The 115,343-nt window shown below is 42.9% G+C and carries 99 protein-coding genes, 8 tRNA genes and 1 pseudogene; 74 read left to right on the forward strand and 34 right to left on the reverse strand.

The genetic code is table 11. The annotated features are described in order from the left end of the window. Nucleotides 1-5 precede the first annotated feature (5 nt). Nucleotides 6-81 (forward strand) — tRNA-Trp (locus PR766_RS03355). Nucleotides 82-342: 261 nt separating this feature from the next. On the opposite strand, the gene hdfR is transcribed toward PR766_RS03355, so the two are convergent. Then, entirely contained in the window at nucleotides 343-1,173 is an 831-nt protein-coding gene (gene hdfR, locus PR766_RS03360; RefSeq protein WP_006658225.1) for an HTH-type transcriptional regulator HdfR, read from the reverse strand. Between the two features lie 111 nt (nucleotides 1,174-1,284). Between hdfR and PR766_RS03365 the strand changes: the two genes are divergently transcribed. Then, a complete protein-coding gene (locus PR766_RS03365; RefSeq protein WP_006658224.1) occupies nucleotides 1,285-1,623 on the forward strand; it encodes a DUF413 domain-containing protein in 339 nt (112 codons plus the stop codon). A 94-nt stretch (nucleotides 1,624-1,717) separates the two neighbouring features. Here PR766_RS03365 and PR766_RS03370 read toward each other — a convergent pair whose 3' ends face one another. Continuing rightward, on the reverse strand, nucleotides 1,718-3,244 hold the full coding sequence (locus PR766_RS03370; RefSeq protein ID WP_006658223.1) for a YifB family Mg chelatase-like AAA ATPase: 1,527 nt from the start codon (nucleotides 3,242-3,244) through the stop codon (nucleotides 1,718-1,720). 481 nt (nucleotides 3,245-3,725) lie between these two features. Between PR766_RS03370 and ilvL the strand changes: the two genes are divergently transcribed. From ilvL to ilvA, 6 genes are all read left to right on the forward strand, one after another. Continuing rightward, a complete protein-coding gene (gene ilvL, locus PR766_RS03375; RefSeq protein ID WP_108478773.1) occupies nucleotides 3,726-3,824 on the forward strand; it encodes an ilv operon leader peptide in 99 nt (32 codons plus the stop codon). A 129-nt stretch (nucleotides 3,825-3,953) separates the two neighbouring features. After that, nucleotides 3,954-5,600 carry an acetolactate synthase 2 catalytic subunit gene (gene ilvG, locus PR766_RS03380; protein ID WP_036963175.1) on the forward strand — a complete coding sequence of 549 codons (1,647 nt, stop codon included), beginning with the start codon at nucleotides 3,954-3,956 and terminating at the stop codon, nucleotides 5,598-5,600. Continuing rightward, nucleotides 5,597-5,866 carry an acetolactate synthase 2 small subunit gene (ilvM, locus tag PR766_RS03385; protein ID WP_006658221.1) on the forward strand — a complete coding sequence of 90 codons (270 nt, stop codon included), beginning with the start codon at nucleotides 5,597-5,599 and terminating at the stop codon, nucleotides 5,864-5,866. Before ilvG ends, ilvM begins: the two co-directional genes overlap by 4 nt. A gap of 12 nt (nucleotides 5,867-5,878) precedes the next feature. Next, on the forward strand, nucleotides 5,879-6,808 hold the full coding sequence (locus PR766_RS03390) for a branched-chain amino acid transaminase (protein ID WP_006658220.1): 930 nt from the start codon (nucleotides 5,879-5,881) through the stop codon (nucleotides 6,806-6,808). 61 nt (nucleotides 6,809-6,869) lie between these two features. After that, a complete protein-coding gene (gene ilvD / locus PR766_RS03395) occupies nucleotides 6,870-8,720 on the forward strand; it encodes a dihydroxy-acid dehydratase (protein WP_154601414.1) in 1,851 nt (616 codons plus the stop codon). A 2-nt stretch (nucleotides 8,721-8,722) separates the two neighbouring features. After that, nucleotides 8,723-10,297 carry a threonine ammonia-lyase, biosynthetic gene (ilvA, locus tag PR766_RS03400; RefSeq protein WP_036963177.1) on the forward strand — a complete coding sequence of 525 codons (1,575 nt, stop codon included), beginning with the start codon at nucleotides 8,723-8,725 and terminating at the stop codon, nucleotides 10,295-10,297. Here ilvA and ilvY read toward each other — a convergent pair. Further along, complete coding sequence (ilvY, locus tag PR766_RS03405) at nucleotides 10,289-11,185, reverse strand: HTH-type transcriptional activator IlvY (RefSeq protein ID WP_006658217.1); 897 nt, start codon at nucleotides 11,183-11,185, stop codon at nucleotides 10,289-10,291. The genes ilvA and ilvY overlap by 9 nt on opposite strands. 194 nt (nucleotides 11,186-11,379) lie before the next feature. Between ilvY and ilvC the strand changes: the two genes are divergently transcribed. Together ilvC and rep are read left to right on the forward strand one after the other, a co-directional pair. Next, nucleotides 11,380-12,855, forward strand: a complete 1,476-nt coding sequence (ilvC, locus tag PR766_RS03410; RefSeq protein ID WP_006658216.1) for a ketol-acid reductoisomerase — start codon at nucleotides 11,380-11,382, stop codon at nucleotides 12,853-12,855. Between the two features lie 293 nt (nucleotides 12,856-13,148). Further along, nucleotides 13,149-15,176, forward strand: a complete 2,028-nt coding sequence (gene rep / locus PR766_RS03415) for a DNA helicase Rep (RefSeq protein ID WP_036963184.1) — start codon at nucleotides 13,149-13,151, stop codon at nucleotides 15,174-15,176. 38 nt (nucleotides 15,177-15,214) lie between these two features. Here the strand turns inward: rep and gppA are convergent, their stop codons facing one another. Continuing rightward, nucleotides 15,215-16,717, reverse strand: coding sequence for a guanosine-5'-triphosphate,3'-diphosphate diphosphatase (gene gppA, locus PR766_RS03420; protein WP_006658213.1), 1,503 nt, complete (start codon nucleotides 16,715-16,717; stop codon nucleotides 15,215-15,217). 11 nt (nucleotides 16,718-16,728) lie between these two features. Beyond that, nucleotides 16,729-18,015 (reverse strand): ATP-dependent RNA helicase RhlB, encoded by a 1,287-nt coding sequence (gene rhlB / locus PR766_RS03425; RefSeq protein ID WP_006658212.1) that lies wholly within the window; start codon nucleotides 18,013-18,015, stop codon nucleotides 16,729-16,731. Between the two features lie 117 nt (nucleotides 18,016-18,132). Here rhlB and trxA point away from each other — a divergent pair, with 117 nt between their 5' ends. The 19 genes and pseudogenes from trxA to PR766_RS03520 all read left to right on the forward strand — a co-directional run bounded on the left by trxA (nucleotide 18,133) and on the right by PR766_RS03520 (nucleotide 35,933). Next, nucleotides 18,133-18,459, forward strand: a complete 327-nt coding sequence (trxA, locus tag PR766_RS03430) for a thioredoxin TrxA (protein ID WP_006662353.1) — start codon at nucleotides 18,133-18,135, stop codon at nucleotides 18,457-18,459. Nucleotides 18,460-19,044: 585 nt separating this feature from the next. After that, nucleotides 19,045-20,304 carry a transcription termination factor Rho gene (gene rho, locus PR766_RS03435; protein ID WP_004915469.1) on the forward strand — a complete coding sequence of 420 codons (1,260 nt, stop codon included), beginning with the start codon at nucleotides 19,045-19,047 and terminating at the stop codon, nucleotides 20,302-20,304. A 536-nt stretch (nucleotides 20,305-20,840) separates the two neighbouring features. Then, a pseudogene (wecA, locus tag PR766_RS03440) lies at nucleotides 20,841-21,908 on the forward strand (UDP-N-acetylglucosamine--undecaprenyl-phosphate N-acetylglucosaminephosphotransferase). A gap of 29 nt (nucleotides 21,909-21,937) precedes the next feature. After that, entirely contained in the window at nucleotides 21,938-22,996 is a 1,059-nt protein-coding gene (gene wzzE / locus PR766_RS03445; RefSeq protein ID WP_036967708.1) for an ECA polysaccharide chain length modulation protein, read from the forward strand. A 96-nt stretch (nucleotides 22,997-23,092) separates the two neighbouring features. Then, on the forward strand, nucleotides 23,093-24,223 hold the full coding sequence (wecB, locus tag PR766_RS03450) for a non-hydrolyzing UDP-N-acetylglucosamine 2-epimerase (RefSeq protein ID WP_006658208.1): 1,131 nt from the start codon (nucleotides 23,093-23,095) through the stop codon (nucleotides 24,221-24,223). After that, nucleotides 24,220-25,482: a UDP-N-acetyl-D-mannosamine dehydrogenase gene (gene wecC / locus PR766_RS03455; RefSeq protein ID WP_006658207.1), complete on the forward strand. Its 1,263-nt coding sequence runs from the start codon at nucleotides 24,220-24,222 to the stop codon at nucleotides 25,480-25,482. The genes wecB and wecC overlap by 4 nt, the downstream gene beginning before the upstream one ends. Next, nucleotides 25,473-26,546 carry a dTDP-glucose 4,6-dehydratase gene (rffG, locus tag PR766_RS03460; protein ID WP_006658206.1) on the forward strand — a complete coding sequence of 358 codons (1,074 nt, stop codon included), beginning with the start codon at nucleotides 25,473-25,475 and terminating at the stop codon, nucleotides 26,544-26,546. Before wecC ends, rffG begins: the two co-directional genes overlap by 10 nt. An 8-nt stretch (nucleotides 26,547-26,554) precedes the next feature. Continuing rightward, nucleotides 26,555-27,436: a glucose-1-phosphate thymidylyltransferase RfbA gene (rfbA, locus tag PR766_RS03465; protein WP_006658205.1), complete on the forward strand. Its 882-nt coding sequence runs from the start codon at nucleotides 26,555-26,557 to the stop codon at nucleotides 27,434-27,436. Further along, nucleotides 27,414-28,154, forward strand: coding sequence for a dTDP-4-amino-4,6-dideoxy-D-galactose acyltransferase (rffC, locus tag PR766_RS03470; protein ID WP_006662358.1), 741 nt, complete (start codon nucleotides 27,414-27,416; stop codon nucleotides 28,152-28,154). Before rfbA ends, rffC begins: the two co-directional genes overlap by 23 nt. Beyond that, nucleotides 28,141-29,271: a dTDP-4-amino-4,6-dideoxygalactose transaminase gene (gene rffA / locus PR766_RS03475; RefSeq protein WP_006658203.1), complete on the forward strand. Its 1,131-nt coding sequence runs from the start codon at nucleotides 28,141-28,143 to the stop codon at nucleotides 29,269-29,271. Before rffC ends, rffA begins: the two co-directional genes overlap by 14 nt. Next, nucleotides 29,271-30,521: a lipid III flippase WzxE gene (gene wzxE, locus PR766_RS03480; protein ID WP_006658202.1), complete on the forward strand. Its 1,251-nt coding sequence runs from the start codon at nucleotides 29,271-29,273 to the stop codon at nucleotides 30,519-30,521. The genes rffA and wzxE overlap by 1 nt, the downstream gene beginning before the upstream one ends. Next, nucleotides 30,518-31,600 carry a TDP-N-acetylfucosamine:lipid II N-acetylfucosaminyltransferase gene (locus PR766_RS03485; RefSeq protein ID WP_154636303.1) on the forward strand — a complete coding sequence of 361 codons (1,083 nt, stop codon included), beginning with the start codon at nucleotides 30,518-30,520 and terminating at the stop codon, nucleotides 31,598-31,600. The genes wzxE and PR766_RS03485 overlap by 4 nt, the downstream gene beginning before the upstream one ends. Next, a complete protein-coding gene (gene wzyE, locus PR766_RS03490) occupies nucleotides 31,597-32,952 on the forward strand; it encodes an ECA oligosaccharide polymerase (RefSeq protein ID WP_006658200.1) in 1,356 nt (451 codons plus the stop codon). The genes PR766_RS03485 and wzyE overlap by 4 nt, the downstream gene beginning before the upstream one ends. 10 nt (nucleotides 32,953-32,962) lie before the next feature. Then, complete coding sequence (gene wecG / locus PR766_RS03495; protein WP_006658199.1) at nucleotides 32,963-33,700, forward strand: lipopolysaccharide N-acetylmannosaminouronosyltransferase; 738 nt, start codon at nucleotides 32,963-32,965, stop codon at nucleotides 33,698-33,700. 235 nt (nucleotides 33,701-33,935) lie between these two features. Then, complete coding sequence (thrP, locus tag PR766_RS03500) at nucleotides 33,936-35,315, forward strand: bifunctional threonine/serine APC transporter ThrP (RefSeq protein WP_006658198.1); 1,380 nt, start codon at nucleotides 33,936-33,938, stop codon at nucleotides 35,313-35,315. Between the two features lie 164 nt (nucleotides 35,316-35,479). Beyond that, nucleotides 35,480-35,556, forward strand: a tRNA-Arg gene (locus PR766_RS03505). A 79-nt stretch (nucleotides 35,557-35,635) separates the two neighbouring features. Beyond that, nucleotides 35,636-35,711 (forward strand) — tRNA-His (locus PR766_RS03510). Between the two features lie 16 nt (nucleotides 35,712-35,727). Further along, a tRNA-Leu gene (locus tag PR766_RS03515) sits at nucleotides 35,728-35,813 on the forward strand. 43 nt (nucleotides 35,814-35,856) lie between these two features. Continuing rightward, nucleotides 35,857-35,933: transfer RNA gene (locus PR766_RS03520), tRNA-Pro, on the forward strand. A gap of 760 nt (nucleotides 35,934-36,693) precedes the next feature. Here the strand turns inward: PR766_RS03520 and PR766_RS03525 are convergent. The 5 genes from PR766_RS03525 to hemC all read right to left on the reverse strand — a co-directional run bounded on the left by PR766_RS03525 (nucleotide 36,694) and on the right by hemC (nucleotide 41,296). Then, the gene (locus PR766_RS03525; RefSeq protein WP_006658197.1) at nucleotides 36,694-36,924 is read right to left on the reverse strand and encodes a DUF4014 domain-containing protein; all 231 of its coding nucleotides are present in this window, start codon (nucleotides 36,922-36,924) and stop codon (nucleotides 36,694-36,696) included. A 210-nt stretch (nucleotides 36,925-37,134) separates the two neighbouring features. Then, nucleotides 37,135-38,328, reverse strand: coding sequence for a protoheme IX biogenesis protein HemY (gene hemY / locus PR766_RS03530; RefSeq protein WP_006662360.1), 1,194 nt, complete (start codon nucleotides 38,326-38,328; stop codon nucleotides 37,135-37,137). Nucleotides 38,329-38,330: 2 nt separating this feature from the next. Next, nucleotides 38,331-39,596 carry a uroporphyrinogen-III C-methyltransferase gene (gene hemX / locus PR766_RS03535; RefSeq protein WP_036963202.1) on the reverse strand — a complete coding sequence of 422 codons (1,266 nt, stop codon included), beginning with the start codon at nucleotides 39,594-39,596 and terminating at the stop codon, nucleotides 38,331-38,333. A 3-nt stretch (nucleotides 39,597-39,599) separates the two neighbouring features. After that, nucleotides 39,600-40,355 (reverse strand): uroporphyrinogen-III synthase, encoded by a 756-nt coding sequence (locus tag PR766_RS03540; protein ID WP_006658194.1) that lies wholly within the window; start codon nucleotides 40,353-40,355, stop codon nucleotides 39,600-39,602. Continuing rightward, complete coding sequence (gene hemC / locus PR766_RS03545) at nucleotides 40,352-41,296, reverse strand: hydroxymethylbilane synthase (RefSeq protein ID WP_036963204.1); 945 nt, start codon at nucleotides 41,294-41,296, stop codon at nucleotides 40,352-40,354. Before hemC ends, PR766_RS03540 begins: the two co-directional genes overlap by 4 nt. A 616-nt stretch (nucleotides 41,297-41,912) precedes the next feature. Between hemC and PR766_RS03550 the strand changes: the two genes are divergently transcribed. Then, the gene (locus tag PR766_RS03550; RefSeq protein WP_006662363.1) at nucleotides 41,913-44,498 is read left to right on the forward strand and encodes a class I adenylate cyclase; all 2,586 of its coding nucleotides are present in this window, start codon (nucleotides 41,913-41,915) and stop codon (nucleotides 44,496-44,498) included. Nucleotides 44,499-44,580: 82 nt separating this feature from the next. Here PR766_RS03550 and cyaY read toward each other — a convergent pair whose 3' ends face one another. Continuing rightward, on the reverse strand, nucleotides 44,581-44,898 hold the full coding sequence (gene cyaY, locus PR766_RS03555) for an iron donor protein CyaY (RefSeq protein WP_154636302.1): 318 nt from the start codon (nucleotides 44,896-44,898) through the stop codon (nucleotides 44,581-44,583). A gap of 214 nt (nucleotides 44,899-45,112) precedes the next feature. Between cyaY and lptM the strand changes: the two genes are divergently transcribed. The 9 genes from lptM (at nucleotide 45,113) to PR766_RS03600 (ending at nucleotide 53,492) form a co-directional block, all read left to right on the forward strand. Then, the gene (gene lptM, locus PR766_RS03560; RefSeq protein ID WP_006658189.1) at nucleotides 45,113-45,292 is read left to right on the forward strand and encodes an LPS translocon maturation chaperone LptM; all 180 of its coding nucleotides are present in this window, start codon (nucleotides 45,113-45,115) and stop codon (nucleotides 45,290-45,292) included. A 21-nt stretch (nucleotides 45,293-45,313) separates the two neighbouring features. Continuing rightward, nucleotides 45,314-46,138, forward strand: coding sequence for a diaminopimelate epimerase (gene dapF, locus PR766_RS03565; RefSeq protein WP_006662364.1), 825 nt, complete (start codon nucleotides 45,314-45,316; stop codon nucleotides 46,136-46,138). Nucleotides 46,139-46,165: 27 nt separating this feature from the next. After that, complete coding sequence (locus PR766_RS03570; RefSeq protein WP_006658187.1) at nucleotides 46,166-46,870, forward strand: DUF484 family protein; 705 nt, start codon at nucleotides 46,166-46,168, stop codon at nucleotides 46,868-46,870. Further along, nucleotides 46,852-47,781 (forward strand): tyrosine recombinase XerC, encoded by a 930-nt coding sequence (gene xerC, locus PR766_RS03575; protein WP_006658186.1) that lies wholly within the window; start codon nucleotides 46,852-46,854, stop codon nucleotides 47,779-47,781. Before PR766_RS03570 ends, xerC begins: the two co-directional genes overlap by 19 nt. Next, the gene (gene yigB / locus PR766_RS03580) at nucleotides 47,781-48,497 is read left to right on the forward strand and encodes a 5-amino-6-(5-phospho-D-ribitylamino)uracil phosphatase YigB (RefSeq protein ID WP_006658185.1); all 717 of its coding nucleotides are present in this window, start codon (nucleotides 47,781-47,783) and stop codon (nucleotides 48,495-48,497) included. The genes xerC and yigB overlap by 1 nt, the downstream gene beginning before the upstream one ends. Before the next feature lie 220 nt (nucleotides 48,498-48,717). Further along, nucleotides 48,718-50,880: a DNA helicase II gene (gene uvrD / locus PR766_RS03585; protein ID WP_006662365.1), complete on the forward strand. Its 2,163-nt coding sequence runs from the start codon at nucleotides 48,718-48,720 to the stop codon at nucleotides 50,878-50,880. A gap of 292 nt (nucleotides 50,881-51,172) precedes the next feature. Continuing rightward, the gene (locus PR766_RS03590) at nucleotides 51,173-51,757 is read left to right on the forward strand and encodes a hypothetical protein (protein WP_230086807.1); all 585 of its coding nucleotides are present in this window, start codon (nucleotides 51,173-51,175) and stop codon (nucleotides 51,755-51,757) included. A 259-nt stretch (nucleotides 51,758-52,016) separates the two neighbouring features. After that, nucleotides 52,017-52,601: a 2OG-Fe(II) oxygenase gene (locus tag PR766_RS03595; protein WP_154636301.1), complete on the forward strand. Its 585-nt coding sequence runs from the start codon at nucleotides 52,017-52,019 to the stop codon at nucleotides 52,599-52,601. A gap of 192 nt (nucleotides 52,602-52,793) precedes the next feature. Beyond that, a complete protein-coding gene (locus PR766_RS03600) occupies nucleotides 52,794-53,492 on the forward strand; it encodes a hypothetical protein (RefSeq protein ID WP_230082068.1) in 699 nt (232 codons plus the stop codon). A gap of 44 nt (nucleotides 53,493-53,536) precedes the next feature. Here the strand turns inward: PR766_RS03600 and prfH are convergent, their stop codons facing one another. Together prfH and PR766_RS03610 are read right to left on the reverse strand one after the other, a co-directional pair. Then, nucleotides 53,537-54,148 carry a peptide chain release factor H gene (gene prfH, locus PR766_RS03605; RefSeq protein ID WP_154636300.1) on the reverse strand — a complete coding sequence of 204 codons (612 nt, stop codon included), beginning with the start codon at nucleotides 54,146-54,148 and terminating at the stop codon, nucleotides 53,537-53,539. After that, entirely contained in the window at nucleotides 54,145-55,281 is a 1,137-nt protein-coding gene (locus tag PR766_RS03610) for an RNA ligase RtcB family protein (RefSeq protein ID WP_154636299.1), read from the reverse strand. Before PR766_RS03610 ends, prfH begins: the two co-directional genes overlap by 4 nt. Nucleotides 55,282-55,455: 174 nt before the next feature. Here PR766_RS03610 and PR766_RS03615 point away from each other — a divergent pair, with 174 nt between their 5' ends. Further along, nucleotides 55,456-55,587 (forward strand): hypothetical protein, encoded by a 132-nt coding sequence (locus PR766_RS03615; RefSeq protein WP_272518468.1) that lies wholly within the window; start codon nucleotides 55,456-55,458, stop codon nucleotides 55,585-55,587. A gap of 560 nt (nucleotides 55,588-56,147) precedes the next feature. Here PR766_RS03615 and PR766_RS03625 read toward each other — a convergent pair. The 4 genes from PR766_RS03625 to PR766_RS03640 all read right to left on the reverse strand — a co-directional run bounded on the left by PR766_RS03625 (nucleotide 56,148) and on the right by PR766_RS03640 (nucleotide 61,540). Beyond that, nucleotides 56,148-57,869 (reverse strand): amidohydrolase, encoded by a 1,722-nt coding sequence (locus tag PR766_RS03625; RefSeq protein ID WP_036963221.1) that lies wholly within the window; start codon nucleotides 57,867-57,869, stop codon nucleotides 56,148-56,150. 97 nt (nucleotides 57,870-57,966) lie between these two features. Continuing rightward, the gene (locus PR766_RS03630; RefSeq protein WP_036963223.1) at nucleotides 57,967-59,340 is read right to left on the reverse strand and encodes an APC family permease; all 1,374 of its coding nucleotides are present in this window, start codon (nucleotides 59,338-59,340) and stop codon (nucleotides 57,967-57,969) included. A 686-nt stretch (nucleotides 59,341-60,026) separates the two neighbouring features. Continuing rightward, complete coding sequence (gene rarD, locus PR766_RS03635; RefSeq protein WP_006662373.1) at nucleotides 60,027-60,920, reverse strand: EamA family transporter RarD; 894 nt, start codon at nucleotides 60,918-60,920, stop codon at nucleotides 60,027-60,029. A 149-nt stretch (nucleotides 60,921-61,069) separates the two neighbouring features. Beyond that, nucleotides 61,070-61,540, reverse strand: coding sequence for a thioesterase family protein (locus PR766_RS03640; RefSeq protein WP_036963225.1), 471 nt, complete (start codon nucleotides 61,538-61,540; stop codon nucleotides 61,070-61,072). 152 nt (nucleotides 61,541-61,692) lie between these two features. Between PR766_RS03640 and pldA the strand changes: the two genes are divergently transcribed. From pldA to PR766_RS03665, 5 genes are all read left to right on the forward strand, one after another. Next, entirely contained in the window at nucleotides 61,693-62,586 is an 894-nt protein-coding gene (gene pldA / locus PR766_RS03645) for a phospholipase A (RefSeq protein WP_006662375.1), read from the forward strand. Between the two features lie 92 nt (nucleotides 62,587-62,678). Next, entirely contained in the window at nucleotides 62,679-64,505 is a 1,827-nt protein-coding gene (gene recQ, locus PR766_RS03650; RefSeq protein ID WP_230086805.1) for an ATP-dependent DNA helicase RecQ, read from the forward strand. Between the two features lie 9 nt (nucleotides 64,506-64,514). Next, nucleotides 64,515-65,510, forward strand: coding sequence for a lysophospholipase L2 (pldB, locus tag PR766_RS03655; protein ID WP_006662377.1), 996 nt, complete (start codon nucleotides 64,515-64,517; stop codon nucleotides 65,508-65,510). A gap of 19 nt (nucleotides 65,511-65,529) precedes the next feature. Next, complete coding sequence (gene yigL / locus PR766_RS03660) at nucleotides 65,530-66,342, forward strand: sugar/pyridoxal phosphate phosphatase YigL (protein ID WP_154636298.1); 813 nt, start codon at nucleotides 65,530-65,532, stop codon at nucleotides 66,340-66,342. A 261-nt stretch (nucleotides 66,343-66,603) separates the two neighbouring features. Next, complete coding sequence (locus tag PR766_RS03665) at nucleotides 66,604-67,401, forward strand: tetratricopeptide repeat protein (RefSeq protein ID WP_154636297.1); 798 nt, start codon at nucleotides 66,604-66,606, stop codon at nucleotides 67,399-67,401. 14 nt (nucleotides 67,402-67,415) lie between these two features. Here PR766_RS03665 and PR766_RS03670 read toward each other — a convergent pair whose 3' ends face one another. From PR766_RS03670 to rsgA, 4 genes are all read right to left on the reverse strand, one after another. Next, complete coding sequence (locus tag PR766_RS03670) at nucleotides 67,416-67,745, reverse strand: hypothetical protein (RefSeq protein WP_006658167.1); 330 nt, start codon at nucleotides 67,743-67,745, stop codon at nucleotides 67,416-67,418. A 59-nt stretch (nucleotides 67,746-67,804) separates the two neighbouring features. Continuing rightward, nucleotides 67,805-71,146, reverse strand: coding sequence for a miniconductance mechanosensitive channel MscM (mscM, locus tag PR766_RS03675; RefSeq protein ID WP_036963227.1), 3,342 nt, complete (start codon nucleotides 71,144-71,146; stop codon nucleotides 67,805-67,807). Between the two features lie 48 nt (nucleotides 71,147-71,194). Further along, a complete protein-coding gene (gene asd, locus PR766_RS03680; protein ID WP_036963229.1) occupies nucleotides 71,195-72,088 on the reverse strand; it encodes an archaetidylserine decarboxylase in 894 nt (297 codons plus the stop codon). A 145-nt stretch (nucleotides 72,089-72,233) separates the two neighbouring features. Then, entirely contained in the window at nucleotides 72,234-73,286 is a 1,053-nt protein-coding gene (gene rsgA, locus PR766_RS03685) for a small ribosomal subunit biogenesis GTPase RsgA (protein ID WP_036963230.1), read from the reverse strand. Between the two features lie 137 nt (nucleotides 73,287-73,423). Between rsgA and orn the strand changes: the two genes are divergently transcribed. From orn to PR766_RS03705, 4 genes are all read left to right on the forward strand, one after another. Beyond that, the gene (gene orn / locus PR766_RS03690; protein ID WP_036948917.1) at nucleotides 73,424-73,966 is read left to right on the forward strand and encodes an oligoribonuclease; all 543 of its coding nucleotides are present in this window, start codon (nucleotides 73,424-73,426) and stop codon (nucleotides 73,964-73,966) included. Nucleotides 73,967-74,356: 390 nt separating this feature from the next. Continuing rightward, nucleotides 74,357-74,432: transfer RNA gene (locus PR766_RS03695), tRNA-Gly, on the forward strand. A gap of 40 nt (nucleotides 74,433-74,472) precedes the next feature. Further along, a tRNA-Gly gene (locus tag PR766_RS03700) sits at nucleotides 74,473-74,548 on the forward strand. Nucleotides 74,549-74,588: 40 nt separating this feature from the next. Beyond that, nucleotides 74,589-74,664, forward strand: a tRNA-Gly gene (locus tag PR766_RS03705). Between the two features lie 674 nt (nucleotides 74,665-75,338). Here the strand turns inward: PR766_RS03705 and queG are convergent. Next, on the reverse strand, nucleotides 75,339-76,496 hold the full coding sequence (gene queG / locus PR766_RS03710) for a tRNA epoxyqueuosine(34) reductase QueG (protein ID WP_036977931.1): 1,158 nt from the start codon (nucleotides 76,494-76,496) through the stop codon (nucleotides 75,339-75,341). A gap of 214 nt (nucleotides 76,497-76,710) precedes the next feature. On the opposite strand from queG, the gene tsaE reads away from it, so the two are divergent. From tsaE to rplI, 16 genes are all read left to right on the forward strand, one after another. After that, entirely contained in the window at nucleotides 76,711-77,175 is a 465-nt protein-coding gene (tsaE, locus tag PR766_RS03715) for a tRNA (adenosine(37)-N6)-threonylcarbamoyltransferase complex ATPase subunit type 1 TsaE (RefSeq protein ID WP_006657966.1), read from the forward strand. A 14-nt stretch (nucleotides 77,176-77,189) separates the two neighbouring features. Further along, on the forward strand, nucleotides 77,190-78,515 hold the full coding sequence (gene amiB, locus PR766_RS03720) for an N-acetylmuramoyl-L-alanine amidase AmiB (protein WP_006662383.1): 1,326 nt from the start codon (nucleotides 77,190-77,192) through the stop codon (nucleotides 78,513-78,515). Between the two features lie 12 nt (nucleotides 78,516-78,527). Next, a complete protein-coding gene (gene mutL, locus PR766_RS03725; protein ID WP_154636296.1) occupies nucleotides 78,528-80,471 on the forward strand; it encodes a DNA mismatch repair endonuclease MutL in 1,944 nt (647 codons plus the stop codon). After that, nucleotides 80,464-81,405, forward strand: a complete 942-nt coding sequence (gene miaA, locus PR766_RS03730) for a tRNA (adenosine(37)-N6)-dimethylallyltransferase MiaA (RefSeq protein WP_006657969.1) — start codon at nucleotides 80,464-80,466, stop codon at nucleotides 81,403-81,405. The genes mutL and miaA overlap by 8 nt, the downstream gene beginning before the upstream one ends. A gap of 107 nt (nucleotides 81,406-81,512) precedes the next feature. Beyond that, nucleotides 81,513-81,809, forward strand: a complete 297-nt coding sequence (gene hfq, locus PR766_RS03735; protein ID WP_006662385.1) for an RNA chaperone Hfq — start codon at nucleotides 81,513-81,515, stop codon at nucleotides 81,807-81,809. A gap of 92 nt (nucleotides 81,810-81,901) precedes the next feature. Beyond that, entirely contained in the window at nucleotides 81,902-83,182 is a 1,281-nt protein-coding gene (gene hflX / locus PR766_RS03740) for a ribosome rescue GTPase HflX (protein WP_006657971.1), read from the forward strand. 173 nt (nucleotides 83,183-83,355) lie between these two features. Beyond that, nucleotides 83,356-84,567 (forward strand): FtsH protease activity modulator HflK, encoded by a 1,212-nt coding sequence (hflK, locus tag PR766_RS03745; RefSeq protein ID WP_006657972.1) that lies wholly within the window; start codon nucleotides 83,356-83,358, stop codon nucleotides 84,565-84,567. A gap of 2 nt (nucleotides 84,568-84,569) precedes the next feature. Further along, nucleotides 84,570-85,571 (forward strand): protease modulator HflC, encoded by a 1,002-nt coding sequence (gene hflC, locus PR766_RS03750; protein ID WP_006657973.1) that lies wholly within the window; start codon nucleotides 84,570-84,572, stop codon nucleotides 85,569-85,571. 285 nt (nucleotides 85,572-85,856) lie between these two features. After that, complete coding sequence (locus PR766_RS03755; RefSeq protein WP_006657974.1) at nucleotides 85,857-87,158, forward strand: adenylosuccinate synthase; 1,302 nt, start codon at nucleotides 85,857-85,859, stop codon at nucleotides 87,156-87,158. A 292-nt stretch (nucleotides 87,159-87,450) separates the two neighbouring features. After that, nucleotides 87,451-87,873 (forward strand): nitric oxide-sensing transcriptional repressor NsrR, encoded by a 423-nt coding sequence (gene nsrR / locus PR766_RS03760; protein ID WP_006662386.1) that lies wholly within the window; start codon nucleotides 87,451-87,453, stop codon nucleotides 87,871-87,873. Nucleotides 87,874-87,914: 41 nt separating this feature from the next. Further along, complete coding sequence (gene rnr, locus PR766_RS03765; RefSeq protein WP_154636295.1) at nucleotides 87,915-90,404, forward strand: ribonuclease R; 2,490 nt, start codon at nucleotides 87,915-87,917, stop codon at nucleotides 90,402-90,404. Between the two features lie 82 nt (nucleotides 90,405-90,486). Beyond that, entirely contained in the window at nucleotides 90,487-91,224 is a 738-nt protein-coding gene (rlmB, locus tag PR766_RS03770) for a 23S rRNA (guanosine(2251)-2'-O)-methyltransferase RlmB (RefSeq protein WP_154636294.1), read from the forward strand. A gap of 153 nt (nucleotides 91,225-91,377) precedes the next feature. Further along, nucleotides 91,378-91,773 (forward strand): 30S ribosomal protein S6, encoded by a 396-nt coding sequence (gene rpsF, locus PR766_RS03775; protein WP_006657979.1) that lies wholly within the window; start codon nucleotides 91,378-91,380, stop codon nucleotides 91,771-91,773. Between the two features lie 8 nt (nucleotides 91,774-91,781). Then, the gene (priB, locus tag PR766_RS03780) at nucleotides 91,782-92,099 is read left to right on the forward strand and encodes a primosomal replication protein N (protein ID WP_006657980.1); all 318 of its coding nucleotides are present in this window, start codon (nucleotides 91,782-91,784) and stop codon (nucleotides 92,097-92,099) included. Nucleotides 92,100-92,103: 4 nt separating this feature from the next. Continuing rightward, nucleotides 92,104-92,331 (forward strand): 30S ribosomal protein S18, encoded by a 228-nt coding sequence (rpsR, locus tag PR766_RS03785; RefSeq protein WP_000135199.1) that lies wholly within the window; start codon nucleotides 92,104-92,106, stop codon nucleotides 92,329-92,331. A gap of 38 nt (nucleotides 92,332-92,369) precedes the next feature. Further along, nucleotides 92,370-92,819, forward strand: coding sequence for a 50S ribosomal protein L9 (rplI, locus tag PR766_RS03790; protein WP_006657981.1), 450 nt, complete (start codon nucleotides 92,370-92,372; stop codon nucleotides 92,817-92,819). A gap of 90 nt (nucleotides 92,820-92,909) precedes the next feature. Here rplI and PR766_RS03795 read toward each other — a convergent pair whose 3' ends face one another. Together PR766_RS03795 and PR766_RS03800 are read right to left on the reverse strand one after the other, a co-directional pair. Next, nucleotides 92,910-93,674: a CDP-diacylglycerol diphosphatase gene (locus PR766_RS03795; RefSeq protein ID WP_154636293.1), complete on the reverse strand. Its 765-nt coding sequence runs from the start codon at nucleotides 93,672-93,674 to the stop codon at nucleotides 92,910-92,912. A gap of 169 nt (nucleotides 93,675-93,843) precedes the next feature. Further along, nucleotides 93,844-94,464, reverse strand: coding sequence for a LysM-like peptidoglycan-binding domain-containing protein (locus tag PR766_RS03800; RefSeq protein ID WP_006657983.1), 621 nt, complete (start codon nucleotides 94,462-94,464; stop codon nucleotides 93,844-93,846). 208 nt (nucleotides 94,465-94,672) lie between these two features. Here PR766_RS03800 and PR766_RS03805 point away from each other — a divergent pair, with 208 nt between their 5' ends. Further along, entirely contained in the window at nucleotides 94,673-95,293 is a 621-nt protein-coding gene (locus tag PR766_RS03805) for a peptidylprolyl isomerase (protein WP_006662392.1), read from the forward strand. 136 nt (nucleotides 95,294-95,429) lie between these two features. Next, nucleotides 95,430-96,164 (forward strand): 3'(2'),5'-bisphosphate nucleotidase CysQ, encoded by a 735-nt coding sequence (gene cysQ / locus PR766_RS03810; protein WP_154636292.1) that lies wholly within the window; start codon nucleotides 95,430-95,432, stop codon nucleotides 96,162-96,164. Nucleotides 96,165-96,227: 63 nt separating this feature from the next. Here the strand turns inward: cysQ and mqo are convergent, their stop codons facing one another. The 4 genes from mqo to PR766_RS03830 form a co-directional block, all read right to left on the reverse strand. After that, the gene (gene mqo / locus PR766_RS03815; protein ID WP_036967668.1) at nucleotides 96,228-97,721 is read right to left on the reverse strand and encodes a malate dehydrogenase (quinone); all 1,494 of its coding nucleotides are present in this window, start codon (nucleotides 97,719-97,721) and stop codon (nucleotides 96,228-96,230) included. Between the two features lie 8 nt (nucleotides 97,722-97,729). After that, nucleotides 97,730-98,119 (reverse strand): cupin domain-containing protein, encoded by a 390-nt coding sequence (locus PR766_RS03820; RefSeq protein WP_006662395.1) that lies wholly within the window; start codon nucleotides 98,117-98,119, stop codon nucleotides 97,730-97,732. A 463-nt stretch (nucleotides 98,120-98,582) separates the two neighbouring features. Next, the gene (locus tag PR766_RS03825; RefSeq protein WP_006662396.1) at nucleotides 98,583-99,176 is read right to left on the reverse strand and encodes an NUDIX domain-containing protein; all 594 of its coding nucleotides are present in this window, start codon (nucleotides 99,174-99,176) and stop codon (nucleotides 98,583-98,585) included. 119 nt (nucleotides 99,177-99,295) lie between these two features. Further along, nucleotides 99,296-99,709 carry a YgiW/YdeI family stress tolerance OB fold protein gene (locus PR766_RS03830; protein ID WP_006662397.1) on the reverse strand — a complete coding sequence of 138 codons (414 nt, stop codon included), beginning with the start codon at nucleotides 99,707-99,709 and terminating at the stop codon, nucleotides 99,296-99,298. A 177-nt stretch (nucleotides 99,710-99,886) separates the two neighbouring features. On the opposite strand from PR766_RS03830, the gene qseB reads away from it, so the two are divergent. Both qseB and qseC read left to right on the forward strand, forming a co-directional pair. Continuing rightward, on the forward strand, nucleotides 99,887-100,549 hold the full coding sequence (gene qseB, locus PR766_RS03835) for a quorum sensing response regulator transcription factor QseB (RefSeq protein ID WP_006662398.1): 663 nt from the start codon (nucleotides 99,887-99,889) through the stop codon (nucleotides 100,547-100,549). Then, complete coding sequence (gene qseC, locus PR766_RS03840) at nucleotides 100,546-101,898, forward strand: quorum sensing histidine kinase QseC (protein WP_154636291.1); 1,353 nt, start codon at nucleotides 100,546-100,548, stop codon at nucleotides 101,896-101,898. Before qseB ends, qseC begins: the two co-directional genes overlap by 4 nt. A gap of 196 nt (nucleotides 101,899-102,094) precedes the next feature. Here qseC and PR766_RS03845 read toward each other — a convergent pair whose 3' ends face one another. Next, complete coding sequence (locus tag PR766_RS03845; protein WP_006662400.1) at nucleotides 102,095-102,658, reverse strand: YtfJ family protein; 564 nt, start codon at nucleotides 102,656-102,658, stop codon at nucleotides 102,095-102,097. 288 nt (nucleotides 102,659-102,946) lie between these two features. On the opposite strand from PR766_RS03845, the gene PR766_RS03850 reads away from it, so the two are divergent. Then, a complete protein-coding gene (locus PR766_RS03850) occupies nucleotides 102,947-103,153 on the forward strand; it encodes a DUF1107 domain-containing protein (RefSeq protein WP_006662401.1) in 207 nt (68 codons plus the stop codon). Between the two features lie 116 nt (nucleotides 103,154-103,269). On the opposite strand, the gene PR766_RS03855 is transcribed toward PR766_RS03850, so the two are convergent. Together PR766_RS03855 and msrA are read right to left on the reverse strand one after the other, a co-directional pair. After that, complete coding sequence (locus PR766_RS03855) at nucleotides 103,270-104,634, reverse strand: hemolysin family protein (RefSeq protein ID WP_036977943.1); 1,365 nt, start codon at nucleotides 104,632-104,634, stop codon at nucleotides 103,270-103,272. 166 nt (nucleotides 104,635-104,800) lie between these two features. Beyond that, nucleotides 104,801-105,430: a peptide-methionine (S)-S-oxide reductase MsrA gene (gene msrA, locus PR766_RS03860; RefSeq protein ID WP_154636290.1), complete on the reverse strand. Its 630-nt coding sequence runs from the start codon at nucleotides 105,428-105,430 to the stop codon at nucleotides 104,801-104,803. A gap of 133 nt (nucleotides 105,431-105,563) precedes the next feature. Between msrA and tamA the strand changes: the two genes are divergently transcribed. From tamA to PR766_RS03875, 3 genes are read left to right on the forward strand one after another with little or no spacing between them, the layout of a single operon-like run. After that, the gene (gene tamA / locus PR766_RS03865; RefSeq protein WP_036963253.1) at nucleotides 105,564-107,306 is read left to right on the forward strand and encodes an autotransporter assembly complex protein TamA; all 1,743 of its coding nucleotides are present in this window, start codon (nucleotides 105,564-105,566) and stop codon (nucleotides 107,304-107,306) included. Beyond that, nucleotides 107,303-111,073 carry an autotransporter assembly complex protein TamB gene (gene tamB, locus PR766_RS03870; protein ID WP_154636289.1) on the forward strand — a complete coding sequence of 1,257 codons (3,771 nt, stop codon included), beginning with the start codon at nucleotides 107,303-107,305 and terminating at the stop codon, nucleotides 111,071-111,073. The genes tamA and tamB overlap by 4 nt, the downstream gene beginning before the upstream one ends. 3 nt (nucleotides 111,074-111,076) lie before the next feature. Continuing rightward, nucleotides 111,077-111,424 (forward strand): gamma-glutamylcyclotransferase family protein, encoded by a 348-nt coding sequence (locus PR766_RS03875; protein WP_006657999.1) that lies wholly within the window; start codon nucleotides 111,077-111,079, stop codon nucleotides 111,422-111,424. 189 nt (nucleotides 111,425-111,613) lie between these two features. Here the strand turns inward: PR766_RS03875 and ppa are convergent, their stop codons facing one another. Together ppa and fbp are read right to left on the reverse strand one after the other, a co-directional pair. Next, a complete protein-coding gene (ppa, locus tag PR766_RS03880; protein WP_006658000.1) occupies nucleotides 111,614-112,144 on the reverse strand; it encodes an inorganic diphosphatase in 531 nt (176 codons plus the stop codon). Nucleotides 112,145-112,281: 137 nt separating this feature from the next. Continuing rightward, nucleotides 112,282-113,289: a class 1 fructose-bisphosphatase gene (gene fbp, locus PR766_RS03885; protein ID WP_006658001.1), complete on the reverse strand. Its 1,008-nt coding sequence runs from the start codon at nucleotides 113,287-113,289 to the stop codon at nucleotides 112,282-112,284. Nucleotides 113,290-113,460: 171 nt separating this feature from the next. Here fbp and mpl point away from each other — a divergent pair, with 171 nt between their 5' ends. Beyond that, nucleotides 113,461-114,840 (forward strand): UDP-N-acetylmuramate:L-alanyl-gamma-D-glutamyl-meso-diaminopimelate ligase, encoded by a 1,380-nt coding sequence (gene mpl, locus PR766_RS03890; protein ID WP_036963257.1) that lies wholly within the window; start codon nucleotides 113,461-113,463, stop codon nucleotides 114,838-114,840. Between the two features lie 45 nt (nucleotides 114,841-114,885). On the opposite strand, the gene PR766_RS03895 is transcribed toward mpl, so the two are convergent. Then, on the reverse strand, nucleotides 114,886-115,296 hold the full coding sequence (locus PR766_RS03895) for a DUF6122 family protein (RefSeq protein ID WP_006662405.1): 411 nt from the start codon (nucleotides 115,294-115,296) through the stop codon (nucleotides 114,886-114,888). Nucleotides 115,297-115,343 lie beyond the last annotated feature (47 nt).

Here is a 115,343-nt window from a genome sequence, read left to right on the forward strand (position 1 = left end):
AATTTAGGGGCGTAGTTCAATTGGTAGAGCACCGGTCTCCAAAACCGGGTGTTGGGAGTTCGAGTCTCTCCGCCCCTGCCAGTTACCAATTAAGTAATAATAAAAGAAGTATCTATTGATAACCCGATTATATTAATCGGGTTTTTCTTTTTGTAGCATCTGATTTTTAGCTTAAACTCCCAAACTCCCAAACTCCCAAACTCCCAAACTCCCAAACTCCCAAACTCCCAAACTCCCAAACTCTTTTTTCATGTTCATCTAGTATCTAATATTTCAATTAACTACCTATGTTTTGCAATAAAAAAGGGCGATATTTCGCCCAATTATTATATCTATCAATGCTTATTGTGTGTTTGGTATTGGTGTTTTAATAAGTTGATTAATTAGAATTTGCTGATCATTTTTCTTCAGCCAAATGGCATATAAAGGCTTAGTAATAACGTTATCTGAGAGCGTTTTTAATGTTGGATAATGTTGGAGCCAATGAGTAGGTAAAAATGCCGCAGAAAGCGATACAGGCAATAATTGGCGTGTAATCTCAGCGGATGTCGTAATCATGACAGGGGTGTCATCTTGGAGTAGAGCTGGCTCGTTTTTGGGATGAAAATCAGCCCCCCATTCCAATTTGATAAAATTATACTGAGTCAGTGCGATATTCTTTTGTGATGCCATTAGCTGGAGTTGAATTGAGCCGATGATGGTACTTTCAAGCTCATCCATTTTTGGTGGCTCAATTGCAATCAATAAATCTAATTCTCGGGAGTGTAACTGCTTTACGAGGGATTGGCGTGTTGACACTCGAGCTTCTAATCTCAGCTCATCATGCTGGTTGTATAGCACTTCAAGCCAATTTGTCAGATAGCTTTCCCACAGGGATGCTGTTGCACCAATAGAAAGTTCTGTGTGTTGGGATGCGTGTGAGATCTCTTTTTTAGCCTGAAGCCATGTATTCATTAATGATTCAGCATAAGGGACTAAACGTTCCCCCGCTGCAGTCAAACGAATATTATTCCGGTGCCTTGTAAATAGGCTGGTGCCTAATTGTGTTTCTAACTGTCTGATACGAAAGCTAACGGCAGACTGCGTTAAGTAGAGAGATTCTGCGGCTCTGCCGAAGTGTCTGGTTCTACTGACTTCTAAAAAAGTTCTTAATAACTCGCTGTCCACACGCATCTCCAATAATTTTTGTCGTGATGATTTAAATGTTTTGTTTTACAGATTGTCAATGCTGTCTAATACTCCGCGCCATATAGAGTTGACCGTAATCAGTTAGGAGTGTGTCAGATGGCAGATAGCTTCATCACGACTAATCGTTTTTTTGATAATAAACATTACCCACGTGGCTTTTCTCGTCATGGTGATTTCACCATTAAAGAAGCTCAGTTGCTAGAACGTCATGGCCAAGCTTTCAATGAGCTTGATACAGGAAAACGCGCAGCGCAAACAGAAGAAGAAGAATTATTCGTCGCTGTTTGCCGTGGAGAGCGCGAACCTGTAACCCCTGAAGAAAAGGTATGGGTGAAATATTCTAGTCGAATCAATCGTCCAAAGCGCTTCCATACACTATCAGGTGGCAAACCACAGATAGACCCATCGGAAGACTATACCGATACGGATGATTAATTTCATTAGTATTAGAACAATATAAGCGTTAAAACAAATAGGGACTTAGGTCCCTTTTGTTTTATGCAGTGTTATAAACACCCTCTTAATGCCCTCAGCTTACTTGTTTTTGCAAATGAAGCAATAACTTATCCATAGCTCGATATCCTAGTGCTTCTAATAAATGCTCTCTATGTATCTTTTGTGAAGAACTCAAATCTGCAATTGTTCGTGAAACTCTGAGGATTCGATGCCAAGCTCGGATAGACAGCCCAAGTTTATTCAGTGCATTCTCTAAGAATAGAGCATCTTCAGTGGTGAGTTGGCAGATTTTTGTTGTTTCTCTGGGAGTCAGTAGGCTATTGATTTTGCCAGCTCTTTCAATTTGCTGTTTTCGAGCTTCAATGACGCGCAATCGAATTTGTTCACTATTTTCTCCTTGGCTAGTTTGTTGGCTGAGTGTTCCCAAAGGAAGTAGTGGAATTTCAATTGAAAGGTCGAATCTATCTAGAAATGGGCCTGAAACCTTTGATAAGTATCGTAAAATTTTTGCGGGAGAGGAGCGGCTCATTTCGCCTTGATAGTGACCTGTAGGACTAGGATTAAGAGCAGCAATTAATTGAAAACTAGCAGGAAAACAAACTTTAGCTTTAGCTCTTGAGATAATAACTTGATGGGATTCTAAAGGTTCTCGTAGGGCATCTAATACAGAACGCGCGAATTCTGGTAGTTCATCTAGGAATAGAATACCATGATGAGCGAGCGAGATTTCTCCTGGTTTGGGTAATGATCCCCCTCCAATCAAAGCAGTGACCGATGTATTATGATGAGGACATCTGAATGGTCTTGTAGGCCATTGATTTTCAATTTTGATTGTTTGGTTCAGGCTATGTAATGCAGTAACTTCAAGGGCTTCTTGGGGGGTTAACGAGGGTAATAAAGTCATTAGCCTGCTAGCTAGCATAGTTTTGCCTGTTCCTGGCGGACCAAGCAGTAACAAATTGTGCCCGCCTGCTGCACAGATTTCTAATGCACGTTTTCCTTGCTCTTGCCCGATGATATCACCAATATCATTCTGATGATTTTGTGGACTTGGATTTTGAGTAATTTGTTGGTTATTAGGTAACGTATTTTTTTTGTGTAGGTAATGGCAAAGTTGAAGTAAGGATGTTGCAAAATTAACGCTGTTATCTGCCAATAAACTGAGCTGATGTTGGTTATCTTGAGAAAGGATCAGCCGTCTATTTTGCGTAATAGCCGCTTGAGCAGCAGGGATCCCACCATTCACATAACGTATATCACCTGAAAGTGCTAATTCACCAAGAAATTCATGCAGTTCTAATAGTTGGTGCGGTACTTGTCCTGATGCGGCAAGTATGGCGACAGCAATAGCTAGATCATAACGACCACTTTCTTTAGGTAAATCAGCTGGTGCTAAATTTACAGTCATCTTTTTCACTGGATATTCAAATCCACTATTTACTAGAGCGCTGCGTACTCTATCTCTAGCTTCTTTGACCGCTGTTTCGGGTAACCCCACTAAAGTTAATCCCGGAAGTCCATTACTAATATGTGCTTCAACAGTGACTAATGGAGCATCTAACCCAATTGATGCTCTCGTATAAACAATAGCTAATGTCATAAACCGCCCTCTTTATTTACTAGCATAATATGCTGTAAGCAATTCGATTTTTTTTCTTGTCCTTACTTTGATATTTGCGAAGCGACTCGATAATTAAATTGTTTAATTGCAGAGGTGTTACATTTTTTCTCAAAGGGCTTTGTAGCCTTTATTTTTAGTGGTTATACACACTTTTTCTTTTGGGTGAGAATAGCTTTGACAGGAAATTACTTAAGTAAGATTAACTTTTTAGTTAGGTTTAATTAATTGTTTTTGGGTGAGTTTTCACTAGAGAATTTAGCTGTATCATGGGTGGATGTTATGACTATTAGCTATATCTCTGCATAAAAAGTAGTGGTTTAATCTGAATTGTTTTTAATCTATTGAATTTAAATAGAATTAAAATTTTAATCATCAAAAAAGTAAATAACGGTTGTCAAAGTAATTTTAAAATGATAACTCTTTAATAAAGATAACGATTAAAGTTGAACAGATTAAACTCATGAACAAATTCATCCAAGTGATTAGCCTAATTATTAGCGTGGTGGTGATTATTATCCCACCGTGCGGGGCTGCACTTGGACGACGAAAGCTGAAATAATAGCTAAATCTTACGAGAACCCCGCACCGAAAGGCGCGGGGTTTTTTTTGACATAAAATTCTAGCAAACCAACAAAAATAAGAAAAAAACAATAAATACAAATGTATAGATGATAGACAGGAGATGAGAATGAACGGAGCACAGTGGTTAGTGCAGGCATTAAGAACACAGGGTGTTGATACAGTTTTTGGGTATCCCGGCGGGGCTATCATGCCAGTGTATGATGCTCTGTACGATGGTGGTGTTGAACATTTACTGTGTCGGCATGAACAGGGCGCAGTCATTGCCGCCATTGGCTATGCTCGTTCAACAGGAAAAACGGGGGTTTGTATTGCAACATCTGGTCCGGGAGCAACAAACGTTATTACAGGATTAGCGGATGCGTTGTTGGATTCTGTGCCCGTCGTTGCAATCACCGGTCAAGTTGCATCTGCGTTTATTGGCACAGATGCGTTTCAGGAAATCGATGTTTTAGGCTTATCTCTTGCTTGTACCAAACACAGTTTTTTAGTGGAGTCGATCGACGATTTACCTCGTATCCTTGCTGAAGCTTTCGCAATCGCAAATAGTGGACGTCCTGGACCTGTACTGATTGATATTCCGAAAGATATTCAGCTGCAACACGCAGATTTAGCCCCTTATTTAATGCCTGTTGATCAGCAAGAATCCACGTCAGATGCTGCAATTAAGCAAGCAAGAGAGCTGATGGAGCAGTCAGAAAAACCGATGTTATACATTGGTGGTGGGGTTGGAATGTCAGGGGCTGTAACTGAGCTGAGATCGTTTATCGAGAAAACAGGGATCCCTTCAGTTGTGACATTGAAAGGCCTAGGTGCAGTGAAGCCATCGGATAAAAATTACCTCGGTATGTTGGGGATGCATGGTACGAAAGCTGCCAATATTTCGGTGCAACGTTGTGATTTATTAATCGCGGTTGGTGCGCGTTTTGACGACAGAGTAACAGGAAAATTAAACACTTTTGCACCTAATGCTAAGGTTATTCATATCGATATTGACCATGTTGAATTGGATAAATTACGCCAAACCCATGTGGCGTTATTGGGAGATGCGAAAGCGTTGTTACCTCAATTGATGGTAGTGAAAGATATTACGGATTGGCAGCAAGAGATTCAGCAACTAAAACAAGAGTTTGAATGGCGCTACGACCATCCAGGGGAACCTATCTATGCGCCATTATTACTGAAGCAGCTATCAGACAAAATGAAGCCGAACACTATCGTTACAACAGATGTTGGTCAGCACCAGATGTGGTCAGCTCAACATATCGCAGTTGATGGACCAGAGAATTTTTTGACTTCCAGCGGGCTAGGGACAATGGGCTTTGGAATCCCTGCGGCAGTAGGAGCTCAAGTAGCTCGCCCTGAAGATACGGTTGTTTGCGTATCCGGCGATGGTTCCTTCATGATGAATGTTCAAGAGCTGGGTACCATCAAGCGTAAGCAGCTGCCTGTTAAGATTTTATTGTTAGATAACCAACGATTAGGAATGGTACGCCAATGGCAAGAGCTGTTTTTTGAACAGCGTTACAGTGAAACTATTTTAACTGACAACCCAGACTTTGTTGCCTTAGCAAGTGCCTTTGGTATTCAAGGTCGTCGTATTACATGCAAGTCTGAAGTGGATGCCGCACTGGATGAATTACTGACAAGTGATGGCGCGTTTTTATTACAGGTATCAATTAATGAATTAGAAAATGTCTGGCCATTGGTTCCACCTGGGGCTAGCAACGAAAGAATGATGGAGAAACCTTTATGATGCAGCACCAACTCTCGATATTAGCCCGTTTCCGTCCCGAGGTTTTAGAGCGTATTTTGCGCGTGACTCGCCATCGTGGATTTCGGATTAGTTCTATGAATGTGGATCAATTATCAGATAGTGATAATGTAAGTATTGAATTAACTGTCAGTAGCCAAAGACCGTTAACGCAGCTATGTGCGCAGTTAACGAAGCTCGCTGACATCACGGAAGTTGAAATAAAACAACAAGAATCACGACTATTACGCACACAGAGTGCAATGTAAGGAATAAATAAAATGACTAAGAAAGCTGACTTTATTTGGTTTAACGGTGAAATGACTCCATGGGCAGATGCAAAAGTTCATGTTATGTCTCATGCTCTGCACTACGGGACTTCCGTATTCGAAGGCGTTCGTTGCTATGACTCTCACAAAGGTCCTGTTGTTTTCCGTCATCGTGAGCACATGCAGCGTTTACATGATTCAGCAAAAATTTACCGTATGCCAGTCAGCTATAGCGTCGATGAGTTAATGGAAGCTTGCCGTGCAACCTTGCGTAAAAATAATTTAGTCAGTGCGTACATTCGCCCATTAGTTTTCATTGGTGATGTAGGTATGGGTGTTAACCCACCAGATGGTTACAGTACAGATGTTATTTTGGCTGCATTTCCATGGGGAGCTTATTTAGGTGAAGAAGCATTAGACCAAGGTATTGATGCGATGGTTTCCTCATGGAATCGTGTGGCACCAAATACTATCCCTACTGGTGCAAAAGCAGGTGGTAACTACCTATCCTCATTACTGGTTGGGAGTGAAGCTCGTCGCCATGGCTACCAAGAAGGGATTGCATTAGATGTTCATGGTTATCTGTCCGAAGGGGCAGGTGAAAATATTTTTGAAGTAAAAGATGGCATTCTGTATACGCCTCCATTTACTTCATCTGCATTACCGGGGATTACCCGCGATGCCATTTTGACATTGGCGAAAGATATGGGAATCGAAGTGCGTGAACAAACGCTGTCTCGTGAATCTCTGTACTTAGCGGATGAAGTCTTTATGACAGGAACAGCTGCTGAAATCACTCCAGTTCGCAGTGTTGATGGTATCCAAGTTGGTATCGGTCGTTGTGGTCCTGTGACGAAGAAAATTCAGCAAGCATTCTTTGGTTTATTTAACGGTACAACAGAAGATAAATGGGGCTGGTTAGATCCAGTAAACCCTCAATAATTAAATACTATAAATTACAGGCGGTCGTTCCCCGCCTGTTTTAAAACTCGGGAGTTAAGATATGCCTAAGTACCGTTCAGCAACAACCACTCATGGCCGTAATATGGCAGGTGCGCGAGCATTATGGCGCGCGACAGGTATGACCGATGATGATTTTGGTAAGCCAATTATTGCCGTTGTAAACTCATTTACTCAGTTTGTTCCGGGTCATGTACATTTACGTGATTTAGGTAAACTCGTCGCAGAACAAATAGAACAAGCGGGCGGCGTCGCGAAAGAGTTTAACACTATTGCTGTGGATGATGGGATTGCGATGGGGCATGGCGGCATGCTGTATTCCTTACCTTCTCGTGAGCTGATTGCTGATTCAGTAGAATATATGGTCAATGCGCACTGTGCGGATGCGATGGTGTGTATCTCCAACTGCGACAAAATTACCCCAGGTATGTTGATGGCATCTTTGCGTTTGAACATTCCTGTCATCTTCGTTTCTGGTGGACCAATGGAAGCAGGGAAAACCAAGCTTTCAGATCAGATTATCAAACTTGACCTTGTGGATGCGATGATCCAAGGGGCAAACCCGAATGTCAGTGATGAAGATAGTGAAAAAATTGAGCGTTCCGCATGCCCGACATGTGGGTCATGTTCCGGTATGTTTACTGCGAACTCGATGAACTGTTTAACGGAAGCGTTGGGTCTTTCCCAGCCTGGTAATGGCTCATTATTAGCTACCCATGCGGACCGTAAGACATTATTTATTAATGCAGGGAAACGCATTGTTGAGCTGACAAAACGTTATTACGAACAAGACGATGAAAGCGCACTGCCACGTAATATTGCGAATAAAGCGGCATTTGAAAATGCCATGACGCTGGATATTGCGATGGGAGGTTCAACAAATACAGTTCTGCATTTATTGGCGGCGGCACAAGAAGCAGAAGTTGATTTTACGATGGATGATATTGACCGCTTATCTCGACAAGTTCCTCACTTATGTAAAGTGGCACCAAGTACTCAGAAATACCATATGGAAGATGTGCATCGTGCTGGTGGCGTGATTGGTATTCTTGGTGAATTGAGTCGTGCGGGTCTATTACAAGAAAATGTAACGAATATTTTAGGGCTTTCATTACCCGAAATGCTGGCACAGTATGATGTCATGCTGACGAAGGATGAGTCTGTAAAATCCATGTTTTCCGCAGGTCCTGCAGGTATTCGTACCACTCAAGCTTTTTCTCAGAATTGCCGTTGGCCATCACTGGATACTGACCGTGAAAATGGTTGCATCCGTAATCTTGAACACGCTTATAGCTTGGATGGTGGTTTGGCTGTTCTTGCCGGTAACATCGCCGAGGATGGCTGCATTGTAAAAACCGCAGGTGTTGATGAAGGTAGCTTAATTTTCCGTGGACCTGCAAAAGTGTATGAAAGCCAAGATGATGCAGTAGACGCAATTTTAGGTGGAAGAGTTGTTGCTGGTGACGTTGTTGTGATCCGTTATGAAGGTCCTAAAGGTGGACCTGGCATGCAAGAGATGTTGTATCCAACATCATATTTGAAATCGATGGGACTAGGAAAAGCCTGTGCGTTGATCACTGATGGGCGTTTTTCTGGTGGAAGCTCCGGTTTGTCAATCGGACATATTTCGCCAGAAGCAGCAAGCGGTGGATTACTGGCTTTAGTGCAGGATGGAGATATCATCGACATCAATATTCCAAGCCGTACTATTGAGCTGGATGTGGGCGAAAGCGAGCTGACCAAACGCCATGAAGCAGAATTAGCTCGTGGAGATAAAGCCTATACGCCACGTGACCGTCAGCGTGAGGTTTCTTTCGCTTTACGTGCTTATGCTTCTTTAGCGACGAGTGCAGATAAAGGTGCTGTACGCGATAAGTCTAAATTAGGAGGCTAATTGTGGCAGCAGCAAAACCATTACCTTCAGCACCGACGGGTGCTGATTACCTGAAGGCTGCATTAAGTGCGCCAGTTTATGAAGCCGCTCAGGTGACGCCGCTTCAAGAAATGAATAAACTTTCTTCACGTATGGGCAATACAATTTTGGTCAAGCGTGAAGATAGGCAGCCAGTACATAGTTTTAAGCTACGCGGCGCTTATGCAATGATTGCAGGTTTGACGGAAGAACAAAAAGCGAAAGGTGTCGTCACGGCTTCTGCCGGAAATCATGCGCAGGGTGTCGCATTATCCGCTAACCGTGTAGGGATCAATGCGAAAATTGTTATGCCAGTAGCAACCGCGGATATCAAAGTGGATGCGGTGCGTAGTTTTGGTGGTGAGGCAATTTTATTTGGTGCGAATTTCGATGAAGCTAAAGCTCACGCGATTGCGATGGCACAACGTGAAGGTTCCACCTTTGTTCCGCCTTTTGATCATCCATTGGTGATCGCAGGGCAGGCAACGATTGCGTTAGAGCTTCTTCAGCAAGATGCACATTTAGATCGGATTTTCGTACCTGTTGGCGGCGGTGGATTGATCGCAGGGATAGCGGTATTAATCAAACAGCTTATGCCTGAAATCAAGATCATTGGTGTAGAGGCGGAAGATGCTGCATGTTTAAAAGCGGCATTAGAAGCAGGTCATCCAGTGGATCTCCCTCGCGTAGGCTTATTTGCCGAGGGGGTTGCCGTTAAGCGTATTGGTGATGAAACATTTAGATTGTGCCAACAATATGTTGACGATGTTATCACCGTGGATAGCGATGCGATTTGTGCCGCGTTGAAAGATATTTTTGAAGATGTCCGTGCGATTGCTGAGCCGTCGGGAGCGCTAGCGCTAGCAGGGCTAAAAAAATATGTTCAGCAGCATAACATTAAGGGCGAAAGGCTGGCACATATTCTGTCTGGCGCGAATATGAATTTCCATGGCTTACGTTATGTCTCTGAGCGTTGTGAATTAGGTGAGCAGCGAGAAGCATTGCTTGCGGTGACAATTCCCGAGCAGAAAGGCAGCTTTTTACGTTTTTGCCAGCTGCTAGGTAATCGTTCGATCACGGAATTTAATTATCGTTATACGGATGCTGATCCTGAACGAGCCTGTATTTTTGTAGGGGTTCGGTTAAATGGCGGCGAGCAAGAACGTCATGATATCATTAAAGAATTACAAAATAATGATTATGAAGTGGCGGATTTGTCTGATGATGAAATGGCGAAACTGCATGTGCGCTATATGATTGGTGGTCGCCCATCGAAGCCATTGGATGAAAAGTTGTATAGCTTTGAATTTCCTGAATCTCCGGGGGCATTATTAAAGTTCTTGGAAACATTAGGAACGCACTGGAATATTACGTTATTCCATTATCGTAGTCATGGAACTGACTACGGGCGAGTGCTGGCAGCATTTGAGTTATCCGGTCCAGAAGTGCGTTTTGATCGCCATCTTGATGCACTAGGGTATGAATATCATGATGAAACGGGAAATCCCTCTTTTCGTTTTTTCTTAGCGCCGCAAGGTAGCAAACAAACGTTAGATTGAGTGTTCAGGGAGCAATTCCCAGAATGCTTTAACTAATGGTTCACTTAGGCGTTTGCTGAGTAAGCAAACGCCTAGCTCAAATGGTTCTACCATCGAAATATTATCTAATTGCGATATACGACTACGCACAGGTTCTGGGCTGTTATCGACGACAACGCTGGGTATCAACGCGATCCCACAGCCTAGCGCTACCATGGAAACAATAGCTTCATGACCCGATACGGTGGCATAAATCACCGGATTATGGATGTGATGACGCTTAAACCATAACTCAATTCGTTTACGGGATGGCCCATGCTCAGGAAGGATGAAGGGAACTGAGGACCAGTCTGGATCATCTTCGGTGACCATGCTCCTTACTGCACAAGGTAATGACGGTGCAATGAGTACAAGTGGAATTTCACCAATTTTAGCAAATCGTACATTGTCGGGTAATTTTTCAGGTTTACCTGCGATGCCTAAATCAGCTTCTTTGGTTTCAACTTTATCAACGGCATCAGCGGCATCCCCTGTTGTAAGTTTTATTTCGACTAGTGGATGCAATGCGCGGAACTTATCAAGTACTTGTGGCAAATGGCTATATGCCGCAGTGACTGAGCAGAATAAGTGCAGCTCACCGCTCAACGAAGGGCTTTGTTGGTTTAGGGCATGTTTTAGCTGCTGATATTGCAATAATGTCTGTTGAGCAAACTGTTTGAGATGTTCTCCCGCTTGGGTCAGTTTCACTGAGCGGTTATCGCGAATAAAGAGTGGATGCCCTAATTGATCTTCCAAGCGCTGAATTTGCCTTGATAATGTTGACGGGCTGACATGCATGGCTTTGGACGTGCGCCCAAAGTGGCAGCTTTCTGCTAGATGCAGAAATAGTTGTAGATCACGAATATCCATATTGCCCTCAGGTTACGCGCTGATTTTCGTTGCAAATATTGCAACATTATATTGTCAATATATCAATTTAAGCAATGCCAAGCATCGCATATAGTGAATACATAACTGCTCAATAATGAGCAACAGGTAACGATAATCAACTTGCCTGATAATACGAACACAACAGAACACTGACCGAATAATGGAGTAAGACCATGACGAATTATTTTAATACACTGAACTTGCGTGAGCAGTTAGCTCAATTAGGTAAATGCCGCTTTATGAATCGTGATGAATTTGCGGATGAAGCAGGATACCTGAAAGGTAAAAAAATCGTCATTGTTGGTTGTGGTGCTCAAGGTCTAAACCAAGGTCTGAATATGCGCGATTCTGGCTTAGATATCGCTTATGCTCTGCGTCCAGAAGCGATCAAGGAAAAACGTGCATCATGGCGTAAAGCGACAGAAAATGGTTTTAAAGTTGGTACTTATGAAGAACTGATCCCTGAAGCGGATTTAGTGGTTAACTTAACTCCAGACAAACAACACTCTACGGTTGTTCGTGCTGTTCAGCCAATGATGAAGCAAGGTGCTGCACTGGGTTACTCTCACGGTTTTAATATCGTTGAAGTGGGTGAAGAAATTCGCAAAGACATCACTGTTGTGATGGTAGCACCAAAATGTCCAGGTACAGAAGTTCGCGAAGAATATAAACGTGGTTTCGGTGTTCCAACACTGATTGCTGTTCACCCAGAAAATGATCCGAAAGGTGAGGGAATGGCAATTGCTAAAGCATGGGCAGCAGCAACTGGTGGTCACCGTGCTGGTGTTCTGGAATCATCATTCGTTGCAGAAGTTAAGTCTGATCTGATGGGGGAGCAAACTATTCTGTGCGGTATGTTGCAAGCTGGCGCGTTGCTGAGCTACGACAAAATGGTTGCAGATGGTGTTGAGCCAGGCTATGCAGGTAAATTAATTCAGTTTGGTTGGGAAACCATTACGGAAGCTCTGAAACAGGGCGGTATCACCCTGATGATGGATCGTCTGTCTAACCCTGCAAAAATCCGTGCTTATGCACTGTCGGAACAACTGAAGACTATTTTAGCGCCACTGTTCCAAAAACATATGGATGACATTATTTCTGGTGAGTTTTCATCAACAATGATGGCAGATTGGGCGAATAATGATAAAAACTTGCTGACATGGCGCGAAGAGACAGGGAAATCTGCGTTTGAAAACTACCCTGAGTTTGCAGGTAAAATTTCTGAGCAAGAGTATTTTGATCATGGTGTTCTGTTAGTTGCAATGGTTAAAGCAGGCGTTGAGTTGGCGTTCGATACCATGTTAGAAGCTGGCATTCTTGAAGAATCGGCTTACTATGAGTCACTGCATGAATTGCCACTGATTGCGAACACTATTGCACGTAAGCGTTTATATGAAATGAACGTCGTTATTTCAGATACTGCAGAGTATGGTAACTACCTGTTCTCATTTGCAGCCGTGCCAATGCTGAAAGAGTTTATGACCAAGTTACAAGCGGGTGATTTAGCAAAATCAGTTGCAGATAACGGAACGGATAATGCGCAATTACGTGATATCAACGAAGCCATTCGTAACCACCCTATCGAGAAAATCGGTAAGACTTTGCGTGGTTATATGACGGATATGAAGAAGATTTCTAGCGCACAATAATTTTTCGTCACTCTTCGCGTGATAGGAGCGTTGGCTACACTCGGTTACCTAAGTCACATACTAATGTATGCTCCATAGGATAACCTCCTTTGCCGCCTTCCTCTAACGCAAATAATTTAGAAAAATACGTTTTATAAGAATGAAAAATCGCTAAATCAAAACCGTATGGCATTTTGTCATACGGTTTTTTGTTTTTTTATAAATAGGCAGGATCGTTGCTCAAGAGTTGGGTCGGTTTCTGCTACAATCTGTAGCGAATTCCTTTTTGAATAACTAAGTGATACAGAGAAACCATGCGATTAAATCCTAGCCAGCAACAGGCAGTTGAATATGTAGATGGTCCGTGCCTTGTTTTGGCAGGGGCAGGCTCAGGTAAAACACGGGTTATTACCAATAAAATTGCGCATCTGATCCGCCATTGTGGTTATCAGCCTCGGCAAATTGCGGCGGTGACATTTACCAATAAAGCCGCGCGCGAAATGAAAGAGCGTGTGGGGCAAACATTAGGTAAAAAAGAAGCCCGAGGGTTAATCATTTCCACATTCCATACTTTGGGACTGGAAATTATCAAACGCGAATATAAAGCGTTAGGGATCAAAGCCAATTTTTCTTTGTTTGATGACCAAGACCAAATGGCGTTACTCAAAGAACTCACATTTGATCTGCTTGAGGAAGATAAAGATCTTCTTCAACAGCTGATCTCTGCGATCTCGAATTGGAAAAATGATCTTATTTCTCCACCGCAAGTTATTGGGCAAGCAAAAACGGAAAAAGAGCACCATTTTGCCGAGTGTTATCGCCGTTATGAGCTGCATCTAAAAAGTTGTAATGTACTGGATTTTGATGACTTAATTAGTAAGCCAACGCTATTGCTTTATCATAATGAAGAAGTGAGAGAGCGCTGGCAGCAAAAAATTCGCTATTTGCTGGTGGACGAATATCAAGATACCAATACCAGTCAGTATCAGTTGGTGAAATTACTGGTGGGGCAGCGTGCACGTTTTACGGTCGTTGGCGATGATGACCAATCGATTTATTCTTGGCGTGGCGCTAGACCGCAAAACTTGGTGTTACTCAGCCAAGATTTTCCTAAGCTGAATGTGATTAAGCTCGAGCAGAATTACCGTTCATCTGGACGTATCTTGAAAGCGGCAAATATTTTGATCGCGAATAACCCTCATGTATTTGATAAAAAATTATTTTCTGAACTGGGTTATGGTGCGCCATTAAAGGTGCTGACAGCCAATAATGAAGACCATGAAGCGGAACGTGTGATTGGTGAATTAATTGCTCACCACTTCATTAATAAAACCCAATATAAAGATTATGCGATTTTATACCGGGGTAATCATCAATCACGAATTTTTGAAAAAATGCTGATGCAAAACCGAATTCCTTACCGGATTTCGGGAGGAACTTCATTTTTTTCTCGTCCTGAGATTAAAGATCTGTTGGCGTATTTACGCGTGCTGACTAATCCTGAAGACGATAGTGCTTTTTTGCGTATCGTAAATACACCACGTCGAGAAATTGGACCTAAAACTATTCAAAAATTGGGTGAATGGGCGAATCAGCGCGGAAAAAGTTTATATCAAGCCAGCTTTGATTTAGGTCTAGAGCAGACTCTAACCGGTAAAGGTTTGGAGGCATTACAACGTTTTACCCATTGGATGGATGGCATTGTTAAAACTTCTGAGCGCGAGCCGTTGATCGCAGTTCGAGATTTACTGCGAGAAATGGATTATGAGAGCTGGCTATACGAAACGTCGACCAGCACTAAAGCAGCTGAGATGCGAATGAAAAACGTCAATCAATTGTTTACATGGATGAGCGAAATGATTGAAGGGGATGATCTGAATGATCCAATGACGCTCAATCAGGTTGTCACGCGCTTTACGCTGCGCGATATGATGGAGCGTGGGGAAGATGATGAAGATTCAGATCAGGTTCAATTGATGACGTTACATGCGTCAAAAGGTCTTGAATTTCCTTATGTTTTCTTAGTAGGGATGGAAGAGGGATTATTACCTCACCAAAGTAGTATTGACGAAAATAATATTGATGAAGAGCGTCGTCTAGCTTATGTGGGGATCACGCGAGCGCAGCGAGAATTATTTTTTACGCATAGCCGTGAACGTCGACAATATGGTGAGCTGATCCGCCCTGAATTAAGCCGTTTTTTGATGGAATTACCACAAGACGATTTGGTGTGGGAACAACAACGAAAAGTGGTGACTGCCGAGGAGCGAATGCAAAAAGGTCAGTCTGCTCTGGCTGATATTAAAGCGCGTTTAGGATTGAATAAGAAAACGGATTCATGACGGGTATGTTCCCACGAGCTGGTGGGAACATCGTGTTATCAATTGGAGCTATTGCGTTCTTCTAGTGCTAATTGCCAATTTACATACCCTTGCCATTGAACTTCTTGCTGTAAATTTTCTGCACGTAGAGGATGTTCAGCAAGCCAGCGATATGGCAGAGCAATTGTTAAATTTTGACCGTCCGCATTCAGGCGCAATGCTGGTAATGTATCGTCTCGCCTACGGCTCGCAAAAATAATGGCTAAGCGTAATAAACGACACAATGCATAGGTTTGCTGAATTGGGAGTGCGTTTTGTTGACTCAAAGATGAAAGGTCAATTTGACCTTGCTGGTTTTTGAGAAGAACAGCAAGAAAGCGTTTTTGCGCAGGGGTGAAGCCCGGAAGATCAAGATGAGTAATCAAATAACTCGCATGCTCAGGACCTTTACGGAAATCAACACTCAGCCCGATTTCATGTAATGCACAAGCGCTGGATAATAAATCGCGGCAACGGCTATCTAATTCCCACTCTTTGGCAACCTGAAGATAAAAGTGTTCAGCGAGCTGGCGTACTCGACCAGCTTGCTCGATATCAACAAGGAAGCGGCGTTGAATGTTGCGCAGTGTGCGAGCACGAATATCTTGCTCAATAGGCAGTTCAAGCATGCCATATACTAGCCCTTCACGAAGAGCACCACCGGCTAGCGTCATATTCTCGATATTTAGGGCTTTGAAAATAGCGATCAAAATAGATAAACCGCTTGGAAAAACGAGGGCGCGTTCAAAAGTGAGCCCTTCGATTTCAAGCTCTTCCAACTTATGACATTGGATAGCTTTGTGTTTCAGCTGCTGTAATTTCCCGAGGGTGATGAGTTCATCCATTCCTTGGGCAATCATGATTTCCTGAATTGCTTGTACCGTACCTGATGCGCCGACGCAAATTTTCCAACCGTGATTTTTAAGCGCATCTGCGATAGGCGCAACAACGTGTTGAGCCGCCGCTTCTGCTTGAGCAAAATTTTCTTCTGTCAGCGTTCTATCGCTGAAATAACGTTCAAGCCAAGTGACGCAGCCCATTTCAAGGCTATAGAGCAACTGTGCTTTGGCGCCTGTGCCGGTGACAAGTTCAGTGCTACCGCCGCCAATATCAACCACTAAGCGTTGTTCTGGTCCCCCAGTCGTGTGGGCGACGCCTTGATAAATCAAGCGAGCTTCTTCTTCTCCTTGGATGACTCTCACGGGATTACCGAGGATTTGGCTGGCTTTTTCAATAAAAACATCGGCATTTTTAGCAAGGCGTAACGTTGCGGTTGCTACAACTCGAATTTGCGAGTTAGGAATATCTTGCAGATGTTCAGAAAAAAGGCGCAGGCATTGCCAGCCTCGCTCCATGGCTTGCTCAGATAAAATATTATTTTTATCTAAGCCAGCAGCCAGACGAACTTTTCGTTTAACCCGAGAAATAATCTGAATGCTACCGGCGGTTTCACGAACAACCAGCATATGAAAGCTGTTGGAACCCAAATCGATAGCAGCATACAGAGAAGAAGATTTCAGCATAGGGTATTTACTCAGCCTGCACGTTTATGGTTATTACGTGGACCATTATGGCGACGCGGTGCATTTGAATTGCGGCGTGGACCACTTGGGCGCGGACGATGGCGGCGTTTCGGTGCCGGTAGGTCGCTCAGGAGTGCATCACTGTTGTATTTACTGACAGGGATGGAGTGCTGAATATATTCTTCAATTGCAGGTAAATTCAGTGCGTATTCTTCACAAGCTAAGCTGATGGAGTTTCCGCTTTCACCTGCACGACCAGTACGTCCGATGCGGTGTACATAGTCTTCACAATCGTCAGGTAAATCATAGTTAAAGACATGAGTTACTGATGGAATGTGTAGTCCGCGAGCGGCAACGTCAGTCGCAACCAAGATATCAATCTGACCTTGGGTGAACTGTTCTAAAATACGCAGGCGTTTTTTCTGTGCGACATCACCTGTGAGTAATCCTACACGGTGACCGTCGGCAGCAAGGTGAGCCCAAATATCATCACAACGATGCTTGGTATTTGCGAAAATAATACAGCGCTCAGGCCACTCTTCTTCAAGCAGCGTTTGCAGCAGACGCATTTTTTCTTCATTGGATGGATAAAACAGTTCTTCTTTAATGCGGTGACCTGTTTTTTGCAGCGGTTCAACTTCGATATATTCTGGACTGTTCATTTGTTCGAATGCTAATTCTCTCACGCGGTAAGAGAGTGTTGCGGAGAACAGTAAATTTAGTCTATCCGTTGCGCTAGGCATGCGACGGAATAACCAACGAATATCTTTAATAAAACCAAGGTCATACATACGGTCCGCTTCATCCAATACAATAACTTGGATAGCCGCTAAATCAACGTGACCTTGTTTGGCATAATCAATCAGACGACCTGTTGTTCCGATGAGAATATCAACGCCGTCTTGTAATACGCGTAATTGTTCGTCGTAGCCATCACCACCATAGGCTAGACCCATTTTTAAACCGGTGTACTCTGCTAATTCTTTCGCGTCGGAATAAATCTGCACCGCTAATTCGCGAGTAGGAGCCATGATCAGCGCACGTGGCTGATTGGTTTTTTTCCCTTCAATAGCTGGGTGAGTTAAGAGAAAATGAAATGTAGACGTTAGAAATGCTAACGTTTTACCTGTACCTGTTTGCGCTTGCCCCGCAACATCTTTGCCTTCGACAGTATAAGGCAGGGTAGACGCCTGAATAGGCGTGCAAAAGTTGAAGCCTTTTTTGTTAAGTGCTTCAATGACTTTTGGGTGCAATGCGAAGTCGGAAAACTTCTTTTCTGTCAAGTGTGCTTTACTCATAGTATGTTAGAATATCAGTTATCGGTTGGTTTACGAAAGTGTATCTTTTGAAATAAAGCATACTGCCGCCAATTAATGTTACACTATGTCTGTAAAAATGATCCTTTGGAGTACAACATGAGCGACAAAATTAAACATATTACTGATGCGAGTTTTGAATCAGACGTTCTAAATGCAAATTCACCAATTCTGGTAGACTTCTGGGCAGAATGGTGTGGTCCTTGTAAAATGATCGCACCTATTTTGGATGAAGTTGCTGAAGAATATACAGGCAAAGTGACCATCGCAAAACTGAATATTGATAATAATCCAGCAACGGCACCAAAATTTGGTATTCGTGGTATTCCTACACTTCTATTATTCAAAAACGGTAGTGTAGCAGCAACTAAAGTTGGCGCATTATCTAAAACTCAACTGAAAGAATTTCTAGACGAAAATCTGTAAGTTATAGCTTTATATAAGCCAAAACGTTTAGCGGCGCATTTATTTTATATAGAGAGCCGCTAGACGTCCCCATTTAAGCATGATAAGTTATCCGCATTCCTCATAGAGTACCCATAAGATTTACCTTATTTTCCTTTGCTCTTTTCTTAACCGTCTAGCTTACAGTTCTGTTCAGTGACAATTTTAGCGTGACTTATGACTAATCTAAAGTTGATAAATCCATGGTTGTATCACTGTGACTTAAGTCTTGAATAAGGTAAATGGTCTGTATTAGGGATAAGATGTTGTCCTAAAATGTATAAAAAACTATTGCTAATATTGATTACGTTTCTAATAATATGCAGCATATCATCTCGATGATAATAACGCTTTCGTTAGTCACAGCACCTTCACAGCAATATTAGTTGTAGCTAGCACAGATTTTAATGCATTGTTGTTGGTTATGAATCCATATCTATCAACAGGGCACTATAAAGTTAAACTGGCACTTCATAGGTTCACTATACTTCATAGGTTCACTATAAAAGTTGCCTCCAATTTACGTTCATAGTTCGAGAAATACCCCGAGTTAAAGAACCCACCATTATGAATCTTACCGAATTAAAAAATACGCCAGTATCAGAACTGATTACGTTAGGCGAAAACATGGGGCTAGAGAACTTAGCCCGTATGAGAAAGCAGGATATTATTTTCTCGATTTTGAAGCAGCATGCTAAAAGTGGAGAAGATATTTTCGGCGATGGCGTACTGGAAATATTGCAGGATGGATTTGGTTTCCTCCGTTCAGCAGACAGTTCTTACCTCGCAGGTCCTGATGATATCTATGTTTCTCCTAGTCAAATTCGCCGTTTTAACCTACGCACAGGCGATACCATTTCAGGTAAAATCCGTCCCCCGAAAGAAGGTGAACGTTACTTTGCCCTCTTAAAAGTTAACGAAGTTAACTTCGACAAACCTGAAAACGCCCGCAGCAAAATCCTTTTTGAAAACTTAACTCCGTTACATGCTAATAATCGTCTGCGCATGGAACGTGGTAATGGTTCTACTGAAGATTTAACCGCTCGTGTATTAGATTTAGCCGCACCAATCGGTCGTGGACAACGTGGTCTGATCGTTGCACCACCGAAAGCGGGTAAAACAATGTTACTGCAAAATATTGCGGCTAACATTGCTCATAACTATCCTGATTGTGTATTGATGGTTCTGCTGATCGATGAGCGTCCGGAAGAAGTTACCGAGATGCAACGCCTTGTTAAAGGTGAAGTGATTGCTTCAACATTTGATGAGCCAGCTGCACGCCACGTTCAAGTTGCTGAGATGGTTATCGAGAAAGCGAAACGTCTAGTTGAACATAAAAAAGACGTTATCATCTTACTGGATTCCATTACTCGTCTTGCTCGTGCATACAACACCGTTGTGCCTTCATCAGGTAAAGTTCTGACGGGGGGGGTGGACGCAAACGCATTACATCGTCCGAAACGTTTCTTCGGTGCTGCTCGTAACGTTGAGGAAGGCGGTAGCTTAACTATCATCGCAACCGCGCTGGTTGATACTGGCTCGAAAATGGATGAAGTTATCTACGAAGAATTTAAAGGAACAGGTAACATGGAATTACACCTGTCTCGTAAAATTGCTGAAAAACGCGTCTTCCCTGCAATTGATTACAATCGTTCAGGTACACGTAAAGAAGAGCTGCTCACTTCCCAAGATGAGCTGCAAAAAATGTGGATTCTACGCAAGATTATTCACCCAATGGGCGAAATCGATGCGATGGAATTCCTTATCAGCAAATTAGCAATGACAAAAACTAACGAAGAGTTCTTTGACTTCATGAAAAGAGCATAATCGTTAGGATTATAAGTATAGAAATAGGCGCTCTAATAGGGCGCCTATTTTTTTATCCGTATGTTATGAACGTTCATAAAATAATAGTCTTTATTATTTAACAATATGAGCACAAATTACTTTATTCATGAGTAAAATGAAATAATAAACGGATGCTAGATTATTCATAAGAAGATGGTATTTTCTAGATTAATTTTTATACTTAAATTTACTCAATGACTGATATTTACTCGGTTAGATAAAAATTGATGGTAAAAGTCGATTAATCAGGTTGAGATTGTTTTTTATGGCATGCATCTTGCAATGTTAAAGGATAAAATCGTTAAGGTAAGTTTGTAACGCAAAACTATATTACGCCTTATTGTACTTTTCGGCATGTTTTGTGCATATCAAAAAAGAATGATTCTGTTTTAGTGTACGATTTTTTTGCTCGGATACTATGTTGGCGCGGTACTTTATCACAGCAACCCAGATTGTTAGTGTTTAAAAGTTAGATAGAAATATAAGAGAGTAGAACAGTGGATAGCACACACTTTATGAGTAATCTCTTCTATGTCTTTTTGTTTACCTTAGCTTTTATTTTTGTCGCACGTATTGTGGCAAAAAAAATTGGCTTGGTTGATAAACCGAATTTCAGGAAGAAACACGTAGGATTGGTACCTCTCGTTGGAGGGATCTCTGTTTTCTTTGGCGTTTGCTTCGCGTTTATGATCACGGAAGAATACATTCCCCATAAGTGGTTATATATCGCTTGTGCTGGGCTCTTAGTGTTCGTTGGTGCACTGGATGATAGATTCGACATTAGCGTGAAATTACGCGCTGGCGTTCAGGCTATTGTTGCTGTCGTGATGATGACGGCAGGCGGGCTCTCATTAGAGTCACTGGGGCATGCATTCGGCCCTTGGGAACTGGTGCTTGGACCATTTGGTTACATTGTGACCCTATTTGCTGTTTGGGCTGCAATCAATGCTTTCAACATGGTTGATGGTATTGATGGTCTGTTAGGCGGCCTGTCTTCGGTCTCTTTCGGTGCTTTAGGTTTCTTACTGTATCAAAATGGTAACTATGCGTTAGCGTTTTGGTGTTTTGCGTTTATAGCGGCTATTCTTCCTTATATCCTGCTGAACCTAGGTGTTTTAGGTCGTCGATTTAAAGTGTTCATGGGCGATGCGGGAAGTACTTTGATTGGTTTTACCATTATTTGGATCTTGGTTGCATCGACGCAAGAAGATGTTCATCCAATTAATCCTGTGACTGCATTATGGATTATTGCCATTCCGCTTATGGATATGGTGGCAATTATGTACCGCCGTATTCGTAAAGGGATGAGTCCATTTTCACCGGATCGTCAGCATATTCATCACTTGATTATGCGTTCAGGATTTACCCCGAAAGGGGCATTTGTAATCATCACATTGGCTGCGGCAATACTTGCGTGCATTGGTATTCTTGGCTAACGCCTATCATTCATCCCAGAATGGGTAATGTTGGCATTATTTTTGCTTGTATTTATGATGTATGGTTACTGCATCAAACGAGCATGGAAAGTCGCCCGTTTTATCAAACGAATTAGACGTCGTGCGCGTAAGAGTGCGGTCCGGTAAAGACAAACGAACTATAGAGGTTCTGTGCAGTGAATAACTCAGAAACACAACCTAGTCAGCATCAAACTCCGATTGAAGCGGAGTTAGATATTCGTGATTTATGCCGTTCATTATGGCAGGGTAAAATTTGGATCGTCGCATGTGCAGTGATTTTTGCTGCGGTTGCACTGGGAGCATCCTATTTTATGCAGCCGAAGTGGAGTACAACGGCTATCACGGATCTACCAACTGTGAACAATCTGGGAAGTTATTATTCTCAGCAACAGTTTCTGCGCAACCTTGATTCTCGCATTAATGTCGTAGGGCAAGAAGGACAGTTACCCACCATTGCGAAAGAAGCTTATGAAGAATTTACCAAACAATTAGGCTCTTACGATACTCGTCGCCAGTTTTGGTTAGGTACTGAGTATTATAAGCAACGTTTGGAAAATGACCCGAAAGCAGATGCGGCCTTATTGGATGAATTGATCAACAACATCGAGTATACACCGGCAGATGCACTCAAAAACCCAACAGATAGCGTGAAGTTAGTGGCTGAAACAGCGACTGATTCTAATCAGCTATTACGCGAATATATTGAGTTTGCTAATCAACGTGCAACCACCAACCTGAATGATGAGTTGGAAGGGGCTTGGGCAACAAAAACCCAATCTATGAAAGCGTTGGTCAAGCGTGAAGCCATGGTGGCAAATGCAGCGTATGATCGTCGTCTAAACAGCCTTGAGCAAGCACTTAAAGTTGCTGAAAAACAAGGTATCTCTCGTAATCAAACGACTGCGCCAGTAGATGAAATTCCTGACTCAAAAATGTTCATGTTAGGGGTTCCATTACTGCAAGCTCAAATCGAGACTTTAAAAGCAACAGGTCCTGATTTTGATACGGATTATGACCAAAATGTCGCGATGCTAGCGACACTGGATGTTGGTCCAGCTCTTCAAGATAATTTTCACGCGTATCGTTATCTGCGAACTCCTGAAGATCCAATCAAACGCGATAGTCCGCGCAGAGCATTCATTGCGGTTCTGTGGGGTGCAATTGGTGTGTTAGTAGGTGCCGGAGTGGTACTGTCTCGCCGTCGCCCATCGTAATGTCTTACTCGCCACTGACGGAAAGGTCGGTGGCGAGATTGCATCATTAAAACTAAATAAAGCAGTAAACTGCGAAGAAAATATAAGAGAGTCACTGTGAAAGTATTGACTGTATTCGGCACACGACCTGAAGCTATTAAAATGGCTCCATTGGTTCATGCACTTGCTGATGATGCAGATTTTGAAGCGAAAGTGTGTGTTACCGCTCAGCACCGTGAAATGCTAGATCAAGTACTGAACTTATTTGAGATCACTCCCGATTACGATCTCAATATTATGAAACCAGGTCAGGATTTAACCGACATTACTTGCCGTATTTTGGAAGGATTAAAGGCAGTATTTGCAGATTTCCAACCCGATGTTGTCCTTGTTCATGGCGATACTGCAACGACGATGGCAACTAGCCTTGCGGCATTCTATCATCGCATCCCTGTAGGGCATGTTGAGGCTGGACTGCGCACAGGAAACCTCTATTCGCCATGGCCAGAAGAAGGTAACCGTAAAATTGCGGGGCACCTTGCTCAGTACCATTTCGCGCCGACAGAAAACTCGCGCCAAAACTTACTCAACGAATCTATTCCCGATAGCCATATTTCTGTGACTGGCAATACAGTCATTGATGCGCTGTTGTGGGTGAAAGAGAAGGTGATGGGTAACCAAAATATGATGGCCGAATTAGCCGGAAATTACCCATTTATCGACCCAAATAAAAAAATGCTCCTTGTAACGGGTCACCGTCGTGAAAGCTTTGGTGGTGGTTTTGAGCGTATTTGCCATGCCTTAGCGGATATCGCTCAAGCGCATCCTGATGTTCAAGTGGTTTACCCTGTTCACTTGAACCCAAATGTGAGTGAGCCAGTAAAACGAATTCTGCATGGCATTGATAATATTATCTTAATTAGTCCTCAGGAATATCTGCCGTTCGTCTATTTGATGAACCACGCGTATCTGATTTTAACGGATTCCGGCGGTATTCAAGAAGAAGCGCCATCTTTAGGCAAACCTGTTTTAGTTATGAGAGATACCACCGAACGCCCTGAAGCTGTTGATGCAGGGACAGTTCGTTTAGTGGGTACAGATACACAAACCATTGTAAATGAAGTTAATCGGTTACTGACAGATGAAGCGGAATATCACGAAATGAGCCGCGCACATAACCCTTATGGTGATGGTCATGCTTGTCAGCGTATTCTTGCAGCATTAAAAAGCAATCAGGTGAAATTATGAGTTTTGAAACTATTTCTGTTATCGGCCTTGGTTATATCGGTTTACCAACAGCGGCAGCCTTCGCATCTCGTAAGAAGCAGGTTGTCGGCGTAGATGTTAACCAGCATGCGGTTGACACTATCAATCAAGGTAAAATCCATATTGTGGAACCTGAGCTGGACGTAGTGGTGAAAAAAGCGGTTGAAGAAGGTCACTTAAAAGCCTTCACTAAGCCACAACCTGCAGACGCATTCCTGATTGCCGTTCCGACACCATTCAAAGGTGAACACGAGCCTGATTTGGTGTACGTGAAAGCGGCAGCTGAGTCTATCGCGCCAGTCCTGAAGAAAGGCGACTTAGTGATCCTTGAGTCAACCTCTCCAGTAGGGACTACCGAGCAGATGGCCCAGTGGTTAGCGGATGCACGTCCTGATTTAACTTTCCCTCACCAAGCAGGTGAACAGGCTGATATCGATGTGGCTTACTGCCCAGAGCGTGTACTGCCAGGTCAAGTGATGGTTGAGCTGATCAAAAACGACCGTGTTGTCGGCGGTATGACGCCTAAATCATCCCTGCGTGCGAGCGAGCTGTACAATATCTTCTTAGAAGGTGAGTGTGTAATCACTAACTCAAGAACGGCTGAAATGTGTAAGCTAACGGAAAACAGCTTCCGTGATGTGAATATCGCATTTGCTAACGAATTATCTCTGATTTGCGCAGAACAAGATATTAATGTCTGGGAACTGATCAGCTTAGCGAACCGTCATCCTCGCGTGAACATTCTGCAACCAGGTCCTGGCGTGGGTGGTCACTGCATCGCGGTTGACCCATGGTTTATCGTGGCGCAAAGTCCAAAACAATCTCGTTTAATCCACACTGCGCGTTTAGTTAACGATGGCAAACCAATTTGGGTGGTGGATCAAGTGAAAGCAGCTGTCGCAGACTGCTTAGCGGAAACAGGTAAAAAAGCGAGCGAAATCAAAATCGCCTGCTTTGGTTTGGCATTTAAACCAAATATCGATGACCTGCGTGAAAGCCCTGCAATGCACATCACTAAGATGGTTGCTAATTGGAACCCAGGTAAGACTTTTGCAGTTGAACCGCACATTGATGAGTTACCAACAGCGCTGAAAGGCATTGCTGAACTGGTTTCAATTGAAAAAGCGGTTAGCGAAGCTGATGTGATCCTAATGTTGGTTGACCATAACCTGTTTAAAGGTATCCAAGGTTCTGCTATCCCTCAAAAATGGGTTGTGGATACAAAAGGAGTATGGCGTTGAAACGCATTTTAATTACAGGTGGTGCCGGTTTTATCGGCTCCGCCGTTGTTCGCCACGTGATTGAGAATACACAAGACCATGCCATTGTGGTTGATTGCTTGACTTATGCGGGCAATTTAGAGTCATTAGCGGGAGTTGCTAATAGCGAACGCTATGCCTTTGAACAAGTAAACATTTGTGACCGCACAGCACTGGATAAAGTGTTTGCTGAGCACAAACCAGATGTGGTGATGCACTTAGCCGCAGAAAGCCATGTTGACCGTTCTATTGATGGTCCTGCGGCATTCATCGAAACTAACATTGTGGGTACTTATACACTGTTAGAAGCAGCACGCCATTATTGGTCTGCACTTGAAGAGAGCCAAAAAGCGGCTTTTCGTTTCCACCACATTTCAACTGATGAAGTGTATGGAGATTTGGACGGGCCAGAAGGTTTCTTCACGGAAACAACACCTTATGCGCCAAGTAGCCCATATTCAGCGTCAAAAGCATCGAGCGACCATTTAGTCCGAGCATGGCAAAGAACATATGGCTTACCCACCATGATCACTAACTGCTCGAACAACTATGGTCCGTATCACTTCCCAGAGAAGTTGATCCCATTGATTATTTTGAACGCGATTTCTGGTAAGCCACTGCCAGTGTATGGCAAGGGCGAACAAATTCGCGACTGGCTGTTTGTGGAAGATCATGCTCGAGCACTGCATTTAGTTGCCACTCAAGCGCAACCGGGCTCAACGTACAATATTGGTGGGCACAACGAACGCCGTAATATCCAAGTTGTTGAAACAATTTGTGAATTACTCGAAGAGTTGCATCCGCAGAAACCTCAAGGTGTGACGCATTACCGTGATTTAATTACGTATGTGAAAGACCGCCCTGGTCACGATATGCGTTATGCCATTGACGCCGATAAAATCCAGCGTGAATTAGGCTGGACACCTGAAGAAACGTTTGAATCGGGTATCCGTAAAACGGTACTGTGGTATTTAAACAACGAAACATGGTGGCGTCGTGTGCAAGATGGCTCCTATGCAGGCGAGCGTCTGGGCTTAGGTAGCTAGGAGGAAGCATGAAAGGTATTATTCTGGCTGGTGGTTCGGGAACGCGTCTACATCCGATTACACGCGGTATCTCAAAACAGCTGCTGCCTATCTATGATAAGCCAATGATTTATTATCCGCTGTCGGTATTAATGCTGGCAGGGATCCGTGAAATTTTGGTCATTTCGACGCCCGATGATCTGCCGATGTTCCAGCGTTTATTGGGCGATGGTCATGAATTTGGTATTGAACTGAGTTATGCAGAGCAGCCATCTCCAGATGGGCTCGCGCAAGCATTCATCATTGGTGAAGAGTTTATCAATGGGGATTCCTGTTGTTTAGTGCTTGGCGATAACATTTTCTTTGGTCATTCATTTAGCCCTAAATTAATGTCAGTTGCTGCGCGTCAAAAAGGTGCGACGGTCTTTGGTTACCAAGTGATGGATCCAGAACGTTTTGGTGTCGTGGAATTCGATGACAACTTTAAAGCGTTGTCTATTGAAGAAAAGCCAAAGCAGCCAAAATCTAATTGGGCGGTGACGGGTTTATATTTCTATGATAATCAAGTGGTTGATTTTGCTAAACAAGTAAAACCTTCTGAACGTGGTGAATTAGAAATTACGTCTATCAACCAAATGTATTTGGAACGTGGTGAGCTCAGCGTTGAGCTGCTCGGTCGTGGGTTTGCTTGGTTAGATACGGGTACCCATGACAGCTTGATTGAAGCAGGAACCTTTGTTCAAACTGTGGAAAAACGCCAAGGTTTCAAGGTGGCTTGTTTAGAAGAGATTGCATGGCGCAATGGCTGGTTATCTGATGACCAAGTTAAAGACGCCGCCGCTCGCCTGAATAAAACAGGTTATGGCAAATACTTAGAGGACTTACTTCGTGTCCGTCCGCGCCAATATTGATCCCTTAGATTGGGAATCTGATTTTTTTAAACGTTCTACGGCGAAACTGGATTTCGCCGCAACAGATGCGCAAATTATCTTAGCTTATCAACTGGATAAGTTTGAAATTGTGCAAGCGAAAGTTGCGGCATCTGAGACTGCGAGAATTGATAATCTTGCCAGTATGGGATTCAGTTTTGTTGAAGGTGAAATCGATTTTGCGTTAACGGTTGGCACAGAAAATGCTTATCTAAACACAGCGTTATCAGAGACGGATAATGTGGTTGTCGCACAAACAGGGGATATTGTTTTTCTGCGCGACACCGCGGCAGCTGTGTTTAGTAACAGCCGCTTTCGTACGCCTTGGTATCGAGAAGGGGATAGCGGTCGGTTTTATGCATTATGGATAGAAAAAGCGGTTCTTGGGACATTTGACCACACCTGTTTACTCCTTAGAGATCAAGCAGGTGATATTTTAGGTTTCGTTAGCCTACGTAGTCTTGATGCTGATACAGCGCGAATTGGATTGTTAGCGGCAATACCAAATGCAACAGGGCGCGGTATCGGTCGGAAATTAATGTCAGCGGCTTATCAATGGTGTGTGCAACACCAAAAAAGACAGTTAAATGTTGCCACGCAAATGAGTAATGTTGCGGCGTTAAATCTTTATTCACGCAGCGGTGCGGCGATTGCCAGCACAGCATATTGGTTATACAGGGGACAACATGATTCCATTTAATAAACCACCCGTTGTAGGCACTGAAGTTGAGTATATGAAGCAGGCTATGGCAAGTGGCAAACTGTGCGGTGATGGTGGTTTCACTAAACGTTGTGAAGAGTGGATGGAGAAACGTTTTAACTGTCCGAAAGTCCAGTTAACGCCGTCTTGCACCGCTTCATTAGAAATGGCCGCGATCCTGATTGATATTAAGCCGGGCGATGAAGTCATCATGCCGAGCTTTACCTTCGTATCGACCTCTAACGCATTCGTGTTACGTGGCGCCAAAATTGTGTTCGTGGATATTCGTCCAGATACGATGAATATCGATGAAACCAAGATTGAAGCGGCAATCACTGATCGCACACGTGCAATTGTTCCTGTTCACTACGCAGGCGTGGCTTGTGAAATGGACACCATCATGGCTATCGCGAAGAAACACAATTTATTTGTGATTGAAGACGCGGCACAAGGCGTGATGTCTACCTACAAAGGTAAAGCACTGGGTACCATCGGCCATATTGGTTGCTATAGCTTCCATGAAACTAAAAACTACTCTTCAGGTGGTGAAGGTGGTGCGACTTTAATCAATGATAAAGCGTTGATTAACCGTGCAGAAGTGATCCGCGAAAAAGGTACTAACCGTAGCCAATTCTTCCGTGGTCAAGTTGACAAATATACATGGCGTGACATCGGTTCAAGTTATCTGCTTTCCGACTTACAAGCGGCTTATTTATGGGCTCAGTTAGAAGAAGCAGACAAAATTAATGAACGTCGTTTATTACTGTGGGATCGCTATTATCAAGCGTTACAACCTCTGGTTACTGCGGGTCGTTTAGTATTAGCAACTGTACCAGACGGTTTGAAACATAACGCGCATATGTTCTATATCAAACTGAAAAATGTGGAAGAGCGTACAGCGTTTAATGACTATATGAAATCTCACGGTATTTTAACTGTTTTCCATTACGTGCCACTGCACACCAGCCCAGCTGGAATGGAGTTTGGTTATTTCCACGGTGAAGATAAATACACCACGGTTGAAAGTGACCGTTTAGTGCGTCTGCCGATGTTCTACAACATGACAGATGACGAGCAGCAAGTGGTCATTGAGCGAATTAAAGCGTTCTTTGCCTAATGTCATTAGCTAAAGCATCGGTTTGGACTGCTGGGTCTACCCTGATTAAAATCGGGGTGGGCCTGTTGATCGTGAAATTATTTGCAGTCTCATTTGGCCCTAGCGGTGTTGGGCTGGCGGGAAATTTTCGTCAATTAATTACCGTGCTAGGTGTTTTATCTGGCGCAGGGATCTTCAATGGCGTCACAAAATATGTGGCAGAGCACCATCAAGATCCTCAAAAATTACGAGCTGTGCTGGGAACGTCTTCAACGATTATTCTTGGGTTCTCGACGTTACTGGCCATTGTCTTTTTGTTATGCAGCGCGCCTATTAGTGCCGCGTTATTTGATACTGAGCAATATAGCTCTGTGATCCGTATGGTCGCTTTAATTCAGATGGGTATCGCATATGCGAACTATTTTTTGGCGATTTTAAAGGGTTACCGAGATGCAGCTGGGAATGCGACGGCCATCATTTTTGGTAGCATAATCGGTGTAGTCGCCTATTATTTATGCTATCTCATGGGGGGGTATGACGGTGCGTTGGCGGGGCTTGCATTGGTTCCCGCATTGGTGGTGTTGCCCGCCGCAGGTCTGATTATACGACGTAAGCAATTTGCGTTGTCATCCTTAAAGCCTGCATGGGACAAAGCGATAGCTACCAATCTCGGTAAGTTCACCATCATGGCAATGTTAACGGCAATCACACTGCCTGTTGCCTATATCATGATGCGAAACTTATTGGCACAAACCTATAGCTGGGATGAAGTTGGATTATGGACGGGTGTGACAACCATTTCGGACGCTTATCTACAATTCATCACCGCAACGTTTTCAGTGTATTTATTGCCAACGTTGTCGCGTTTACAGCATAAAAATGAAATTTCTGCCGAAATTATTAAGGCGCTGAAGTTTGTTTTACCTGCGGTTGCTGCCGTGAGCTTTACGGTATGGTTACTGCGTGATTTTGCGATTTGGTTGCTATTTTCAAAAGAGTTTACAGGGATGAGAGACCTGTTTGCTTGGCAGCTGGTCGGCGATGTATTGAAAGTGGGTGCTTACGTTTTTGGTTATTTAGTCATCGCGAAAGCGGCATTGCGCTTTTATGTTCTCACGGAAGTTAGCCAATTTGTTCTGTTAACAGGTTTTGCCCATTGGTTTATTCCTGAACATGGCGCAGTCGGGGCAACACAAGCCTATATGGCAACGTATATCGTATATTTTACTCTCTGTTGTTGCGTATTTTTGATCTACCGTAGGCGAGCATGACAACCTTAATACATGTACTGGGATCTGACCTCCCGCATCATAATCAGACGGTTTTAACGTTTTTTAATGACGTTATTTGCCAAGAAATGGCACCGTCTCAAAAGCCGCATTTTATGGTGGTGAGCCAAGATGCGCAGCTAGCTGCTGCCTATCCAAAGCTCGAAATTGAAGTTTTTGACAGCAAAAAATCGATTGCCGATAGTGTTATTCGTCGCGCTAAAGCAGAGCGCCGCACGCGCTTTTTCTTCCATGGGCAATTTAATGCGCCAATCTGGTTAGCGCTGCTCTTTGGTAAGATAAAATCCCATCAATTTTGGTGGCATATTTGGGGGGCAGACTTATATGAAGAGTCTAGCTCACTGAAATTTAAGCTATTTTATATTTTACGTCGCTTAGCGCAAAAGAAAGTAGGGCATGTGTGTGCCACTCGGGGAGACCTGTCTTATTTTCATCAGTCGAATCCGAATGTGCAATCGTCGGTGCTCTATTTCCCAACACGTATGGACCCTGCGTTGACATTAAGTGAACGAGAGCCTCGTGAGAGCGAGCAATTAACGATATTGCTTGGTAACTCGGGGGATCGTTCTAATCGTCATGTGGAAGCACTGGGTGCGATTAAACAGCAGTTTGGTGATAACGTTAAGGTGATAGTGCCAATGGGCTACCCTGCCAATAACCAAAACTATATTGCGGAAGTCGAACAAGCAGCACAAAGTGAATTCCCTCAGGGGCAGGTGGATATTCTTAAAGAACGTATGGCGTTCGATGATTACCTGAATTTGCTGAAAACCTGCGACCTTGGCTACTTTATTTTTAATCGCCAACAAGGGGTTGGAACGGTTTGTTTGCTTATCCAGTTCTCTATTCCTTTTGTCATTAGCCGTCAAAATACCTTCTGGCAAGATTTAACGGCACAGAATGTCCCGGTCTTTTTCTATGGTGACAAGCTCACACTACCGTTAGTGGATGAAGCTCAGCGTCAAATGAATACCCTTAATAAGCAAGATATTGAATTCTTTGCACCTAACTTTACTGATGGCTGGAAACAGATCCTCAGCATTGCGGAGGCGAAAGTATGACATTGCTTGAATTGGGGGGATTATCACTGATCTACCTGATCTCCATTATTTTTATTGGCACACTGATGTACAAAGAGTTTCTTCGTGTGCGCTTTAATTTTAATATTTTCTTTACTTTGTTGTATTTATTGACATTTTATTTCGGCTTTCCTCTGACATGTGCATTGGTTTTCCAGTTTGATGTGGCGATAGTTCCCGCAGATTACCTGATGTATGCCATGCTAGCGTCAACAAGCTTCTATGCTATTTACTATGTGACGTACAAAACCCGCTTAACGAAGCGTGTTGATGTTCAGCGCCGTGCGGTATTTAGCATGAATAAAGTGGAAACCAACTTAACTTGCTTATTGTTAATCGCAGTTGCTGTGGTAACCGTGGGCATTTTCTTCATGGACAATGGCTTCTTACTGTTTAAGTTGAAGTCTTATAGTCAGATATTCTCGAGTCAGGTATCCGGCGTGGCGTTGAAGCGTTTCTTCTATTTCTTTATCCCCGCCATGCTGATTGTTTACTTCCTGAAGCCAACGCAAAAACGCTGGATTTTCTTCCTCGTCAGTACCGTGTCATTTGGTTTTTTAACCTATGTGATCGTCGGTGGAACGCGCGCGAATATTATTTTGGCTTTTGCGCTGTTTTTATTTATTGGGATTGTTCGCGGTTGGATTACACTTTGGATGCTGGCAGCAGCGGGTGTGGCGAGTATTGTTGGAATGTTCTGGTTAGCTCTCAAGCGTTACGGTCTTGATGTGAGCGGTGCGGAGGCATTTTACACTTTCTTGTATCTAACCCGCGATACGTTCTCTCCGTGGGAAAACCTCGGGTTACTGCTCAGTTACTATGACCAAATGGATTTCCAAGGCTTAGCGCCGATTATCCGTGATTTCTATGTGTTTATTCCATCATGGGTATGGCCAGAACGTCCAGATACCGTATTAAATTCGGCTAACTATTTTACTTGGGAAGTGCTCAATAACCATTCTGGGTTAGCCATTTCTCCGACCTTAATTGGCTCGCTGGTGGTGATGGGCGGTGTCCTGTTTATCCCATTAGGTGCCATCGTAGTTGGTTTGATTATTAAATGGTTTGACTGGATTTATGGTTTGAGTTTGAAAGAATCTAACCGCTATAAAGCCGCTATCATGCAGGCATTTTGTTTCGGTGCCATCTTTAATATGATCGTCCTAGCCCGTGAAGGAGTTGATTCCTTTGTCTCGCGCGTGGTCTTTTTCTGTTTAGTCTTCGGACTATGTTTAGTGTTAGCAAAATTACTGTACTGGTTATTTGAAAGTGCCGGTCTTATTCGTATTAAAGCCACTTCCTATTTCAAAAGTGGTCAACGGGAAAGCCGTTAAAAGGAGCATTATGGAACAGTCGTCAATTCCTCAATATAGCATCAGAGGTCATAACATTTGGGGCTTTAAAAATATGTCCCATTTCTTGGACTATCTATTTGCTGACGGTAAGACTAAAACCGGCACACTTGTCGCTATCAACGCAGAAAAAGTGATGATTGCTGAGCAAGATACTGCACTGAATACTTTGTTGGGGCAGGCAGAATATCTTTATGCTGATGGGATTAGCATTGTGCGTGCGATTCGCCGTAAATATCCCAAAGCAGACGTTTCCCGCGTGGCAGGGGCTGACTTATGGGAAGGCTTGATGGAACGCGCAGGAAAAGAAGGCACGCCAGTGTTTTTGGTGGGGGGAAAGCCTGAAATTCTTGAACAAACTAAAGCGAAGTTACGTGCGCAATGGAATGTGAATATTGCCGGTTCTCAAGATGGTTACTTCACAGCGGAAGATCGCAATGCGCTCTTTGAACGTATTCATGCGAGTGGCGCAAAAATTGTCACGGTAGCGATGGGCTCTCCTAAGCAAGAAATATTTATGCGTGATTGCCGTGTAGTCCATCCAGATGCACTGTATATGGGTGTTGGTGGCACTTATGATGTGTTCACTGGACACGTTAAGCGTGCACCAAAAGTCTGGCAAAACTTAGGATTAGAATGGCTGTATCGCTTGCTTTCGCAGCCAACTCGAATTAAACGACAGTTTAAGTTGTTGAAGTTTTTAGGCTACTATTACGGTGGTAAGCTTTAAGCCTCTTTTTAACTGAATAGACCCGCGCAATGCGGGTTTATTTATATCAATGATGCTTTATTCTGTCTTCAAATATACCTACAATTTTTCAAAAATAGATGCAACCTAAGGGATCTCACGGTATCTTGGGGGATTGTATTTTTTATCTTATTTTCGATAACAAGCCGCGATTACTAAAAAGTTTATTGCAATTAAAGCTGCGAATATCGAATGATTATTATCGACAGGGGAAATTATGGATAAGCCACAGCAAGGTCTTCAGCGAGGGCTAGAAGCCCGTCATATTGAGCTGATTGCTTTGGGCGGAACAATTGGGGTTGGGCTATTTATGGGCTCAGCGAGTACGTTGAAGTGGGCCGGTCCGTCAGTGTTATTAGCCTATATCATTGCGGGATTGTTTGTCTTTTTCATCATGCGTTCCATGGGAGAAATGTTATTTCTTGAGCCCGTCACGGGGTCATTTGCGTCATTTGGTTATAAGTATTTAAGCCCATTCTGGGGGTGCTTAACGGCTTGGGGCTACTGGTTTATGTGGGTGGCTGTTGGCATTTCAGAAATTACAGCCATAGGGGAATATGCCAAATATTGGTTCCCTGATGTCCCCCAATGGATATTTGCGATGATTGCGGTTGCCTTAGTGGCACTGGCAAACCTCGCGGCAGTGAGATTATATGGTGAATTAGAGTTTTGGTTTGCGATGATCAAAGTCACCACGATTGTCGTGATGATTTTGATTGGTCTGGGGCTGATTTTCTTTGGGATTGGCAATAACTTTGAGCCGATTGGGCTTGCCAACTTAACAGAGCATGGCGGTTTCTTTGCGGGGGGCTGGAAAGGTTTCCTGTTTGCGCTGTGTATTGTGGTGGCGTCTTACCAAGGTGTTGAGTTAGTTGGGATCACCGCGGGCGAAGCAAAAAATCCACAAGTAACGTTGAAAAAAGCCATCAATAATATTTTGTGGCGAATTTTAATTTTCTATGTCGGGGCAATTTTTATTGTTGTGACCTTATTCCCGTGGACAGAAGTTGGGCAACAAGGTAGCCCGTTTGTCATGACTTTCGCTAAAGTGGGTATTATTTCTGCGGCTGCGGTGATTAACTTTGTTGTTCTGACGGCAGCATTATCTGGTTGTAATAGCGGAATGTATAGCGGCGGGCGCATGCTGTATGCACTGGCGCAAAATAAACAGTTACCTAGCTCACTATTAAAACTGACGAAAAATGGCGTTCCAGCGCGCTGTGTCGGTTTTACTATCTTATGCTTAGTGGCAGGTTCAAGTTTGAATTACATCATTCCAAACCCAGAACAAGTCTTCGTGTATGTGTATAGCGCCAGTGTCTTACCCGGAATGGTGCCTTGGTTAGTTATCTTAACCAGCCAGCTACGTTTTCGTAAGCAGAACCAGCAACATATGGCTGGGCATACGTTTAAATCGATTCTATTTCCATGGGTGAACTATGCGACGTTATTATTTTTAGCCTGCGTACTGGTCGGAATGGCAATTAATCCTGAGACGCGATTGTCACTGATTGTCGGCGCTATCTTTTTATTGACCGTTTCTGGGTTATATTTTGTGATCCGTTGCTTTAGGCGCAATGAAAAAAGCCCATCGTAAAAATATTTTGTGAGTAAAAAACATCAAAACAAGCGAGGAAGAGGGAAAAAATGCTCTCTTTCTCGACGAAATGGATAAAAGGCAAGCAATCGATAATTTTATTGAAAAAAGGACTAGACAGCAGGGGGATAAATCCGTACTATCCTCTCCCGCAACGGCGTTAAGCGCCCGTAGCTCAGCTGGATAGAGCGCTGCCCTCCGGAGGCAGAGGTCTCAGGTTCGAATCCTGTCGGGCGCACCATCAAAAGGTGACAAGCTACGGTGGCAAAACAAGGTTGTATGTAGTAGTATAACAACGCTTTGAAATAAGTGAAGTTATGGTGGCTATAGCTCAGTTGGTAGAGCCCTGGATTGTGATTCCAGTTGTCGTGGGTTCGAGTCCCATTAGCCACCCCATTTTTTTTGTGACATTGCGAGGGTGGCGGAATTGGTAGACGCGCTAGCTTCAGGTGTTAGTGTCCTATGGACGTGGGGGTTCAAGTCCCCCCTTTCGCACCACGAAAAAAATGATGTCGAGTTACTGCCTTAAGCAGTTAAATTTCGGCGAGTAGCGCAGCTTGGTAGCGCAACTGGTTTGGGACCAGTGGGTCGGAGGTTCGAATCCTCTCTCGCCGACCAATTTAAAGAACCCCGCTCAATCGAGTGGGGTTTTTGCTTTTCTGTCACTCGTAAAAATCCTCATTCCAATTTCTTGTTCACTCCCTCCTTTTTTCTTTTTCATTGAGTATTTCATTATCTTTATTTCGGGGATTCGTTGAGGGTCATCGAATAATAATGATTCGTATCTAATGATATTTGTAATGCTATGTTTTTAAGGGATAAAAAAGGTTGTCTCAGATCTGATACAAACCCCTATTTTCATGTCGTCAAAAAGAGACATTTTACTGTTTGATTTATATAGAGAAAGTGATAGTGATGATAAGCTGTCTCTAAATTGAGACAAAATAGCTGAATCGAACAGAAGATGATTTGGTATGAAATGAGTATGAAAGAATCACAAAGAGTAAGAGATAAAAATCTCGTTTAAAATAGCACAGATACGGGAAGTGAAAAGAAAGAATACAGGAGTGAGAAAAGTTGGCACGTATTCTGCATTATCTATTATGTAGATGCTCATCCCACTTATTATGACAGCCTAGCTTCATAAACCCAGGGATGACGCAAAGCCGATTATCGGTGCCTATTGTCCAATTTAGATGATCAAGAGCTAATCCTCTTACCATCAGCGAACGGGCGAAACGTTGAGTGAGGCACCATCCGTCTGTAGACCTGATTGTATTTACACCTGCTTCGGCAGGTGTTTTTTTTGGTATTAATCTGCGTTTTTATTTTCTTTCCTAACCTGATTAGCATTAGGAAAGAAAAGTCATTATCGTACTTACGCTTTTTTCTCTTTGCTTAACCACTTGCTGATCCAGCGAGTTACATATGTGTAGGCAATAATAATAAAGGTAATAATAAAGATATCTTTATTCAGATCGGCGGTATTGAATCCAATGATCGAAATAAAAATAAATGGAGATAAAATCAGAAGTAGCAGGTCAAAAAAGATCTGTAAACGATTTTGACTCGCTACAATCCAACGCCAGAGAGTTTTCACTACATTCATATCTTTATCCTAAAACCATTCAAAACGAAAATGTATACGACCATTTATACACTATGTGTCTCTTTTATAACATAGCAATATGCGGTTTACCTCGATTGCCTAAAAATGACGCCTAGAACGATTATCTTTTAAAGATGACTCGATTTTAATCACAAAAAAACGCCTCGGATTAGGAGGCGTTTTTAAATAGGTATGCGTAGAAATTTAAGACTATGTTCGCTCTTGTTTCAGAGAGTGCGTTAGCGCTTCTTGGCGAATCTTCGCCGCTTCATGCGGTTTATGTAGCTTATCATAAGCGTCCGCTAACCAAGCTGCATCATAGGCATCGAAACGCTGTGCTAATGCAGCTTTAAAGTAGGTTTCTGCTTTTTCCCATTGGGCATGCTGTAGTGCAAGGATGCCCAATGTACTATTTAGTAATGGCGTTGCGCCAGACTGTTTTACAAGGCTTAGTAACGTTTTCTCAATAGCTTCTGGCTGATCACTGTGTAATTTTGGGATCAGGAGGAGTAAACGCTCATCATATTGCTGTTTTAATCCCTCAATAATCATTTTCTCTGCGCTACGGGCATCCCCACATTCGATTAAATGTTCAGCGAGGAATGATTGTAGAGGGACTTCATGGCGGACTTTACGAGGCTGGTTTTTCCACCACGTTTTTAGCCCATCACTTCCACCTTCAGCCATGCACTGGTTCATTAGCCCTTTGTAAGCTTTGAGTTTTAGGGCTTCAAGCTCATCTTCGCTATGTAATTGAACTTTCGCCATGATTGGCAGCAGCTCGATTAATGCTTGGTATGCGCCAGTACCAAGGTAAGCTTGCTCTGCTAGGCGTAAAATTTCAGGGTGGCGTGGTGCTTGGTCGAGTAATTTATCGATGCCATTACGCGCAGCATGAATTTCACCTTCTGCTAGCTGAATTCGAACGCGGCTAATATCGACAGGGAGTTGGTCTTTTCCTGCGGCTTCGGCGGCTCTATCTAAATATTGATGAGTACGGTAGCTATCACCACGTTGTTGCGCTGCTTCTGCAGCCATCAAGTAGTTAATGACGGGTTGCTGCGAGAAATCAGCATGTTTACTCATCAACTTCTCAACTTGTTCTAAATCCCCTTCCGCTAATTTGAGCAACGCTTTTTGGGTTTGGGTATGGGCTTTGTGGTATTTGTGACCCGTAAACCAACCCTTTGTCCGTGAGGTAGTACTCATAAAACGGCGGTAACACCAGCCTAAGAATAACAAGACAAATTGCAGCAAGATAAAGCACAACACAAGGCTAGTGACGCTGGTCGTAATATCGTAGCTATCGGTACGAATAAACACATAACCTTGGTGTCCAGCGAGCAGGGGACCCAAAATAATGCCAGCAATCAGAACGATAAACAGAACAAAGACTTTAATCATGATCACCCCTTATGCTCAGGGGCGTTTGCCGCATCCGTTACAGGAGCTTCGACGGCAACGTCCGGTTTGTTGGTTTGCGTATCCGTAGGAGCCGTTGCCTCTTGGGCGGCTTTGTCAGATTCTTTTACCGCCTCAAGCGCGGCATCTTCGGAAACACCAGTTGGTTCTGGATTTTGAGATAACAAATTACGTACTCGCGTTTGCATCACTTTTTCCAGCTTAGCTTGGCTTTCTAAGGCTTCAGGCATATCTGCGTCGATAGGTTGATTGATTAAATCATCCAGCTCAGTCAAAAATGCCTTAGTTGCTGGAGCATCCACGTCAAAATACGCCCGCACCCATGTTGAGGCTTGCTCAAGGGACTGTTTATAGGTCTCTTCTTGATAACGAGGTACTGCTTGTGCCGCAATAAGCAGTTGGGAACGGATATTCTCGCGTAGATAGATATCTTGATTCGGCGCTAACAGTGGGGCTTCAGAGCCATCACGAGCACGAACGGTGATGAAATCACTCGTGAAGCTTTTCCAGCTGCGCGCGAGGTTATCTTTCCAGTCAGCGATGTCCTCACTGACATCTGTTCCAGTTTCTTCTGGCGCATCACCATTATTTAAATCAGCAAGACGCAAGTTATCAACGTCATTACTTAATTGATTCAGGCGCAAAATAATACCGTCATAATCAATTTGATTGATAGCGGCTAAACGATTCATATCATTAGCGATGGCTTTACGGATATCGAGTAGGCTCGGATCATTCATTTCCGCCAGACTGGTATCCGCACTTTTTAAGAGGACCGCTGCTGTAACAGGGTCATGGTCATTCCATAATTTTCGACCTGCCATTTTCACCATAAAATCAGCTTGTGCGATCAGCCAGTTTTTTACATCAGAGCTGGAAAGTGCGGTGACATGGGCTTGTAATTCTTGCATGCGACGATTGAGTTGATCTTCGTAATCACGAGCATGGTTTTTCAGTTCGGTATTGGTGGCAATGAGCGCATCAACACGTTGTCTATCGGCATTTTGTTGCTCAACTAGCTCACTAACTTGCTGTTTCAGTTGATTGTTATCATGAACTAATTGCGCATTGCTTTGTTGAGTAAAGTAGTACATCCCGCCGCCCATGACGACGAGGATTGCGATAGCAATCGCACTGACTGCAAGACCAGAGCGTTTCTGCTTGGATGAAGGTGCAGGCTGGCGAGATTTTTGCTTCTCGGTGACCACTTCATCATTAACAGTATCGGTAATTTTGTCTTGTTCCGTCATAAATTAGCATCCCATATCGGTTGAAATTAATGCTTCAAGTAAAGCGTTATTCTCTGCGCTAGTTGCTACGCAGACTCGACGCCACCCACTTTGGTGGGCTTTTTCTGCAATTCGTTCGCTGACAACCAGTAGTCGGCGGGAATACCACCATTGTTTCATCTCTTCAGAGAGCAAATCATTAAGCAACGTTAACATTTCTCCACTGGTGATGACGATGTCAGTGATATCAGCGTTAAACCAAGTTTGGTTAAACTCAGTTTTATCATACGGCACAGGGCGTCTTGCGTAACATTCGCAGTAATCAACATTGGCACCTCGTGCGCGCAATGTTGAGGCAAGAAGCTCACGCCCACCATTTCCTCGCAGGAGTATGGCACATTTTCCGGTTAAATTTTGTAGGTCAGGGTGAGTGAGTAACACTTCGCTGGTTTCACCCGCTTCAGCCCAATGGATAGTCTGTCCAGTTAACCGTTGAAAATAGTGTCCTGTTGATTGTCCTATACCATAATAGGATAACTTATCTGACCAGTCTCGTCCTGCTTGTTGCAGCACTAAATTTGCATACCAGACGGCATTTTTGGACAAAAGAAAGACGAGATCGTTTTTCGATAATCCATCTAAGCGTGGGATTAACGTATTCAGTTCCGCGCCAGCTTCAATCGTAATCAGGGGGGCTGCATAAGCTTGTGCCCCTATTGCATTAATGGCTGTTATCAACGCTGAGCTTGATGGCTCAGGGCGAGTAACAAGGACCTTCATGCTGGTGCATTTCCTTTATAGACTTCAGCTAGAATTTCGCGCGCGCCTTTATTAAGCAGCTCTTCCGCGAGAGAAATACCGGCTTGGATTGCATCCGCAGGTGCGATTAAACGCTCCCCACGGATGACTTGGCTACCATCTGGCGCTCCCACAAGGGCACGTAACCAGATTTTATCGCCTTGCCAGATGGCGTAACTGCCAATAGGGACTTGGCAACCCCCTTCGAGGCGCATATTCATTGCACGTTCCGCGAGAACGCAAATCGATGTTGCAGCATGGTTCAATTTTGCCAATAAATCGCGAGTACGTTGATCATTTAAACGGCACTCAATGCCTACCGCGCCTTGTCCTACCGCAGGTAGAGATTGTTCTGGTTCCAACGCGGTTTTGATACGTTCATCGAGCTCTAAGCGTTTTAAACCAGCGACTGCAAGGATAATGGCATCATATTCGCCATTATCAAGCTTGGATAGGCGGGTACCCACGTTGCCGCGTAAGTCTCGGATAACGAGATCCGGGCGTAATTCTCTTAATTGGCATTGGCGACGTAAGCTGGATGTTCCGACGATGCTACCCGCAGGAAGCGCATCAATATTGGCATAATGGTTTGAAACAAATGCATCTCGTGGGTCTTCACGCTCACAAATGGTGACTAAACCTAACCCTTCAGGAAATTCAACGGGGACGTCTTTCATGGAGTGAACGGCAATATCTGCACGCCCTTCGAGTAAAGCCAACTCTAACTCTTTGACGAATAATCCTTTTCCACCCACTTTTGCTAATGGGGTATCTAAAATGATGTCCCCTTTGGTGACCATTGGAACTAACTCTACCTGTAAACCTGGGTGGAGTTGCTCGAGTTTCGCTTTGACGAAATAAGCTTGCCATAGAGCGAGAGGGCTTTTACGCGTCGCGATGCGTACGATATTTGTTGATGTCATTTCACTGTTTTCTCAGGCGAATATTGCCGCAGATTAACCATACAATTGGCGTTAGTTTTAACATGTTAGCGGCAATTTTTCCAGCTGGTCGCAGAATGAACGATATTCAGTGAGTGTGCAGAGAGAGTGAATAATCTTACGTTCGCTTTTTTACATCTTTTTAGGGTAGAGAGTGAAGAAAAACGGGTAAAAAAAGGATCTACATAACAAAATTCTTTAGCTATTCGTGCTTTTTTTAAAATGCAATGGGGAGCGGATTAAGCGATTTTTGTTGAAGCGAGTAAGCGTAGAGCCGGACAGCACTAAGCTGGATTTAGATTATGGCTGCCTTTTTGTTAGACAATCGACGGCACTGATATTATTCCATTGAAAAACAAGGGATATTTCCGTGATGCAAAAATAAAAAGTCTTTTTATACAATATGTTGAAAAATAATTTGTACTAAAAATAGACGGGAAAAATTCTGTGATCTACTTTACCCTTTTGCTCCAAGGTGTTAAATTGATCACGTTTCCGACAATCCCTTTGAAAAGTAATTTAAGTTTTTCTCTATCTGTTGGGTGCTGGGAAAATTCCCCCAGGTTTGTCATTACATTCATTCAGTCAGGCGTAACCTTTGTACCTCTATATTGAAACTTTAAAGCAAAGACTTGATGCGATAAACCAACTGCGGTTGGAACGCGCGACGGCTTCTATGAGTGAAACCTTTTCGAAGGTTTACAACTTGTTGCCGGTTTTGTTTCATTATCATCATCCAATGATGCCAGGTTATATTGAAGGCAACGTCCCTCATGGTGTCTGTTTCTTTTCTCCCGATGCAGAACAACTCAAATGGTTACAACCTTTAGAACGTTTTTTACCCACCAAAAACCAAGCGAATGGTGAATTGCCAATTACGGGCATTTACTCGATGGGAAGTACGTCTTCAGTGGGCCAAAGTCACTGTTCAGATATTGACGTTTGGGTCTGTCATCCTTCTTGGTTAGATAACGAAGAGAAACGATTCCTACAGAAAAAATGCACATTAATCGAACAGTGGGCAGCTTCTCTGGGGATTGATGTCACGATTTTTTTAATTGATGAAAACCGTTTTCGCCATAATGCGAGTGGACATATCGGTGGTGAAGATTGCGGTTCTACTCAACATATTTTACTGCTGGATGAATTTTACCGTACTGCGGTAAGAATGGCTGGAAAACGCTTATTATGGACGATGGTCCCTGTTGAGGAAGAGCAACACTATGACGAATATGTCATGGGACTCTATGCGCAAGGCGTTCTGACACCAAACGAATGGCTAGATTTAGGGGGGCTTGGTGAACTTTCAGCTGCGGAATACTTTGGCGCGAGCCTGTGGCAGCTGTATAAAAGTGTCGATTCTCCTTATAAAGCGGTATTAAAAAGCATTTTACTGGAATCCTATTCTTGGGATTATCCACACGGTAAATTATTAGCGTTGGAATTCAAACGTCATTTACATGCAGGTGAAATTGTCTGTTACGGGCTGGATTCATACTGTTTGATGTTGGAACGTGTTACTCGTTATTTGACTGAAATTAACGACTCAACACGTTTAGATTTAATTCGCCGCTGTTTCTATCTCAAAGTCTGTGAAAAACTGTCTGAAGATGAAGGTAATTCGTGTTCAGGTTGGCGTCGTGATGTGTTGTCTCAGTTAGTGGAATCGTGGGGATGGAGTTCAGAGCGTTTGGCATTATTGGATACGCGTAACCAATGGAAAATTGAGCGAGTACGTGAAGCGCATAATGAGCTGCTCGATACGATGATGCAAAGTTACCGTAATTTAATTCGGTTTGCGCGCCGTAATAATTTAAGTGTTAGTGCTAGCCCACAAGATATTGGGGTATTAACCCGTAAGTTATATGCGGCCTTTGAAGCGCTACCAGGGAAAGTGACTCTGGTTAACCCTCAGATTTCGCCAGACCTCAGTGAAGAGCATCTGACGTTTATTTATGTCCCTGAAGGTCGTGCAAATCGCAGTGGTTGGTACCTGTATAACCAAGCACCGCAAATTGACACCATTATTGGTCATCAACCTTTAGAATATAACCGCTATTTGAATAAGTTAGTGGCGTGGGCCTATTTTAATGGGTTACTGACTGAAAATACGCAAGTCCATATGCATCATGGCAAGTCCCAATGCGATGAGCGTAAGTTATTGGAATTAATGCATGATGTATCGAGCCATTTCCCAATAAGATTACCAGCTCCAACCCCTAAAGCATTGTATAGCCCATGTGAAATCCGCCACTTAGCCATTATTGTTAACTTGGAGAAAGACCCGACTCAGGTTTACTCTGAGCAAGTGGTGCATGTGGATTTTAGAAAGCTAGATATTTTCAGCTTTGGTGAATCACAAAAATGCCTGATTAGCAGCATTGACCTGCTGTACCGTAATTCATGGAATGAGGTTCGTACTCTGCATTTCAGTGGTGAGCAGTGTATGTTAGAAGCGCTGAAAACCATCCTTGGCAAAATGCACCAAGACGCGGCGCCGCCAGAGGCAGTTGAAGTATTTTGTTATAGCGAACATTTACGCGGTCTTATTCGTACTCGTGTCCAACAGTTGGTATCAGAGTGTATTGAGCTGCGTTTATCCAGTAACCATAATGAGCCAGGGCGCTTTAAGGCTCTGCGTATCGCTGGGCAAACATGGGGTCTGTTCTTTGAACGTTTAAACGTTTCTGTGCAAAAGCTTGAAAATGCGGTTGAGTTCTATGGCGCTATCTCCCATAACAAATTGCATGGTTGGCCAGTAAAATTACAAGCGAAGGGGGATAATCATCTTCCTGCGGTTGTTGATGGCTACGCAAGTGAAGGTATTGTGCAGTTTTTCTTTGAAAATACTGACGACAACACTGGCTTTAATATTTACGTGTTGGATGAAGCCAATCGCGTGGAAATCTATTCTCACTGCGAAGGTTCAAAAGAAGAATTGGTGCGTGATGTGAGTAAATTTTACTCATCTTCCCATGACCGTTTTACTTACGGTGCGAACTTTATTAATTTCAATTTACCTCAGTTTTATCAAATTGTAGAAGAGGCAGGCAAAAAGCAAGTCATGGTCTTTTCTGATGCGACTTGGCCATTTACTGCAGACGAAGAAGATAATGATGATTACCCCTCTGCACCACCATTAAGCTCGCCTGAGCCGCTAAGCCTATCTAAACAGCACGCGTAATATGATTATTGGTTTTAATCGTGATAAACGACAGACAGAGTATATTATTGCCTCTGCCTGTGGTTTTAGAATGAGTGCGTGTTTAGAACGAAAAAGGGAAGTGGCTTTGGAAGGTAATTGCATTGCTTAACATAGACAGAAACTCTTGACCTGAGCGGTCACAAATCCATTTTCCATCTTTGTAATCATAATGATAGCCACCTTGTTTTGTCGCTAACCAGATCTGGTGGAACGCTTCTTGTTTGTTGATGATAATCTTACTGCCATCTTCAAAACTCAATGTCATGACGCCGCCATTAATTTCACTATCAATATCTGCATCGCCATCGTAATTATCTAAATGTTCTTCAATCGAACTAAGCAATTGCTCTGCCAACTGATGAAATTCGCTATCGTTCATGATGTATTTCCTGTTTATACTTTTATTTAGGCGAAATTATAGGGTTGAATGTGTTCAGGGGTCAAACGGCTCACATCTCAGATGTGAGATGCCATTTGAATTATTTAACGTATATAATATTAATATGTTTGATAAACAGGCGTGATTTGAAAAGCGACTCCTGTTACTGTGTGAAATATCAGATTGCAAAATTTAGTCTTACAGGCGAAACATAATGAAAAAAAGTTTATTTGGGCTTAGTGCACTCCTCGTTTTACTTACCCTTTCAGGCTGTGGCTTAAAAGGTCCGTTGTATTTTCCGCCTGAAGACAATGCAGCTGCGCCTGCTAAATCTGACGTGCAACCTAAAGCTCCAAGCAGCTCAAACAAAGAGCCTGCTGCGAATAAACAGTAAGCCTCTGCTATGGAACGTGAATTGCAGTTCTCAAAAATGCATGGTCTAGGCAATGATTTTATGGTGGTAGATGGCGTCACACAGAACGTCTATTTTTCACCAGAGCTGATCTGCCGCCTTGCAGATAGACATACTGGCGTTGGTTTTGATCAGCTTTTGCTGGTGGAAGCCCCTTATGACCCCGATCTTGATTTCCATTATCGTATTTTTAATGCGGATGGTAGCGAAGTGGCACAATGTGGCAATGGCGCACGGTGTTTTGCCCGCTTTGTGCGCTTAAAAGGACTGACGAACAAGCAAAAAATTAAAGTGAGCACTCAATCAGGGCGCATGACTCTTACCATTAATGAAAATGATGATGTTTGCGTGAATATGGGCGAGCCTGATTTCGAGCCACAAAACGTTCCATTTCGCGCCGTGAAAGCGGAAAAAACCTATATTATTCGAGCACAAGAACGTACAGTGTTTGCGGGGGTTGTTTCGATGGGAAACCCCCATTGTGTTGTACAAGTCGATAATGTACAGACCGCTGAAGTGGAAGTTTTAGGTCCTGCACTAGAAAGCCATGAGCGCTTCCCTGAACGTGCCAATATCGGGTTTATGGAGGTTGTCAGTGCGGATTACATTCGTCTGCGTGTTTATGAACGTGGTGCAGGGGAAACCCAAGCATGCGGGAGTGGGGCATGTGCGGCTGTGGCCGTCGGTGTTGGGCAGGGGTTGTTAGCGAACAGAGTTCGCGTGGATTTACCAGGCGGTTCTCTGGATATTAGTTGGGATGGTCCCGGATCGCCGTTATACATGACGGGACCTGCAACCCATGTCTATGATGGAGTGATCCAAATTTAATCTTGATTGAGTGCAAAGAGGGGAATAATGGATAAGCGTGAAACGGTGCCAGAGATTGCTCAGCGAATGGATGAGCAGGATGTGGTGCAATATTTAAAACAGAACCCTTATTTCTTTATTCGCAATGTATCTCTTGCTGAGCAAATCAAGGTTCCTCACGTTGTTCAGGAGGCTATTTCGCTTCCTGAGCTCGTGATGAGTCGTCAACGTCAAAAAATTAAAAATCTTGAACAGGATATTCGCTTCATGGTGGAACAGGCGCATGAAAATGGGCTGCTGTTCGATGAACTTCTGTATCTTGTGATTGAGATGTCTTCTGCAAACAGTTTGCGGGAGATGTTATTTTCATTAAACCGTTGGGCAAAAAAACTGGGTTTATCAGGCGCGTCAGTACGTCTGTTTAGTGACAGTTGGCGGTTATCCGCCCCATTAGATGCTCACGAATTAGTGCTTCCGCGTCGTATTTTCGAGCCTGTACGTATTCAGCGTTTTGGGGATCGCCTCAATTATCTTGGTCGTCTTAATGGTCCTGAACTTCAACTTTTACTGCCTGATGCACAAAATGTAGGTTCAGTGGCGATTTCACTGTTTGGTCATCATGGTGAGTCAGGTATGGTTATTTTTAGTAGCCGCGACCGTGAACACTATCAACATGGTATGGGAACAGTGATGCTGGAAAAAGTGGCGCAAATCCTACCGAGGTTATTATGTCAATGGATAGAGCGTCTGTAGACGTTCAGCCAGAAGGGCTGATGATCCAAGTCGAAGCCTTTCTTCGCTATCTGCGCGTCGAACGGCGGTTAAGTCCAGTGACTATCACCAATTATCGTCGTCAATTAAGTGTCGTGTGCCAAATTTTGGGTGAGCTAAAAGTCAATCAATGGCAAAAACTGGATATTACCTTAGGGCGCAGTATTGCGGCGAAAAGCCGTCGAACTGGCTTACAAGCCGCGAGTATGGCACTAAGGCTTTCAGCCCTTCGCAGTTTTTGTGATTGGATGGTGCAGCAAGGGGAGCTACCTGCAAATCCGGTGAAAACTCTCCATGCACCTAAAGCCAAAAAACGTCTGCCCAAAAATATGGATGTGGATGAAATCTCTCAATTATTGAATATGGACAGTGGTGACCCTCTAGTCGTGAGAGATAGGACGATGTTAGAAGTGATGTATGGCGCAGGATTACGTCTATCTGAGTTAGTTGGCTTAGATGTGAAGCATCTAGATCTCGATTTAGGCGAGGTTTGGGTGATGGGGAAAGGTAGCAAAGAACGTAAAATTCCCCTAGGAAAAACAGCGGTAAGCTGGTTAAAGCGCTGGCTTGAAATGCGTGAATTGTATGAGCCAGTTGATGGCGCGGTATTTATTTCGACGCAAAGTGGTAAGCGTATCTCGAATCGTAATGTGCAAAAGCGATTCGAACAATGGGGAATCAAACAAGAGGTGAATAGCCATATCAATCCCCACAAATTACGCCACTCTTTTGCAACGCATATTCTCGAATCAAGTGGTAATTTACGCGGGGTACAAGAGTTATTGGGTCATGCCAATCTCTCAACAACCCAAATTTATACCCACCTTGATTTCCAACATCTCGCAAATGTTTATGATGTGGCGCATCCGCGAGCGAAGAGGGAGAAATCTTAATGCACTTTTACCGTCCGTTATCACCCATCAAAGCGATGACGTTTGATTTGGATGATACGTTGTACGACAACCACCCAGTAATTGATAAAACCGAAGAGGAAGTTTTACGGTTTATCCGTGAATATGACCCGCGTTTTCATCATTTTACTAACGATGATATTTATGCATTTCGTTATTTAGTTGAAGAGCAAGAGCCCAATATTCGCCATGATATTACCCGTTGGCGCTGGTTATCGTCGAAAATGATGTTATGCCACTATGGTTACAGTAAAGAAGATGCTCTGAAAGGTGCGGATGAGATTATGTCGCACTTTACTTACTGGCGTAACCAAATCGATGTGCCGCAATCAACACATGAAACGTTAGCAAAATTAGCCGAAAAATTACCACTGGTAGCCATCACTAACGGTAATGCAGAACCACAAGAGTGTGGGTTAGGGCAATATTTCCAGTTTGTCTTAAAAGCAGGCCCTGATGGGCGCTCAAAACCGTATTGTGATATGTACCATCTAGCCTCTCAGCGCTTAAACATTGAGCCTAGCGCAATTTTACATATTGGGGATAACCTACTAACGGATGTGGAAGGGGCAATCAAAAGTGGAATGCAAGCTTGCTGGTTTAACGTGGACCATTCAACGTTGATGAACGAGAAGGAAGGGCATTTATTACCTCACGTAGAAATTTGTCGGTTGGATTCTCTTTTGTCATTGGTATAATCCTTTCTCTGTATAAAAATACAGTGGTGTAAGCCACTGTTAAACTATTTCCAAATCCATCGGGTTTTGAAATGGCTTCTTGGGTTTATGAAAATAAACGAGGAAAATCATTTATTGATTTTCGCCTAATAACACAAAGAGTGAAAAAACCACATTTTACTCCCTCTTTGTCAGTAACCCCACAGTGGTGCAAGTCACTGTTTTTGCTTTGATGGTAACTATGGACGTCTCATATCTGCTCGAAGGTCTTAATGACAAACAACGCGAAGCGGTTGCCGCCCCGCGAACTAATTTACTGGTACTCGCTGGGGCGGGGAGCGGTAAAACGCGTGTGTTGGTACATCGCATTGCTTGGCTAATGTCGGTGGAAAATGCGTCTCCGTTTTCGATTATGGCTGTGACGTTTACCAACAAAGCTGCCGCAGAAATGCGTCATCGTATTAATCAGTTAGTGGGAACCAGCGAAGGTGGAATGTGGATTGGTACTTTCCACGGTTTAGCTCACCGCTTACTCCGTCAGCACTATTTAGATGCCAATTTGCCACAAGATTTTCAAATTCTAGACAGTGACGACCAATATCGTTTGATCCGCCGTCTACTTAAAGCTATGAATCTCGATGAGAAACAGTGGCCACCTCGCCAAGGTATGTGGTACATCAACGGTAAAAAAGATGAAGGGCTGCGTCCTCAGCATATTGAAAGTTATGGTAATCCAGTAGAGGCGACGTGGTTGAAGGTATACCAAGCCTATCAAGAAGCCTGTGATCGCGCTGGGCTGGTGGATTTTGCTGAATTACTATTGCGTGCTCATGAGTTATGGCTGAACAAGCCTCATGTTCTCCAGCATTACCGTGAGCGTTTTACTAATATCTTGGTGGATGAATTCCAAGATACCAACAGCATTCAATATGCTTGGATTCGGGTATTAGCCGGCGATACGGGCAAAGTGATGATCGTGGGGGACGATGACCAATCAATTTATGGTTGGCGTGGTGCACAAGTTGAGAATATTCAGCGTTTCTTGAATGATTTTCCCGGCGCTGAAACTATCCGTCTTGAGCAAAATTACCGTTCAACCAATAATATATTGAAATCAGCGAATACGCTCATCGCCAATAATAGTGACCGACTCGGTAAAAATTTGTGGACAGAGGGCGGCGATGGCGAACCTATTTCTCTTTATTGTGCCTTCAATGAGCTTGATGAAGCCCGCTATGTGGTTGGACGCATCAAGCAATGGCATGAAAACGGTGGTGCTTTACAAGATTGCGCGATCCTCTACCGAAGTAATGCCCAATCTCGTGTCATGGAAGAAGCGTTAATTCAAGGTGCGATGGCATACCGTATTTACGGCGGTCAGCGCTTCTTTGAGCGCCAAGAAATTAAAGATGCGCTCTCATACTTGAGATTGATTGCTAACCGTAATGACGACGCTTCTTTTGAGCGTGTGGTGAACACACCAACGCGAGGCATTGGTGAGAGAACATTGGATACAGTTCGTCAAACTGCTCGGGATCAGCAACTGACTTTATGGGAGAGTTGTGAGTACTTACTTCGCGAACAGGTATTGGGCGGCAGGGCTGCGAGTTCAATTGAACGTTTTCTTGAGTTAATCGAAGCATTAGCGAAAGAGACCCAAGAGATGCCATTACATGTTCAAGCCGACCGAGTGATCAATGATTCCGGTTTACGAGCAATGTATGAGCAAGAAAAGGGTGAGAAAGCCCAAGCTCGAATTGAAAACTTGGAAGAGTTAGTCAACGCGACACGTGACTTTAGCTATCAAGATGAAGACCAAGATTTAATGCCATTACAGGCATTTTTATCTCACGCTGCATTAGAGTCTGGTGAAGGACAGGCTGATGTCAACCAAGATGCCGTTCAATTGATGACATTGCACTCTGCTAAAGGGCTTGAATTTCCTGTGGTATTTATCGTAGGAATGGAGGAAGGTATGTTCCCAAGTCAAATGTCTATGGACGAAAGCGGCCGCCTTGAAGAAGAGCGTCGTCTGGCTTATGTAGGGATTACTCGTGCGATGGTAAAGCTGACAATTACCTATGCAGAAAGCCGTCGTTTATATGGTAAAGAAGTTTATCATCGTCCTTCTCGCTTCATTGGTGAGTTGCCAACAGAATGTGTGGAAGAGGTACGTTTAAGAGCGACAGTTTCTCGTCCTGTCAGTCATCAACGTCTTGGTACGCCAATCAGCCAGAATGATTCAGGTTATGCATTAGGGCAGCGAGTCAGACATGCGAAATTTGGCGAAGGCACCATCATTAATCTTGAGGGAAGTGGTGAGCATTGCCGATTACAAATTGCGTTTCAGGGACAAGGCATTAAATGGCTGGTAGCGTCTTATGCTCGATTAGAAATGTTGTAGATCCAGATTAAATATAGCACCGCAAAGAATCGCGGTGCTCACTCAAAAATAAATCCCTAAGAATTATAATAAATTCTCTTTATTTTTATATTAAAAACATATAATTTAAATATTTGTTTTCTACGTTAAATTACTATAGTCTCCGATTGAATTTTAATTAATTAAAATAATCAATGGAGATTTATCATATGGGAATGGAAATATTTGCTAATTTAGATAAAAAATTAGATTTAGTTAGAGTGAAAAATTATTAATATCTGGAAGGCATGATGTTAATAAAATTCAAAAAACCATGGATGCAGTTAAGAATAAAATAAATAATAGCTTGCGTGAGCAAGTGAATAAAGTAAGCCTAAGCCATAATACTCTGTTGGAACAAGAATCCATTCTTACTGATTTGAAAGAAAATAATGTATTTTATAGTCAAAATGAAATTGATTTTTATATTAAACAAGTTCAACAAGATTTAAAGAATAATGAAAGTTGGAATCAGCCAAAAAATAACTTTGAAAAAATAGACTTCACTAATCATGGCGGATTGAGAGGGATGATTTTCACGCCTATTGCTAATTTTAATAAAAAAAATGATGAACTCGCCAAAGTGCGCTATGAAATTGACGTTTTAGTTAAAAAGATAAATGAAGAACGTTTGAATATTGAGTTAGATGCGCTTAAGGCAATGAAAGATCCCGTACAATTAGATGTACAACCTGCATTATTGGATATGCTTTCCGAACAGCAGTCAGGCTTTGAACCCACGAATGAAGGCTATTTTTCAGCAGAGAACCCAATCAATTCTATGCCTATAAATTCTATGAAAGCATCAATTCCTTTCTGTGACTGTGGCGGTGTTGGTCGAACAGCAATGTGCGCTTAATTTTAAATAGTTTTACAATTAGTGAACTAATTTCTCGCTGATGAGATAAGGGACTTAATCTTGTTTAAGTCCTTTTTTTGTTTCCAGTTTTTCTATGCTAATGATATAAAAGGAGTTGTTTATTTTACTCTCGCAATCATAATGTTTTAGCGATTCGCGTTGATAGGGTTATTGAATCATTAGGATTTGAGTTTTTAATTTTAAATTTTTCCACTAATAAAGTATAAAATCTTACCTAGTAACCACTCTTAAATTCATCATGTCAATTGATCAACTTATTGATTCACTTGCTTCACAAGGTTGGTATGTGTGGGACGATTTTCTGAATCTGTCAGAGATTCATACCATTAAAGATTGTATCCCCGATAAATTACAAGACGCTCGCATTGGGCATCGTGATTCATTGCAGGGTAATAAAAGTATTCGTGGCGACCAAACAATTTGGTTAGAACTCGAGATGGGAGATGCTGTTGCGCGTTATATGGATAAGATGGAGCACATCAGGCAAGCATTAAATCGTCAGCTTTATCTTGGTTTACGTGATTTTGAAACCCATTTTTGCCGCTATCCCAATGGTGGATTCTATAAAAAACATGTTGATAACCCGCGAGGGGTTGGACGTCGTAAAATCACAACGGTTTTATATATGAATGAGCGATGGCAGCCTCAAGATGGTGGAGAATTGGTTGTTTATGACCATGAAGATAATCATTTGTTTAAGTTAGAACCCGTTGCAGGGCGAATGATCTTTTTTATGTCAGAAAATTTTCCTCATGAAGTTTTACCCACAGAAAATAAGCGTGAAAGTATAGCGGGTTGGTTTTTAACTGAAAAAATACTTTAACGTTCCCCTTGTATGCCGCCCCCGTTAGGGGGCTGGTTGTTATATAATCATCATAATAATAAAACTAAACGTAGTATATAAACTATGATTTTGTCATTTTTCATATTTTAGATTATTTTAATTTTGATTTTTAATGAAAATCAGATGAGTTTATTTTCTATTTCAAAATATAAATAAAGGATGAATTATATAATGAGTTTAAATAATAAATTTAAGTCACAAATCGAGTTTAATTCGTTTAAGTTGAAATTTGAAGATTATAGTGCAAAGTTTGCAGTTTATGAAAAGGAGCAGCAAAGAAATATTAATATTTTAAGAGAACATACAGGCAGAAGTTTAGATACGTTAACAACCCGGGAGATTAAACCCACCGATAAGTTCATATATCAGGAAGAGATGAATTTACATAATAATAAAGAAAAATTTTCAATTATTAAAAATAACATCGTGGAAATAGAAAAATATATTAATACTATTGGTGATGCAGATAACTTTGATAAAGTTATGGACAGTATTAATGCGCTAGAGCTGAGTTTGGCGTCATTTTCGAATACGGAATCCCCATTCCCTTCAGTAATCCCTTCAGATTCACCCTTTGTGCGCCATGCGGTAATATCGCTATTTATCCAAAACCAATGGATCAATGGAGAATTCGCAACGTTAGATGCGCAGCGTATTCGTTTGTCTGAGATGGTGAGTGCAGAGCTCGATACGTTGAATGAACCTCAATTACCTGATTGCTTTGGTTCTTCACGTGCAACACGATTAGTTGAGCAGATCACTGCGATGGATTCTGCTGATAGCAGCTTTATGGGTAATAATACCATCAGCTCATTTGCCTCGACGTATCCTACTTGTGATATTTATCTTGGTTATCCTGTTTGTGCTTAATGCGTAATCATGGGGTGCCACGCAATAGTGTGGCACCCCTGTTTTTAGTTCATTTGCTTAAATTCTTTGCCGGTGAAAATTAATGCCGCATTTCCTCGTTCAATCTGGTAGTGAGAAAGGTGGCGTTGTTTATCTAACGTGTCTAGCTGTTGAGATTGATATTCGCAAAGCTTCCAATGGATGAGTTCCTTGGCTAATTTTTTATTAGCATGTTGACTACGCTCCGATTGTACTTTGACACTAATTCCGGTTGCTACGTGTTTGGCACGAACGGCGGAACATGTTTTATTCACATGCTGTCCCCCTGCACCTTGAGATTGAGTAAATTCATATTCGATTTCACTGTTTTCTAAAGGTTGTATTGGTGTAAACATCATCACACTGACGAACCAGTTCTTGCGCTTATGGCGTGGCCTCAGCGGGCTTTGACATTGCCATTGAATCGTCCCACTCCAACGTTCTGCCATTTTTTCGGCATGTATACCGTCTAAAGCAATCAGCACTGATTTTAGCCCTTGCTTAGATGGGCATGACTCTAGTAATTCGGTATTCACCTTGAGTAAAGCAGCCTCTTTTACAAAACATGCAAATGCATTTTCTACTGCAATGCAACATTCTTCAGGACCTTGAGCAGAAGAAAACTGTAATAAGATCATTCGCAGTCTCCGCTGGTTTTATAGGTGATTACGGGGGTTAAACGTGCGATGACTTGAATAATCCCCACATCAACCATACTGTCTATCACGGTATCAATTGATTTATAGGATTGTGGAGCTTCTTCATAAATCAATTGCTTATTGGCACAAATGACTCGGCTACCTAAGGATGTTCGAGACAATTGGAGTGGCGTGTAGTGGTGAGATAATCGCCCTTTACACTCAGTTCTCATCCATTTTCGACCAGCGCCATGCGCGAGGGAATTCAAGCTAATTTCATTAGCTACGGGTGCGACCAAATAGCTGTAATCACCTCGAGAACCGGGAATAATCACCATACCACGATCAGCGGGGGTTGCGCCTTTGCGGTGTAACCAGCCATCTATCTCATGAATACGACAAGGTTCTACAAGGTTATGATTCAAGTCCAAATATTGTTCGCCTGACGTTTTCACTTGTTGCATCATGCGTAGCCCGATTAACTGGCGATTGAGCTGCGCAAAATCCAATGCATCTTGATGAGCATTTAGGTAAGTTGCGGCCTCATCGGAATGTTCATCGAGCCCGTTGTGACTATGTTGTTCGACATGTTGGCGCAGAATAGACTGCCCTAAACCACGCGAGCCACTGTGTACTAACAAGAGTAATTTCTGTTTATCAAGACCGCTTTGCTCGAACAGCTCAGTGTTCAAAATCTTATCAACGGCTTGAAATTCTGCGAAATGATTACCACCACCAATCGAGCTAAGTGACGCCATAAAACGGTGGGATTTCATTTTGTCAGGCACATGCTCATCTAGCCATTCTTGGGAAGCGTGGTCAGTCATATCAGAAAGCTGCTTTTCTAGCTTATCTAAGTTAACTTTTGCTCGCTTAATATCTGTTTGGAATAGGCTCATTCCACAGTCAATATCATTGCCTACCAGTGCAGGGTAAAAGCGTTTTTCTGAGAAAAATGCGGCACCAATTGGATAACCTCGACCAGGATGTAAATCTGGCATACCAACGACGGCAAGCATGTTGGGTAAATTTGCTGTTGTTTGTAATTGTTGGATTGCTTTACTTTCAATCCATGTAGATTCTGTAGCGATGTAATTAACATGTTCGCTCACAGAATGAAGGGTATTGCCCATAAGCTATTGACTCATTTCTAAAGTGAAAAATAAGGTAATTAGCAGGCAAGTTTTGAGAAGATAGCTGGACTAACGTTTAAGATTATTTTTACGTTTAAGACTATTTCTGGGTCTGCCCGCAAAGAGTTTGATTAATTGTTGTCATGATGAACCTCCTTGCAGTGAATTGATTGAATGAATGAAAACGCGGCGGATATTAACGGGAACTTTTTTCTTTTGCAAGAGAGAAAAGAGGAAAAAAGTAAAATTAATCTTTATCCTGAAGTAATTAATAAATTAGAAATTAATTATTTTTATGATAAATAATAATCCAAAACGAAAATTGATATTTAATTACAGATTTGAATATTATTAAAATATTTCATTAAGATAAGCGTAAACAGGTATATTTTCGCTATTGTAACTTTGCTACTCTTTTGCTGGGTGCTTGATCTTGCTCAGTTCAAGCATTTATTTTTGGTCTGGGAAAGAAAAAGCCCCGTTAGTGATATTCACCAACGAGGCTGCACTCCCAACCAGACAATCGGGAGTGTGCCTCTTAATAAAAGAGAGGTCAAGGAGAAATGACAAAGTACGCAATGATAGCTGTAGTTTCTATTTGCGTAACAATATTGGGTTGCTCATTTTTAATAAAGGATAGATTAAGCTATTTGCATATTGATAATGACAATACAGTCGTTCAGGTGAAATTGGATTACGAAATCAATTAATCCCCGAGTGGGGAGAGAATTTTAATTAATTCAATTTAATGACAATGAATTCCCCACTCTTTCTTCTTTCTTATTACCGGTTGGGATATCAAGCACTCAAACTAAAGTGCCCCAATATAATTGGGGCACTTTTTACTATTTTAACTAATTAAAAAACTACGAAGCAATATGAACAGTTTTACCGCCAACAATAGTGCGCAAGACTTTCACATTTTCAATGTCATCAGCAGGTATTTTAAATACATTGCGATCTAACACGATCATGTCTGCAAATTTACCCACCTCAAGGGATCCGACAACATCTTCACGATGCTGTGCATAAGCGGAATCTATTGTTGCAGAACGCAAAACTTCAATCACAGTCATGTCCCGATCATTATCGAGTCTTGGCGCGGGTTGACCATTAATATCGCGTCCACGACGTGTGGCTGCGACTTTCAAATCATACCATTCGTCAAAATCATCGATTGGCCAGTCACTACCAAAAGCAACCACGGCACCTGCATCAATAAACTTAGCAATAGGCTCTAGTTGCTGGAAGCGGGTTTCACCGAGCATGTTTTTCTCGAATGCAGCCAGCTCAGGTGTTGGAGCAGCCCACTGGAATGATAAGCAGGCGATAGTATTTAGACGTGCAAAACGTGCATAGTCTTTAGCGTCGACCAGCTCATTATGAGCGAGTCCTGGGCGAATATCTTTTTCAGGATGTGCAGCTCGCATTTTTTCAATCGCATCTAACACGATAGAAACGGCACCTTCTCCTACAGTATGTAAGTGAGGATCGTAACCTGCCGCAGCGATTTTTTCGAGCAGTTCATTGAGGATCTCAGCGGTAAAATAGAGGTCACCGTAGTTATCGGTTTCAACCCAATTAGGGGCGCTATCGGTGCCTTTATTCACACGATATGGCTGTAGCAATGATGCGGTCATGGTTGGATATTGCAGCACGCCATCCACAAACATTTTGATGTTACGTAATCCGATGCCAGGTGCTGGCGTCCATTCGGCTTGGTGCCATTTTTTGGCGAAAGCAACAGCTTTATCAACCGCAGCGGCAACCGCAGCAACATTTGGCGTATCATCAGGCGTGATTTCTCGCGCAGCTTGGAAACGTAATGTCAGTTCGCCACGTTGTTGAAGTTGGTGGAATGCGTTTAATTGCTGCTCAGAAACACGGGCATCCATCACCATCGTGACACCTTGCTGGTTCAATACTTTTTGAACGAGCTCAGCCACTTCTACCGCTTGTTCATCGCGGATCGATGGAATGCTATCGGCAGCACGCATGGCTGGAGCATCTTCGAGAATACCATTGAGTTCACCATTCTCGTACTTACCAATTTTGCCATCTGGCGGCTCAGGAGTATCTTTAGTGATCCCAAATAATTCGAGCGCTCGGCTATTGGCTAATAGCGTATGGCAGTCATTGGAGAACAGGACTACAGGGCGTTTGGTATTGAGTTTATCCATATCTTCACGATACATATCAATACCCGCAGGTAACATGCCTTGACGTAACCACGCAGTGACTTTTAGCCAGTCATTTTCTCCCGTGCGCGGGTCTTTATCGAGGTGGCTTTGCACGCGTTGTAAAATTTGCTCGATAGTCAGGGATTCATAGTTCAGATGGCAGCCAAAAAGCTGAATGCCTCCCCAAAATGGGTGCATATGTCCATCGATGATCCCTGGCATCATCATTTTGCCTTCAAGATCGATGCTCTCTGTTTCTGGACCTACATATTGATGCAATTCATTTGAAGTCCCTGTTCCAAGAATATAACCATCTTTCAAGGCGATAGCGTCAACAACGCTATCTTGACTGTCTGCGGTATAGATATAACCGTTGAAATAAATAACATCAGCAATTTTATTATTCATCGTAAACCGTCTGTATCAGGGGCTCCTAAGGAGCCAGAACCAAAAAAATAATGGGGAAGATATACTTCCCCATAATCAACGAAAGGTACTGGGAAAATTAATTGATAATCATCTCAGTCTCGGCATCGGATATAGCAGGCGGACGACGAGTAAAACCATGGGTTAATAAAGTGAGATAACCTGCACCTGCGGCTAACCAACATAAACCCACTGTAAAGGCTTCTGCATCTAGGCTTGTCCATAACCACAAGGTTAAAACAACCCCAATCGATGGCATAATCAAACACGTGAGCAGTTTGGTATTATCCAAGGAAGCTTTACGGTCAATATAGAAATGTTTAATGACCGATAAATTCACGAAGGTAAAGGCGATCAGTGCACCGAAGCTTATCATGGAGGCAACCATGCTAAGAGATAGCACAAGAGACAGCAGCGAAGCTACCGCCACAAAAATAATGGAATATACCGGTGTATTCAGGCGTGGATGTAAATAGGCAAAGATAGAACGCGGTAGCACACCTTCACGACCCATAGCATAGAAAATACGCACAATACTGGCTTGAGATGTCATTGCGGAAGCAAATACACCAATAACATAAGCGGTAATAAAGCTTGATGCCATTAAGGATGCGCCGATCCACTTCATTTTATCGCCCACTTGTTGCATCACTGCAATACTGGCAACATCGGTGTTCGGGATAAAGTCTTGCCATACCGGGTACATTAAGTGTGCGCCGTAAGAGATAGCAATGAACATCGCTCCCGCGATAAATACGGTATATAAAATGGCTTTTGGTAAAGCACGACGAGCATCTTTAGTCTCTTCTGCCATCGTCGAAATAGCATCAAAGCCTAAGAAGGCTAAGCACAGTACCGCAGCACCGGCGAAGAGCCCTGATACTTGTGATGACATCACCGTTAATGGCGCCATTAGTGCTTCGACATCTAAAACATAGGCATTTTGGAAGCAGATGTATAAGAAGATGGCAATAAACACAAATTGCATCAGAATAATCAGCATATTCATCCAAGATACCAGTTTGATACCCAGAATGTTCATGATGCTAACAATCGCGATGGTTGAGCAGATTATCACTGGCATTGGGATATTGGGGAGTGCTTCGTGGACAAAGATCCCAATGGCAATGTAGTTAATAATCGGAAGAAATAGATAATCCAGTAGTTGTGCCCAACCAACAAGAAATCCAAGAGTGCCACCAAAGGTTTTTTGCACATATGAATAGGCAGACCCAGAAAGTGGGAGTGCGCTGGTCATGCGGCAATAGCTCATGGCTGTAAAGAAGACAGCAGCAAGTGTAATTAAATAAGCGATAGGCAGGTGGCCTTCACTTAATACAGTAACTTGTCCATAGGTGGTAAAAATCCCGAGCGGTACCATATAGGCAAGCCCGAAAAACACTAACGCAGGGGTGGTCAGTACACGTTTCATTTGAACGGTATTCTGTTGCATTTTGAAGCCCTTCCCAAAAGCCCTTAACAACGTTAACTCTGTCTGAATACACAGGCCGAGTGAACCTAAAAATGCAGCCATATAACTTCAGCTATAGCACTACATGTCTTGTTTTTTACATACGCTAATTATTGAATTAGGTATGTGGTAGACGCTTTGTATTCAATTTCAGAAAACCTCGCACCAGGACAGAATATAAAATCACTGTCATCGTGCGCACTTTAATGAAACGTCAGTAATGAATCGGACCATTACCATCCGCTGGGGTGAATACAAGCGGCGTACAATATAATTATCAAGCTCCTATTAAGCAATCATTTATTTCAATAAATAAATATACTGTTTTATTTCAACGAGTTGATGTTTGAAAGGTAAATAAATAACGTAGAATTTAATGTAAGTTAAATATGAATCATTTTTTATCTAAAATCAAGTGATTAAAGTATTTGTAATTTATTGAAATAAAAGAATAAAATAGGTTTGCTTTAAAGAGGTTGAAAACGGGATAAAAATGATAAAAAGTTAAATTGAATTTTAATAAAAATCACTTATTTATATAAAATAATTTAACCTTTCTAGTTCCATTAAATGAAACCTATATAAACAAAATAATATAATTAGCGTGTTAGCACTAATTTAAGTCCGATATTATGGGCACGAATGCCCATAATAGGAAAAATTAAATGTTATTTTCTTCTAAGCTTCTGCTGTGTATATAACGCATCTAAAGTAAATAAAATTAATGCAATCCAGATAAAGCCAAATGTGATGAGCAGTTCTTGGGTCATCACTTCACCATACATAAAGACGGCCAGTAAGAACATAATGCTTGGACCTAAATACTGGAAAAAGCCCAATGTTGATAGCCTTAAATGATTGGCAGCTTCAGTAAATAGCAACAATGGAACAGTGGTGATAATCCCTGCGGCAATTAAGAGGATATTTAAATGCCAACTGTTCATCGTCATGTCACTTGTCGGACTATCTGCAAAGAACAATAAGAAAATGATACCAACAGGTAGCAACCATAAGGTTTCAAATGTCATGCCTGTTTGGGCATCAACCCCTAATTTTTTGCGTAATAATCCGTAGGTTGCAAATGTCACCGCAAGACTTAACCCAATGATAGGTACAGAGCCAAACTGCCATAGCTGAATTAACACGCCCGTCAATGCTAGTCCAACCGCGACCCATTGCATTCTACGAAAACGTTCATGCAAAAATAGCATACCAAACAGTACGTTAACCAGAGGGTTGATAAAGTATCCTAAGCTGGCTTGTAGCATATGCCCATTATTTACTGCCCAGATGTAAATCAACCAGTTAGACGCAATTGTTACCGCAGTGACACCTAAGACTAAGATTTTTTTAGGTTGTTTTAATACTTGGCGGAAATAACTCCAATGGCGTGAAATAGTGAGCAGTAGCAGCATAAAGAAAAATGACCAAATAATCCGGTGAGTCAAAATTTCTTCGGCTGGAACTTCTTTAATAGATTTAAAATAAATGGGAGCAACACCCCAAATAAAATAAGCGCCTAAGGCACATAACACGCCTTTGGTAGTATTTTGTTGGCTCATGAATAGCTCTGAAATTGATATAAAGTCAAACTGAGAGATCGAAACCAAGAAAGCGGATGGTTCGATGTGTGATGCCATTAATGTGACATTGCTCAGGTTTTTTTACAAGCTATTAGTTAATGAGGTTATTAATTATTTATTGGGATGTTTCATCCGATTAAATAAGTCGCCGTTGCCGTCGCAATATGTTGGTTTTTTTCATTGTGCAATTCACTGCGAGTTACTGCTATTTTATTGCCATCACGGAGTAAGCTGGCGCTCGCAATAAATACATCACCACGACCAGGACGTAAGTAGTCAACGCGTAAGTCGATAGTGCCCATCTTTGACATCTTATCTGCAATATCTTGATATGTGAGAGTGTCAATGCGTTGTAGGATCCGATTGATACAGACCATGCCTCCTGCCACATCTAACAGGGATGCAATAACACCGCCATGCAGAATATTTTGGGTAAAATTTCCAATAAGTTCAGGGCGATTTTTTACGGACAATTGAACTAAGTCATCCGTCATTTGCAAAAGCTCAATCCCAAGCAGTTGATTAAATGGCATTTTGTAGATAAAAGCATCACTCATAAATTTACTGGCTTCTTCGAAGGTATAGATGCGGTCATTCATTTTAGGATCCTTGTCTATGATGTTAATCATAAGTTAACATTATGTATGTGCTAATATCTAGAAAACAAATGAATAATCTTTCAACGGTTAATCATGTTTCGGTGTAAAATGAGACAAATTTTTTTTCACTGCTGTTGAAATAGGAATGGCAAATGCGCGCTTTACAAATGTTGTTGAGTTCTGTGCTCTGTTTCTGGTCTGTTTCACTCTTTGCATCTGATAATACCGAAGAACCGGCACAGCAGGATGCAGCAAATCATACCCCCGTTCGCGGAAGTATTATTTCTGGGTTACTGCAAAATTATGATAACCCCTTTGTTTTATATCCTTACGAACCTAACTACATCATTTATACCTATACTTCGTCGATGAATAAAAAAGCCATCGCGAGCTATGATTGGGGGAATGATGCGCTTAACGATGAAGTGAAATTCCAATTGAGTTTGGCATTTCCAATTTGGCGTGGCATCGCAGGGGAAAACTCAGTGCTCGCCGCCTCTTATACTCAGCGTTCTTGGTGGCAACTAAGTAACAAGAAAGAATCTTCACCATTTCGTGAAACCAACTATCAACCCCAAATTTTTGTGGGCTGGGCGCTAGATAACCAATTTGCTGGCTGGACGTTACGTGAGTTTGAAACAGGTTTTAACCACGAGTCGAACGGTCGTTCAGACCCTACATCTCGTAGCTGGAATCGAGTTTATGCCCGAGCGATGGCACAAAAAGGGGATTGGCAAGTTGAGTTAAAACCGTGGTACCGCATTCCTGAAAGCGAAAGCAGTGATGACAACCCAGATATCAATAAATACCTTGGTTATTATCGCGTCAAAGTGGGCTATGACCTTGGCGAAAGTGTAATTTCGGTAGCAGGACACTATAACTGGAACTCTGGTTATGGCAATGCAGAGTTGGGATGGAGCTACCCGATGACGAAACATGTGCGCCTTTATACCCAACTGTTTAGTGGTTATGGTGAGTCGATGATAGACTATAACTACCGTCAAACGCGTTTTGGTATCGGTGTTATGCTGAACGATATCATGTGATCTGGGCAGACATTCCGGTCAATTCAAGGTAATATCTTGCCAATAGCTGCTCTTTTCGGGCAGCTATTTGTTTCAACCTCTAGAGGAAATTCGTGTCTACCGCTTGCGTTATCAATCAACTTTCACTCGCTGAAAATGTGCTAAACAGCACGTTTGGTTATCAATCCTTTCGTCCAGGGCAAGATGCTGTCATTGGTGGGATCCTCGATGGTCGCGATTGCTTAGTATTGATGCCTACGGGGGGCGGAAAATCGCTCTGTTATCAAGTTCCAGCCTTGGTGAAACAAGGGATAACATTGGTGGTTTCTCCCTTGATATCCTTGATGAAGGATCAAGTCGACCAACTGAAATTACACGGTGTTGAAGCCGCCTGTTTGAACTCTTCGCAAACTTCTCTCGAACAACGCCAAATCATGGAACAGTGCACCCAAGGGAAAATTAAACTTTTGTATGTGGCACCAGAACGCTTACTGACTGACTATTTTATTCAACAGTTGGAGAGTTGGGATATCGCCTTACTGGCGGTAGATGAAGCACACTGTATTTCCCAATGGGGCCATGATTTTCGCCCAGAATACCGTTCATTAGGTCAATTACGCCGCGCGTTACCTAATGTACCAGTGATGGCTCTGACGGCAACAGCCGATGAAACTACTCGCGCTGATATTGTTCGTTTATTGGAACTGAACGACCCATTAATTCATATTAGCAGCTTCGACCGACCAAACATTCGCTATACTTTAGTCGAAAAATATAAGCCGTTAGATCAACTCTGGTTTTTCATTAAGGCTCAAAAAGGCAAGTCCGGTATTGTTTACTGTAATAGCCGTAGCAAAGTGGAAGAAACCGCAGAAAGATTACAAAAGCGAGGTTTAAGTGTTGCGGCCTACCATGCGGGTTTAGAAAATGCTCAGCGTGAGTGGGTACAAGATGCTTTTCAGAAAGACAACCTGCAAATTGTCGTGGCGACCGTCGCATTTGGGATGGGAATTAACAAATCCAATGTGCGTTTTGTGGCGCATTTTGACATCCCTCGTAATATTGAAGCGTACTACCAAGAGACAGGACGAGCAGGGCGTGATGGCGTCGAGGCGGAAGCTATTCTATTTTATGATCCTGCGGATATGGCATGGTTGCGTCGGTGCTTAGAAGAAAAGCCGGCAGGAATGCAGCAGGATATTGAACGTCATAAATTGAACGCGATCGCCGCGTTTGCAGAAGCACAAACGTGTCGCCGTTTAGTGTTACTGAATTATTTTGGTGAAAACCGCCAAAAGCCATGTGGTAACTGCGATATTTGTCTCGATCCACCAAAACGCTATGATGGATTAGTGGATGCACAAAAAGCCTTATCGTGCATTTATCGTGTTGGACAGCGTTTTGGTATTGGCTATATTGTTGAAGTGCTACGGGGAGCGAATAATCAGCGGATCCGTGATTTAGGGCACGATAAGCTACCAGTCTATGGCATTGGTAAAGAACACACGAATGAACATTGGGTGAGTGTATTGCGCCAATTGATTCATTTAGGGATGATCACCCAGAATATTACCCATTTTTCAGCATTACAGTTAACCGAAGCGGCCAGACCGATACTCCGAGGCGAAATGCCATTACAGTTGGCGGTTCCTCGAGTTTTAGTCACCAAAAGCCGGAATCAACAAAACAAAATTTACCATGGCAATTATGATAAGAAGCTGTTTGCCAAATTGCGTAAATTACGTAAATCCATCGCAGATGAAGAGAATATCCCACCTTTTGTGGTCTTCAATGATGCAACGTTAATTGAAATGGCAGAGCATTGCCCAACTAAACCGGTTGAACTCTTGCTGATCAATGGGGTGGGCGAGCGTAAGTTAGAACGTTTTGGAGAGGCATTTATGACCTTGATCCAAGACCATCTAGAAGGTTATGAATGAGGAAACGCCATGTCGCCAGATAGTCTAAAAGCCAGTTGGTTAAATCGAGAAACTGAGTTTTCGGCCTTTACCAACGGTCCGCTTTTAGATTTTTGGCAGTTACGTGAAGAGGGACAATTTCTCGGTGTTGATGAGCTTCCTATTCACTATGTGCGTTTTATTCATGCAAAGCATCACAAAGCGGTGGTTATCTCACCAGGTCGCAGTGAAAGTTACGTTAAATACCCTGAAGTTGCCTATGATTTTTATCATTTAGGTTTTGATGTTTTTATTATTGATCATCGTGGACAAGGGCGATCCGGGCGTATGTTAGCCGATCCGCAAAAAGGACACGTTGAAAAATTTACAGATTACATTGATGACTTCGCTAAATTCATTGATTTAGAGGTCAGAGATCGCCACTATCTTAAATGCTATGCACTGGCGCACTCAATGGGCGGAGCTATTCTCGCGGGTTATTTACTTCGAGACAACGTGACATTTGATGCTGCTGCATTATGTGCTCCCATGATTGGGGTCAATTTACCGATGCCCCATTGGTTAGCAAGCTTTATTGTTGAGCGGGCAGAACCGCGCCGAAGTGTGCGAAATGACTACGCTGTATCAACGGGGAAGTGGCAGCCATTACCTTATTTAATCAATGTATTAACCCATAGCCAAGAACGTTATCGACGTTACTTACGTTACTATGCGGATTATCCTGAATTACGTCTCGGTGGTCCAACTTACCACTGGTTACGAGAAAGTTTTGCGATTGGCAAAGAGCTGGTTGCGAAAGCGGGAGAGATTGAGACCCCTCTGATGCTACTTGAAGCGAGCGAAGAGAAGGTGGTCAGCAATCGAGAGCTACAAGCTTTTTGTCAAAGTCGGCAAAAAGCGCAAATAGGACGAGAAGAAAAATTACCCCTCATTATCGAAGGGGCTCACCACGAAATCCTATTTGAAATAGATGCATTGAGAGCCATGGCACTCAATGCAATTTGTGATTTTTTTGAGCAGTATTAGCCATAGTTAGGGATCCTGTATGAAATATCCGGTTGTTGCTTCCGATTTGGACGGAACACTTTTATCTCCCAATCATGATTTAACGTTATACACCAAAGATACGCTCAAGCAGCTTGTGGCAACAGAAGGTGTGCGGTTTGTATTCGCAACGGGGCGCCATCACATCGATGTTGCACAGATCCGTGATGGTCTGGGGATTGATGCCTATATGATCACTTCGAACGGTGCTCGTATTCACAATACAAATGGTGATCTGATTTTTGAGCATAATGTTGATCCTCATATCTCCGAGGAACTCTGCTTAATGGAGTTTGATCATCCAGAAATCATCACTAACTACTATCATGGTGATGATTGGTTTATTAACCGTGAAAGCCCAGAGCAAAAAGAGTTTTTTAAGGAATCCGTCTTTAATTATCAGTTGTTTGATCGTCATGATTTTCCAACTTCTGAAGTCTGTAAGGTGTACTACACCAGTGAAGATCATGATTTACTGGTGGATCTTCAACAGCGAATTCAGCGCCGCTGGAAAGATAAAGTGCATGTGACTTTCTCCTTACGTAGTTGCCTTGAAGTGATGGCAGGCTCTGTGTCTAAAGGGGAAGCGTTAAAGCAAGTGGCGGCATTACATGGCTATGGAACCCATGATAGCATTGCGTTTGGTGACGGCATGAATGATAAAGAGATGCTGACGCTAGCGGGTAAAGGCTGCATCATGCAGAATGCTCATCAATTGCTAAAAGATGCATTGCCTCATATGGAAGTGATCGGTTCTAACCAAGATGATGCGGTAGCGCGTTATTTGAGAAGTAAATATTTAGACAACAAATAATTAGTTTTTGTATGTGCATTAGTAGAAAGCCAGATAGAATAAAAAACTATCTGGCTTTTTATTTGCCTTTGAGATGAAATGGCAACGAAAAGTGCTATTTATCTAAATTAAGGTGTTTATCCTATTTTGTCTGTTGGCGAGTAAATTTAAACTACTCAGATGAAAAGCAAGTTTGGGCTGTATAATCTGAAAGATCAGCCGATAATAACGGGTATTACTGTGTTGCCAATTGCCATACTGCACTGTTGAGGGTTGTTTAGGATGAAAAAAATTGCGTTAGCGCTGTTGTTAGGATCTGTTTGTTATAGTTCATTATTACTTGCTACACCGGCGAAACCTACAACAGCAAGTGAACAGACGACGATAGAGCAAATCACGCAGTTAGCTGAAAAAGGCGATCCCGTGTCTCAATTCCTATTAGGTGAGCGTTATTTCAAAGGTCAGGGGGTTTCTCAAGACTCGAAAGTGGCCGCTGAGTGGTTTATCAAAGCAGGGGATCAAGGTAACTCAGACGCGCAGTTCCGACTGGGAACGATGTATGTTAATGGCTTTGGTGTGCGCCGTGACTATGATAAAGCGATGTTGTGGTATGAAGAAGCTGCCAAAAATGGTGATACTCGGGCAGAAACAAATATGGCAACCATGTATGCACAGGGCTTAGGGGTCAAGCAAGATCTCGAAAAAGCCGCCTATTGGTTTAGAAAAGCGGCACAAAGCGGCAATGTCATTGCGCAATTTAAAATTGGGCAAATGTATTCGATAGGTAGTGGTGTCGCATTAGATAATGAAAAAGCGGTATTCTGGTTCAGAAAAGCAGCGAAACAGCGTGATGCTAACTCCCAAGACCGTTTAGGGGTTATGTACTCCGAGGGTAAAGGGGTGAAAAAGAACCTTCAGCAAGCTTATGCTTGGTTGTCTACTGCGGTGTATAGTGGAAACAAAGAGAGTCAGCGCTTACAGAAAAAAATTGCAGAACAGCTGAGTGCAGAAGAGCTAAAACAAGCACAGAAGCTTGCTGACAATTACATTAAAACCTACGGTAACAACCAAGAAAGCTAAATATCTACCTCAATTTAACGGGATATCAGTAGGTATCCCGTCAATCCAATAATCGACAGAATCAAATATCCCCAGCAGAAGCGATAAAACCGATTATATCCCCAGCTTCGACGCACCATGATTTGTAGCTTTTGGGTCGACAATCGACGAATTTGTAAGCGATAAGCCACCAAATATAGCAGACTCAAGCCTTGCCATAGATAGAGTGTATTAAAGGCAAAGCTTTTGCCAACAATCAGTAAAATCACCAATGGGATCAGAAAAAACAGTATGGAGCCCACTCGCTCATATTGCGTGATTCTCAATTTGATGGATTCGTCTTGGGCTTCCACTGTATGGATCATTATATTGCCTTTTTTGCGAGTAAGAATGAGGGAGCAAGCTCCCTCTATAAACTTAAAACTTAGAGCTCCCCAGTACCGCGTGATGGATTGCGACCTGAAAGGTTATTTGTGGCACTTTGCAGTGTGTTATTACGCACATCGACACGCGCTTGGAAAGGTGGGAATGGCAATGTAATTCCTTGTTCCGCAAAAGCTTCCAAAATATGTTGATGAATTTCGTGGCGTGCAGGTAAACGATGCCCCATTTCACCGGCATACACCCGTAGCTCGAAAATTTGAATCCCTTGCTGTAAGTCCACTAAATAGACTTCAGGGTTAGGATTTTCAAGGATCATTGTCGAGCGTTTCGCTGCACGAAGGATAATTTCAGTGACTTTTTCGCTATCGGCATCCACCGGAGCAGGGATAGTCATCACGATACGGGTAATGGTGTCAGTCAGAGACCAGTTAATAAACTGTTCGGTAATAAATGCCTTGTTTGGCACAATAATTTCTTTTCTATCCCAGTCCGTTAAGGTGGTCGCACGGGTATTAATCTTAGTGATACTGCCCGTTAGGTTACGGATAGTGACGGTATCCCCGATACGGATTGGCTTTTCAAATAAGATCATTAAACCAGAAATAATATTGGCAAAAATCTCTTGTAAACCAAATCCTAACCCAACCCCCATTGCGGCAATCAACCATTGTAGCTTCGACCAGTCGATCCCTAACATGGAGAAACCGACAATGGTCCCTATAATGGTAATACTGTATTTGGTTAAGGTACTGATGGCATACCCGGTACCGGGTGTTAAATCAAGATGTTGAAGTACAGCCAGTTCCAAGAGTGCAGGCAGGTTTCTCACTAATTGTGCAGTGACGATAATGACCAAGATGGCGATAAAAATCGACCCCATGGTAATGGCTTGAACAGTTTCTACACCATTGATAGATGAGGTGACATCCCATAAACGAATATTTTCAAGGAATGAAAATGCAGTATGCAATTCAGACCACAACCAAATTAATGACACCAGCGCTATCATCGTGAGAATGGAGCGGACCAATCCCACAGACTGGGAGCTGATGGCATCCAGATCGATAACCTGCTCTTCGATATCAATATTCCCTTCGCCGCTGGCATTCGGAAATTGTGCGTCTTCTTCCCCTTTGGCTCGTTGGGCTAACATTTCCGCACGGCGCTGCTTAGCCCGTTCAAATGCCAATTTACGGCGTTGCATCGACATCCAGCGTTGGATAGTGTGATAGACAATCAAAATCACAAACCAAATCGCCACAGATGTTTCTAAGCGAGCTAATAACGCTTGAGAGGTAGAGAAGTACCCTAATACGGAGAAAAATGCAGCAATCACAGGGGCAATAAAGATCAGCCACCATAATGCGGTATTGATTAAGTTTTCACCGGAGCCGTGTCGGTCCAAATATAATGGAATTTTAGAACGGCGTAAGTTATTGGTGATTAAGCTTAATGCGACACACAGAATGAGGAAACAGAGGCGCCCTAAGGTCGCAGAAAACTCTCTTTCGCTATAGTGTTCAAAGGTGATGATGGCCATCACAAGTGGGACAATCACAAAAATCGCTAAACGATAATGGCGCATTGCCCGTTTGACCGCATCTTTATCCCAACCAAAATGCGCAATAAATAGTCCTGTTGGTCGTGAAAACGTTTCACTGATCATAAATAGCCAGAGCAGCGGGGTGGTTGCGCTAACACCGTAGCCAATAGCGGCTGCCATCGGATATTGCCAAGCACTTTGCAACCCGTAACCAATAGCCGACCACATCATGGGCAGGGGAAGTGCAACGATAATGGACCAAAAAATTGTACGAATCGTTAGATAAAAGCGGTCTTGTGTCACTTTGCCAATACGCAAGCTAGAGCGGTCTAAGAAAGCTTGATAATGGCGACGTGTACTGACACTAAAAATCACTAAGATAATAGAACCCAGCAGATACAAGAATGAATCTTGGCTGGTGACCATGACCTCTAGTGCCCCAGCCAACTGGGAGAGGGTATCCAGTGATAGTAATTGGGTCATGTCTGTGACCACAATAACAGGGTAATTGATGCTAATTGCTGGAACATCCGCAACCCAGAAGAGATAGCGGTTTGATGCATCTTTCACTTCTTTTAATGCATCAGTCAATTGTCCTGTCGCCACATTGAGCTTGGTTAGCTCCAACATTTCACCGTCAAAACCCGAAATAAGTGAGGTTAATAGCTCTTTACGGGTTTTCATTAAGGATTGGTACACTTGCGACTGAGCAGGGTTTAAATCATTCGCACTTTCTTGTACAGAAACGTCGAGTTTAGCGAGGCGCTCAAGCATATCTTCGTAATTTAAGCGCTGGACACGTAAATCTGCCATTTCTCGGTCAAGCTGTTGGCTTTTCGGAATTTCAGGCAGTCGAGAAAGCTGGGTACGCAGTGCTTCCCCTAAGGTGCTTGAGCTGCTGATCCACTGAGCTTGTTCACGGATCGTTGACAGCGCTTGTCGTGCATTACGAATGCTTGTGGAAATCTCTGTTTGATTGGTGGTGATGGCACTCATACGTTGAGCTTGCTCGGTCAACTCTTGAGACATCTTACGGTTGATATCAAGCTGCTCTTTTAAGAACGGCGTCAATTCACCTTGTTCCGCCAACATTTCCGTGTGTTCTAACGCCAAAATGGCTTTCTGTTGGCGCTGAGTGTTTTGGAAATCGCGTAACTGTTGTAACTCAAGCTCTAGGCGTTGATAACGCTTTTTCTCAAGCTCAAGCGCCATTCGGGAAATTTCTTGGCGGTTATTGGCAGACAATTGCGCCATTTCTAGCTCATTCACAGTAGATTTGCGAGCGCTTACTTCGGCTTGAGCTAGTGTATATTGAGCTTCTGCTAATGGTGTTCCCGGAGTATTGAGCGATTGAAGCCGTGTTGATGCATCGGTTAACTGGCGGCGCGCTTCAGATAATTGTTGCGGCAAAACATTTAGGGATTCGCTAATTTCGCGCCCTTTATCCTGTTCTTGCTGCATTAATCGACCTTGGTCAAGCAACTGGCTGCTGAGCTGGGTAATACGTTGCTCTAATTCGCTTAAGCTAATGCTGGAGGGAATGGCAGGCGGTGTATCCGCTTCATTGAGCAGATTCTGGCGGATTGTTTTGATAATCTTAGGAAAATTATCAATCGCATCTTGGTATGACTTGGCTTTTCTATCTGACTCACGGGCTTCATTAATCCAGCTCAATGCCCCTTGTAACGCTTGAGCAACCTCAGCGTCCTTCGGGTTTTTGCTTGGATCAAGCTGTTTAAGCTCCTGCGTAATCTGTGCTTCATCTTGTACGGAGGCTGGCGCCGCATAAGATGAAAAAACGATTAACAGGCTAAGTAAAAAACTGATAATCAAACGCACAGTGAGGAGCTCCTTCAGCGATAGATAACTTAATTATAGTTTAAATGATTAGCTAACAGTTTCAGTGCGTTGTTGTCCATCAACAGACTCTGCTAACAGCTCACCCATGCGGGTTGCGTAGCCAGGGATCAATGATGCATTAAAACGAATTTTGTTTGGTTCAAACAGGTTGATGACAGTAGAACCCAGCTTGAATAGACCCATTTCTTCCCCTTTACGTAGGAAAATTGCCCCTTCTTCATCTTGCTCTGGGTAAGTCCAACGTTTGATTACGCCTTCACGTTGTGGATTAACACAACCGCTCCAAACGGTATCAATACTACCGACAATGGTTGCCCCGACTAAAATCTGTACCATGGCACCAAAAGGGGTATCAAATACGCAGATTAAACGTTCATTACGTGCAAATAAATTAGGTACGTTGGCTGCGGTTAATGGGTTAACAGAAAAAAGGTCACCAGGAACGTAAATCATCTCGGTTAATAAACCATCACACGGCATATGGACGCGGTGATAGTCACTTGGGGATAAATAGGTGGTGATAAAATCACCATTACGGAACTTATCCGCTAATTCATATTGACCTGCCAGCAAGGCTTCAACGGTATAGTTATGACCTTTTGCTTGGAAAATCAAATCATTATCAATAGAGCCTAACTGACTAACTGCGCCATCTGCTGGCTGTGCAAGTTGATGTTCGGCTGCCACAATTGGGCGTGCGTCATCTTTTAGCGTACGAATGAAAAAGTCGTTAAAGGTTGAATACGCTGTTAACTCACTTTTTTGAGCTTCATTCATATTCACTTTATACGCTTTAGCGAACAGTTTTATGGCCCACTGGGTGACAATGCCCACATTTCGACTAGCAAACCATCCTGCAAGTTGGGTAAGCCCTTGTTTAGGCAGCATAAACTGCAAGCGGATTTTGATTTTATCTAGCACGTTAACCTCTGAATTTTAAAGGTAAGTTAGTGAAAGGGCGCTATTGTAACCGAAACTAATGCGCTTTCGAATTATTTCAGAAAGCGGGTGAAATGATCGATAAAATGTAAGCGCCCACTAACTTATTTTAGACTGATTTTGGGGATTATTTTTCTTTAGCGGTAAAGTTACCGCGCAGTTTCACTTGTTCCATACTTTCTAAAATACGGTGATAGTTTTCAAAGCGTGATTCGGCAATCCTGCCATCTTCCATCGCCTCTCGCAGCAAACATCCAGGATCATCTAAATGCTTACAGTCACGGAATTTGCAGCCGCCAAGGTAATCTTTAAATTCGACAAACCCTTTAGTAACTTGTTCCTTCGTGAGATGCCATAGACCAAACTCGCGTACCCCAGGTGAGTCAATAACATCGCCCCCATGTGGGAAATGATAGAGTCTAGATGCTGTCGTGGTGTGTTGTCCTAAACCAGAGATATCGGAAACATTATTGACTAAGATGCTCTGTGTATTATCGGGGAGTAATGTATTTAATAAACTGGATTTACCTACCCCAGATTGACCGACAAAGACGGAAACTTTTCCTGCTAAAATGTTAGTGAGTGCTTCCATTCCTTCGCCTGTGTGGCTGGACACTTCGAGAACTTGATAACCAATATCCGTATAAATTGTCATTAAATCGCTAACCCACTCACGATTTTCATCATCTAGCAGGTCAACTTTGTTTAAGACAATAATGGGTTGAATTCCTGTTGTCTCGCAGGCAACTAAGTACCGATCGATAATATTCAGAGATAATTCGGGTAAAATCGCAGAAACTACCACGATTTGGTCGATATTAGCAGCGATCGGTTTGAGCCCATCATAATAATCAGGGCGAGTTAAGACAGAGTGGCGTTCATGAACCGCTTCCACAATTCCGTTCACTTTAATGTCACTTTGGGTATTGAGAGCAGGGCGCCAGACAACATTATCACCCGTTACTAAGGATGAGATGGTTCGGCGCAGGTTACAGCGCTGTATGGTGCCATCTGCGGCTTCAATATCCGCATGCTGACCAAAACGGCTAATCACTAAGCCCTCTTGAGCCTCACCTAATTGGCTATCATCAATCTCAATCGTTTTCTGCTTTTTGAGTCTTTTTTGATGATTTTCTTGCACGCGGCGCTGTTGGCCTTTCGAAAGTTTCTGCTTAGCCACCTGACCTCTCTCACATAAATAATTTGGCGTCTATATTATAACCGATAGGTACGTTGTTCAAAAATGACATACCTATAACTGATAGCACGAAGGGTGTTATCATACCTTAACTCCACCGTATTCAGTTAGGGCATATCATGCAAAAGAATGAGAATAATTTAATTTGGATCGATTTAGAAATGACCGGGCTCGATCCTATTCGTGATCGTATTATTGAAATCGCGACCATTGTGACTGACAGTAACCTGAATATCTTGGCCGAAGGCCCTGTTATCGCGGTACATCAAACCGAAGAGCAGTTGGCATTAATGGACGAGTGGAATGTAAACACGCATACTAATAGTGGCTTAGTGGAGCGTATTCGTAAAAGCTCCATTGGTGAGCGTGAAGCAGAGCTGGCAACCATTGAATTCCTAGAAAAATGGGTACCAAAAGGCGCATCGCCTATTTGTGGGAACAGCGTAGGCCAAGACCGCCGCTTCTTATTTAATTATATGCCAGAGTTAGAAAGTTATTTTCACTACCGCTATCTCGATGTAAGTACATTAAAAGAGTTAGCCCGCCGCTGGAAACCTGAGATCCTCGCCGGATTCTCAAAGAAAAATACCCACCAAGCGCTGGATGATATCCGCGAGTCGATTGCCGAGCTGGTCTATTACCGAGAAACGTTTATTAAATGACGGGCTTTAAAGGCTCAATATTACCGCAATCTTAAGAATGCCATATGCTCAAGCTATATGGCATTGTTTGGATAGTATTGCTTGGGAGATACCATCATGGAAAATAATACTCGTGAATTTGAAAACGTTGATGGTTTGAGAATGGAAGAATTGGGTGACGTCATTATAAGAAAGTAAAAGGTTAACAAACTTAACACGTTGAAATTCTTATTTAACAATCAACGATGACAAAATCATCATTGTGATTGTTTTATCATCAAACGAACAAAAAAATAAAAAATTTGAGTTCAAACCCTTGCTAGTATCTTAATTTTTCGTATAATGCGCTCCCCGTACCGATGAAGTTTTTACTGTTTTGTCGGCACGATTAAAGCACCAAGAATTGGTTATGCGGGAATAGCTCAGTTGGTAGAGCACGACCTTGCCAAGGTCGGGGTCGCGAGTTCGAGTCTCGTTTCCCGCTCCAAACTTTCTTGATGTTTTAGCTAGAGCACTATTTTCGGAATGCGGGAATAGCTCAGTTGGTAGAGCACGACCTTGCCAAGGTCGGGGTCGCGAGTTCGAGTCTCGTTTCCCGCTCCAAACTTTCTTAGTGTTTTAGCAAAAGTAGTACCCTCCAAATGCGGGAATAGCTCAGTTGGTAGAGCACGACCTTGCCAAGGTCGGGGTCGCGAGTTCGAGTCTCGTTTCCCGCTCCAAATTTTTCTCTTAGTATCTCCTCAATATACTTCACTGATTTTTAGTTTTATAGCTAAGCATTAATACTTATTTTGGCTTTCAGCGTCTATTCTTTGTGCACAAACAATTTTTGTCATGAGAATCCAAGATCCTTTTATTATTTATGATCTTTTTAGGATCCAAGTGAGTTTTTTGCTTGCATTCATAAGCAGAGCACCATAGAATAGCCACCCCTTAGCAATAGGGCACTCTATAAGAACTTCGACTAAAATGACGAACGTTCTACTGAATAGTAAAAAATCCTATTTTTGCCATTTCAGCTAAAATTTCTTCTCAACCTGATTTTTTACCAACTTTACTTTAGTTAGTTAAGTAAAATTCAGCGTTTTTTATTATTTCTTTCCATGAGAAAGTTATCCACAATTTGAGTGGGGCTAGGTTCAATTTATCCTAGACGGAAACACTTTACTGCACAGAGTTATCCACAGGTTGCGTGTTGGTTAACTTTTGACTATCACAAAATGAATATTCATCGTTTTTACTTTAATCTATTGAAATTAAAGTAAAAAAATATTTGTTCAAAATGTGCTGAGCACAACTTGCAAATCCTTTACCTATTGTCGGCTAAGCCTTTTTTTATTTTATTCACATCAGTTTGACAATTTACTACTTAGGATATAAGGGTGGGCTTTTTTTAGGCGTCTCGCGGTAAACCTTTAGTAATTGCCCTAACAAGACGTTTTTGTTGCGAAGTTTGAATTGTGACTTGATTTTCTGCTCGGCGCTTTAATTGCTGCTCAATAGACCATTGGAAGTGTTCGTCTAGCATTGGGTTCATTCCAAGACGATTTTGCAATGCGAGGACAATACTATCTTGATAGGGCGCGTTACCCAAAGCGACGCTGACATTTCGAAGCCATTTAATATAGCCAATGCGGCGGATTGCCGATCCTTCTGTAATACGTAGAAATTTCTCTTCACTCCATGAAAAAAGATCTAATAGCTCTGGCGTATGCAATGCAGCCCTTGGGCTAAAATCGCTTTCATCAGTGAGCTGAGAAAAGCGATTCCATGGGCAGATGAGCTGACAGTCATCACAGCCATAAATTCGATTACCCATCAATGGGCGAAATTCCTCAGGAATTGCACTATCTAATTCAATGGTCAGATAGGAAATACAGCGTCTTGCATCGACAGTATAGGGTTCAACAATCGCACCTGTCGGGCAGGTTGTCATGCAAGCAACGCAGCGCCCACATTGTTCTTCAACGGGTTGATCGACAGGAAGTGGCAGGTTGATCAGTAACTCACCAAGAAAAAACCAAGATCCCGCATGTTGATTAAGTACCAATGAGTGCTTACCAGTCCAACCTAACCCCGCTTTAACCGCTAATGGACGTTCAAGGATAGGGGCTGAATCAACAAACGGGCGAAAGTTTATGTCATCGGAACATTCAAACTGTTGGCAATAGTCTAAGATTTGATCTCCAAGCACTTTTAAGCGTTTTTTTAATAGCTTATGATAATCTCGACCGAGAGCATAGCGACTGACGTAGCCTAGCTCAGGGTTGTTAAGCGTGCTGGCAAAAGCCGCCTTCGCAGGGAGATAATTCATGCGGACACTGATGACCCGTAGTGTGCCGGGATGTAATTCGTGGGGTCTTGCCCGCATCATGCCATGGCGATTCATCCACTCCATGTCGCCATGATATTGTTTATCCAGCCAGGCTTGGAGCTTGGGTTCCTCAAGGGTAAGATCCGTATCGCAAATACCGACTTGTTGAAAGCCAGCATCGATGCCCCATTGCTTAATATTTTGGGCGAGAAGTTCAAGATTGAGGCGTGTGGACATGGGAAATATCTAGATAAAAGTGGATTCGCAGGCACTCTAACACGATCGTTTGATTTCTCAAAATCAACGGATCTTGTGGGGTCGATCTTAGTCGGATATTTCCGATCTCGATGTTCCAACAATGTTAAATAACAAAAATAGATCCGCTTGAGTTAAAATAGGCGTTAATATCAATCTTGAATAGATCTCATCATTATAATTGGCTGCACCAACTATGAAAGAACGCACAATACAACTTGCTAATGAAGAGCAAACCGTAGCACTAGGGCGCACGATTGCAATGGCTTGCAAACAAGGCGCGATAATTAACCTTTATGGGGATCTTGGCGCGGGGAAAACAACGTTTAGCCGTGGATTTTTGCAAGCGTTGGGTCACAAAGGCCATGTTAAAAGCCCAACTTATACATTAGTTGAGCCTTATGAATTAGCGGATAGACATGTTTTTCACTTTGATTTATATCGCTTAGCCGATCCTGAAGAACTTGAGTTTATGGGGATTCGCGACTATTTTTCTGACACCTCCGTCTGTTTGGTTGAATGGCCACAGCAAGGCAAAGGCTTCTTACCTGAAGCGGATCTTGAGATCCATTTAACGTATCAAAATGAAGGGCGTCAGGCTCGCGTTGTCGCTTTTTCGGCAACCGGAGAGTCATTATTGGAAGCGTTAACGGTATTCTAAGGAACATATAGCTCATGATGAATGCATCGATGAACAGAATAACTACCAAGGGTATTTTTTCTTTTTTCCTATTATTGATGATGTTTGTATTGGCTTTGGTGACATCGACCGCCAAAGCTGCATCACTGTCTAATATTCAAGTCAGTAATAGCCCTTCACAGGCTCAAGTTACATTAACATTTGTTGATGGAAAGCCTGATTATTCGTACTTTCCGCTGCATTCACCAGAACGTTTAGTGATAGATGTCCAGCAACGTGGTGAAATTATTGGCTTACCATTAAAGCTCGCTAAAGGGGATTTAGTGAAGCAAGTACGTGCAAGCCAAGCGCCAGATAGCCAGCACAAACGTATTGTACTTGAGCTTGCCCAAGCGGCGAAAACGAAAGCGACCGTTCAGCAGGTTTCAGGTCAATATCAGGTCATATTCACTTTATCTACAGGTAAAGGACAGGCATCAAGCTCATTTAATAATACCGTGATGCCAACACAGTCTGCGGTCACGCCATCCACACGAAATTCGCAACCTACTCAGCCTGCGCAAGAAAAATCATTAAAAATGAATGCGCCAGCAACAGCACCTGCGGCGGTTCCAGTATCAACAACACCGACTAAAACTTTGCCAAAAGGCACCAAGCAGGTCGTGATTGCTATTGATGCGGGTCATGGAGGGAAAGACCCTGGGGCAATCGGTAAAAATGGATATAAAGAAAAAGATGTTACCCTGAGTGTCGCGCGTAAGCTGTACCAGAAATTGGATGCAGACCCGATGTTTAAACCTGTTATGACAAGGGACGGTGACTATTTTATTTCAGTGAGTGGTCGTTCGGATGTTGCCCGTAAAAAAGGTGCCAACATGTTAGTGTCTATCCACGCAGACTCTGCACCTAACAGTAGCGCTCGCGGCGCCTCTGTATGGGTGTTATCAAACCGCCGTGCAAACAGCGAATTAGGTAGCTGGTTAGAGCAACGTGAAAAACAATCTGAGCTTTTAGGTGGAGCAGGAGATGCATTGAGCGGTGCGGATCCATACCTCAGCCAAGCCGTATTGGATTTACAATTTGGGCACTCCCAGCGTGTTGGTTACGATGTAGCAGTTCATGTGATTCAGCAACTAAGAAAAATTGGTAACATTCATAAGAAAACACCAGAACATGCGAGCCTTGGGGTATTGCGTTCCCCTGATATTCCATCAATCTTAGTCGAAACGGGGTTTATTAGTAACACTTCAGAAGAGCAGTTACTGAAATCGAATGACTATCAGGAAAAAGTGGCAGATGGTATCCATCAAGGGCTACGTCAGTACTTTTTAGCCAACCCGCTGCAAGCAGCGCCAAAATAAGTGAATTAGGTTATGGCAATCCAGATCCTTTCTCCTCAATTAGCAAACCAAATAGCGGCTGGAGAGGTGGTCGAAAGACCCGCCTCTGTTGTGAAGGAATTAGTAGAAAATAGCCTTGATTCTGGTGCGACTCGTATCGACATCGAGATAGAGCGAGGGGGAGAAAAGCTGATCCGCATTCGGGATAATGGCTGCGGGATCAACAAGGATGAGTTGGTTCTTGCTTTAGCACGCCATGCTACCAGTAAAATTGCGACATTGGATGATCTCGAAGCCATCATGAGCATGGGCTTTCGTGGCGAAGCCCTTGCCAGTATTAGCTCAGTTTCTCGGCTGACATTAACCTCCAAGCCTGCGGAACAGAGTGAAGCATGGCAATCTTATGCAGAAGGTCGTGACATGCAAGTGACGGTGAAACCTGCCGCACACCCTAATGGCACGACGGTAGAAGTGCTTGATCTCTTTTACAATACACCTGCTCGTCGCAAATTTATGCGTACAGAAAAAACCGAGTTTGGGCATATTGATGAGGTTGTGCGGCGTATCGCACTTTCCCGCCCTGATGTTGCGATGAATCTGTCTCATAACGGCAAGTTGGTGAAACAATACCGAGCTGCGCAAGATGCTAACCAGCAAGAGCGCCGTTTAGGTGCCATCTGCGGCACAGGGTTTATGCAAGGCGCACTTGCACTTTCTTGGGAGCACAGTGATTTAGGCATCAAAGGATGGGTCGTTGCTCCTTCAACGTCCCCGTTAGGCATCAATGATATTCAATATTGCTATGTGAATGGTCGCATGATGCGCGATAAGCTGATCAACCATGCTATTCGTCAAGCTTATGAAGGGCATTTAGAGGATAATCAGCAACCTGCCTATGTACTGTACTTGACGATTGACCCCAAACAAGTTGATGTCAACGTTCATCCTGCCAAGCATGAAGTACGCTTTCATCAAGCCAGACTTGTACACGATTTTATCTACCAAGCGGTACGAACCGTATTGCTCAATGCACTTACTGAGAGTGAACTTCCTGGAGTTGAGCCCGTGACTGTTGAAGTTGAAAATCGAGCATCAGCCGGAGATAACTATTTTGCTTCTCCAGTGGCAACGACAACACAAAAACCGCAGCAATCTCAACATGTTCATACTCAAGAGTCTCAAGTTTCTTACGGCGATAAAAACCGTGGGGCGATGATAGGCAAAAACCGTTCTTTTTCTTCGGGCAATATAGGAACATATAACCCTGCACCAAGTTATGAACGTAACACCGGAGAGCTGTATCAGCGCTTAATGTCCATTCCGGTTGAACCTGAAGATAAAAAACCGTTATTTCCAGAAAGAAAACCATTGAATGTCAGCCCAGTAGAACACCAGTTTGTAGCGAAAAGTGCGGATGACTATCAATTCGGTAAAGTATTGACAATTTACGCAAAAAACTTTGCATTAATTGAGTCTTCATTAGGGATAATCCTGTTATCCTTAAATGAAGCGAACTACTTATTAAAGTTGGCTCAGTTGATGCCAGAAAATGGCGGATTAAAGCCTCAGCCGTTGTTAATCCCCTTAAAATTGTCACTAAAAAGTGACGAAATAGAGGTTTTGCAGCGTTATAAGGAACAATTGACACTATTTGGTATCGATGCTTCGATATTTCATGGAAAAGTGACTATTCATACGGTATCGTTACCGTTAAGAACGCAAAATTTATCGCAGCTTTTTTCTGATTTAATTGTGTTTTTGTCGACAAAAAAAAGCATTCCAAATGAAAGTATCGCACAATGGCTCGCAAGTGCGATTTCACAGGCAAAAACCGAAGAAAGTTGGAGTTTAGCTCAGGCAGTTCAACTGCTGGCTGATGTTGAGCGGATTTGTCCGCAGTGGGTAAAAAATCCACCGCCAACATTATTACAATTAATTAATTTACAACCTGTGGTAGCTACACTAACAAATGAGTGATTTAGTAACTCAAAAAAGACCCAATGCCATTTTCTTAATGGGGCCAACGGCTTCAGGCAAAACGGCATTAGCCATCGAATTACGCAAGCATTTGCCTGTGGAGATTATCAGTGTCGATTCGGCACTGATTTATCGAGGAATGGATATTGGCACGGCGAAGCCTAATAAAGAAGAACTTAGCCAAGCTCCGCATCGTTTAATTGATATTCTTGATCCTTCGCAGCCTTATTCTGCGGCAGATTTTCGTCGTGACGCATTAAATGTAATGGATGAAATTACGTCTCAAGGTAAAATTCCATTATTAGTTGGCGGAACAATGCTTTATTTTAAAGCTTTATTAGAAGGTTTATCGCCGCTGCCCTCTGCTTCACCAGAGGTTCGTGAGACAATCGAACAAATAGCACAAGAACACGGTTGGGCTGAAGTACATCGTCGTTTAGCGGACGTTGATCCTGTTTCTGCGGCACGTATCCATCCTAATGATCCACAAAGATTATCCCGAGCTTTAGAGGTATATCTCATTTCGGGACAAAGTTTGACTGAAATGACTCAAACAGCGGGCACGGAATTGCCTTATAATGTGTTTCAGTTTGCTATTGAGCCACAAGATCGTAAAATTTTACATGAGCGTATCGAACAGCGTTTTCGTTTAATGCTAGATGCAGGGTTTGAAGACGAAGTTAAAGCGCTATACCAACGGGGTGATCTTCACGTTGATTTACCTTCCATTCGTTGTGTAGGTTATCGCCAAATGTGGTCTTATCTTGATGGTGAAATAGATTATGATGAAATGGTTTATCGAGGGATTTGCGCGACGCGCCAATTGGCTAAACGGCAGATCACTTGGTTGAGAAGCTGGGATAATGTTCATCGGTTAGATAGTGAGCAACCTCAGCAAGCGCTTGACACCGTTATACAGGTTATTAGTGCATAGGGCTATTCTTTGTGTACAATTAAAGCGTTAAGCGTAATTTTTGAGTAGTAATTTTTAGGAATCGTAAGATTCTCATTTTAAAAACAACAAAATAAGGAAAACATAGAATGGCTAAGGGGCAATCTTTGCAAGATCCGTTCCTGAACGCATTACGTCGTGAAAGGGTTCCGGTCTCTATTTATCTCGTTAATGGTATTAAATTGCAGGGTCAAATCGAATCTTTTGACCAATTTGTTATTTTGCTGAAAAACACAGTGAGTCAGATGGTTTATAAACATGCTATCTCTACTGTTGTTCCAGCACGCCCTGTTTCTCATCATAGCGGTACTGGTACTGCTGGCGCAGGCAATGGCAACTACCACGGTGGTGCTTCTGCTGGGCAAGATGGCGAATCAGCTGAGTAAGACTGTACGCTAAAAACAAGGAAAGCATGGGTAGGGAGACTATACCTATGTCTTTCCTTTGCAATTATTGTTTAGCCTAAAGAGGTTGCACCTTGTTTGATAGGTATGAAGGCGGTGAACTAGCTGTACTTGTTCATGTTTTTTTTGATCAAGAAAAAGACGTGGATAATTTGGCAGAATTTGAGTCCCTAGTGACTTCTGCAGGGGTAAAACCTGTACAAATAGTGACTGGCAGCCGTAAGGCTCCCCACCCAAAATACTTCGTTGGGGAAGGGAAAGCTGAAGAAATCGCTGAAGCTGTTGAAGCAAGTGGCGCGGATGTGGTGTTATTTAACCATACTCTTAGCCCTGCCCAAGAACGTAATCTCGAACGGGTTTGCCAATGTAAGGTCGTGGATCGTACAGGGGTAATTTTAGATATATTTGCACAACGTGCGCGTACGCATGAAGGTAAACTTCAAGTTGAATTAGCTCAATTACGGCATTTATCCACTCGTTTAGTGAGAGGATGGACGCACCTTGAGCGACAAAAAGGCGGGATTGGCTTACGCGGTCCTGGTGAAACTCAGCTTGAAACCGACCGTCGTTTATTAAGGGATAAAATCAAACAGATCTTATCTCGTTTAGGGCGTGTCGAAAAACAGCGTGAACAAGGTCGTCAATCAAGAAGCAAAGCGGATATCCCGACCGTTTCTTTGGTTGGTTACACTAACGCAGGAAAATCCAGTTTATTTAACCGGATGACGTCAGCGGATGTTTATGCTGCAGACCAACTATTCGCTACGCTAGATCCAACGTTACGTCGTATTGATGTTGATGATGTTGGAACGGTTGTTTTAGCGGATACAGTGGGTTTTATTCGTCATCTTCCACATGACTTGGTTGCCGCTTTTAAAGCGACTCTGCAGGAAACCCGTGAAGCGAATTTATTGCTCCATGTGATTGATGCAGTTGATGTTCGTCTAGATGAAAACATCCAAGCAGTTAACAGTGTATTGGAAGAAATAGACGCGAATGAAATTCCAACACTTTTAGTGATGAACAAAGTTGATATGCTCGACGATTTTGTCCCGCGTATTGACAGAGATGAGGATAACAAGCCCGTTCGTGTCTGGGTTTCAGCGCAAACAGGCGAAGGTATCCCTTTGTTGCTCCAAGCATTAACGGAACGTCTTTCAGGTGAGATCGCACATGTTGAATTGCGTTTACCACCGAATGAAGGTCGCTTACGGAGCCGTTTTTATCAACTTCAATCCATCGAACGTGAATGGCAAGAAGAAGACGGCACTATTGGACTTGAGGTGCGTATGCCAATGGTGGATTGGCGACGTTTATGCAAACAAGAGCAGCAATTACCTAACTATGTTGTTTAAAGATGAGGTTAAAACAGCCGATTGGTTGAATTAACCGCAACACAGTTAGGCAATGGAATTGATATTAAGAGCCCAATATCCTCAGTGTGATTCAAGACGCCAATTGGTGAAATGAACGATGAGAAATATCGCTCTTAGCCCTAAAAATCAATCATAAAGAATGGAGCTAAAACATGGCGTGGAATCAGCCCGGTAATGACGGACAAGACCGCGATCCGTGGGGAAGCGGCAATAAAGGCAGCAACTCTGGCGGGAACAAAGGTGGTCGGAAACCTGGGGCTTATGATCTCGACGATCTCTTTCGTAAAATAGGCAGCAAGCTTGGCGGCGGCGGGAACAAAGGTGGTGGTGAAGGCAATAATAAACAGTCATCACCAATCAGCGGCCGTTTAGGTATTTTAGCACTTGCAGCGGTTGTCGTGGTATGGGCCGGTTCTGGCTTCTATACCATCAAAGAGAGTGACCGTGGCGTAGTATTACGTTTTGGTGAATATAGTGGCATCGTCGGACCAGGTCTGAACTGGAAACCAACGTTTATCGACCAAGTTGTCCCTGTGAACGTTGAAACTGTTCGTGAGCAAGCAACTAACGGCATGATGCTAACGTCTGATGAAAACGTGATTCGCGTTGAAATGAACGTTCAGTACCGTGTGACTGACCCAGCTCAATACTTGTTCAGTGTGACGAACCCTGACAACAGCCTGCGCCAAGCGTTAGATAGTGCTGTGCGTGGTGTTATTGGTCAATCTGCCATGGAGCAAGTATTGACTACGAATCGAGCCTTTATCCGTGATGTGACACAGAAAGAGCTTGAAGCGACAATTGCACCATACAAAATGGGTATTACTCTGCTGGACGTCAACTTCCAAGCGGCTCGTCCGCCAGAAGATGTAAAAGCGGCATTTGATGATGTAATCTCCGCAAGGGAAGAAGAACAAAAAACAATTCGTGAAGCGCATGCCTATCGAAACGAAGTTCTACCTCTCGCGAAAGGTAACGCACAGCGTATGATCGAAGAAGCTGAAGCTTATAAGGCGAGCGTCGTCTTTAAAGCCGAGGGTGAGGTCGCAAGCTTTGCGAAAATGTTACCTGAATATCGTGCAGCACCTGAAATTACCCGTGAACGTCTGTACATCGAAACGATGGAACGCGTATTAGGTAATACACGTAAAGTCATTGCGAACGATAAGAGTAACAGCATGTTAGTGCTGCCACTGGACCAGATCATGCGTGGAACCAATGGTAACGTCGCACCTGCGTCAAAATCGAATCCATCATCGGCAAGAATGACGAACTCCAATAATGGTTCATCATCCGTGGGTTCAGCACCTGCACAGCCAAACAGCCCTGTGCGTGGTGATGCAGTTAGAGTAGGGAGACAATAATCATGCGTAAGTCGTTTATTTTTATAGTGATTGCTGTTTTGGCAGTTGCCTACGCATCAATCTTTATTGTTCCACAAACTGAGCGTGGCATCGTTTTACGCTTTGGTAAAGTTCTGCGTGATTCTGAAAACAAACCGATCGTTTATGAGCCGGGTCTGCATTTCAAAGTTCCATTTATTGAAACTGTGAAAATGTTAGATGCACGTATTCAGACATTAGAAATCCAAGCTGACCGTTACCTGACAAGTGAAAACAAAGACTTAATGGTAGATTCATACCTGAAATGGCGTGTCACTGACTTTAGCCGTTACTATGTAGCGACTGGTGGTGGTAACCCATTCCAAGCAGAAACCCTGTTGAAACGTAAGTTCAGTGACCGTTTACGTTCTGAGTTTGGTCGTTTAAGTGTTAAAGACATCATCACTGATTCTCGTGGTCGTTTAACTGTTGATGTTCGTGATGCACTGAACAAAGGTACGGCAACCGACGAAGCGACTAAAGAAGCAGATGCAGCGATTGCAGATGCTGCGGCGCGCGTTGAAAAAGAGACTAACCTGAAGCCACTGGTTGTGAATGCGAACAGTATGGCGGCGTTAGGTATCGAAGTTGTCGACGTACGTATCAAGCGTATTGAATTACCAAATGAAGTTTCTGAAGCCATCTATGCACGTATGCGTGCAGAGCGTGAAGCGGTAGCACGTCAGCATCGTTCACAAGGTCAAGAAGAAGCAACTAAAATTCGTGCGGTAGCGGATAAGACGGTAACAGAGACACTGGCAGAATCAGAGCGTACTGCACTGACCCTGCGAGGTGAAGGTGATGCAATGGCGACAAAACTGTTTGCTGATGCATTCAACCAAGATCCTGAGTTCTATGCGTTCATTCGTAGCCTGCGTGCTTATGAGCAAAGCTTCAAAAGTGGTGATGACGTGATGGTGCTTAGCCCAGACACTGACTTCTTCCGCTTTATGAAAGCACCGACTAAGCTACGTGCAACGGATTAAATGATAAACAACTTAAGTTACGTGCAACGAACTTAAATTACTGTTAATCTAATAAAGAAAAGCCCGCTTCGGTGGGCTTTTTTTCGCCTGTCGTTTTAAGTTGCGGATTTTTCAGGGAAAATTTTAGCTGCTCAGGTTGAGGCAATTCACTTTGAGTCTACGACAGAAATAAAACTACCATTTTACTTGCTTTCTAGAAAAAAATTTTTGTAATGCCAAAATATCACTGGAACAGTTCATTTTTGATGGTAGAATTCATTTTTAAGCAACCGAGTGTATTTCGAAATGGGTAAGAACGTTGTCGTACTGGGCACCCAATGGGGTGACGAAGGGAAGGGCAAGATCGTTGACTTGCTGACAGAGCGTGCTAAATATGTAGTTCGCTATCAGGGCGGCCATAATGCTGGCCATACTCTTGTTGTAAACGGTGAAAAAACCGTTCTCCACTTAATTCCATCCGGTATTCTTCGTGAAAATGTCATCAGCATTATTGCTAATGGTGTTGTTCTTGCGCCTGATGCTTTAATGAAAGAGATGAAAGAACTGGAAGATCGCGGTGTTCCTGTTCGTGAGCGTTTACGTATCTCTGAAGCATGCCCTCTGATCCTGCCTTACCACATCGCATTAGATAATGCGCGTGAAAAAGCGCGTGGCGCAAAAGCGATTGGTACAACGGGTCGTGGTATCGGTCCTGCATACGAAGATAAAGTTGCTCGTCGTGGTCTGCGTGTTGGCGACTTATTCGATAAAGCAACCTTCGCTGTAAAATTAAAAGAAATCATCGATTACCATAACTTCCAACTGGTTAACTATTACAAAGAACCTGCGGTTGATTACCAGCAAACATTAGATTACATCATGTCTGTTGCTGATCTGCTGACTAGCATGGTAATTGATGTTTCTGATTTGCTCTATAAAGCACATCAGAAGAATGAATTAGTGATGTTTGAAGGTGCGCAAGGTACGCTGCTGGATATCGACCACGGTACTTATCCGTATGTAACTTCTTCAAACACAACGGCTGGTGGTGTTGCGACGGGTTCAGGCTTAGGTCCACGTTATGTGAACTATGTACTGGGTATCATCAAGGCTTACTCAACGCGTGTTGGTGCGGGTCCATTCCCAACTGAGCTGTTCGATGAAACTGGTGAGTTCCTGCGTGAGAAAGGTCAAGAATTCGGTGCAACTACTGGTCGTAAGCGTCGTACTGGTTGGTTAGACATCGTGGCTATCAACCGCGCGGTACAAATTAACTCTCTGTCAGGTTTCTGCTTAACTAAGCTGGATGTTTTAGACGGCTTAAAAGAAGTGAAAATCTGCGTAGGTTACCGTCGTAAAGATGGTACGGTGTTAGAAACTACACCTTTAGCAGCTGATGAGTGGGAAGGCTTAGAGCCAGTGTATGAAACTATGCCTGGTTGGAGCGAAACGACTTTTGGTGTTAAAGAAAGAGCGTTATTGCCACAAGCGGCTTTAGATTACATCAAACGTATTGAAGAACTGACGGGTATCCCAGTTGATATTATTTCAACGGGTCCAGACCGTTCAGAAACAATGATCCTGCGTGATCCGTTTGACGTTGAGTAATCACATGAACAGCGCTCACTAGGGCGCTGTTTTTTTAGCATTCCATGTTTCCTTCCGATAAATTCCCTTTTGATAAAACGCTAAAATTTCCACATAATACCTATAAAGTTGAACATTCTGTGCCATTGTAAGCATCTTTACGGGCAAGGATGGGCTAGACTGAAACTAAGGCGATATACTGTAGAAAATCGTTAAAAATGTACTTTATATGGTAGCCAGAAAACAAATATAACGAAAATGGCAGATAAGTATTTCACAACATATTTGTAGCGCCAAAAATTTTGAGGTGATTGTGCAGCTGACAAGTTTTACTGACTATGGGTTACGTGCCCTAATCTATTTAGCCGCCCTAGAAAAAGGGCAGATGACGAGTATAACTCAAGTTACTGAGGTATATGGGGTTTCTCGTAATCACATGGTTAAAATTATTAATCAGCTGAGTCACCTTGGCTATGTTAAAGCTACCCGTGGTAAAAATGGCGGGATCGCGCTAGGTCAACCGGCAGAATCTATTCGTATCGGTGATGTGGTCCGTGCATTAGAACCACTCACTCTAGTCAATTGTAGTGGAGAATTTTGTCATATTACGCCAGCTTGTCGCCTTAAAGGCGCTCTGCAAAAGGCAATACAACAATTTTTACAAGAACTAGATCAATATACGCTAGCGGATATGGTGAAAGACAATAGCCCGCTGTACCAATTATTGCTCGATTAATGTCTCAGTCATTTATCACTCTGATGACAATGGAGGTAACAATGTCAAACGATCCTTTTCAGGAAAGAGAAGCAGAAAAATATGAATCCCCAATTCCAAGTCGAGAGTTTATTTTAGATCTTTTATCTAAGCGAACAGCTCCCGCAAATCGTGAAGAAATTGCACAGCTACTCAATCTCTCTACCGAAGATGAATTGGAAGCATTACGTCGTCGCTTACGCGCGATGGAACGTGATGGTCAGTTAGTTTTCACTCGTCGTAAGTGTTATGCACTGCCAGAACGCCTTGACCTACTCAAAGGTAAAGTTATTGGTCACCGTGATGGTTATGGTTTCTTACGTGTTGAAGGCAAAAAAGAAGATTATTATTTATCTCAAGACGAGATGAAACGCGCCTTACATGGCGACGTTATTTTAGCCCAGCCTTATGGGCAAGACCGTAAAGGTCGTACCGAAGTGCGTGTGGTGCGTGTATTAGAACCGCGTAATAACCAAATTGTAGGTCGCTATTTTATTGAAGCTGGTATGGGGTTTGTCGTCCCTGATGATAGCCGTCTGAGCTTTGATATTTTGATTCCGAAAGACCAAACTTGCGGAGCCCGTATGGGGAACGTGGTTGTGGTTGAATTGGTGTCGAGACCGCAACGCCGTTCTCAAGCTGTTGGTAATGTGATTGAAGTCCTCGGAGAAACCATGGGGACGGGTATGGCGGTGGAAATCGCCTTGCGCACGCATGAAATTCCTCACTCTTGGCCACCACAAGTTGAAAAACAGGTTGCGGATTTCAGCGAGACAGTCCCCGAGTCCGCGAAAAAAGGGCGTGTGGATCTGCGCGATTTGCCATTAGTGACTATCGATGGCGAAGACGCTCGTGACTTTGATGATGCCGTGTACTGCGCACCGAAAAAAGGTGGTGGCTGGCGCTTATGGGTAGCGATTGCGGATGTGAGTTATTATGTACGCCCACAAACAGCCTTGGATACGGAAGCTTGTAGCCGTGGTAACTCCGTTTACTTCCCATCCCAAGTTGTTCCGATGTTACCGGAAGTCCTGTCTAACGGATTATGCTCGCTGAACCCAGACGTTGATCGCCTCTGTATGGTGTGCGAAATGACTGTATCAGCATCAGGAAAATTGTCGTCGTACAAATTCTATGAAGCCGTTATGAGCTCCCATGCGCGTTTAACTTACACAAAAGTATGGAAAATACTGCAAGGGGACGAAGAGTTACGCGAGCACTATAAAGCGTTGGTTCCGCATATTGAGCATTTGCACCAATTATACAAAGCCTTAGATGCGGCACGTATTGAGCGTGGTGCTATCTCATTTGAGTCTGAGGAAGCTAAGTTTATCTTCAACGCCGAGCGTCGCATTGAGCGTATTGAGCCAGTTGAGCGTAATGATGCACATAAATTAATTGAAGAGTGCATGATTTTAGCGAATATTGCAGCGGCGCGCTTTGTTGAGAAGAATGAAGAACCTGCATTATACCGAGTGCATGATCGTCCGAAAGAAGAAAGCGTCATGAACTTACGTTCTGTCTTCAGCGAGTTAGGTTTAACATTACCTGGCGGGATGAAGCCTGAACCAAAAGATTATGCTCAAGTGATGAACGAAGTGGCTGAGCGTCCTGATCATGAACTGTTACAGACCATGATTTTACGTTCAATGAAACAAGCGATTTATGATCCAGAAAACCGCGGTCACTTTGGTTTAGGTCTGAAATCCTATGCGCACTTTACCTCGCCAATCCGTCGTTATCCTGACTTAACTTTGCACCGTGGTATTAAATACTTACTGGCAAAAGAGCATGGTCATGGCGATAAGCGCTGGACAGAAACGGGGGGATGGCATTCCGATATGGACAGTATGCTCCAATTAGGTGAGCACTGTTCAATGACCGAGCGCCGTGCAGATGAAGCTACCCGTGATGTGGCAGATTGGTTAAAATGTGACTTTATGCAAGACCAAGTGGGTCAAGTATTTACTGGCTTGATCACGAGCGTTACTGGTTTTGGTTTCTTTGTTCGTTTAAATGACCTGTTTATTGATGGTTTAGTGCATATTTCTACCCTCGATAACGATTATTACCGTTACGATGCGGTTGGACAGCGCTTAATTGGTGAGTCTTCTAATACAACCTATCGCCTTGGTGATGAAGTTGAAATCCGCGTAGAAGCAGTTCACATGGATGAGCGCACGATTGATTTCGCGTTAATCTCAACGACGCGCAAAGCAAAAAATCCGGGTAAAACCACCCGTGATAAGATGAAGAAAGAAGTTAAAAATGTGACACGTTCCGCTCGTCGGAAAGGGGATGTGAGCAAAGAGAAAAACTTCGAACCTGATTCTGCATTTCGTCGTTCAGAGAAGAAAGGCAAAAAAGACGCAAAGCCTGAAGGAAATGGAAAAGGCAACGGAAACGGAAACGGTAAAGCTAAAAGCAAAAAGCCGTCAGATAAAACCAAAAAAATCAGTGCCAAGTTAAAAGCAAAACGCGTGGCTAAAAAATCCCAAAAACAAGAGGGATAAGCGCGTTTCATGATAAAAGGTGGCGGTGATCGTCACCTTTTGATTTTCAACCAATTTAATGTTCTCAACCTAAAAGATATTTATGAGCGAAATTATTTATGGCATTCACGCCGTGAAAGCCCTGCTTGAGCGTTCTCCGCAACGTATTAAAGAAGTCTATATTTTAAAAGGTCGTGAAGACCGCCGCCTGATGCCTATCGTTCATGAAATCGAAGCGTTGGGAATTGTGGTGCAAGTAGCAAATCGCCAATGGATGGACGCACAAACAGAAGGTGCGGTTCACCAAGGGATCATTGCGAAGGTGTTACCGGGAAAACAGTATCAGGAAGGGGATCTCCCAGATTTACTGGAAAGCACCGAATCGCCATTTTTGCTGATCCTCGATGGTGTTACTGATCCCCATAATCTGGGCGCATGTTTACGTAGTGCAGACGCTGCGGGCGTTCATGCAGTGATTGTCCCGAAAGACAAATCTGCTCAGCTGAATGCGACTGCAAAGAAAGTGGCGTGTGGCGCAGCGGAAAATGTTCCGTTGATCCGCGTAACTAACTTGGCAAGAACTTTGCGTTTGTTGCAAGAATATAACGTGTGGATTGTGGGTACTGCTGGTGAAGCTGGCCATAACTTGTATCAAAGTAAACTGACTGGTTCAGTTGCGTTAGTGATGGGCGCTGAAGGGGAAGGCATGCGTCGCTTAACCCGTGAGCATTGCGATGAGTTAATCAGCATTCCAATGGCGGGTTCAGTATCCTCCCTGAACGTTTCGGTGGCAACGGGCGTGTGCCTGTTTGAAGCAGTGCGTCAACGCATCACAAAATAATTTTTGCTTAATTTGTCCCCATCTCTTGAGTTTTTTATCTGGGATGGGTATAGTTACGCGTCAATTTTTTAGCCGCACTCAACAAGTTCCTTGCCTCCGCGGGCCGCGGTTAACCCAGACAGGAGGCTAATAATCCGTAAGGAGCAACTACTAATGCGTCATTACGAAATCGTTTTTATGGTCCATCCTGACCAAAGCGAACAGGTTCCGGGCATGATCGAGCGTTACAGTGCTGTTATCACTAACGCACAAGGTCAGATTCACCGTCTGGAAGACTGGGGCCGTCGTCAACTGGCTTACCCAATCAACAAACTGCACAAAGCTCACTATGTTCTGCTGAACGTAGAAGCTCCACAGGAAGCGATTGATGAGCTGGAAACTAACTTCCGCTTCAACGATGCCGTTATCCGCAGCATGGTTATGCGCTTAAAACACGCAGTAACAGAAGCTTCTCCAATGGTCAAAGCCAAAGACGAACGTCGTGGCCGTGACATGTCTGATGATTATCAAGACGAAGAAGCAGAAGAAACTGGGGATTCTGAAGAGTAATTGCTCAGGTGATCACTAATCGTCTGGTGCTGACAGGCACAGTCTGTAAAGCGCTGATTCGAAAAGTGAGTCCGTCCGGCATTCCTCATTGCCAGTTTGTTTTAGAACATCGTTCTGGACAACAGGAAGCAGGAATGTCACGGCAAGCATGGTGCAGAATGCCCGTCATTGCCAGCGGACAAACCTTACAAACCCATACTCACAGTATAACGGTCGGCAGTCTGATTACTGTTACAGGTTTCATTAGTACCCATCAGGGACGTAATGGAATCAGTAAATTAGTCTTACATGCCGAGCAGATTGATTTGATAGATTCTGGAGACTAGCCATATGGCACGTTATTTCCGTCGTCGCAAGTTCTGCCGTTTCACAGCGGAAGGCGTTCAAGAGATCGACTATAAAGATATCGCAACGCTGAAAAACTATATCACTGAAAGTGGTAAAATTGTACCAAGCCGTATCACCGGTACTCGTGCAAAATATCAACGCCAGCTCGCTCGTGCTATCAAGCGCGCTCGCTACCTGTCTCTGTTACCATACACTGATCGTCATCAGTAATTGGTACAGTCCATTAACGACTAATAGAGGATAAGGTAATGCAAGTTATTCTGCTTGATAAAGTAGCTAACCTAGGTAGCCTGGGTGACCAAGTTAACGTTAAATCGGGCTACGCTCGTAACTTCTTAGTACCACAGGGCAAAGCTGTTCCTGCGACTAAGAAAAACGTTGAATTCTTTGAAGCTCGCCGCGCTGAACTGGAAGCTAAATTAGCTGACGTTCTGGCAGCAGCACAGGCTCGTGCAGCAGCTATTACTGCTCTGGGTTCTGTTACTCTGGCTTCTAAAGCTGGTGACGAAGGTAAACTGTTCGGTTCAATCGGTACTCGTGACATCGCTGACGCAATCACTGCGGCTGGCGTTAAAGTTGCGAAAAGCGAAGTTCGCCTGCCAAACGGCGTTCTGCGTACTACTGGTGACCACGAAGTTCACTTCCAGTTACACAGCGATGTGTTCGCAGAGCTGAACGTTATCATCGTTGCTGAGTAATCAATAATGATGATAGTTGCCATCGTTAATTCGGTGGCACAAAAAAACACCGGTAATCCGGTGTTTTTTTATATCTAGAATTTGAAGAACTTACTGATTTACCGAACACTGATAATCCAGTAACTCCCCCGTACTGCCTAAATTCAATTGCCAAACATCCATACGATTCGCTAATAATACCATCGAACCATCTTTCAGCTCCGTCACCGCCAGTCCATAGTTCCCCATGCTGTCGTTGTGCGCTTGCACATACTCATTTAACTGCTTGAAAGGGCTTGTTTGCTTATCTAACTTTTTCGCCCAATATTCATGCCCTTCCAATTGCACAGGAAAAACATGCCACTCAGATTTAATCGCATCCGCATGTTGGTTAACTAGCTCAATAACCTGCGGTTTTAGACAAGCAATATGGATATGAAGTTGATCTTGGGAACGCCCATATTGTGAATTAATCGCTAAGGCGAGTTTATCATCGCTAATAGCGGGTTGACCCGCAGGGCTAACACTCTCACGCTCATTCCAAGCGAGCGTAAAATAATCAGGGCTATTGTCTTCAAGTAATAAAGGGGATTCGATACCACTGACTTTATCGGTTGGCAGTACCAAATTATGCACTGGACCTTTTTTATCTTTGAACAGAACATAGCGCTGGTCTAAATCAACCTTTAGACAAGATGGATTACGTTGTTCGGCGTTATCGATAGCAATACATTGTTGGTTAATGATATTCCACAGCCCATCGGCGTGGTATTTAATCCATGAAATGTAACCAATGACTCCAAGAAGGAGAAGTAAAATGATGGCGCCAATGATTTTTATCAGCTTTTTTTTGCAGGTATTGTTATTTTTCTGCATAGATTTTCCTGTTCTTTTCCCTGTTTAACCATTAAGTGTAATAAAGAACAGTGATTATACGTAGTTTATGGTGAGAGACGTCATCAAATAACGTCTCCATTGAATTTTTATTCTGAAAATAAAAGAAAAGTCGGCGTATTGTATAAAATTCCCGACGTTAAAAGATAAATTAAGGTGTTCGGTAGTAGCTTCCATCGCTTAAGCGCGTAAAACTGTACGTTTGACCATTGGCGGCGGTGATCTCCAACTGCTGAACTTCACCTTTTGTATTCGCTTTTAAACGAACCTTTTGCCCTTGTTGTAAGTTACTAAGGGGTTTCTCTGCACCTTCAACTTTTGCCATGATGAACGCATCATTTGCCTGCAAATTATTATCACGAAATAGCTGAGCTAAGGTTTTTCCTTTTTGAACGCGATAATTTTGCCATTCATTGGCAGAAGGTCGAGTTGCTGTTGGTTGTGAAGGCTGTGTTGCTGGCGGTGTAGTTGTCGGGGCTTGTTGTGTAGATTGAGCTGTTTCTGGCTGTTCTTGAATAATTTCAGGTTCACTGGGCAGTGATGGCGAATTATTGGTAGAGGTGGCTGTCGATTGCTCAGGTTGTGACAGAACCGTATCAGGTATTGGATTAGACTGTGAAGCTGGAGGAATCACAATAGGCTGGTTTGGTATGTTGTCATCCTTGTTTTGCACTGTATTAGACTTATCGCTAGCTGGCCAAAAAATGGCAGCGATAATAATGAGCGCTAAAATCGCAATCCCATAACGATGAAAAGTGGATAGTCTCAGCATGACCCCTCCTATATTTGAGGAATAATAAATCACAGACGTTTTAACGCATACTAGCACTATTTATGAGTAACTTAACAAGTTAAAGGTTAATTTAGGAGAACACTGAATAATTTATGCAGTTTTATTCTTCTGTTATCGGGTTTAGGTTTACCCATAAGAGATGGGCTGTTATCCTTGGTTTTTCTCAAAAAATGAAATGGGTATTTTCATGGCAAACCAAAACTTTGATTCAGTAGAAGCTCAAGCGAGCTACGGCATTGGTCTACAAATTGGGCAACAGTTATTAGAATCAGGACTGGAAGGTTTAGTTCCAGACGCAATTTTAGCAGGTCTGACTGATTCTTTAGAAGGTAATATGCCTTCAGTGCCAGTCGAAGCACTGCACAAAGCATTGCGTGAGATGCACGAGCGTGCAGATGCGGTTCGCCAAGAACGTCAAAAAGAGCTGGCAGTAGAAGGTCAAAAATTCTTAGATGAAAATCAAAAGAAAGATGGCGTATCAACCACTGAATCTGGTTTGCAATTCTCTGTGATCAACCAAGGTGAAGGTGCAATTCCTACACGTTCTGATCGTGTTCGCGTGCATTATACTGGTCGTTTAATTGACGGTACTGTATTTGATAGTTCCGTACAACGTGGTCAACCTGCAGAGTTCCCAGTGAGCGGTGTAATCCCTGGTTGGATTGAAGCACTGACTCTGATGCCTGTAGGATCTAAATGGGAATTATACATTCCTCATGAATTAGCTTACGGTGAGCGTGGTGCTGGTGCATCTATTCCTCCGTTCAGCACCCTCGTTTTTGAAGTTGAGTTACTGGAAATTTTATAATTTTCTGACCGACTTACAGAAAAGAATAATAGCCTCATGAGTTTGCTATTTTGGCATAGCTAATGAGGCTTTTTTATTAGCGTAAGTATTCAGCCCTTGTTACTCTTGATAACGTCATGTCATAAGGGGAAATAAAATGCGTCAGCAGCTATGTAACCTTGCCCGAGAAGCGGGTGATGCCATCATGAATATCTACAATGGTCATGCACCATTGCAAGTTGAACATAAGCAAGATGATTCTCCCGTAACGGCTGCGGATATTGCCGCTCACCAAATTATCAACGCGGGGCTTTTGCGTTTGACTCCGGATATTCCCCAGCTTTCTGAAGAGGATCCACCGGAATGGTCGGTACGTCGCCACTGGCAACGTTATTGGCTTATTGACCCTCTTGATGGAACAAAAGAGTTTATTAATCGTAATGGCGATTTCACGGTCAATATTGCTTTGATCGAAAAAGGTATTCCTGTCATGGGGGTTGTTTTTGCTCCAGCAAAAGGGCTGATGTATTACGCCGAAAGGGAACAAGCGTGGAAGGAAGAGAATGGACAAGTACAGCGTATTCACGTTAAACCCGCGCTCCCCCCAGTGGTTGTTATCAGTCGTTCTCATCAAGATCCTCAATTGATAGCATACTTATCTCAATTGCCGGAGCACTGTACGGTCGAGATTGGTTCATCACTGAAATTTTGTTTAGTCGCTGAAGGTCGCGCTCAGTTATATCCACGTTTTGGACCGACTAATATCTGGGATACAGCCGCAGGACATGCAGTGGCATTAGGAGCAGGGGCGAGCGTGGTGGATTGGCAGGGAAATACACTGGATTATTCACCGAGAGAGTCTTTTTTGAACCCCGGTTTTGAATGCCGATAAATAACCCGATAATAAAAAGTCGGGCAGTGTAATCTACCCGACTTAATGGAACAAACTTGATACTTAGTTATCTAACTGTAGCACTTTAGCGGTTGCTGCTCGGATATCTAAGCATGCCTTAGCATCCTGTTTTAAATCAATACCATAAGTTGGAATGATGTTCTTCAGGCGTGCTTCCCAGCCATCTGCGGAGAGCTGATCCGCGAAGCAAGTTTTCAAGACATTGAGGGCGATAAAGGCAGCGGTTGATGCGCCAGGTGATGCGCCCATTAATACGGTGAACGATTTATCTGCACTTGTAATCAGCTCAGTACCGAACTCCAATACGCCTTTTTTCACAGGATCTGGCTTAATGATCTGTACGCGCTGACCTGCAACCACTTCTTTCCAATCTTCATGTTGAGCATCAGGGTAGAATTTTTGCAGCATAGCAAATTGGTGTGCAGAGGTTTGCAACACTTGTCCCACTAAATATTCAGCAAGTGACCAATCGTCTTTAGCGATAGCCAGCATTGGCTCGATATTGTCCAGTCGAATGGAATCGAAAAGATCTAAGTAAGAGCCGTGCTTTAAGAACTTGCTAGAGAAACCGGCATAAGGTCCGAACAGTAGTGAGCGCTTTCCACCAATAATACGGGTATCTAAGTGAGGAACCGACATCGGTGGCGAGCCTTTGTCTGCTTTACCGTACACTTTCGCGTGGTGGCGAGCGGCAATTTTTTCATCGTCACAACGCAACCAAATCCCGCTAACAGGGAATCCGCCGTAACCTTTACCTTCAGGAATGCCTGATTTTTGCAGTAGTTCAATAGCACGTCCACCTGCACCGACAAACACGAATTTAGCGGACGTGATGGTTTTTTCGTGAGTGACAAGGTTCTTCACTTCTACGTTCCAGCGCCCATCAGGAGTCTGTTTTACATCAATAACTTCATGTTTATAGTGGAGAGAGAAACCGCTCTGTTCACTCAATTGTGCCATCAGTAAATGGGTTAAGGCGCCGTAATCGACATCTGCCCCTGTGATAACGCGAGTGACTGCAATTTTGTCATTAGGATCACGACCTTCAACGACTAATGGCGCCCACTCATCAATCTGTTTTAGATCATCACTGTATTCCATATTTTGGTAGCAGTGATGGGCAGACATCTGGCGGAAGCGTTGCTGTAGGAATTTAATGTTGTCTGCGCCAGACACAAAGCTCATGTGCGGGCATGGGTGGATAAAGTCCCGTGGATTTTTAATTTTTCCTTTGGTGACTAAGTAGGACCACAGCTGGCGAGACAGGTCAAATTCGGTATTTACTTCAAGGGCTTTGCTGATATCAACCGTTCCGTCAGGATTTGGTGGCGTATAGTTCATTTCACAGTTTGCAGCATGACCTGTACCTGCGTTGTTCCATGGATGAGAGCTTTCTTGTGCACAGTCATTCAGTCTTTCGAATACAGCAAGAGTGAGATTAGGCTCCAACTCTTTAAGAAACGTACCGAGTGTTGCACTCATGATCCCAGCGCCAATTAGCGCGATATCAACATTTTCTGTAATGGGTTTTGTCATGGAAATACCTATTTTTTATTGGGAGTGAAACACAAATCGGTGCCTTCTTGATACACCACATAGGCGCGTCTCCAAGGTTCATCACCAATCAGACGCCATTTATGCCCTGTTCCAGTATTGTCTTGAGCCAGCAAGATATCGCCTGGCTTAATAATAAATGTTGAGCCATCTTTAGTTTCGAACTCTAATGTGCCCGTGAGCGTGATGACATAACGAGGAACGGGGTCTTTGTGCCAGTCCCAAGAGCCGCCCGAAACTGTTTCACGAAACGTGAGCTCATTGACGGCAATGACAGGGCTTTGGTCATCTCCACGAGCGACACCATTAAGCTCAACAGTGCCTTCTTCAAATAGAGAATTACCATCTTCACCTGTCCACATACGAATACAACGGATCATCTTATTTAGCTCCTAATAATATTGCGTAATAACTAAGATAATGTTCAGTGTTTCGATTTTTACCTTAACGAGAAAAAATAGTTAAATTTAGAAAATATGATGTCTTCAAATCTAAAGTTTTTTAATGATAAGGTCAAAGTTAATATTTTTAAGTTGAAGAGTGTTATTGAAAAAACACTATTTTGATTTTTTTTTGATGATTGTTTTTGGATGAGTTGGTTTGATATATTTTTGATTAAAATCAACGCGATAAAAGATAATACTTTTTTGATTAAATAAACTCTATTTTATTCTTTTTATTATCATGTTGTGATGCTCAACAATAGAGAGTGTAATAAATTGTAATGTATAAAAAATAAATGAATAAAATAGAAAAATAAAGGGTAAAGAAGTCATTTAGTGATGTTTATATAGTGCTCTCTAAAATAGTCAGGGTAAAAAGGATATTTTTACCCTTTACGGATTAATTACTTTTTGGGTTTAGAATTCCGCTTAAAGCAAGATGTTGAATAAGCATGATAGTTTTACCATCCATGATCTCCCCATGTTTGATGGCAGCAAGTGCATCAGGAAATGACCATTCCATGACTTCAATATCCTCACCTTCATCAGCCAGCCCACCGCCTTCACTTTGGCGATCTTTATCGCTGTATTGTGCAATATAAAAATGCAGTTTTTCAGTGACTGAACCGGGACTCATAAAAGCTTCAAATACTTTTTCGAGATTATCGATTTTATAGCCAGTTTCTTCTTCTGCTTCAGCAATAATTCTGGCTTCTGGAGATGACCCTTCCAGTAATCCCGCTGCGGCTTCAATAAGTAATTGTTTATATCCGGAAACGTACATCGGCATACGGAATTGGCGGATCAGAATAATGCTATTTTTGGCTTTGTTATATAGCAAGATCACGGCGCCATCACCACGATCATACACTTCACGCTCTTGCTTCTGCCAAGTGCCATCGTGTCGCTGTAGTTCATAGGTATATTTTTTAAGTATATACCAGTTATCTGACAGTAATTTTTCGCTGATATTCCTAACGTGAGGTTGTTTCATAAATAAGTGCAAGCAGAGACAAGGTAAAGATAATCTAGCACTATAAACAGAGAGGGGAAATAGGCATCAAATAGCAAAAAGCCAGCAAGGTTTATTTGCTGGCTTTTTGTGAGGGTAAACTATTTAATGATTTGCAGCTGTTTCACATCAATTTCTTTTGAGTTCCAATCTTTATCAACTTCACCACGAATTTCGATTTTATCCTTCGGTGTTACATTCACACCATTGAAGCGTTTTTGGCTAATTTCGACGGTAATGGTGCCAGTACCATCGGTAAATTCGTAATGTTTTTTATCCAGTTGTTTGACGAGGTTTCCGCGTAAAACAACCCAGCTATTGTCTGATAATTCAAGCGCTTTAGCGACGGTAGTTTCACTTGCATTAGGACCACTAAATCCGCCATCTTGGGTTTTCATGGTGTCGGTGTTGGTGGTGTTGGCAATTTCACCAGGACCTGAAAAACCACCAGTAGCAGCGAAAACAGGGGCAGTAGCAAGTGCAGCGATTAAAGTGATTAAAGGTAATTTTTTCATTTTTGTTTCTCCATGAGTAACCAGAAATTTGGTCTATGGGATGTATTTAACCAAGTAAATCTTAACAGGATCTTAAGAACTCAAATTAATTAAATATATTTTTAATTTGGGCAATCACCACTGGTCATCGTGAATTGAATAAGATAAATATAACAATATTCGATGTGGAGGTTAACTATGCGTATTTTATTAATAGAAGATGATCGACTTATTGGCGATGGATTAAAGGTGGGTTTAACCCAATTGGGATTTACCCTCGATTGGTTTATGGATGGTAAACAAGGTCAGCAAGCTTTGTTTGATGCCCCTTATGATGCCGTAGTACTGGATCTCTCTCTTCCTCATATCGATGGTATGGATATTTTGAAATTTTGGCGTAAGCAAGGGCGCGATGAACCTGTATTGATTTTAACGGCTCGCGATGCGCTTGAACAACGGGTGAATGGACTACAACAGGGAGCAGATGATTATCTGTGTAAGCCTTTTGCATTGGCAGAGGTTGCTGCTCGCTTACAAGCACTGATTCGTCGGCGCAGTGGGCAGCTCTCTCCAACCTTGGTGCATGGCGATGTGGAGATGGACCCTTTAGCGATGACCGTGACTTATCAAGGAAAACCCGTACAGTTAAAGGGTAAAGAACTGGCATTATTGTCTCTGTTTCTACATAACCCGAAAAAGGTACTGTCCCGTAGTGCAATAGAAGAAAAGTTATATAACTGGGATGAGGAAGTATCTAGCAACTCAGTTGAGGTACATATTCACCATTTACGGCGTAAATTAGGCAGCAAATTTATTCAAACAGTTCATGGTATTGGCTATCGACTGGGTGATGAAGAATGAAAACATTCAGTTTAAGACTCAAATTGACGTTAATGTTATTGCTCCTTGCCGTCATGACATGGGGAATTGCGAGCTCTCTTGCGTGGTATCAAACTTATAAAACCATTAACGAATTGTTTGATACTCAACAAATGGTATTTGCAAAACGCTTGTCAGTGCTACCAACGGATATCGATTTACCCCAAGCATCATTGAGTAAAACTAAGCGATTATTACGAAAAAATCGAGGTAGCCAAGATGATGACGCGCTGGCATTTGCGATTTTTACACCAAGTGGAGAGATGGTCCTGAATGATGGAGATAATGGACGCAAAATTGAGTTCCAATTTACTCGTGAAGGATTCAGTGAAGGCACACTGAAAGGTAGTGATGATGAGTGGCGTTTTGTTTGGCTAAAATCTATAGATAATCAATATATTATTGCAGTTGGGCAAGAATGGGAATATCGCCAAAGTATGGCTAACAGTATTATGCTTTCCCAGTTAATTCCGTGGCTGGTGGCATTACCTATTATGTTGATAGTCTTTTTGTGGTTGCTCACTCGAGCATTAAAACCGCTGCGGGATGTAGCAAAACAGTTACGACAAAGAAAGCCGGATGAGCTGAGCCCTGTCATGGTACCGACGATTCCCAGCGAGGCTAAGCCAATCTTGGATTCCCTTAATGGATTATTTGCCAAAATAAACCAAATGTTTGTGCGTGAGCGGCAGTTTACCTCTGATGCTGCCCATGAGTTACGTAGCCCGCTTGCTGCACTGAAAGTACAAACGGAAGTGGTACAAATTGCAGGAAGCGATGAGGCTATTCGTCAGCATGCGGTCGCGAATCTCTCGGAAGGTATTGATCGAGCAACTCGACTGGTCGATCAACTATTGACGTTATCTCGCCTAGAATCGTCTAACCAGTTGGACAATGTGGGGGAGGTGAGCTGGTCAGACTTAATTGAGCAAGCGGTAAAAGAGAGTGAGCGGGAAGCGCAGCAAAATCAGGTGACTTTGGATGTATCGATTATCGAAACACCGCCACCTTTTAAGGGGCAAGCGCTTTTACTGTCCGTATTGCTAAGAAATCTGCTTCATAATGCCATTCGTTATGGTAAGCCATCGGGTAAGGTGGAGATCAACTTATATCGCCATTATTTAGAAGTAAAAGATGATGGTGCTGGGGTATCTTCTGAAGTGCTGGCTCGTTTAGGTGAACGTTTTTATCGACCGCCGGGACAAGAAAAAACAGGCAGTGGTTTAGGCTTATCAATTGTTAAACGTGTGGCTCAGTTGCACCATCTTAATGTGACATTTAATAATGTTACTGAAGGTGGATTCTGTGTAACTATTCATTGGAATGAATAATTTTGTTTGTTTTATGCGTAATACTGCATAGAATTGCCGCGGAATAATCGACTGTTTTTACATCTTATTGGGATGTGATTTTGCGGTAATATCCACTGAAATTTGATCATGATAAACGAAATTTCTGTGCGCAGGCTCATTTTTGCGCACAGAAAAATATCGCATGCCTATGATACACAAAACCTTATCGGTTCACTTATTGTTTTCCTAATTCTGCGACAATTACGCTAATCGCTTTATTAATTTCTTGTGGAGTGAGCGCGCCATCTTTATAAAATAAAACATTACCTTGTTTGTTGAGAATAATAATGGCAGAACTTTCTGGTGCAAGGCTCCATGCATTCTTCACTACGCCATCGCTGTCTATTATGAATTGGGAGTAAGGAAACTCCTTTTTACTGTCTTCTACGCTGTTTTTGACAAAAACACCTGTACCGAACATGGCATCATCAGTATTGATAATGCTGGTGGTTTGATATTTATCATGAGGGAACTTAGCTTGCTTAATAGCTTCAATAAGTGGGGCATTGAGCTCCTTGGCTGATGAGCGCCCAGCGATATGTTGGATAGTGCGGACTTTGCCCGCAAGTTGTTGGCTCTTCCATGGCTGATAATCGAACTTACCTGCGTTATCTAACAGGAGCTCACCTTTATCGGTAACGGTCACGGCAGGGACGGGTTGGTTTAATTGAATGTTAATGGCAAATCCTGTTGAAGATAAACCGAGTAAGCAGGCTAATAAGAACAGTTTTTTGATCATAAAAAGTACCTTTAGAAATCATTGTCGTTGTTGTGTAGGGTGGGGATTTCAGGTGTTGCTAGTTATAGCATAGCTCATCGGATGAGTGGTAAGGCAAAAATTAACAAACTGATAAAATTCAGCATAAAAAGGAGGTTTTGGGTGAATTTAACAGAGTATTGACAATGTCATGTTATGTCAGCATTTTGAATAAAATTGCAATTCTAGAACCAAAAAAAATTTTCTAGTCTATGATTACTGAACGGTATGCAGTGGGATATCGTCAGAACAACATGGAGATTCGTTCTAATGAAAATTTTTAAGCATTATAACCCATCGAAAATTGCTCTTTATGTGAAAACATTATTCAGAGGTAGGCTCTACATTAAGGATTTTGGAGCTTTCGAATTCAATAATGGAAAAATTTTACCACCCAAAGTGAGCGATAAAACCCATTACAATGTAATGAATGAAGTGAACAAGCAAGTGGTGCTATTACGAGCTGAGTTGGGCTAGAAAAGAGATTAGCTAGTTAAGTGTTCGGCTAATAATTTTCAAGCACTGTAGAATAACAACGCCACATTCAGTGGCGTGTTCGTTCTAAAGTAGAAGTAACAAAAACGGCTTGGCGACTAGTGTTTATCTGATGAGTGTGATGTATCGTTAGCCGTTTTATTGTTTTCAGTCCCCGCCTGAATCACAACTGCTGATGGCGTATTTGTAATACGTGTTACTAGCAGTTGGTCAATCTTGTAGTTATCAATATCGACCACTTCAAATTTGTAGCCTGCGTATTTTACAAAATCCGTCCGCTTCGGCATTTTTCTTAAGCGGTACATCATAAAGCCAGCGATGGTTTCATAGTTGCTGAAATCTGGGAATTCGTCGATATCCAAGATACGTTGCACGTCCTCAATCGGCGTACCTCCGTCAACTAACCATGAGTTTTCATCACGGGTAATAATTTGCTCTTCTTGACCTGGACCAATTAAGTCGCCCATCAGGGTGATCATCACGTCATTGATGGTGATAATCCCCATCACTAAGGCGTATTCATTCAAAATGACGGCAAAATCAACGCCACTGGTTTTAAAGGCTTCTAAGGTATCAGACAGTGATAAGGTATCCGGAATCATTAACGTGGTTTGGATATGCACGCCTTCACGTAAACTCAGGCTTTGACCATTCAGTACACGGTTAAGTAGCTCTTTGGAATCTACATAACCAATCACATGGTCAATATCCCCAGCACAAACTAAAAACTTCGAGTGTGGCTGTGTGGAAATTTTATGCTTGATGCTCTCTTCTGATTCATCTTTATCAAAGAAAATAATACTTTCTCGCGGGGTCATCGCGGAAGGCACAGTACGTGACTCAAGCTCAAATACGTTTTCGATCAGCTCGTGTTCTTGCTTACGTAAAACCCCAGCGACGGCACCAGCCTCTACAACAGCAAAGATATCATCAGAGGTAATGTCTTCGTTACGTGCTATCGGTAATTTAAACAGTTTGAAAATTAAGTTAGCTAAGCCGTTAAAGAACCACACGAGTGGGCTTAAAACGACTAGGCAGAAACGCATTGGGTTAACAATACGTATCGCAATTGCTTCTGGCTTCACCATGCCAATGCGTTTTGGTGTTAAGTCAGCGACTAAAATAAATAAGCTGGTAACGATGGTAAATGACAGAATAGATGCAGCTTGCTGTGCCCATACAGGGGATAAGAATTTGATAAATAGCTCTTGCAGCGCAGGAGAGAATGCGGACTCACCAACAATACCGGCTAAAATTGCGACGGCGTTTAAACCAATTTGCACTACGGTAAAAAACATGCCCGGCATTTCTTGGAGTTTGAGAACGCGAGCTGCGTTAACGTTACCTTCATCTGCCATTAATTTTAATTTAATGCGGCGAGAGGCTGCCAATGAAATTTCAGACAGCGAAAAAAATGCGCTAATTGCACATAGTAAAAGAACGATCAGTAAACTGTTTAGCATAAATTATCCAACCCTCTAGGTAGTGAATCGTCACTTATTGAAATCCTAAAGGCAATGTAAGGGTATTCCATTTCAATATTAATTAGCGCCTTAGCGCGGTGGGTATCGCGCTAAGTATAGCACTAGCCTATTTTATCTGGCTATATATTCGTCATTATAAAATTATTTAGGCAGGTAAGCAGACGCCAATCCCTCCCAGCCCACAATAACCATTTGGATTTTTATACAGATATTGCTGGTGGTAATCCTCCGCAAAATAGAATGTATCAAGTGGACGAATTTCTGTTGTGATTGGGCGATGGTCCTGCTTTTCAGCCATAGCGTGTTGATACGCATCACGAGTTTGTACCGCTTGTTGGTACTGTTCATCTGACACCGTATAAATAGCAGAACGATATTGCGTGCCAATATCATTACCTTGACGCATACCTTGTGCCGGATCGTGGTTTTCCCAGAATAGTGCGAGCAATTGTGCAAAACTGATTATTTGCGGATCAAAAACCACTCGTACGACTTCAGTATGCCCTGTTAGTCCAGTACACACCTCTTCATAGGTTGGGTTCAGAGTTACGCCGCCACTATAACCTGCGGATGTGGAGAAAATTCCCGTTTGTTGCCAAAATAATCGCTCCACGCCCCAGAAGCAACCCATTGCAAAATAAGCAATTTCCATATTCTTAGGAATAATCTCAATCGAATGATGGGTCACCGCATGATAAGGTGACACTTCCATTGATGTGTGACGACCAGGCAGTGCCTGAAATTCATTATCGAGCTGAAATTGATTAAAAGTCATAACGATTCCTAAATACACTCAGTATAGAAATAAAGTAAAAATTGGGATAAAAACTTGTATCAGTGGCTTATTTTACTCAAAATAAGTCGTTGCTGAGTAATAAGTCAAATTGTCTATCACCCTAGGAGCAGGCGTGTCGAAATATCTTACCCTTTGTGCAGTATGCCTAACAACGGCGGTACCTGCAGCATTTGCTGCGAACCTACGCCTTAATATTGAAGGGCTTGAAGGGCAACTCAATCAGAATGTCCGTATTCAACTTTCTAATATTTCACAAGATGAAGTGGTTGCAAATGGGCGTTTTCGTGCTCGAGTAGAAAAAGCGATTCGTGAAGGGTTAAAACCGCTGGGTTATTATGATCCTACGGTGGAATTTAGTTATGAAGAAAAAACGCCACCGGCTCGTTCAATATTAACCGCTAAGGTGTTGCCAGGTGAACCCATTCTTCTTCAAGGGGTTAATGTGGTACTCGAAGGTGGGGCGAAAACAGATCCTGATTACGCCAGTATGATTAAAAAAAATACACCTAAATATGGCATCATCCAAAATGATGGTGAGTATGAAGACTTCAAAGGTAAATTTAGCAGCTTAGCTATCCGTAAAGGGTATTTCGATGCCATGATGGAAAAAAGTCAGCTAGGCATTTCTGTTGATCATCATGCCGCGTATTGGGATTTTGATTTTAACAGTGGTGAGCGCTATCGCTTTGGTAAATTAACCTTTGAAGGCTCTCAAATCCGCGAGGATTACCTCAAAAATCTGTCTCCTTTTAAAGAAGGGGAATATTACACTTCTGAACAGCTTGCGGAGTATAACCAACGGTTGGCTTCTACGGGATGGTTTAGCTCTGCAATAGTGACCCCGAATATTCAAAAAGCGCGTGAGGAACACACGGATTTATTACCAATGGAAGGCATCATGAGCCCTAGAGCTCAAAACTTCTTAGAGCTCGGTGGTGGCTATGCGACGGATGTTGGTCCTCGTGTCAAAGCAACATGGAATAAGCCGTGGATTAACTCTCGCGGGCAAAGCCTAACATCGAATATTAGCCTGTCACAGCCAGAACAAGTTATTGATGCTAGCTATAAAATCCCACTCAAAGCGAATCCTCTGGAACAGTATTATGCGGTTCAAGGGGGCTTTAAACGTACGGATTTAAATGATACGCAAGCCAACACCACGACATTGAACGTTTCGCGTAACTGGGATTATTCAAGCGGATGGCAATATGGCGTGAATATGCGCTGGATGCTCAGTAACTTTACTCAAGCCGATGTCACCAATACGACCATGTTGCTGTATCCGGGCGCAAATGTGAGCCGAATTCGCCAGAAAGGCGGCGTAATGCCAACGTGGGGTGATAGTCAACGTTATTCTATTGATTATTCGAATAAAATCTGGGGGTCGGATATCGACTTCCTCGTTTTACAAGCCAAAAATGTGTGGATTCGAACGCCGTGGGAAGGGCATCGATTTATCGTGCGCGGTAATGTGGGTTGGATTGAAACTAACAACTTTGACAAAGTTCCACCTGACTTACGTTTCTTCGCAGGGGGTGACGGTAGTGTTCGCGGTTATGGCTATCAAAAGATTTCTCCAGAAGATAGCAGTGGCAAGTTAACAGGGGCATCCAAGCTAGCCGTCGGTTCCGTTGAATATCAATATAACTTCACCGGAAATTGGTGGGGAGCCACGTTTATCGATAGTGGTGAAGCGGTTGATGATTTTAAAAACAGTGATTTTAAAACGGGTGCAGGTGTTGGTATCCGTTGGGTATCTCCAGTTGGACCGATTAAATTGGATTTAGCTAAGCCTATTGGCGATCCAGATAATAATAAAATTCAGTTTTACATCGGATTGGGGACAGAACTATGAAATGGATGAAATGGCTAAAATGGATTGCAATCACCCTTTTATTATTGTTAGTTCTGGTCGTTAGCGCTCTATATTGGGTATTAGGAACAAAGTCAGGTTTGCATTTTGCATTGAATTCAGCCACGCGTTTTGTGCCTGAGCTCACTATCGGTTCGATTGAGGGTGATATTAATGATTTAACGCTCTCAGGTGTAAAATATCAGATGCCAGGTGTGGATGTGGATGCGAAAAAGATCCACCTAGCATTACGTTTGAAATGCCTGACCAGCCGTGAAGTTTGTATCGATGATTTATCAACAGAAAGTGTGATGGTCAATGTAGATACCAGCCAGTTTCCTCCCTCGGAAGAGACTCCACCATCAGAGCCTTTAACTGAGCTAAACGCACCTTTGACGATTCGTCTTATGCAACTGGCACTGGTTGATACCCATGTTAATGTAGATGGCACCGTTATTGACCTCGACAAGTTCGCGACAGGGATTACATGGCAAAAAAGAGCCATTGAAATCACCCCGACTGATATTATTAATTTAGCAATAAGCCTGCCTCCGAGTGAACCAGCTGCAGAAGTCAAACCTGCTGAACCTGTCGTACCTGAAGGTGAGCAGCAATCACTTGGTGATCAGCTTAAGGCATTATTCTCTAAACCGTTATTAGCGGATCTTCCTGAAATTATCCTGCCTGTTGATTTGAACGTTGAGGGGATCCATGCCTCTAATTTCCAGTTGAAAGGCGATACGGACATTACGATTAACAACCTGAATTTGCAGTTAGAAAACACAGGGCAAAATGTTTTATTGAAACAGCTGAAAGTAAATGCACCTCAAGGGGATGTTGCCGTTTCAGGATCCATTTCACTGCAAGAAAAATGGCCTGTCGCATTGTCTGTGATTGGTGAAAGCCGCTTTGAAGATTTAAATGGGCAAAAAGTCGATTTAATGCTTAAAGGTGGGCTGATGGATGAGCTGATGCTGGCACTGAATCTAAATGGTCCAATTACCGCAACATTAGAAGCTCAAACTGATTTAGCACAAGCTGATTTTCCAATTGAGTTGACCTTAGAAAGTAAAAAATTAACGTGGCCGCTGGTGGGGGAAAGCCAATATAAGCTTGATGATACCCGCCTACGTTTGAATGGTCGTCCTTCCAGTTATGATCTCTCTTTACGTTCAGCCATTACAGGCAAAGATTTACCACCATCGAAACTGTTGTTAGATGCAAAAGGTAATGAAGAGAAAATTGATTTAACACGCCTGCGCTTATCCGCATTGCAAGGTAATGCCGACCTTTCTGGTGTTGCTGATTGGAGTAAAGCCATCAGCTGGAATATGGTACTGACGTTATCGGGTATCAATACAGCAAAACAATATCCAGAATGGCCTGCAAAAGTTGAAGGAAAAGTTGCCACGCGAGGCAGTATGTATGGCGGAAGTTGGCAACTAGAAATTCCTGAAATTACTTTAGATGGTCATGTTAAATCGCATATTTTAAAGGCTCGAGGTAACGCGAAAGGGAATGCGGCTGGGCAATGGGATATTCCAGATTTTAACCTCATGCTGGGTAAAAACAGCGTGAATGTAAAAGGCTCCTTGGCGGATAAATGGAATCTCGATGCCAAGATAAATGCGCCAGCACTCAATGGTTTGCTACCTGGATTAGGCGGTGTAATCATTGGGGATCTGAAACTTCGCGGTGATTTACAGGCGCCACAAGCACTTGCAGATTTAACGGCTCGCAATGTGAGATGGCAAGATCTCACCGTGGAGACCACAACGATTAAAGGTAATGTCGCAACAGGAGACCAAATTAAGGGTGACTTGTCTGTAATAGTTCGTGGATTGCATCAAGGGGATCTCGCGATTAGCAATCTGACACTCGATGCCAAAGGTAGCGAAAAACAGCACACCTTAAAATTGAATGTAACGGGAAAACCGGTTTCAGGGCAGCTTGCTCTTGCGGGTAGCTTCGATCGCCAGACTGAGGTTTGGAAAGGTAATTTAAGTAACACTTTGTTTGATACTGAAGTTGGAGAATGGCGTCTTAATCAAGCAATGTCCTTGAATTACAACAACACCACGCAAGAAGTGTTGATTGGTAGCCATTGCTGGGTAAATCCAAATGCGCGCTTGTGTGTACCTAAGCCTGTTAAGGCCGGTAAAAGCGGTAGCGCAGATATTGTATTAGAGCGTTTTGATCTTGCGATGATCAAACCTTTCATGCCTAGTGATACACGGGCTACAGGCGTATTTACTGGGCGAGCGAACGCAGTTTGGAAAGCAGATGGTAGCCTGCCACAGGTGAAAGTCGACCTGAATGGTGATGGCGTCAAAGTCGTGCAGTTTGTTGATGGTGCGCGTTTACCTATTGAGTTTGATACGCTGACATTAAATGCTGGTCTTAAAAATGGTAGAGCGGATCTGAATTGGTTATTGAAGATTGCTAACAATGGGCAATTCAAAGGAAATGTACAAATTTCTGACCTAGAAAGAAAGCGTCTCCTTTCCGGTAATATCGAAATCAATGCCATTACGTTGGGCTTAATCAAACCACTGCTGGGTGAAAAAGACATTGCAAATGGGAATTTGAATGCAAATTTACGCGTAGGTGGCTCGGCTTATAATCCATTAATGAACGGTAATGTCACGTTATCTGGCCTAGAAATTAAATCTGGTTTGATTCCGTTTGATATTCAAAATAGCCAACTAGCGATTAACTTTAATGGCACCAGTTCGGTGATGGTCGGTCAGATTAAGACCCCAGAAGGTTACCTCAATATTGATGGTGATGCCGATTGGCGAAATATCGATGCGTGGCGAGCAAAAATATTGGCAAGAGGGAACAATTTACGTGTTTCTCTGCCACCGATGATCAAAATTGATGTGCAACCTGATCTCATTTTAGAGGCTTCACCGAAGTTGCTAACATTAAATGGGAGTGTGACCATTCCATGGGCACGAATTACTGTACAAGAACTGCCTGAGTCAGCAGTTAGCGCTTCTTCTGATGTCGTCATGTTAGATGATCAATTAAAGCCAATTAACCCGAAACAGCCCTCGATCCCAATCCAAACGAATTTAAATATTAATATTGGTCATGATGTGCGTCTGGATGCGTTCGGTTTGAAAGCTCAGCTAACAGGCTTATTAAAAGTTGTTCAGAATAAGCAGGGGTTAAGCTTAAACGGTCAAGTGGATATTCCTTCTGGGCGTTTCCGTGCTTATGGGCAAGATTTGATTGTGCGTAAAGGGCAAATTCAGTTCTCTGGACCTGCGGATCAGCCATTCTTAAACTTAGAAGCAATTCGTAACCCAGATAATACAGCCGATGATGTTATCGCTGGAGTCAAAGTTACAGGACTTGCCGATAAGCCGAAAGTTGAGATATTCTCTGAGCCCGCAAAAACACAGCAAGAAGCACTTTCCTATCTGTTAAGAGGAGAAGGGCTTGATAGTGGGGATGCGAATGGGTCACAAATGACTTCAATGTTGATCGGGTTGGGCGTTGCTCAAAGTGGTCAATTAGTGGGTAAAATTGGTGAAACATTTGGCGTGTCAGATTTAGCAGTTGATACGCAAGGCGTAGGTGATAGCTCGCAAGTGGTTGTGAGTGGGAAAATTACGAACGACTTGCAAGTTAAGTATGGAGTTGGCATATTTGATTCTCTAGCGACGCTCACTTTACGCTATAGAGTCATGCCGAAACTGTATTTAGAAGCAATTTCTGGCGTTAATCAGGCTTTAGACCTGCTTTACCAATTCGAGTTTTAATATATGCGTATCATTGTTTATGGCAGTTTAAGACGCAAGCAAGGGAATCATCACTGGATGACTTATGCTCAGCTGCTAGGTGAGCATAAGCTAGAAGGCTATGAACTGTATGACCTTGGATATTATCCAGCGGTTGTTCGAGGGAATGGCACGATTGAATGCGAAGTTTATCGCATTAATCCCTCTATCTTAACTGAGTTAGACGAATTAAAGAAAAATTCGCAAGATTACGAGCGCGAGTTAATCCCGACACCTTATGGTAATGCGTGGATTTATCTCTACAAACATTCAGTTGAAGGTCTTCCCCGCATCAAAAGTGGTGATTGGCTAAAGCGCAATGAAGAAGAGTAATCCGTAGTGAATCCGTAATAAAAAAACGCCGGCACTGTATCAGTGACCGGCGTTTTTTCATATGCACTAAGCGTGGCTCATCGTATTGAATTCTCTTTTTTGAAATACAGCCAGCTTGCGTGATAAACATTGAGATAAAAAAAAGCACTGGCAAAAACCAGTGCTTTTTCTATCCACGGAAGGGATTAATTATTTTTTTGCAGCGCGTTCGAAAGAAGCGATAATTTCAGCTTTAGCAGCTTCCGCATTCTCCCAACCATCAACTTTAACCCACTTACCTTTTTCTAAATCTTTGTAATGCTCAAAGAAGTGAGTGATTTGTGCACGCAGCAGCTCAGGAATATCGTTCACATCTTTGATGTGGTCGTATTCTTTGCTCAGTTTAGTGTGTGGTACTGCAACTAATTTTGCATCTTCACCAGATTCGTCAGTCATTTTCAGCACGCCAACTGGACGGCAGCGGATAACTGAACCTGGTTGTAATGGGTATGGAGTTGGTACTAAAACGTCAACAGGGTCACCATCTAAAGACAGAGTATTGTTGATGTAACCATAGTTGCATGGATAGAACATCGCAGTAGACATGAAACGGTCTACAAACAATGCGCCAGATTCTTTATCAACTTCATATTTGATTGGATCAGCGTTAGCTGGAATTTCGATAATTACGTAGATATCTTCAGGCAGTTCTTTACCTGCCGGTACATTGTTCAGGCCCATTAAAATGTATCCTTATGAGTGCTTAAAATAACGTGGGGGACATTATAGCCGCAAAGAGAGGTAAAACTCACTAGTTGGAGAGAAATTCGATCAAAAAAGGCGAGAGAGCCTCGCCTTCAGGTCAAACGGAATGTTGATTATTCTGCGTCAGGGTACTCACGCATAAAGGATTCCGCTTTTTCAACCATGGCTTTCGTGCCCACAAAGAACGGCACACGTTGGTGCAATTTAGTTGGGACGATGTCTAACACGCGGTTAGTACCATCGCTTGCTTTACCGCCAGCTTGTTCCGCTAAGAATGAAATTGGGTTGCATTCGTACAGAAGGCGCAGTTTACCCGTAGGGTGACTTGCGGTGCTTGGGTAAATGTAAATACCACCTTTGAGCAGGTTACGGTGGAAGTCTGCCACTAAAGAGCCGATATAACGAGTGGTATATGGGCGGTGGGTTGCTTCATCTTGCTCTTGGCAATATTTAATGTATTTCTTCACACCCATAGGGAACTTGATGTAGTTACCTTCGTTAATGGAATACATTTTACCTTCTGCTGGGAACATGACTTTTTCATGAGACAGACAGAATACACCTAATGATGGGTCGTAGGTGAAAGCATGAACACCGAAACCTGTGGTGTAGACCAACATGGTTGATGAACCGTAAACTACATAGCCCGCAGCAACTTGGCGGTTACCAGGTTGTAAGAAGTCAGCTTCTGTAACCGGTTGACCAATTGGAGTAATACGGTGATAAATAGAGAAGATAGTTCCAACGGAAACGTTTACATCGATGTTCGAAGAACCATCTAGTGGGTCCATTAAAACAACATATTTCGCGTTTTCTGCACGATCACCTTCGAAAATGACGATTTCATCTTCTTCTTCAGAGGCGATACCGGCAACTTCTCCGCGCGCTTTCAAAGCCGCTTTCAGTTTTTCGTTTGCATACAGGTCAAGCTTCATCTGAACTTCACCTTGGACATTCGACACACCACTAGTGCCGAGAATGTCAACGAGTCCAGCTTTGTTAATATCACGATGGATAATTTTAGCGCCCAGTTTAATCGCTGACAGTAATGCAGTCAGCTCACCTGTTGCATGAGGAAAATCTTGTTGCTTTTCGACGATGAATTCGCCTAATGTTTTCATGACGAAGGTCCTGAATAAAATTGACAGAAATTTGCGGGTCTTTATTGTACCCTCGGGCGGAGAGTTTATCTAAATAAAGAAAAGATTAATAGGCTAATACATTTATAAACCGGTGATTGATGAGTAGAATAGTAGAATAGTGACAAACCTCATGCTATTGGATGGAAAAGAATGCACATACATATTTTAGGCATATGCGGAACCTTTATGGGCAGCTTAGCCATTTTGGCTCGTTCTTTAGGGCACAAAGTGACTGGGTCTGATGCAAACGTCTACCCACCGATGAGTACATTGCTTGAAAAACAAGGCATTGAACTAATTCAAGGATTTGATCCCGCACAGTTAGAGCCAATCCCCGATATGGTGGTGATTGGGAATGCGATGACCCGTGGAAATCCGTGTGTTGAAGCGGTATTAGAGCGCGGTTTACCTTATACCTCAGGGCCTCAATGGCTCCATGATCATGTTCTTCCTGAGCGTTGGGTATTAGCGGTTGCAGGTACTCACGGTAAAACAACAACCGCGGGGATGCTTGCGTGGATCCTCCAAGATTGTGGCTATGAACCTGGCTTCCTGATTGGCGGTGTTCCGGGGAACTTTGATGTTTCTTCCCAAATTGGTAAGAGTCCTTTCTTTGTCATTGAAGCGGATGAGTACGATTGTGCATTCTTTGATAAACGTTCCAAGTTTGTTCATTACAGCCCTAAAACTCTGATTTTGAATAACCTTGAGTTTGACCATGCGGATATTTTTGAAAATCTAGAAGCGATTCAAAAGCAATTCCATCATTTGGTTCGTATTGTACCTAGTAGTGGCAAAATCTTTATGCCTAGTAATGATAGTAACCTCAAACAAGTCATGAACATGGGGTGCTGGAGTGAACAGGAGCTGGTGGGAGAAAACGGCGAATGGCATGCAGTGAAACTCAATCATGATGGTAGCCAGTTTGAAGTGTATTACCAGCAAGAAAAAGTGGGTGAAGTGAACTGGTCCCAAGTGGGTAATCACAATATTCAAAATGGCTTGATGGCAATTGCAGCTGCTCACCATGTTGGGGTTCCTGCGAAAGAAGCCTGTTTAGCATTGGATAAATTTATTAATGCGCGTCGCCGTCTTGAGCTACGCGGTGTTGAGAATGAGGTTAGTGTTTATGATGACTTCGCTCACCATCCAACGGCAATTTTAGCGACGTTAGAGGCATTACGTAGCAAAGTTGGTGGTACTTCACGTATTATTGCTGTGCTGGAGCCTCGCTCAAATACCATGAAAATGGGGATCAGTAAGAATGATATCGCGCCAGCTTTAGGTCGTGCGGATGAGGTCTTTTTATTCCAACCCGCCAATATTCCGTGGATGGTAACGGAAATTGCGGAGCATTGTGTGCAGCCAGCGCGTTGGCACGCTGATATTGATGCTCTCGCCAACATGGTGATTGAGACAGCTCAACCTGGCGACCACATTTTAGTCATGAGTAATGGCGGGTTTGGTGGGATCCATGAAAAGCTACTCGCTGGATTGAAGCGTAAAGCGGAAGCAAAACCGGAAGAGTAATATCAAAACTTCACATAAAAGCCCTAACAGTTTGTTGGGGCTTTTTTATAGTTGCTGAAGAATTTCGGTATTTGCTGAAGCAGGAGGACCTGAACAGCTTAATACCGTACCCTGTATCTCTTTCTTCACGTTGCCTAAATAACAATCTACAGAATCAGTAAATAGATGGAACAGGCATCCGACAGCAATAGCTTTTAATTTCCAAGATGGGAAAAAGAACAGCACAACATAAGCGATTGCCGCCCAAATTGTATGCATAGGATGGAAACCCACACCGCAACGATCAGGATCAAAAATAGGATCCGCAAGAAGATGGTCGAGATCGATAACCATCGTTGAGACCATTAATAATCCAGCAAGCTTCCAATTTTTTCGCCAAAATAAATAGCCAAATAAAAAAGGCACTAAAAAATGGAAACCGTAGTGAACGATGTTTCTTAAGATCTCAAATAACACAGGTTTATCTCGATAAGAATCAGTGGAAGACGGGTCACTATAGTGCC

Source organism: Providencia sp. PROV208, assembly GCF_028479465.1.
Taxonomy (GTDB): domain Bacteria; phylum Pseudomonadota; class Gammaproteobacteria; order Enterobacterales; family Enterobacteriaceae; genus Providencia; species Providencia alcalifaciens.

Bases quoted from the DNA above. Each gene is read 5' to 3' on its own strand.
- PR766_RS03845 (WP_006662400.1), bottom strand. From the start codon at position 102,658: ATGATCAAAAAACTGTTCTTATTAGCCTGCTTACTCGGTTTATCTTCA.
- hemX (WP_036963202.1), bottom strand. From the start codon at position 39,596: ATGACGGAACAAGACAAAATTACCGATACTGTTAATGATGAAGTGGTC.
- queG (WP_036977931.1), bottom strand. From the start codon at position 76,496: ATGTCCACACGCCTCAATCTTGAACTTCTCGCCCAAAATATTAAGCAA.
- lptM (WP_006658189.1), top strand. From the start codon at position 45,113: ATGAAAAAAAGTTTATTTGGGCTTAGTGCACTCCTCGTTTTACTTACC.
- PR766_RS03600 (WP_230082068.1), top strand. From the start codon at position 52,794: ATGAGTTTAAATAATAAATTTAAGTCACAAATCGAGTTTAATTCGTTT.
- ilvY (WP_006658217.1), bottom strand. From the start codon at position 11,185: ATGGATATTCGTGATCTACAACTATTTCTGCATCTAGCAGAAAGCTGC.
- pldA (WP_006662375.1), top strand. From the start codon at position 61,693: ATGCGCGCTTTACAAATGTTGTTGAGTTCTGTGCTCTGTTTCTGGTCT.
- tamB (WP_154636289.1), top strand. From the start codon at position 107,303: ATGAAATGGATGAAATGGCTAAAATGGATTGCAATCACCCTTTTATTA.
- hflC (WP_006657973.1), top strand. From the start codon at position 84,570: ATGCGTAAGTCGTTTATTTTTATAGTGATTGCTGTTTTGGCAGTTGCC.
- PR766_RS03670 (WP_006658167.1), bottom strand. From the start codon at position 67,745: ATGATCCATACAGTGGAAGCCCAAGACGAATCCATCAAATTGAGAATC.
- uvrD (WP_006662365.1), top strand. From the start codon at position 48,718: ATGGACGTCTCATATCTGCTCGAAGGTCTTAATGACAAACAACGCGAA.
- wecC (WP_006658207.1), top strand. From the start codon at position 24,220: ATGAGTTTTGAAACTATTTCTGTTATCGGCCTTGGTTATATCGGTTTA.
- pldB (WP_006662377.1), top strand. From the start codon at position 64,515: ATGTCGCCAGATAGTCTAAAAGCCAGTTGGTTAAATCGAGAAACTGAG.
- rnr (WP_154636295.1), top strand. From the start codon at position 87,915: ATGTCAAACGATCCTTTTCAGGAAAGAGAAGCAGAAAAATATGAATCC.
- PR766_RS03625 (WP_036963221.1), bottom strand. From the start codon at position 57,869: ATGAATAATAAAATTGCTGATGTTATTTATTTCAACGGTTATATCTAT.
- PR766_RS03665 (WP_154636297.1), top strand. From the start codon at position 66,604: ATGAAAAAAATTGCGTTAGCGCTGTTGTTAGGATCTGTTTGTTATAGT.
- qseB (WP_006662398.1), top strand. From the start codon at position 99,887: ATGCGTATTTTATTAATAGAAGATGATCGACTTATTGGCGATGGATTA.
- PR766_RS03820 (WP_006662395.1), bottom strand. From the start codon at position 98,119: ATGATCCGTTGTATTCGTATGTGGACAGGTGAAGATGGTAATTCTCTA.
- yigB (WP_006658185.1), top strand. From the start codon at position 47,781: ATGCACTTTTACCGTCCGTTATCACCCATCAAAGCGATGACGTTTGAT.
- yigL (WP_154636298.1), top strand. From the start codon at position 65,530: ATGAAATATCCGGTTGTTGCTTCCGATTTGGACGGAACACTTTTATCT.
- rpsF (WP_006657979.1), top strand. From the start codon at position 91,378: ATGCGTCATTACGAAATCGTTTTTATGGTCCATCCTGACCAAAGCGAA.
- PR766_RS03370 (WP_006658223.1), bottom strand. From the start codon at position 3,244: ATGACATTAGCTATTGTTTATACGAGAGCATCAATTGGGTTAGATGCT.
- ilvD (WP_154601414.1), top strand. From the start codon at position 6,870: ATGCCTAAGTACCGTTCAGCAACAACCACTCATGGCCGTAATATGGCA.
- fbp (WP_006658001.1), bottom strand. From the start codon at position 113,289: ATGAAAACATTAGGCGAATTCATCGTCGAAAAGCAACAAGATTTTCCT.
- hflK (WP_006657972.1), top strand. From the start codon at position 83,356: ATGGCGTGGAATCAGCCCGGTAATGACGGACAAGACCGCGATCCGTGG.
- PR766_RS03830 (WP_006662397.1), bottom strand. From the start codon at position 99,709: ATGAAAAAATTACCTTTAATCACTTTAATCGCTGCACTTGCTACTGCC.
- amiB (WP_006662383.1), top strand. From the start codon at position 77,190: ATGATGAATGCATCGATGAACAGAATAACTACCAAGGGTATTTTTTCT.
- rho (WP_004915469.1), top strand. From the start codon at position 19,045: ATGAATCTTACCGAATTAAAAAATACGCCAGTATCAGAACTGATTACG.
- cyaY (WP_154636302.1), bottom strand. From the start codon at position 44,898: ATGAACGATAGCGAATTTCATCAGTTGGCAGAGCAATTGCTTAGTTCG.
- xerC (WP_006658186.1), top strand. From the start codon at position 46,852: ATGGATAGAGCGTCTGTAGACGTTCAGCCAGAAGGGCTGATGATCCAA.
- ilvC (WP_006658216.1), top strand. From the start codon at position 11,380: ATGACGAATTATTTTAATACACTGAACTTGCGTGAGCAGTTAGCTCAA.
- cysQ (WP_154636292.1), top strand. From the start codon at position 95,430: ATGCGTCAGCAGCTATGTAACCTTGCCCGAGAAGCGGGTGATGCCATC.
- wzxE (WP_006658202.1), top strand. From the start codon at position 29,271: ATGTCATTAGCTAAAGCATCGGTTTGGACTGCTGGGTCTACCCTGATT.
- prfH (WP_154636300.1), bottom strand. From the start codon at position 54,148: ATGATCTTATTACAGTTTTCTTCTGCTCAAGGTCCTGAAGAATGTTGC.
- rlmB (WP_154636294.1), top strand. From the start codon at position 90,487: ATGAGCGAAATTATTTATGGCATTCACGCCGTGAAAGCCCTGCTTGAG.
- PR766_RS03590 (WP_230086807.1), top strand. From the start codon at position 51,173: ATGGATGCAGTTAAGAATAAAATAAATAATAGCTTGCGTGAGCAAGTG.
- rep (WP_036963184.1), top strand. From the start codon at position 13,149: ATGCGATTAAATCCTAGCCAGCAACAGGCAGTTGAATATGTAGATGGT.
- mutL (WP_154636296.1), top strand. From the start codon at position 78,528: ATGGCAATCCAGATCCTTTCTCCTCAATTAGCAAACCAAATAGCGGCT.
- rffG (WP_006658206.1), top strand. From the start codon at position 25,473: ATGGCGTTGAAACGCATTTTAATTACAGGTGGTGCCGGTTTTATCGGC.
- rplI (WP_006657981.1), top strand. From the start codon at position 92,370: ATGCAAGTTATTCTGCTTGATAAAGTAGCTAACCTAGGTAGCCTGGGT.
- PR766_RS03610 (WP_154636299.1), bottom strand. From the start codon at position 55,281: ATGGGCAATACCCTTCATTCTGTGAGCGAACATGTTAATTACATCGCT.
- PR766_RS03485 (WP_154636303.1), top strand. From the start codon at position 30,518: ATGACAACCTTAATACATGTACTGGGATCTGACCTCCCGCATCATAAT.
- mpl (WP_036963257.1), top strand. From the start codon at position 113,461: ATGCACATACATATTTTAGGCATATGCGGAACCTTTATGGGCAGCTTA.
- PR766_RS03615 (WP_272518468.1), top strand. From the start codon at position 55,456: ATGAATGAAAACGCGGCGGATATTAACGGGAACTTTTTTCTTTTGCAA.
- PR766_RS03365 (WP_006658224.1), top strand. From the start codon at position 1,285: ATGGCAGATAGCTTCATCACGACTAATCGTTTTTTTGATAATAAACAT.
- PR766_RS03525 (WP_006658197.1), bottom strand. From the start codon at position 36,924: ATGAATGTAGTGAAAACTCTCTGGCGTTGGATTGTAGCGAGTCAAAAT.
- ilvG (WP_036963175.1), top strand. From the start codon at position 3,954: ATGAACGGAGCACAGTGGTTAGTGCAGGCATTAAGAACACAGGGTGTT.
- orn (WP_036948917.1), top strand. From the start codon at position 73,424: ATGCAAAAGAATGAGAATAATTTAATTTGGATCGATTTAGAAATGACC.
- PR766_RS03850 (WP_006662401.1), top strand. From the start codon at position 102,947: ATGAAAATTTTTAAGCATTATAACCCATCGAAAATTGCTCTTTATGTG.
- ilvM (WP_006658221.1), top strand. From the start codon at position 5,597: ATGATGCAGCACCAACTCTCGATATTAGCCCGTTTCCGTCCCGAGGTT.
- PR766_RS03570 (WP_006658187.1), top strand. From the start codon at position 46,166: ATGGATAAGCGTGAAACGGTGCCAGAGATTGCTCAGCGAATGGATGAG.
- thrP (WP_006658198.1), top strand. From the start codon at position 33,936: ATGGATAAGCCACAGCAAGGTCTTCAGCGAGGGCTAGAAGCCCGTCAT.
- PR766_RS03800 (WP_006657983.1), bottom strand. From the start codon at position 94,464: ATGCTGAGACTATCCACTTTTCATCGTTATGGGATTGCGATTTTAGCG.
- PR766_RS03630 (WP_036963223.1), bottom strand. From the start codon at position 59,340: ATGCAACAGAATACCGTTCAAATGAAACGTGTACTGACCACCCCTGCG.
- PR766_RS03595 (WP_154636301.1), top strand. From the start codon at position 52,017: ATGTCAATTGATCAACTTATTGATTCACTTGCTTCACAAGGTTGGTAT.
- PR766_RS03390 (WP_006658220.1), top strand. From the start codon at position 5,879: ATGACTAAGAAAGCTGACTTTATTTGGTTTAACGGTGAAATGACTCCA.
- gppA (WP_006658213.1), bottom strand. From the start codon at position 16,717: ATGCTGAAATCTTCTTCTCTGTATGCTGCTATCGATTTGGGTTCCAAC.
- rhlB (WP_006658212.1), bottom strand. From the start codon at position 18,015: ATGAGTAAAGCACACTTGACAGAAAAGAAGTTTTCCGACTTCGCATTG.
- hemY (WP_006662360.1), bottom strand. From the start codon at position 38,328: ATGATTAAAGTCTTTGTTCTGTTTATCGTTCTGATTGCTGGCATTATT.
- hemC (WP_036963204.1), bottom strand. From the start codon at position 41,296: ATGACATCAACAAATATCGTACGCATCGCGACGCGTAAAAGCCCTCTC.
- msrA (WP_154636290.1), bottom strand. From the start codon at position 105,430: ATGACTTTTAATCAATTTCAGCTCGATAATGAATTTCAGGCACTGCCT.
- rpsR (WP_000135199.1), top strand. From the start codon at position 92,104: ATGGCACGTTATTTCCGTCGTCGCAAGTTCTGCCGTTTCACAGCGGAA.
- qseC (WP_154636291.1), top strand. From the start codon at position 100,546: ATGAAAACATTCAGTTTAAGACTCAAATTGACGTTAATGTTATTGCTC.
- PR766_RS03855 (WP_036977943.1), bottom strand. From the start codon at position 104,634: ATGCTAAACAGTTTACTGATCGTTCTTTTACTATGTGCAATTAGCGCA.
- PR766_RS03795 (WP_154636293.1), bottom strand. From the start codon at position 93,674: ATGCAGAAAAATAACAATACCTGCAAAAAAAAGCTGATAAAAATCATT.
- mqo (WP_036967668.1), bottom strand. From the start codon at position 97,721: ATGACAAAACCCATTACAGAAAATGTTGATATCGCGCTAATTGGCGCT.
- PR766_RS03640 (WP_036963225.1), bottom strand. From the start codon at position 61,540: ATGAATGACCGCATCTATACCTTCGAAGAAGCCAGTAAATTTATGAGT.
- ilvL (WP_108478773.1), top strand. From the start codon at position 3,726: ATGAACAAATTCATCCAAGTGATTAGCCTAATTATTAGCGTGGTGGTG.
- PR766_RS03540 (WP_006658194.1), bottom strand. From the start codon at position 40,355: ATGAAGGTCCTTGTTACTCGCCCTGAGCCATCAAGCTCAGCGTTGATA.
- hdfR (WP_006658225.1), bottom strand. From the start codon at position 1,173: ATGCGTGTGGACAGCGAGTTATTAAGAACTTTTTTAGAAGTCAGTAGA.
- miaA (WP_006657969.1), top strand. From the start codon at position 80,464: ATGAGTGATTTAGTAACTCAAAAAAGACCCAATGCCATTTTCTTAATG.
- ppa (WP_006658000.1), bottom strand. From the start codon at position 112,144: ATGGGCCTGAACAATGTACCGGCAGGTAAAGAACTGCCTGAAGATATC.
- tsaE (WP_006657966.1), top strand. From the start codon at position 76,711: ATGAAAGAACGCACAATACAACTTGCTAATGAAGAGCAAACCGTAGCA.
- wecG (WP_006658199.1), top strand. From the start codon at position 32,963: ATGGAACAGTCGTCAATTCCTCAATATAGCATCAGAGGTCATAACATT.
- rfbA (WP_006658205.1), top strand. From the start codon at position 26,555: ATGAAAGGTATTATTCTGGCTGGTGGTTCGGGAACGCGTCTACATCCG.
- hfq (WP_006662385.1), top strand. From the start codon at position 81,513: ATGGCTAAGGGGCAATCTTTGCAAGATCCGTTCCTGAACGCATTACGT.
- PR766_RS03825 (WP_006662396.1), bottom strand. From the start codon at position 99,176: ATGAAACAACCTCACGTTAGGAATATCAGCGAAAAATTACTGTCAGAT.
- rarD (WP_006662373.1), bottom strand. From the start codon at position 60,920: ATGAGCCAACAAAATACTACCAAAGGCGTGTTATGTGCCTTAGGCGCT.
- trxA (WP_006662353.1), top strand. From the start codon at position 18,133: ATGAGCGACAAAATTAAACATATTACTGATGCGAGTTTTGAATCAGAC.
- PR766_RS03755 (WP_006657974.1), top strand. From the start codon at position 85,857: ATGGGTAAGAACGTTGTCGTACTGGGCACCCAATGGGGTGACGAAGGG.
- rffA (WP_006658203.1), top strand. From the start codon at position 28,141: ATGATTCCATTTAATAAACCACCCGTTGTAGGCACTGAAGTTGAGTAT.
- PR766_RS03805 (WP_006662392.1), top strand. From the start codon at position 94,673: ATGGCAAACCAAAACTTTGATTCAGTAGAAGCTCAAGCGAGCTACGGC.
- PR766_RS03875 (WP_006657999.1), top strand. From the start codon at position 111,077: ATGCGTATCATTGTTTATGGCAGTTTAAGACGCAAGCAAGGGAATCAT.
- wzyE (WP_006658200.1), top strand. From the start codon at position 31,597: ATGACATTGCTTGAATTGGGGGGATTATCACTGATCTACCTGATCTCC.